This window comes from Citrobacter sp. Cf136, from assembly GCF_030333815.1.
Taxonomy (GTDB): domain Bacteria; phylum Pseudomonadota; class Gammaproteobacteria; order Enterobacterales; family Enterobacteriaceae; genus Citrobacter; species Citrobacter freundii.
In genome coordinates, this window is sequence record NZ_JAOWFE010000041.1 from 281,418 (window position 1) to 363,976 (window position 82,559).

Here is an 82,559-nt window from a genome sequence, read left to right on the forward strand (position 1 = left end):
AACCGAAAGAGAATATGAAGTTCTGACTGAATTGTCGAAAGGGGCATCAAATGTTGAAATTGCTAACGCATTTTTTATCAGTGAAAATACAGTGAGAACGCATATTTATAATATTTTTAAAAAAATCTCTGTGAATAACCGAACACAGGCCGCCTGCTGGGCCAACTCGCATCTTAGAAGCCCGGTTCTAGAACAACTACCCTGACAAGAAATGTAAGCCATACTGCTGGCACAAAGTTCTAACGTTGACTTTGTGCCAGAATACTATCGCGTCGTTACTCAGTCTTTTTTCGCAGCGTTTGCAAAGAAGATATCAGACTGAATGTCTTTGGTGCGGATGGTAAATAGCTGATTAGTCAGATCTTCCGTCAGCTTCTCGGCGTCGGCCATGATGCGCAGGTTGAAGTCATTCAGCATCTTATCGGCGGCTGGTTTATCGGTTTTCGCCATCTTCAGATACTCTGCTTCAACCTCTTTTTGCTCCTTGGCCACTTTGTCTTCCCACGCTTTGTAGGCTTTTTTGACGATTGGCGCGAGCTTCGGATAATCGGTCATCGTCAGCGTTTGTAATTTACGATATTTCCAGTAGATAGACTGATCGTCCGCTTTATCGGTACCCATCGTATAGTTAGCCGGATACGCTTTCAGGCCGCTGTAGTACGGAACAAAGGCGGTGAGATCAGCCATGCCCAAACCAATGTAGGTCGTTTCACCGATCTCTTTTGGCAACCACGGACGGACCTGCATAACATGCGCTTCATAGGTGCGGAAGACGCTGACCGGACGCCATGGCTCTTTGCCGTTCAGACCGTTGGTGTAGGGGTCATGGCTGGTGCCTTCATAATGGTTACGCAGTACGGCCTTCACATCGTCCAGTGTCATTTTCTTCTCTGGCGTCATGAAGACCGGGAATTCGCGCCCTTTGGCCATATCCTGGTTTACGGAAGGATTGAACTCTTTCTGGATGGTCCAAACGCGAGGGTCGTTATACGTGCGGTCACGCTCATCATCACGGGTATAGGCTTTGGAGAAGTTGAATTTGCCATCTTTTGCCGGTTCGTACAGACCCTTTTCGGTCGCAAATTGAATCAGGTTTTTTGACGCCATCATGTCCGGGTTTTTCGGATCGTAATCCTGTAAGCGGCCCTGGTTACCGGTGGCAAAATACTGGTTATTTGGCAGACGCTGCGCCATCCACTGATGGCCGCTGCCGGTTTCCAGATACCAGATCTCGTTATCGTCGACGACGGCAACGCCAAAGCCTTCGCCTGCGCCGACGGTCTCAACGATATGGCCCAGTAGCGCCACGGCTTCACGCGCGGTTTTACTCTGCGACAGCAGAATATCCGGAATATCGTCTTCGGTGATCCCTTTATCCTCAACGTACGGGTCGGCGGCCAGCGCTTTTGGTGAGGCAAAAATAGATTCTGTGCCGCTCACGCCAACGCCCAGCTCGTTAAATCCGGTCGCGCCGTGCAGTTGGGTTTTCCAGTTTGGAACAGTGGTATAACGCAGCGAGTTTTTTGGTAGCGGCCAGGTAAAGTCATTCGCACCGTTATGTGCTTTGGTGCTGTATACCCCGGTCTGATTCTGTTTTGCCGGGTGAATGACAAAATGTTGCGCTTTCAGGGCATCGCTGTCAGCGCTACGGGCAACCAGCATCGAGCCGTCCGCTGATGCTTCGTTGCCGACCAGCAGGGTCGTACAAGCAAAACCTGATGAAACAACGGCCAAATTTATAGAAAGTGCAATCAGGCACTTTTTAAAAGTAAACATTACGTATCCCTCATATGTACGCCAAAAATACACCGGAAACATACCGTTTCCTGAAATGCGATAACGCCTGAACCTTCAGACATTGCTCGCGAGAGAGATAAACGCCCCTGCCCACGCCTTCTCCAAATATCCATCCGTAGATTGAAGTCTTCTGGACAAAATAAAACGCCCATTTCGCTTAATTATTACGCAATGGATATCGTGATATTCAGGATGTTTCCTGATTCGGGATGAAGAATAGCAATGGGTTATTAGAGGATTCAGTGACCCATGTCGCGTAAGTCGATGATGGCAAATATGAATTCCATTGAGGGGGCGCGATTTTTGTTTCCGGATATGACGTTACCTCTTGCGGCAATACAACGAGGGTACATTGGAGCTGGCAAAGATCCATGTGCCCTTATACTCTTCCATGACCAGACTGAGGGTTCGTCCGCTTTGGCGGTAAAAACCGGGTAAGGTATTGTTAATATCCGTTTCATCGGCGCTGTCTGCGAAGGTTTTGACCACCTGCATCGCCTGTAGCACCCGGGCTTCGTGCTGTCTGGTGTAGTTGAAATAAATGTTCCTGCTGATGTCTGAGGTATTACGTCCGTACAGTTTTCCGGTAATGGTGGCCAAACCTGCATTATCGTACATCCGAAACGCTAACGTACCGGCAAAGCGATTGCTGCCAATATTCCATTCCACGTTGCCGATGCAACTCAGCGGCTTTTCGGCAAAGCGTGAATACCATAGCCACCCGCCTGAACCGAGCAACGTCGCCAGACCGATTACCAGCAGAATAAGGTGATGTATTTTTTTCATTACCCGCGCATCCAGTAATAGTGGGTAGTACAAAACGCGTTAGCATCTATCCGCGCATCTTTATCACAGACAAACGCCACGATCCTCTCCGCTTTGCGGTAGCCGGAAAGGAAGACGTGCTTGTTGTTTTCGCAGAGATAGGGATGCAGTTGCATCAGATTGAAATAATTCTCCTGGTCGTGCTCATTTGGTGAGTAATAAATTTTACAGTTTTGCCGAGAGGGAACTTGCATAGAAACAGACACGAATTTACTAAACGGCATAACAGGACGCGTCTGATACCACACCAGCCAGATAATCAGGGTGGCAATAACGATGCCCGTGCTAAATATAATGTACCACCAGGGTCCCCGCGTCGTTTGTTGAGGCGCGGGAGCAATTATCTTTGGGGGCGCGTAATCCTCTATAACCGGTGGCTGGTAAACTTCACTTTGAGGATGTGTTATCGCCTCAACCTGCGTATTTTCATTTAATGCAAGCCCGCGCCGGGAAATTGTTTTTACCGTATCTCTCGGCAGACCCACATCCGCCAGAGCATTACGTAGCGTCAGAATAGCCTGGTAAAATGTGTTGGTGGTGGTCACATTATTTCTCTCACCCCAGCCCACTTTAATCAACGTGTTCTGAGAAACAATGTCACTTGCGTGAGTAATTAAATAGAGAAAACAGAGCGAGGCTGGTATCTGTAGTTGAATTGCTCGCCCTGTCTGTCGATTGACCAGGCTTTTGTTATCAGGATTAAATTCGACCAACTGATTGATAAGGTACAATTGCCCAGCCCTCAGTAACCTAAACGTATCACCGCATGTGCCAACACTTACCTTAAATTTTACATCCAAATTGATAATATGCCTCACTCTTTGTACGTGATCGCAGATAAGAATTTCACTTAAGATTTAAATGTTCTTTACATACAACGTGTTAGCTGATCAAGTTCTTAGGTAAAATTAACTAATGTTAAATAATGAGAATTCATTACAGGTTTATCTGAATTATCATTATATTTATACACAGCACTTCAAGGGTGATTGAGTTATCAGTATTGTGTAATTAATGAGCATCGTTTACATCGGTTGTTTTTTAGCAAATAGTGCTTTTTTAAGATTTATCCTAGGATTTTAATTTATGCATAAAATTCCTAATGCCCAGACTGTTATTCTGAGATAAGGCACAAAAAAGCTTAGCGCAATCGTATTAATCACAGTCCATACTTATTAGCACATCAGGAGTTTATTACATTTTATTAGCGCCACTGTTATTAGCTGACAAGGAATGTTGTACGTGTCGGATTGACACATTTATTTACCAATGAAATATTTATGGAAAAATAACAGGAGTCATTTTTGATGAAGAGATCACCATCACAGAGTGTTCGTTGCATAAGCTGTGAATTATCCTGTCAATTATTTCCGGATGCTGCGGTTCGCGCCAGTTACTGTCACCGTGCCGCTTTTGCTATCTGGCCTGAGGGAAATGGCTTTCTGCAAAAAGGAATTATTGAAAAACTTCTGCTTAATAATCAAAACCATTTGTCGCGCGGGTTTATTTTTGTGGACTTCTCTTTCCCGAACCTGCGCCTGTTTGCCGACCCGCAATGGGTTGATCGTCTGGCTTATAGCGGCATGCATATTGTTTTGATAGCGGACCGGAACCTGGCGCCGTTAGCCAACTACTGGCTGTCGAAAAGCAATAAAATACAAGGGATTATATATTCTGATGATGATGATGACGTACAGCATCAGAAAATGAGACGATTATTTACCGGTCATCTCGCTAACAGTAAACGTGGGCGCACACTCAACTATACAGAAATGATATTACTGAAGCGATTTGTCTCAGGAAAAAGTATTCAGCAAATTACCCAAATAGATAATATTGATATTAAGAAAATATATGTCTATAAGCTCCGGCTTGAAGATAAGTTGGGCCATAGTATTCATAAAATACTATCGAATATTTTATAACGCATTTCTGATTTTTATTATTTCACATCCTTGCGATGTGGTGGACGCTCTACGCCTAATAGCAGGAGGCTAATATGCCAAATCCCAAATCTTACTCTCGTATTGCCATCGCGGTTTCAGCCGCATTAACTTCTATGGTATTTTCGGCCCATGCAGCCTGGATTGATGTTGATAGTCTTCCTTCCAGCGGTCTGGTTAGTAGTCTGCCCCCGGAGTTGCAGGCTTTATTTCCTGCACAGGCGAATGCCAGTTTCGCTAAAACCAGCGCTACGCCGAATTATGTTTATCAATGGAGTGCTGGCACCATTCCGGTTTTTGGCAATGGGTTAACGCTCAATGGGCCAGGAGCAGAAGCCTTCGAGCACTCCATTACCGTTATTCAGAATAGCGCGACGGGTAGCCCAGGCGTTATTTTCGGTGACGACCTGACGATTCGCACACAGTCGAAGAATGCTGCCAACAATGGTAAAGATGTTGACGGTATTCGCACGCACGGGGCTAATACGCCGGATAACCCGGTCTTTATCATCACCGGAGATCGCACCAGCATTTATGTGGACGGTCAGGATGGTGACGGTATTAACGCCGGTTACAACTCCTATAGCCAGGGTTGGAAAGGTTCAGCCAACATATACGTCGGCGACGATCTGTATATTCAAACCACCGGTTATCAGGGGCGTGGTATCACTGCAAACGCAATGAAAGACGCTACGCAGGCCAAAAATACGATTGTCGTCGGCGATCGGGCACACATTGTGACGATCGGTGACAGTTCAGAAGGTCTTCGCACCGGGCAGAGCGGCTCCTCGATCCGCCTTGGTGATGACGCCACTATCGAGACGTCGGGCGCGTCCTCGACAGGGATCTATGCCGCCTCATCTTCCAAAACGGAACTGGGCAACAATGCCACGATTACGGTCAACGGCGTCAGCGCCCATGCGGTTTATTCCACCAATGCAACCGTGAATCTCGGCGAAAACGCGACGATCAACGTAAACAATTCGGCGAAAGCGGCGTCTTACAGCAAAGCGCCACGCGGTCTGTATGCGACTTCACGCGGGGCAATAAACCTGGCTGGCGGCGCCTCCATTACTATGGCGGGCAATCACAGCAATGAAAGTTATGCCATCAGCACCGAAACGGGCGGCTCCGTAGACGGCTCCGCTGGCGGGCGCTTCCTTATCGACGGCGATCTTCACGCCGCTGGCGCGACTGCCGCGACCAGCAGCCTGCCGCAGCAAAACAGTACCATTACGCTCAACATGACCGACAACTCGTTGTGGAGTGGGGCGTCATACATCACCAGCGTCTCGGCCGGAACGGGGGTTATCTCGCTGCAAATGAGCGATGCGACCTGGAACATGACCAACAGCTCAACGCTCACCGACCTGACGCTGAACGGCGGGTCAGTGGTGAACTTTGGGCATACTGACGGCGAACCGTGGCAGACGCTTACCATTAATGAAGATTTCACCGGCAACGGCGGCAAACTGGTTTTCAATACCGTCCTGAATGACGACACCTCCGAAACCGACAAGCTGAAAGTGCTCGGCAACACCGCAGGTAATGCGTTTGTGGCGGTGAACAACATTGGCGGAACCGGGGCGCAGACCGTTGAAGGTATTGAGATCATCGAAGTAGCCGGTAATTCTGACGGTACTTTTGAGAAAGCAGGCCGTATTGTTGCTGGTGCGTACGACTATAACGTGGTGCAAAAGGGCAGCAACTGGTATCTAACCAGCTTTATTCCTGCTCCGCCGGATCCGGAAGAACCGGACCCGGTCGATCCGGACCCGGTAGATCCCATCGACCCAGACCCCGTTGACCCGGATCCGGTTGACCCTATTGACCCAGGTCCTGTCGATCCAGACCCGGTCGATCCGATAATCCCTGAGCCGGAAATACCTGTCGCACCTCCGGTCACCGAGCAGCAATACCGCCCGGAAGCAGGCAGTTATCTGGCGAACAACTACGCCGCTAACACGCTGTTTATGACCCGACTGCACGATCGTCTGGGCGAAACGCAGTACATCGACATGCTGACGGGCGAGAAAAAAGTCACCAGTATGTGGATGCGTAACGTCGGGGCGCATACCCGCTTTAAAGACGGTAGCGGGCAGTTGAAAACCCAAAGCAACAGCTATGTGTTGCAGCTGGGCGGTGATCTGGCGCAGTGGAGTAGCGACGGCCTCGACCGTTGGCACATCGGCGCAATGGCTGGTTACGCCAACAGCCAGAACCGCACGCAGTCCAGCCTGACCGGCTACCATTCACGTGGTCAGGTCACCGGTTACAGCGTAGGGCTGTACGGCACATGGTATGCCAATGACGCAGACAAAACCGGCACCTACGTGGACACCTGGATGCTGTACAACTGGTTTGATAACAAGGTGATGGGCCAGGAGCAGGCGACAGAGAAATATAAATCCAGCGGGATTACTGCTTCGGTCGAAGCGGGTTATAGCTTCAAACTGGGTGAGAACGAGCGCAACAGCTACTGGCTGCAACCAAAAGCGCAGGTGGTATGGATGGACGTGCAGGCCGACAGCCACCGCGAAGCGAACGGTACCCGCGTGAAGGATGACACCGATGGCAACCTGATGACTCGTCTGGGCGTGAAAGCCTTTATCAACGGCCATAACGCCATCGATGACGGTAAATCTCGCGAGTTCCAGCCGTTTGTCGAAGTCAACTGGATCCACAACACGCAGACGACCAGCGTGAAGATGGATGATGTGAGCAACGATATGCGCGGTACGAAGAATATCGGCGAGCTGAAAGTGGGCGTTGAAGGTCAAATTACTCCGCGCCTCAACGTGTGGAGCAACGTGGCCCAACAGGTCGGCGACAAAGGCTACAGCGATACCCGCGGTATGCTCGGCGTGAAATATAACTTCTGATGTAGTTGCTGGTAATGGAAAAGCCGCTGATTAATGGGTCAGCGGCTTTATTTTTTGGGGAGGCGGTAGGTCGGATAAGCGTTAGCGCCATCCGGTAAATAAGCTGCGTACAGCGCTAGCTATTACTATTTTTGTTACAAGCAAGTTCTTTGCCCAAAGCAATCATGGCCAATTCAGAAGGACTGTATTTTGTTCGTTCTTTAGGATGGGTCTGGAGGTAATTACCAACAATATCAGCTTCCTGTCCAATGGTTATGCTTTCATTACAGATGATATTTTCTTTTGATAGTGTCCCCGCTACACCGGCAACAAAAGACATATACATCACTGCTGTCTGTTCATCCCGAACATTCAAATAATCAAAACCTTTCTCATACAACTGATAGCCGTGATAAAGCGAGTTGCCGTCGATATTCAATGTCGATTTTGCCAGTACAGGCGTTGAAAAAAGAGCAATAACAAGACAGGAATGGCAATTTTACTGATCATACGAGCACCAGCCGCCCTTATGGTGTGAGCCAGTACCGCCGTGCGGGTGTTCTCCTTTCGGGCATGCGAAAACAGTAGATGATGCGGTGATAGTGACGAGAGCGATAACCATTGCCATGAATACGTTTTTCATATGTAACCCAATAATCTAATTTATTAGAAACGAGGCTGTCCCTTCCTGATTAAAGAAAAAGGATGCCTGTGTATTTTTAGCGGGATTATAATATGGTGTTTATTGTGCTGTCATGTTTATCGTTTGGCATAGGCCATCAGGATAGTATTTTTATTATGATTTTTAGTGTAGTGGTTGAATGATTTCTAATGCGTTTCTGATTCATGGATAATGAGTTGCTGCTTCAAATATCATAATTATTGATTATTGCCCGTAAGTTTATAATGCTTTTTTCATTTATTAGGCTCCATTAATTCATCAAAGAAATTATCGCCGTTAACAATATTATCAGAATGAATATCACATTGTGCACATTGAATCTTGGCTTTCAGTAACTGAATTTTTATTTCTTCGACTTTTTCATCGTCGTCAATCGAAAAGATGGTGTCTGGTTTTTCGTGGTGATTCATTTGTTTGGGTTCCCGTTACACTTTGGCTTCATTTTCCAGGAGAGTAGGCCGGATAAGCGCAAGCGCCATCCGGCACCAAGTGAACCTGTAAGTACTGCTTGCAGGTTCAGCTGTACTTCACTGGAGAGTCGCCAACGTGCTCTCAATTCTTTTTAACTTCTGATTTGCTTCTTGCAGCTCATCCTGCAACCGTTGTTCCTGCTCGCCGTAGACCATCAGGACGATACAGCCATTCATCACTTTTACGCTAATCTGTTGCCCGGTATCAAACCCCGCTTCGCGTAGCCACTTGCCGGAAAGAATAATTTTGGGTGTGGATTTGTCGAAAACATTCGGGCGATATCCCACAATTACCGAACGCTCGGTTCCAGATTGGTCGGTGTCTGGGGTAGAATGCGAATCAGCCATAATCAACTCCTTGATAGTTGGTGAGGTTAGACGCTCCGGCTGTGTTCCCGCACAACGAGGCGTTGCTAGTGTAGTAGGCTTTTAGGTGGCCTCCTATGTAGTGAGAGTAATTGGATAGGTGGCCCCATGTCAATCATATCGCGCGAAAAAAAACCAAAAGGCGGCGGTCAGTCACCGCAGTTCAAAATGCGTATTGATCCGGCATTGAAGGAGCAGTTGGATGCAGTAGCTGCTGAAGAAGGGGTAAGTCTCGCCAGTTGGTTGAAGGAACTGGCGAGGGAGGCATTAAGAGCCAAGGGAATAGAACCTAACGGTTAGACATTTTCATAACCTCAATTATCATAAAGACCAATGATATGAAACTCTGCTCCAGAGGATTTTATTGCGTTATCTGAACTAACTAATAATACATCTAGCTGTCGCTTAATATTGTTATTTTGCGATTTTGTATAATAGCTCTTAGTTGTGTGAGGCTGTATAACTATTACTCTTGTTTTTATTTTATTAGGATTGGAATTTAAGGATGAAAGTTGCATCAGGAAATCTGAAGGCTGAATTGGTTTATTGTCGTGCCAACACATTTTATTTTGAGAGGTTGAAGCTCTATCTGTAAGATCTTGAATAAGATTTTTACGATTTGAATACCTGAGATTTTTAACTGCTTGACTTAAGACAATATCATGTGCACCTACTGATATTCTTCTGTTATGACTGCTACTATTAGCGGCTTTGATATGGATAAGAGAAATTATGGTTTTATCATTATAATCATCAATATGAATAAAGTCTGCTTTTTCACCAGATCCATCATCACAATACAGCCATCCAGTAGGTTTCTCGGTTGTATTAAAGTTTTCTGATGAATCCCAACGACTATTCCAACGATTTTTCACCCAACAAAAAAGAGAATTTTGCATTCCAATTTTTGTCAGATCTAGTTTATCTGCAATTAGCGGTTTCTCTTTACAAATATCAAATTTCTCGAAATCAGCCCAAATAAATCCATTATAAGATACATCTTTATAATCAGTTTTGAAAATCCAAGAATTAACTACTGCGTGTCCTGATTCGTACCAGCACTTGATAAACTCGGGATACTTGAATATTTTAGAATAATTATTTAGTATTTCTTTTTTTTGTGACACAGGTTGTTGATTATAAACTTCAAAGAAAACTTCATAATCTTTAACCGTTAGCCTTACACTGATTTCTCCGCAATGAACATTTTCATAAAAAACTTTCAACGAAAATGCTGAGTTCAAGATTGGGTAAACTTCTATTCTATATTTATTGGCGACTTTTCTCAGTAGATCAACTTTCGTAGGGCTCATTTCGTAAGTAACGAAGTCAGGATCAACTACAGAAAAATCATATGCGTCATTTACACCATTAAGTTCATTTATCGGACTTGCTAGAATACCTATTGGTGTCAGGTTGATTTGGTTATTAGCGTTTAACATGTCTAATATTTCTATAACGTTTTTTTCAAATGAATTCCAGTCTTTACATGGCCCTTTCCAGATCGATGATTTGAACGGGTTTAATCCTATGGTTTTATTATTACTTCCAATTTCAGTTCTAACTGCTGACATCATATATGATTGGTCTTCAAGAGGATCTAACGACTCCGCAACACTATTACCGCCTAAAACTTTTGAATCAGCCTTGAAAGTTGTTTTACCATGAATGCCAAGGAGCCAGAGCATTTTGATATTATCTTCATTGATAAATAAGTGATTTAAATGTGATATCTCCACAGGAAGCAAATTTGTTAGTGGCGAATTTTTGAAATGTTCCCTTATTGAATCCTTCATTCCTTTTTCTGAAAAGTAAAATGCTACATAACTTCCAAGGGAAAATGTTAGTGCAATGTGGTTCTCGATATCATGTATATCGTTTCTTTTAGTCCAACTGGGTATTTTATTTATTGAGTAAGGAGAGATAAATACGGTAGCATCGTTGATTGCTTCAGATTTAGTTAAGTATTGTTGTATATCTCCTTCATTATATATTTTTGTATCTATAATTTGCATTATAGAATTATGTAAATATTTAGCTGTGTAGTTTGATTTATTAAAGCCAATCAATATAGAAAAAAAAGGTGAAAGATGTTCCTTTTGAATATCGTCCATAACGATCTCATTCATTGTTTGCATGTAGAATGTAATAATTATATGAATTTTTGAAAAGATGTAGTGATGATTATCACAAAGGCAGGATATATGACATGCTTTGAAAAGGTGTCTATTTTGGCGGAAGATCACAGGAGTCGAACCTGCCCGGGAACGCTGGCGCCCCCAACTGGATTTGAAGTCCAGCCACCTCACCGGAGATGACGATCTTCCGCGCCTCGATTGCTACATGGAGGCGGGGCGCATTATAGCTACTTCCTGGGGTTTCCACACCCCCTCACTCACTTTTTTAACTTCCCTTTTGTCTTGCCATGATCGGTTTCATATAAATCCTCAATAAATCCGGTAGTTACATTTCATCACATTTTTCGACGCAACTCTGATCACAGAAAACAAGAATCGTAATTTGATAACGAGATATCGGAATACCCGCGCTCACAGGGATGGTTTACAAGAACTGTAACCGGTATCAGTGCGTGTGAAAGTGCTAACAAGGATGCGTAATGAAAAGTGAGATTTTGTCCGTTAAAGAGAAGATTGGCTACGGAATGGGCGATGCGGCGAGCCACATTATCTTCGATAACGTCATGTTATATATGATGTTCTTCTATACCGATATTTTTGGTATTCCGGCCGGATTTGTCGGCACCATGTTCCTGCTGGCCCGCGCGCTGGATGCTATCTCAGACCCTTGCATGGGACTGCTCGCCGACCGCACCCGGTCGCGATGGGGGAAATTTCGCCCGTGGGTACTGTTTGGCGCACTGCCGTTTGGTCTGGTCTGTGTGCTCGCCTACAGCACACCGGATCTCAGCCTGCATGGCAAAATGATTTATGCCGCAATCACCTACACGCTGCTGACCCTGCTTTATACCGTGGTGAATATTCCCTATTGCGCGCTGGGCGGCGTCATCACCAATGACCCCACGCAGCGTATCTCCCTGCAGTCCTGGCGCTTCGTGCTGGCGACGGCGGGCGGCATGCTCTCCACCGTGCTGATGATGCCGCTGGTAAATCTGATTGGCGGCGAGGATAAAGCGTTCGGCTTTCAGGGCGGGATTGCCGTGCTCTCGGTTGTGACGTTCCTGATGCTGGCATTTTGCTTTTTCACCACCAAAGAACGCGTGGAAGCGCCGCCGAGCAGCAACTCAATGCGTGAAGACCTGCGCGACATCTGGCAGAACGATCAATGGCGCATCGTCGGCCTGCTGACCATCCTCAACATCCTTGCTGTCTGCGTACGCGGCGGGGCGATGATGTATTACGTCACCTGGATTCTGGGCACGCCAGAAGTGTTTGTCGCCTTCCTCACCACCTATTGCGTCGGCAATCTTATCGGCTCTGCGCTGGCGAAGCCGCTGACCGACTGGAAATGCAAAGTCAGCGTCTTCTGGTGGACCAACGCCGCGCTGGCGGCCGTCAGTCTGGCGATGTTCTTCGTACCGATGCACGCCAACATTACCATGTTCGTCTTCATCTTCGTGATTGGCGTACTGCATCAGCTCGTGACGCCAATTCAGTGGGTAATGATGTCCGACACCGTGGATTACGGCGAGTGGTGCAACGGAAAACGTCTGACGGGGATCAGCTTTGCCGGCACGTTGTTCGTGCTCAAGCTGGGCTTGGCGCTCGGCGGGGCGCTGATCGGCTGGATGCTGGCAGGTGGGGGCTACGACGCCGCAGCGAAAACCCAGAACGGCGCCACCATTAGCATCATCATCGCGCTGTTCACCATAGTCCCGGCTATTTGCTACCTGCTGAGTGCCGTGATCGCCAAACGCTTCTACACCCTAAAAACCCCGTATCTGACTGAAATCATGAGCCAACTGGCGCAGGGCGCGCGCCGCAATCAGCAAGATTTCACGACGAAAGAATTACAGAACTAAGGAACCGATGATGAAAATTAGCGATGGAAACTGGCTGATTCAGCCCGGTCTGAACGTGATTAACCCGATTCAGGTGTTCGAGGTTGAACAGCAGGGCAATGAGATGATTGTCTACGTTGCGCCGCGCGATGTGCGTGAACGTACCTGGCAACTGGATACCCCATTGTTTACCCTGCGCTTCTTCTCGCCGCAGGAAGGCGTGGTCGGTGTGCGTATGGAGCACTTCCAGGGGGCGCTGGATACCGGTCCGCATTACCCGCTCAATGTGCTGCAGGATGTGAAGGTCGAGATGCGCAACACCGCTGAGATTGCCGAACTGAAGAGCGGTAACCTGAGCGTGCGCGTAACCAAAGGGGAATTCTGGTCACTGGATTTCCTGCGTAACGGCGAACGTATTACCGGCAGCCAGCTGAAAAACAACGGCTACGTGCAGGATACCAACAGCGGGAAAAACTTTATGTTTGAGCGCCTGGATCTCGGCGTCGGGGAAACGGTATACGGCCTGGGCGAGCGCTTTACCGCGCTGGTGCGTAACGGGCAAACGGTAGAAACCTGGAACCGTGACGGCGGCACCAGCACCGAGCAATCTTACAAGAACATCCCATTCTATATCACCAACCGCGGTTACGGCGTACTGGTGAACCATCCGCAGTGCGTGTCGTTTGAAATCGGCTCTGAGAAAGTGTCGAAAGTGCAGTTCAGCGTGGAAAGCGAGTATCTGGAATATTTCGTCATCGACGGCCCAACGCCGAAGGACGTGTTGAACCGTTATACCCAGTTCACTGGCCGTCCCGCGCTGCCGCCCGCCTGGTCGTTCGGCCTGTGGCTGACCACGTCGTTCACCACCAATTATGACGAAGCGACGGTCAACAGCTTTATCGACGGCATGGCCGAGCGCAATCTGCCGCTACACGTTTTTCACTTTGACTGCTTCTGGATGAAAGCCTTCCAGTGGTGTGACTTTGAGTGGGATCCGCTGACCTTCCCGGACCCGGAAGGCATGATCCGCCGCCTGAAAGAAAAAGGGCTGAAGGTCTGCGTGTGGATTAACCCGTATATTGGCCAGAAATCGCCAATATTCAAAGAGCTGAAAGAGAAAGGCTATCTGCTCAAGCGGCCGGACGGTTCCCTGTGGCAATGGGATAAATGGCAGCCGGGCCTGGCGATTTACGACTTCACTAATCCGCAAGCCTGTGAGTGGTATGCCAATAAGCTGAAAGGTCTGATGGATATTGGCGTTGACTGCTTCAAAACCGACTTTGGCGAACGCATTCCTACTGACGTTCAGTGGTTTGACGGTGCCGATCCGCAGAAAATGCATAACCATTATGCGTACATCTACAACGAACTGGTGTGGAACGTGCTGAAAGAGACTGTCGGTGAAGAAGAGGCGGTGCTGTTTGCCCGTTCAGCTTCGGTCGGCGCGCAGCAGTTTCCGGTGCATTGGGGCGGCGATTGCTATGCCAACTATGAATCGATGGCCGAAAGCCTGCGCGGCGGGTTGTCCATTGGTCTGTCCGGCTTTGGCTTCTGGAGTCACGATATTGGCGGCTTTGAGAATACTGCCCCGGCGCACGTCTACAAGCGCTGGTGTGCGTTCGGGCTGCTCTCCAGCCACAGCCGTCTGCACGGTAGCAAATCCTACCGTGTACCGTGGGCGTACGATGACGAATCCTGCGATGTGGTGCGCTACTTCACCGAGCAGAAATGCCGCATGATGCCGTATCTGTATCGCGAAGCGGCGCGCGCCAATGAGCTAGGAACGCCGATGATGCGCGCAATGATGCTGGAGTTCCCGGACGATCCGGCATGTGATTATCTCGACCGCCAGTACATGTTGGGCGATAGCGTGATGGTTGCGCCGGTGTTTAGCGAGGCGGGCGATGTGCAGTTTTACCTGCCGGAAGGACGCTGGACGCATCTGTGGCGTAACGACGAGGTGTCTGGCAGTCGCTGGCATAAACAGCAGCATGGCTTCCTGAGTCTGCCAGTCTACGTGCGCGAGAACACTCTGCTGGCGCTGGGCAGCAATAACCAGAAGCCGGACTACGCCTGGCATGAAGGAACCGCGTTCCAGCTGTTCCATCTGCAGGAGGGCCGGGAAGCGGTGTGTGAAGTGCCTGCGATGGACGGCTCGGTTATCTTCACGCTGAAGGCGACGCGTGTAGGTAATACCATCACTGTGAAAGGGAACGGTGAGGCACGTAACTGGACGCTGTGCCTGCGAAATATTCAGGAAATTGGCGGCATTAAATGCGGGTCGCATATGGGCAGCGAGCTGGGTGTAGTTATTACTCCACAGGGCAGTGAGCTGACGATTACCTTGTAAGCATGTGTCGAGGTGGTGCCGGATGCGTTTTATCCGGCCCACGCTGCGAGCAGCATTCCAGATCTGAAAATCCAAAACATCCTGAATTAAATTTTTATCTCTGCATATTTGCGAGCGGTATCACTCTGATTCCCGCGAAAAATGTGATCTGCGCCGTAAATATCTCACTATTTCCTCTTTTTGTCTTATTTCTGTCCGGATTACTGGACACGATTTAGTATTGTTGCCACATCGTAGTCCTCTTATATTTACCATCACGGATTACACGTGGAGCATAAGCGCTTCTTTAGCTATTTAATCTGGTGTGTGATAAGGGTAAATAATGCAAATGATTACCTCGCGACAAAACAGATTATTAAAGTTTCTTCTGTCTAAGAAGGAATATGTCACGCTGCTGAAAATTGCCGAGTATTTATCTGTTTCAGAGAAAACTGTGCAGCGCGATCTGCGCTTACTGGAACCCTGGTTATCAGAATGGAAAATAACCATCGATAAACGTGCTGGTGCTGGGGTGATATTAAGTTCCGATAATATTACCGACCTTTTATATATGGATCAGTTATTAGGATCGGAAGGTGATGATACTGACGGCATGATGAATAATTCACGGCGAGTCAAGATAGCCTCACAGTTATTAAGCGAAACGCCGCATGAAACGTCGATCAGTAAATTATCCGAACGTTATTTCATTAGTAGCGCATCGATTGTTAACGATCTGAAAGTAATTGAATCCTGGATTACCCCACTGGGCCTGTCGTTGATTCGCAGTCAGAGCGGCACGCATATCGAAGGCAGCGAGAGCGGTGTACGCCAGGCGATGGCGTCACTGATTAACGGCGTGATTAACCATAATGAACCTGGTAACGTGGTTTATTCACGCCTTGACCCGGGCAGTTATAAAGCCTTAGTGCATTACTTTGGTGAAGAAGATGTTTTATTTGTCCAGACGTTATTGCAGGAAATGGAGAACGACCTGTGCTGGTCTCTGGGCGAGCCTTATTACGTCAATATCTTTACCCATATTTTGATCATGATGTACCGCATCACGCGGGGCAATGCGCTGCCGAGAAAAGATGAAAATATCACCTCATGTGACGAGAATATTTTTTCCATTGCCAGCCGGATGATTCAGCATATTGAAAAACGCATTGCCCACCCGCTGCCGGAGGACGAAGTCTGGTTTATTTATCAATACATTATCTCTTCCGGCGTGGTAATTGAAGAGCATAACGACGTGAGCGTGATTGGCCATATGCACTCCAGCGACGAAGCGCGTTTGATTACCCATCGGTTGATTGCCTCCTTTGCCGAGATGGTCGACAGCGATCTTAGCCAGGACACGGCGCTTTATGACGGATTGCTGATCCACATTAAGCCGCTGATTAACCGCCTGAACTACCAGATCCGCATTCGCAATCCATTGCTGGAGGATATTAAAGGCGAGTTGCAGGACGTGTGGCGTCTGACCCAGTGCGCGGTGAATCGGGTGTTTAGCAGCTGGGGCGAGCGGGCCGTGTCGGAAGATGAGGTGGGATATTTAACCGTGCATTTTCAAGCCGCAATGGAGCGGCAGATAGCGCGTAAGCGCGTGCTGCTGGTCTGCTCAACCGGTATTGGCACCTCTCACTTACTCAAAAGCCGTATTCTGCGCGCCTTTCCGGACTGGACTATCGTCGGCGTGGTATCGGCAGGCAGCCTGCCCTCCGTACTGACTGACGATATTGAACTGGTGGTATCGACGATAAATTTACCTGCCGTTGCTATGCCGGTCGTGTATGTCACCGCCTTTTTCAATGATGCAGATATTAAGCGGGTAACAGAAACGGTTATTACGGAAAAATTACATCGGGCGACGTCGCTGGTCGTCGAAAATTAATGTCTGAACTCCATGAGGTATGATTGATGGACATCACGAAAATACTCAATACAAATCGCGTTATTTTGGACATGAAGGCCACAAGCAAAACGGAGGCTATTGAGGAACTGACGGATATTCTGCAAAAAGATGGGGCAATTAGCTGTCGGGAAACGTTTATTCAGGATGTCTGGCAGCGTGAATCAGAAGGCTCGACCGGCTTCGAAAATCATATTGCGATCCCGCACGGGAAATCCTCGGCGGTGGTCAATACCACGCTGGCAATTGGGCGTACCCGCCAGGATATTCCCTGGGAAACCCTGGATGGCAGCAACGTGCGCTGCATCATTCTGTTTGCCGTACGCCTTGAGGATCAAAACACTACACATATTCGTCTGCTTTCGCAGGTTGCCGGCGCGTTGGCGGATGACGACATTATTGAACAACTGTTAGTCGAAAGCAGTCCACAGAAAATTATTGAGCTTTTTAGCCAATATGCTGAATCCAATGTCTGCTAAATAAAAAGTGGAGCATGTTATGAATATTGTTTGTGTTGCCGCCTGTACGGCGGGTATTGCGCACACCTATATTGCCCGTGAGAAGCTAATTAAAGGTGCTAAAGCGCTTGGTCATAATATAAGAGTTGAAACCCAGGGAACTATCGGCACGGAGAACGAACTGCTGACAGAGGATATTTCTGCAGCTGATGTCGTAATTCTTGCTGTCGATGTCAAAATAAAAGGGGAGGAACGATTTTCAAATAAACGCATTGTGCGAGTGAAAACCGAAATCGTCATAAAATCGCCCATTCAGTTTCTTGAAAAGGTCGAAAAATCATTAGTTAATAATAACCAGTAGCGATCCTCATTCTGGAGGGATTTCACATGAGTGAAAATAAAATTCCGCTATCTCAGGAAATAAAAAGACATTTATTAACGGGGATTTCGTGGATGATCCCGTTAATTGTCGCCGCCGGGATCTGTATTGCTCTCGGGCAAATACTTGGCGGCACTAACGTGGGTGAAAAAACAGGAACCATACCCTGGATGCTCAACCAGATTGGCGGCTGGGGGATGGGGTTAATCGTACCGCTGATTAGTGCGGCGATTGCGTACTCCATTGCCGATCGTCCCGGATTTGCGCCGGGCCTGATTGTCGGCTTTGTTTGCGGCGAAATTCATACCGGTTTTATCGGCGGGATGCTGGGCGGGTTCCTGGTCGGTTATACCGTACTGCTACTTAAGCGCTATATCCGTTTGCCACAGTCGATGCAGGGGCTGATGCCCATCATGGTGTTGCCGGTACTGAGTACCGTCATTGGCGGCCTGTTGATGATGACGCTGATTGGCAAGCCGATAGCCTGGCTGCAGGACGCGTTGATTCATCTGCTGGAGTCCATGCAGGGCGGATCCCGCTTTCTGATGGGCGCTATCCTCGGTGCGATGGCGACATTCGACTTCGGCGGACCGGTGAATAAAACCATGTCGCTGTTTGCTGACGGCATGCTGGTCAGCGGTGTGTACGGTCCGGAAGCGGTGAAGTTTGTTGGTTCGATGATCCCTCCGTTCGGCATTACGCTCTCTTTCCTGCTGACGCGTCACAAATACACCCGTGCGGAGCGCGAGGCGCTGAAAGCGGCATTCCCGATGGGGATCTGCATGATTACCGAAGGGGTCATTCCGATTGCAGCGCGTGACCTGTTGCGCGTGGTGGGCTCCTGCGTGGTGGCCTCGGCGATTGCGGGCGGCCTGATTATGGTGTGGGGTGTCGAAAGCCCGGTACCGCACGGCGGCATGTTTGTGGTTCCGCTCTTTACGCATCCGCTGCTGTTTTGCCTGGCGCTGGGGATCGGCACAGTGATTTGCGGTGTCATGTTGTCGCTGTGGAAGAAACCGGTGACCGAGCGTGACGAAGAGTTTGATGAACTCAGCGATCAAAAATTGAAAGACGAAGAGATCACCTTCACCCTGGAATAACCGGAGGCCGTATGTTTGCCGATATGAAAAGCATGGTGACGAAAGCCTGGCGTGAGCAGTACGCGCTGCTGGCCATTAACTGCATGAACCTGGAAAGCGCCCGCGCGGCGGTTCGGGTGGCAGAGAAACACCGTGCGCCCATCATCCTGAATCTGTATCAGGGGCATCTGGAGCATTTTCCGGCCCCGATAGCCGCTGCGGTCGTCAAAACGCTGGCAGAGGAAGCCTCAGTACCGGTCGCGCTGGCGCTGGATCATGGAAAGGATCCTGTACGCATTCGTCAGGCTTTTCGCGCCGGATTCAGCGGGTTAATGATCGACGCCTCCGCCTTTGCGCTGGAGGAGAACATTCGCCAGACCCGTGCAGTGGTCGAGCTCGCAGCCAGCGTTTCTCTGTGCGTGGAAGGTGAGCTGGGTCATCTGGCCGATGCTCCGCGCTATGACCATGTGACTAACGTGGATTTGATGACTCAGGCCGCCGACGTGGAACCCTTTATCCAACAGACCGGCATCGATTTGCTGGCGGTGTCGGTGGGTACGGCACACGGCATGTACGCGCCGGGTATCACACCTGCTATTGATTTCCTGCGGCTGGAGGAAATAGCCCGGTTATCAACGGTACCTCTGGCACTGCATGGCGGCAGCGGGACGCCGTTTGATCAGCTACAGCGTTGCCCGACGTTTGGTGTCGCCAAGATAAACGTTGGTGCGGCGGTTTTCGAAGCCGGAAAAGCTGCGCTACTGCATACCCTGTGTCGTGACACATCCGGTGAACTCGTTAATGCCCTGGCCCTGATGGAACAGGCCTGCGAGGAAGCCATTATTCCGTACCTGCAGGCCAGCGGCGCTATCGGCAAAGCCTGATTCATTTTCTGTAACGCCTTCTATGCCTCTGCGATGACGCACTGGCAGGGCTTTCTACACCCTGAAACTGGAGAATTAACATGTTAGTTTCGATGAAAGAATTACTGCAACCTACTCGTCAGCACGGTTTTGCTATCGGCGCATTCAACGTGGCGGACAGCTGCTTTGTACGTGCAGTAGTGGAGGAAGCGGAAGCGACCAATACCCCGGCGATTATCTCTATTCACCCCAGTGAACATGATTTTGTCGGCGATGCGTTTTTTAGCTATGTCCGCGATATCACTCTGCGCAGCCCGGTTCCCTTTACTCTGCATCTGGACCACGGCGCTTCGGTTGAGCATGTACTGCGGGCGATTCAGTGTGGGTTTACCTCGGTGATGATTGATGGCTCGCTGCTGCCGTATGAAGAGAACGTGGCGCTGACCCGCGAAGTGGTCAAGCTGGCGCATGCGGTAGGTGTTTCTGTGGAAGGGGAGTTGGGTACGATTGGTCAGACCGGGACGTCAGTGGAAGGCGGCGTGTCGAAGGTTACTTATACCGATCCTGCTCAGGCAGAGGATTTTATCGCCCGAACCGGTGCAGACACGCTGGCGGTGGCGATTGGAACCGCGCACGGGATCTACCCGAAAGGGATGCAGCCAGAGCTGCAAATGAACATCCTGCGCGACATCGCCGGGCGTGTGGATATTCCGCTGGTGCTGCACGGTGGTTCCGCTAACCCGGATGCGGAAATTGCCGAATCCGTGACGCTGGGTGTTGGCAAAATCAACATTTCCAGCGATATGAAATATGCCTACTTCCAGAAAGTCCGCGAAATCCTGGCGAAAGAAACCTGGTGGGACCCGAACGTAATCTACCCAGAAGCCATTAGCGCCGCGCGTGACGTGATCCGCCACAAAATGAAATTGTTCGGTTCAACCGGCAAAGCATCACTTTACTAACGGCATGCAGGCGGGGCGACCCGCCTCTTTCGCAACAAGGAAAAGTGGAATGAAGCGTTCACATATTAATTATGCCGTCGATAAAGCGCATGCCATAGCCGAGACTTTTCGGGTCTGTCTGCCTGATTTTGCGTATTTTACGACCGATGCCTGGCGGCAACAGGATCAATCTCTGTGGCGTGAAGTGCGCGATCTCCAGCTGGGCTGGGATATTACCGACTTTGGGCGTGGAGATTTTGCGCAAACGGGACTGACGTTACTGACGTTGCGCAATGGCCAGCTAGGGTCAGCGGGTTATCCCAAACCGTATGCTGAAAAGATGCTGCAAATTCAGCAGGATCAGCAAACGCCATGGCATTTTCATCGCCATAAAATGGAAGATATCGTGAATCGCGGCGGCGGTGACTTATGTATGCAGCTGGCATGGGCCGCGCCTGATGACGGGTATGACGCACGGCGTATTGTTGAAGTTAGCGTCGATGGTCAGCGGCGTACCGTTGACGCTGGCGAGACGCTGGTATTGAAACCGGGACAGGGGGTGTGCCTGCCGCCGCGCTTGTATCATCGCTTTTGGGCGGAGAAGGCGTTCGTGCTGGGCTGGGAAATCTCGATGGTCAATGACGACCAGCATGACAACCACTTTCTGGAGCCTGGCGGTCGCTTCCCGGCGATTGAAGAGGATGAGCCGGTGAAGTGGCTGTTGTGCAGTGAATATATTCGCTTATGAGCGTGAGTAAGCCCGGTAAGCGAAGCGCCACCGGGCAATAAATTATTGCGCAGGTGGTGGTGCTGTGACTTCACTCCCTGAAACCACACCCGCCTGCATAGTCTGCGTGACCTGCTGTTTCTCCACGTTCACCGCATGCAGTTGCCCGCTGACCGTTGGCTTGAGCGGCGCATCGGCCTGAATATTGCCGCTGGCGGTAAGCTGAATATTACCATCGCCGGAAAGCGGCAGTGCGGGCCAGCCCCACTGCTGCAGGATCGTCATTGGCACGCCGCGTCCGTTCAGGCTGATCTGAGCCTGGCGCTGAGGCAACTGAGAAATGCTGGCGGTGGCCTCCAGCAGCCCTTTTTCCGTATAGGCGCTCAGTTCGCTGATATTGATGGTGCTGTTGTTCGCCGTCAGCGCCAGCGAAGGACGACGTACATCCGTGCGGTTAAAGGTAGCAGCAGCGGCGTTGAGGGTGGCGCTCCCGCTCCAGATCCCCCACTGATTGTTCTGTACCAGCCCGAGGTTAGCGCCGTAACCGTCAAGCGCGGTGAGCTGCCACGGGAAACTCGGGTCGATATCAATTACCAGATTGCGGCTGGCGCTGAATTTCTTCAGCGTCAGGCTGTTTAGCCATGTTGGCAGAGGTTTCATCCACTGCTGCTTCCAGTTTTCCGGCAGCGTGTATTCCAGACCGGCAATAGCGGCATCATCGAGGACCAGCGCTTTGTTGCTGCGTAGCCAGTTTCCGGATGTTCTGACCATACCGCCTTCCCAGCGGGTGGTGAACTGGCGCAGCGCAATGCCCTGTGGTGAGAACTCGGCGTTCAGAATCGGATCGAAGAAGTGCAGAGAGCCGTAGATAAACTCGCTGGCGTTCATCGACAATTTTCCTTCCTGAGTTTGCCAGTCGTCCTTGCTGAAGGTCATGTTGCGCAAGCTCAGATCGAGATCCGTCACCGCCCAGTCAGGGCCTTGCAGACGGGCATCCGTTACTTCCAGACGACCAATTTGCAGGGAAGGAATGGTGCTTAACGGGGCAAAAAAGTCGGCCAGCGATTTGTCGCTTTGCAGCCGGATATCGTTCAGGCGCAGATTCTCCACTACCCAGCTCCCGTCGGCATTGCGTTGCGCTACGCCGGTTAATGCTCCACGCGCCACGTCTGCGCCAATATTGCTAAGCGTCACCCGGTCATGGTCAATGCTGCCTTCAATCAAGACGTTGGTGGTCGGGACATCGTTGAGCGTCAACGAGCTGGCGCTGAGCTGAATTTGCGCTTTGCTGCCGAGAATTTTACCTGCCTCAGGGCTCCAGGGAATGACGCCGCCGTTAACGCGCTGGGCGCTGAGGTTCCACTCGCTACCGGGGCTGTTAAGCGCCATATCCTGCAATTGCAGGCGATCGGCCTGAAACGGCAGCGGCGCGGTTTGCTGGGAAAGATTCAGCGTGCCGTTTTGCAACAAAATGGTGTCTACGTGCAGCGGGTCGGTGATTTGTCGGCTACTGAGTCCAATATCGACCGTTTTGGCGACCAGCGTGGCGGGCTGACCATCCCGGCCAAAGGTGACGTTTTCCAGCAGAATATGGGAAGGGGAAGAAAACCGGTGATCGATGGCATCAAAGGCCAGATGGTAGCTGCTGTTCTGTGAAACCCAGGCGCTGACGTGCTCTGCGCCCCAGCGGGTTTGCAGTAGAAAATAAAGGCCGAGGATCGCCACTGCAAGGGCGATCAGCACGTAAAGAAGCAGCTTTCCAATAAATTTCATGGTCTTCCATCCCGCGAAGTGCACATAGTCAAGTTATGCACGATTTAGACGCAATGCTCAAGGCGGGAATGGTGAAAGAGCGTTACAGCGGCGTTGATTCAGATTCAACGCCGCATTTTGCTTATTGCTTCTCTGGTGGGAACACCAGGTTCAGAACGATAGCGGTAATACCGCCTGCGGCAATGCCGGAAGAGAGTAGGTTTTTCACCCAGTCCGGGGCGAACTGCAGGATCAACGGCTGCTGGGAGACGCCCAGGCCGACGGCCAGCGACAGCGCGATAATCAGAATCGCGCGGCGGTTCAGTGGCTCGCGGGACACAATACGCACGCCGGATGCGGCGATAGTACCGAACATTACCAGCGTTGCCCCGCCCAGTACTGGCTCAGGAATATGCTGTACAAAACCGCTGACCGCCGGGAACAGGCCCAGCGCGATCAACATCAACGCCACCACAAAACCGACGTAGCGGCTGGCAACGCCAGTTAACTGAATAACCCCGTTGTTCTGTCCAAAACAGGAATTCGGGAAGGTGTTGAACACAGCGGAAACAAACGAGTTCAGACCGTTCGCCAGCACGCCGCCTTTCAGGCGTTTCATATACAGCGGACCAGAAACCGGCTGCTCGGAGACATCAGAGGTGGCCGTAATATCGCCGATGGTTTCCAGCGAGGTGATCATAAAGACCAGCATCAGCGGCAGCAGTAAACTCCAGTCGATACCCAGGCCATAATACAGCGGCGTTGGCACCATTAGCAGGTCCTGGCTTACCGGTGCGGTATTTTGCGGCAGCATGTCCATAAACCAGGCCAGCAGATAGCCTGCCGCCATCGCAATCACCAATGACGCAACACGCAGGTAAGGGTTGCGTTGACGGTTAAGCAGGATGATTAGTGCCAGTACCACGCCTGCCAACAGTAAATTCTTCGGTGCACCAAAGGTGTTGTCGCTCATTGCGGCATAGCCACCACCAATTGATGTCAGACCCACCTGAATCAGCGACAGGCCGATAATCATCACCACCACGCCTGAGACCAATGGGGTAATGATCCGCCGCGCCAAATGCAGTACGCGTGAGATAACCATCTCGGTGCAGCTTGCCAGCATCAACGTACCGAACAGCGCCGCCATCATGGTTGGGACATCTGCGCCACCGGTTTTTAGCGCCGTACCGCCCATAATCAATGGCGCAACAAAGTTAAAGCTGGTGCCCTGAATGGATAGCAGCCCTGAGCCTACCGGCCCCCAGGCTTTGATCTGAATGATAGAAGCTACGCCGGAGGCGAACAGCGACATACTGATAATGTGTTGAGTATCCTGAGCCGGTAAACCAAGCGCCTGGCAAATTAACAGAGCGGGAGTAATTACCGCGACGAACATGGCCAGCAGATGCTGACAGGCGGCAAACAAGGTCTGGGCTAACGGGGGGCGATCTTCAAGACGGTAAATCAGTTCACTGTTGTGAGTCTGCGCAACCGGTTGCGCATTTGTTGACTCTACGGCGTTAACGGACATCAGAGGCAATCCCATGGTGGAAAAGCGGTGATTTTATCTGACCAGGGCAGAAAAGCAAACGTTTGCTAGCAGGTATTCTTAATATTTAAAACGGATAAACAAACATTTTTATATAACTTTTCATCATTTTCTGCTTAAAATCCACCCCGAAAACTCAATAAGAGCTAAAAATCGGTCTGGAATGCATCGTGCGTGATTGTGCTAAACGCACTAATGGAGCTGTAAATGTTTTATCTCGATACGTTATCAACGCTGGTTGCGGCAACCCTTGTGTTGCTGCTGGGACGTAAGCTCGTCCAGTCTGTTTCCTTCCTGAAAAAATACACCATTCCCGAACCCGTAGCGGGCGGCCTGCTGGTGGCGATTGCGCTGCTGGTGCTGAAAAAAAGCATGGGCTGGGAAGTGAACTTCGATATGACCCTGCGCGATCCGTTGATGCTGGCCTTCTTCGCCACTATCGGTCTGAACGCCAATATCGCAAGTTTGCGTGCTGGCGGCCGCGTGGTGGGTATTTTTCTGATTGTGGTTGTTGGCCTGTTGCTGATGCAAAACGCCATCGGTATTGGTATGGCGACCCTGCTGGGTCTGGACCCGCTGATGGGTCTGATCGCTGGCTCGATCACCCTCTCTGGTGGACACGGAACCGGGGCCGCATGGAGCAAGCTGTTTATTGAACGTTATGGCTTCACCAATGCGACTGAAGTGGCGATGGCTTGCGCAACGTTTGGTCTGGTATTGGGTGGGCTGATTGGTGGCCCGGTGGCACGCTATCTGGTCAAACACTCCACCACGCCAGACGGTATGCCGGACGATCAGGCTGTGCCGACCGCATTTGAAAAACCGGACGTCGGACGTATGATCACCTCACTGGTGCTGATTGAAACCATCGCGCTGATCGCTATCTGTCTGACGGTGGGTAAAATCGTTGCGCAAATGCTGGTTGGAACGGTGCTGGAACTGCCGACCTTCGTTTGCGTGCTGTTTGTGGGGGTGATCCTCAGCAATGGTCTGGCGCTACTGGGCTTTTACCGGGTGTTCGAACGTGCGGTTTCTGTGCTGGGTAACGTTAGTCTGTCACTGTTCCTGGCGATGGCGCTGATGAGCCTGAAGCTATGGGAACTGGCTTCTCTGGCCTTGCCGATGCTGGCAATCCTGGTTGTGCAGACCATTTTCATGGCTCTGTATGCGATATTCGTTACCTGGCGCATGATGGGTAAGAACTACGATGCCGCTGTGCTGGCTGCCGGACACTGCGGTTTTGGCCTCGGCGCGACGCCGACGGCGATTGCCAACATGCAGGCGATTACCGAACGCTTTGGGCCATCCCATATGGCGTTTCTGGTGGTGCCGATGGTGGGGGCATTCTTTATCGATATCGTCAACGCGCTGGTGATTAAGCTGTATCTGCTGTTACCGATTTTTGCGCAATAACGGCTGTGCGGCGGGGTAACATCCGCCGCCGCTATGAATCGACTATGCGTTGGAGTAGCGTTCGGTTTCCGGCATCCAGCGCTCTATTAGCGCCACGGCCTGTTGCGGATAGCGTTCGTGAATATGGCGAGCAATGCGCTGAACTTCCGGGATAATCGCCTGATCACGCAGTAGATCTGCGACCTTGAATTCTGCCGTTCCGGTCTGGCGAGTACCTAACAGCTCGCCGGGGCCGCGAATCTCTAAATCTTTTTGCGCAATCACGAACCCGTCGTTGCTGTCTCGCAGAACCTGCAAGCGTTTCTGCGCGGTTTTAGACAGCGGTGATTTGTACAGCAGGACGCAGTGGGAGGCCACCGCGCCACGACCTACGCGGCCACGTAGCTGATGCAGCTGGGCCAGGCCCAGGCGCTCCGGGTTTTCAATAATCATCAGGCTGGCGTTTGGCACGTCCACGCCCACTTCAATCACCGTGGTGGCAACCAACAGATGCAGTTCACCCTGCTTAAAGGCCGCCATTACTGACTGCTTCTCGGCGGGCTTCATACGGCCGTGTACCAGGCCAATATTGAGTTCTGGCAGCGCAATCTTAAGCTCTTCCCACGTTGCTTCTGCTGCCTGAGCTTCTAACAGATCAGACTCTTCAATCAGCGTACAGACCCAGTATGCCTGGCGCGCTTCGTGGGTACAGGCGTTGCGCACACGATCAATAATATCGCTGCGGCGGGTATACGGAATGGCGACCGTGGTGACCGGGGTACGTCCCGGTGGGAGTTCATCAATTACTGAGGTGTCGAGATCGGCATAGGCGGTCATCGCCAGCGTGCGCGGGATTGGCGTGGCAGTCATGATGAGCTGGTGCGGGTGGAAACCCTGCTGCTGACCTTTTTCCCACAGCGCCAGACGCTGATGCACCCCGAAGCGGTGCTGTTCGTCGATGATAACCAGTGCCAGACCGTTGAACTGAACCTGTTCCTGGAAAATTGCATGGGTACCGACAATCATCTGCACCTGACCGCTGGCGATGGCTTCCTGTTGCGCCAGACGCGCTTTGCCTTTCTGCTTGCCCGCCAGCCAGCCCACTTCAACGCCCAGCGGTGCGAACCAGCTGCGGAAGTTATTCGCATGTTGTTCAGCCAATAATTCGGTGGGGGCCATCAGCGCAACCTGCTTCCCATGTGCGATAGCGCGCAGGGCGGCTAACGCCGCAACCAGCGTTTTACCGGAGCCGACATCACCCTGTACCAGGCGCATCATTGGGACATCCAGTGCCATATCACGTTCGATCTCCGCGGTAACGCGAGCCTGTGCGCCAGTCGGTTTAAATGGTAGCGCCGCCAACAGCTTATCTTTCAGCGCATTGTTTGCGCTCAGCGGCTGGGCATGAAAACGCTGCGCCCCGGCGCGTAATGCCAGCATGCTGAGATTATGCGCCAGCAGTTCTTCGAGAATCAGACGTCGCTGCGCCGGATGTTGTCCTGTTTCCAGATCGCTGAGTTGCAGCGACGGTGGAGGGCGGTGCAACGTGCGCAGTGCTTCGGGCAGGCTCATCATGCCCTGTAACAGCTCTGGCGGTAGCAGTTCGGCAATGGCGCAAGTATCGAGCAGATCCAGTGCCTGATCGGTCAGCTTGCGCAGCGTGGCCTGCTTCACGCCTTCGGTAGTCGGATAAACAGGGGTCAGCGTTTCCTGTAATTCCGGCGTGCTGAGATCGCCCTGCACACGGTATTCCGGGTGGATCATCTCTGCGCCGTATTTCCCGCGTTTGGCTTCACCGTAGGCCAGCACCCGGCGGCCGGTGGCTAGGCTGTTTTTCATTGCTGCGCTGAAGTTGAAAAAGCGCATGGTGAGAATGCCGGAGCCATCGCTGATCTGACAGGTCATCATCCGGCGGCCACCGAAGGTGATATTGCAGTTCAGCACTTCGCCTTCAACGGTGGCATAGACGCCCGGCAGCAGTTCGCCAATTGGGTACAGATGGGTACGGTCTTCGTAACGCAGGGGGAGGTGTAGCAGGAGGTCCTGTACGGTGTGCAGGCCAATTTTCGCCAGTTTACTGCTTTGCGCTGCGCCAACGCCGGTCAGAGAGTTGAGTGGGATGGCATCCAGTAAACGGCCTTTCATCGCGTTTATCTCGCAGACTGCATAGTGGCCCACCACGTTGCATCGGCTTCAATTTCGCCCTGCGTGTTTACGTGAGGGTAGGGAAGACCTTTGCGCTTAGCGACATTCGCCAGCACCGGATAACCGCCTTCAAACAGTAAGCGCTGCTGCTCGTCTTGTGGCAGCATGCTGTTTTCTCGTCGGTACATCCCAGCGTTTTGCCGCTGGCGTTGTGCTTCGTACAGAATCAGCGCGGAGGCGACCGAAACGTTCAACGACTGCACCATGCCAGTCATGGGAATGATGATGTCCTGATCAGCCAGATCCAACGCTTCCTGAGTGATGCCGGTTTTCTCCTGGCCCATCAGGATGCAGGTGGGGCGTGTGTAATCAATCTCGCGAAAATCCACGGCTTTATCTGACAGATGAGTTGCCAGAACCTGCATGCCGCGGTTTTTTAAATGTGTGACCGCATCACCAATAGTAAGGTGAGTTTTCACCTGCACCCAACTGTTGCTGCCTGCAGCAGAAGAGGCCATGGTGCGCATACGGCTACCCGGCCAGACGGCGTGGACTTCATGCACGCCGACCGCATCTGCAGTACGAATGATAGCGGAAACGTTATGAGGTTTGTGGACCTCTTCCATGCAGACGGTCAGATCTGGCTGACGACGTGCGAGCATTTCGCGGATACGTGCATAGCGCTGTTCATTCATAAAACGTGTTCTAGTTACGGTTACGGGTGACTTTTATCACGTCCGGCATGACGCGGATTTTGCGCATGATATTTGCCAGGTGCACGCGATCGCGAGCGGTCAAGCGAATAAAGGCGCTATAGACGCGACCATCTTTCTCTTCCGTATTCAGGCTTTGAATATTGGAGGTGGTCGTGTTGATTGCCGCCGTCAGGTTCGCCAAAGCACCCTGGTGGTTAAACATATCCACCTTAATCTCAGTGATGAATTCCTGCTCTGTTTCTTTATCCCATTCCACCGCCATAAATTTCTCTGGCTCTTTCTGGTAGCCACGAATATTACGGCAGGACTCATGGTGAATCACCAGACCTTTACCCGGACTGACGTGGGCAATGATGGGATCGCCTGGAATTGGACGGCAGCATTTCGCGAAGGTGATCAGCACGCCGTCTGCACCTTTGATCGGCAGATGACCATGGCCAGATTGTGCCGGTACGTTCGCTGTTGCTTCGCCCTGCTGGAGGTTTTTCGCTACCACCACGCTCATGGCATTACCCAGACCGATTTCTGCGAGCAGATCGTCAAGAGTGGCGAGCTTCATGCGCTCAAGCTCACGCTGGATGCTCTCTGGCGGGATCTCAGCCAGTTTACGGCTACCGCCCAAGGCATGGTTGAGCAGTCGACGGCCCAGACTGACGGAATCATCGCGCTTGAGGTTTTTCAGCAGTTGGCGAATCTTGGCGCGCGCTTTCGAACTGACGACGAAGTTGAGCCACGCGGCATTCGGGCGCGCACCCGGGGCGGTAATAATCTCAACTGTCTGACCGCTAAAGAGCGGTTGTGAAAGCGGGTAAGGCTGTCTGTCGACGCGCGCGCCGACGCAAGCGTGACCGATATCGGTATGCACGGCGTAGGCGAAGTCGACAGGCGTTGCACCGGCGGGCAGTTCGACAATGCGCCCTTCCGGTGTGAAAACATAAATCTCATCCGGGAAGAGATCAGATTTAACGCTTTCAATAAATTCAAACGAGCTACCGGCGCTCTGCTGCAGTTCCAGCAGGCTTTGCATCCAGCGCTGAGCGCGGATTTGCGCAGTGGTGCTGCTTTCGCCGCCGTGCTCTTTGTAAGCCCAGTGCGCTGCGACACCCATCTCTGCCATCTGGTCCATGTCTTCAGTACGAATCTGTACTTCAACCGGGACGCCATGAGGGCCGATCATTGAGGTGTGCAAAGACTGATATCCGTTCGCTTTTGGGATGGCAATATAGTCTTTCACGCGGCCAGGACGTGGTTTGTACAGGCTGTGCATCTGGCCGAGTACGCGATAGCAGGTATCGGAATCATGAACGATGACGCGAAATGCGTAGATATCCATGATGGAGTGAAAACGCTGCTCTTTGAGCACCATTTTGCAGTAAATAGAGTACAGGTGCTTCTCACGCCCGCTTACGCGACACGGAATACCTGCCTCCTGCAAACGCCCTTCGATTTCCGAGAGGATTTTTTGGATCATCTCTTTGCGGTTGCCGCGAGCGGCTTTAACCACTTCTTTAATCACGCGATAGCGGTTCGGGTACAGCGCTTCAAAACCCAGCTCTTCCAGCTCGGTTTTAATGTGATGAATACCTAAACGGTGTGCCAGCGGACTATAGATTTCGAGGGTTTCACGGGCGATTCGGCGACGCTTGTCCGGGCGTAATGAGCCCAGCGTGCGCATATTGTGGGTACGGTCGGCAAGTTTGATGAGAATGACGCGGATATCCTGCACCATCGCCATAATCATCTTGCGAAAGTTTTCGGCTTGCGCCTCTTTCTTATCGCGAAACTTAAGCTTATCAAGCTTCGATACCCCTTCTACCAGCTCTGCAACGCTTTTACCAAAAAGCTGTTCCATGTCCTGATAGGTGGCTGGGGTATCTTCAATCACGTCATGCAGCAGCGCAGCCATCAGCGTTTCGTAGTCGAGTTTCATCTCGGCCAGAATGCAGGCTACCGCTACCGGGTGCGTGATATAGGGTTCACCGCTTGAACGTGTCTGGCCCTCGTGAGCGTCACGTGCAACGAGATACGCCTGCCGAAGACGCTTAATCTGGTCTTCCGGCAGGTAGTTTTGAATCAGTTGATTCAGGCTTTCAAACAGATACAAGGGCGACCCGCTTTGTGATTAACGACGACCTTCAGCAATAGCGGTAACGGCTTGTAATTCAGCGGCTTCCTGCTCTTGCTGTTCCTGGCGCTCACGCACGTCGAGGATCTGGTTGTTGATCAGACCTTCTTCGATTTCGCGCAGCGCGATAACGGTAGTTTTATCGTTTTCTTCCGGTACGAGCGGATCCTTTCCGCCTACCTGCATCTGACGAGCGCGACGCGCGGCGACCAGTACCAGGTCAAAACGGTTACCAATTTTCTCTACAGCGTCCTGAACAGTTACGCGTGCCATACTTAAAATGCTCCACAGGTGAAGAAATGACTGGGCATGATACTGAATGTGGGTTCAGTCTGCCAACAGTTTGCTGATTAAAGCGTCATGACGCTGCTTTTGGCGGCTCATGCGCAGACGTTCGGCGCGAATGATGGTTTTCAAATCGCCCAGGGCGGTATCGAAATCATCGTTCACAATAAGATAATCATATTCGGCGTAATGGCTCATTTCTGCAACAGCTTGCGCCATACGTTTTGCGATCACGTCTTCGCTATCCTGACCGCGGCCACGCAGACGGCGGTCCAGCTCAATCTTAGATGGCGGCAAAATAAAAATACTGCGCGCATGCGGCATTTTTTCGCGAATTTGCTGCGCACCTTGCCAGTCGATATCTAAAAAGACGTCTACGCCGGATGCTAATACTTGCTCAATGGTTTCACGTGAGGTGCCGTAGTAATTACCGAAAACCTCCGCGTGTTCCAGGAACGCGTCTCTGCCAATCATGGTTCTGAATTCATCATGGTTCACAAAAAAATAGTGTTCACCGTGCACTTCCCCTGGGCGCGGTGCGCGCGTGGTGTGCGAAACAGAAACCTGGGTGTCATACAACGGTTGGGTCTTTAATAAAGCCTGAATCAGGCTGGATTTACCCGCGCCACTGGGGGCAGAAACAATATAAAGCGTGCCTTGAGCCATGAGTATCTTAATGTATGTGATTGTCGAAAGAGAGCCTACATACGGGCTTATTATACACGTAGCCGCTATGTGACGTAGCCCTTGTCACACTTTTTGCGCATGTTTATTGCGTTTTGCGTATCAGTTTCCTGTTTTATCGATGATTTGCAGCAATACGTGCAAATGTCAGGAACGTTGCTCGCAGGATGCTTTTTTGCCGCTCTGTTTCCCTATTATTTCGCGCTATACCTGCCAGGAAATGCAGTGCTCAGCGGAGGTAACATGGGATTATGGAAAGGCATAGGGCTGGTTTTGCTAATGGGGTATCTACCCGCATGGGCGGTATGCCCCGTCTGGTCACCTGCCAGGGCAAACGAGGAAATTTCACGACTACAGCAGCAGATAACACAGTGGAATGACAGTTACTGGAAACAGGGTGAAAGTGCCGTAGATGACGGCGTTTATGACCAGCTCAATGCGCAATTAATTCAATGGCAGCGCTGTTTTGGTGATGAAGTTCCACCAGATCTGTCTGCGCCACCAATGGGTGGCACAGTATCGCACCCCGTTCCCCACACGGGTGTTCGAAAACTTGCCGATAAGCAAGCGCTACAGCAATGGATGCACGCGCGCAGCGATCTCTGGGTGCAACCGAAGGTGGATGGCGTGGCAGTGACGTTAGTCTATCGCAATGGCAATCTGGTACGGGCGATTAGCCGTGGTAATGGCCTGAAAGGCGAAGACTGGACGCAAAAGGTTCTTCAGATCCCTTCCGTACCACATTCCACCAAGGGGAATCTCGCTAACAGTACGTTGCAAGGTGAGATTTTTTTGCAGCAAGAGGGGCATATTCAGAAGCAGAGAGGGGGAATGAACACCCGCTCGAAGGTTGCTGGATTGATGATGCGCCAGAGCAATCAGGAATTATTAGGCTCGCTGGCTATTTTTATCTGGGCCTGGCCCGATGGTCCTGCGGTCATGTCTGAAAGACTGGAGCAGCTCACTGCTGCCGGGTTCAGTTTCACGCAACATTTTACCAAGGCCGTGAAGAGTGCGGATGACGTAGAGCAAGTGCGAGCAAAGTGGTGGACTTCAGGATTACCTTTTGTCACTGATGGCGTGGTCGTGCGAACAGGAAAAGAGCCGCAGGCGCGATACTGGCTACCCGGACAGGGAGACTGGCTGGCTGCGTGGAAATATCCTCCCGTGGCCAGGGTATCTGAGGTAACCGGTATTCAGTTCTCCGTTGGTAAAAGCGGGAAAATTGCGGTGGTAGCATTGCTGACTCCCGTCATGCTGGATGATAAACGCGTACAGCGCGTCAATATTGGCTCCGTTCGACGCTGGAATGAATGGGATATCGCGCCTGGCGATCAGATTCTGGTGAGCCTGGCCGGACAAGGGATCCCCCGTATAGATGAGGTGGTCTGGCGCAGTACCCAGCGTAGTAAGCCAGTGCCACCTGAGGGGCGCTTCAATTCATTAACCTGTTTTTATGCCACAGCGGAGTGCCAGGAACAGTTTGTTGCCAGACTGGTCTGGCTGGGGGCCAAAGAGGTGCTGGGGCTGGAGGACATCGGCGAGGCGGGATGGCGGGAGCTCCACCAGGTGTATCGTTTTGAGCATATCTTTTCCTGGCTCGGGCTAACTCAGGAACAACTACAGTCCACATTTGGTGTAAGCAAAGGGGAGAAGTTATGGCATCAATTCAACCTGTCACGCGATCTTCCGTTCACGCGCTGGGTGATTGCCATGGGAATACCGTTAACACAGGCAACGCTGAATGCCTGCAGGGATGGTTCGTGGCAGCAATTGCAAGAACGCGATGAACAAAGCTGGCGGCAGCTTCCTTTCATGGGGGAGCAGCGGGCACGGCAGGTTATTCAGTGGCTGGAGGATCGAGAGGTCACAGCGCTGAGCAACTGGTTAGCTGCTCAGCGGATCGCGGGATTTATGCCTTAATGGCCTTCATGGCGATAGTAAAATACTGGCAGACCTAACTTCAGGCGCAGCGCCAGTAGTCGGGCGGTAAAGCCGAAGAGCAGGGTAGAGATAACCACCACATCATGACTGGAGACATAATGCTGCAGCACGATGTACAGCACGGCAGCGGCAAATGATACGCCGGCATACAGTTCTTTCTGGAACACCAGCGGGATGCGTTTGCAGAACATATCGCGTAATACGCCACCGAAAACCCCGGTAGTGACCGCAGCGACCACGGCGATAATCGGTCCATGGCCCATATCCAGTGCCACCTGAGCCCCGATAATAGAAAAGACCACCAGGCCCAGCGCATCCAGTACGAGGAATATTTTGCGCAGATAGGGCATCACGGGAGCAATAATAGTGGTCAGTACCGCGGCAGTGGCTACGATAATGACGTATTCAGGGTGCTTTACCCAGCCGAGCGGATAATGGCCGAGAAGAATATCGCGTACTGAACCACCGCCAATGGCTGTCGCGGTGGCAATGATAATGACGCCAAATGTATCCATACGACGACGCCCAGCCGCAAGCGCACCGGTCATGGCTTCGGCAGTAATACCAATTAAGTATAACACGTGTAACAGCATGTATTCCCCCTGATTTGCTGGGGGCTAAGGTTAACGATTTGTGCGCACTGTCACGATTGAGATTTTCTAAGGTGAAGTGATTTTAATAACTACAGCTAATGCGAAATTGTTGTAAACACGTTATGGCATGCGCTTTGTGATATGAGTGGTGACAATAAATGATGAGAAAATATAAGTCTGGTCGCATAGATGAGAACTGATAGCGTCGGGAAAAGCACGTAGCGCCGCCGTTTATTGACGGGCTACGTGAGATGGTGACTTACTCGATATTCTGAATTTGCTCGCGCATTTGCTCGATCAATACCTTCAGTTCAATTGCGGAGTTAGTCACTTCGGCATTGATAGACTTCGATGCCAGAGTATTCGACTCACGGTTGAATTCCTGCATCATGAAGTCCAGACGACGGCCAACCGCCTCTTTTTTCTTCAGAATGTTGTAGGTTTCTTTGACGTGAGCTTCCAGACGATCCAGTTCTTCAGCCACGTCGATACGCTGTGCCATCAGCACCAGTTCTTGCTCAAGGCGGTTATTTTCCAGTTGCACCTGAGCATCTTCCAGTTTGGCTACCAGACGCTCGCGCTGCCATTGCAGGATTTCCGGCATATGCGCACGTACCTTCGTCACTTCGGCGCTGACGCCTTCCAGACGCTGCTCGATCAACGCCTTCAGTGCCTGACCTTCGGTTTCACGCGCAACGATAAAGTCATCCAGCGTACCGTCAAGCGCGGCGAGGATTTCGGCGGCAATGGCGTCCAGATCTTGCTCCTGGGCTGCCATTACGCCTGGCCAACGCAGGATATCAACCGGGTTAATTTCACCTTCATCACTCTGCATTTTGACCCAGTTAGCAGCGCTAACGAGCTGTTTAGCGAGTTTTTCATTCAGAATCAGCTCGCCTTGTGCACTGGCATCAGGCTCAAAACGCAGCGTACATTCGACTTTACCGCGCGTCAGACGCGTGCGGATACGTTCGCGAACTACGGGTTCGAGACTACGGAACTGCTCCGGCAGGCGAAAATAAGTTTCCAGATAACGCTGGTTTACCGAGCGCATTTCCCAGGTAGCGCTACCCCATTCACCCTTGATTTCACGCCGGGCGTAGGCGGTCATGCTGCGGATCATAGACGTTCCTGTTTTTAAAGATGAGATGGGAGGATTATAGCCATCCACGTCTTGTCAGGATAGGAATAACAGTCGGAAGTCCGTATAATGCGCAGCCACATTCGTTTCAAGCCGGAGATTTTATCATGCGTCCAGCAGGTCGTAGTGCCAATCAGGTGCGTCCCGTCACCCTGACCCGTAATTATACAAAACACGCTGAAGGCTCCGTGCTGGTCGAATTTGGTGATACCAAAGTGCTATGTACCGCTTCTATTGATGAAGGCGTACCGCGTTTTCTGAAAGGTCAGGGCCAGGGTTGGATCACCGCAGAATATGGCATGCTGCCACGCGCCACACACACCCGTAACGCCCGTGAAGCGGCGAAAGGTAAGCAGGGCGGTCGTACCATGGAAATCCAGCGTCTGATCGCTCGCGCGTTGCGTGCTGCCGTTGACCTGAAGACGCTCGGTGAGTTCACCATTACGCTGGACTGCGATGTTATCCAGGCAGATGGCGGTACGCGCACCGCATCAATTACCGGTGCATGCGTTGCGTTGGCGGATGCGCTTAACAAGCTGGTCGCGAGCGGTAAACTGAAAACTAACCCGATGAAAGGGATGGTCGCAGCGGTTTCCGTGGGCATTGTTAACGGTGAAGCGCTCTGTGACCTCGAGTACGTTGAAGACTCTGCTGCAGAAACCGATATGAACGTAGTGATGACTGAAGACGGTCGCATTATAGAGGTTCAGGGCACGGCGGAAGGTGAGCCATTCAGCCATGAAGAACTTCTCACCCTACTGGCGTTGGCCCGAGGGGGAATCGAATCCATTGTAGCGACGCAGAAGGCGGCGTTAGAAAATTGATTTTAAAGGCGACTGATGAGTCGCCTTTTTTTTGTCTGTAATAAAGTGAGATGAGGAGCGAATCCATGAAACCGTATCAGCGCCAGTTTATTGAGTTTGCGCTTAGCAAGCAGGTACTAAAGTTTGGCGAGTTTACGCTGAAATCCGGGCGTAAAAGCCCCTATTTCTTCAACGCCGGACTGTTTAATACCGGGCGCGACCTGGCTCTGTTAGGCCGTTTTTACGCCGAAGCGCTGGTGGATTCCGGTATTGAGTTCGATTTGCTGTTTGGCCCAGCGTACAAAGGTATTCCGATTGCGACTACAACGGCCGTTGCGCTGGCTGAACACCACGATAAAGATTTGCCGTACTGCTTTAACCGTAAAGAGGCGAAGACCCACGGTGAAGGTGGCAATCTGGTCGGTAGCGCACTTGAGGGGCGCGTGATGCTGGTGGATGATGTTATCACCGCAGGTACGGCGATTCGTGAGTCGATGGAAATTATCCAGGCGAATGGCGCCACTCTGGCGGGGGTACTGATTTCTCTCGATCGTCAGGAACGCGGTCGCGGCGAGATTTCCGCTATTCAGGAAGTGGAACGTGATTACGGTTGCAAAGTGATCTCTATTATCACCCTGAAAGACCTGATTGCGTATCTGGAAGAGAAACCGGAGATGGCGGAGCACCTGGCGGCAGTACGAGCCTATCGCGAAGCATACGGTGTATAAGGACAGCCGGATAGCGCTGCGCTGATCCGGCCTACGCATTTACCGGGCCTACGGTTTACGTAGGCCGGACAAGACGAAATCGCTACTGCAATTGAGCGGCAACCAACGGCCAGCGGGTGTCAAAATCATCCGTTGGGCGGTATTTAAATTCGCTACGTACAAACCGGGATAGCATACCTTCGCAGAAAGCCAGTAACTGGCTGGCCAGAAGCGTTTCATCCACGGTGTAGCCTTCACCTTCACGCATTCTTTTTTCTCGCAGAACCTGGCGCAACTGCGCTTCAATGCGCTCAAAAAGTTGGTTAATGCGACCTTGCAGACGGTCTTGCTCGAACATCAACGCGTGTCCGGTCAGAATTCGCGTCAGGCCCGGATTACGCTCACCAAACCCTAAAATCAGCAGAACGATCAGACGCAGACGCGCGCTGGTGTCCTTTTCATCTTTCAAAATCAGATTGATACGCGTAATCAGACTATCTTCGATAAACTCAATCAGGCTATCGAACATACGGGTCTTGCTGGGGAAATGGCGATACAATGCCGCTTCGGATACGCCAACTGAGGCTGCCAGCTTTGCTGTGGTGATGCGTTGGCTACCATCGCTGGACTCAAGCATCAGTGCCAGAGACTGAAGTATTTCTTCGCGACGATTCCTTTTCGCAGTTTGCTTTTCTACCATGTTACAAAATACCCCTGAAAATAAGCTCTTGCCAGGCAGGCATCCACACAGCGACCGCAAACTGTTGTTTGCGGTGTGTTATTGCGTTATTACGCTATGGGATACTTTTCTGCGGGTTACTTGCGCCCGGAATGGCCGAAGCCACCTTCGCCACGATCGGTGGCTTCAAACTCTTCCACCAGATTAAATTCAGCCTGCACGACCGGTACAAATACCATCTGCGCGATACGTTCGCCCGGCTCAATAGTGAAGCTGTCCTGACCACGGTTCCAGATGGACACCATCAGTTGGCCCTGGTAGTCGGAATCAATCAAACCAACCAGATTGCCCAGCACGATACCGTGCTTATGGCCCAATCCGGAGCGCGGGAGCATCACCGCTGCCAGAGAAGGATCGGCAATGTGGATAGCTAACCCGGTTGGCACCAGCGTTGTTGCGCCCGGTGCCAATTCTACGGTGTCATCAAGACAAGCACGCAGGTCAAGTCCGGCAGAACCAGAAGTGGCGTACGTCGGGAGCGGAAATTGTTGCCCAACGCGCGGGTCCAGAATCTTAACGTCGATTTTTTTCATCATAACGGGTCACGATCTCGTCGAGTAATAATTGGCCCAGGAGTTCTTTACGCTCAAGCGGTAAGACTTTGTCTCCATCCTGCCAAAAAAGGTGTAATGCGTTGCTATCGCTGTTAAACCCTTGAGTTGACAGCGAAACGTCGTTCGCACAGATCACATCAAGGTTTTTGCGGATGCGTTTTTGCCGGGCATATTCTTCCACATTATTTGTTTCGGCGGCAAACCCAACGACAAAAGGACGGTTAGCATCCAGTGCGGCAACACCGGCGATAATGTCCGGGTTTTTGACCATTTTTACTGTTAATTCATCACCCTGCGTCGCTTGTTTTTTTATTTTTTCGTGGGCGACAGTTTCAGCGCGATAATCAGCGACTGCAGCGCAGCCGATAAAAATATGCTGTTGTTGCACTGCAGACTGCACAGCGGCTTCCATTTCCAACGCGGTCATCACATCAACCCGCTGAACAAATGGTGGTGTGGATAACGAAACCGGACCCGATACCAGTGTGACGTTTGCCCCGCGCTTTGCTGCAGCGGCCGCGATAGCAAATCCCATCTTCCCGGAGCTATGGTTGGAAATATAACGCACGGGATCAAGCGGTTCACGCGTCGGGCCCGCCGTAATCATGATGTTGAGATGTTGCAGATCGTTGACAGGCGAAAAATGTTCTGCCGCCATATCCACAATCGTTAACGGATCCAGCATACGTCCAGGACCGACATCGCCACATGCCTGGCTACCGCTGTCTGGGCCCCAAATGAGCAAACCGCGTGAGGCAAGAATACCCAGATTGTGCTGGGTCGCGGCAGCGCGATACATCTGCTGGTTCATGGCTGGCAGTACAGCAACAGAAGCAGGCGTTGCCAGACAAATCGTTGACACCAGGTCGTTGGCCATACCTGCGGCGACACGAGCAATCAGGTCTGCTGTAGCGGGCGCCAGGATGACCAAATCGGCCCATTTTCCCAGCTCAATGTGGCCCATCGCAGCTTCGGCTGCGGGATCAAGCAGGCTGTCGGAAACGGGATAACCTGAAACTGCCTGTAAACTCAGGGGAGTAATAAATGCTTTTGCCGCTTCGGTCATCGCCACGCGGACGTCAGCGCCGCGTTCCCGTAAACGACGCACCAGCTCAGGGGTCTTGTACGCAGCAATACCGCCACTGACGCCAAGTACGATTTTTTTACCGGCCAGGCTCATCATGATCTTTCCTGTTGGGTTTCACCAGAAGGCGGATATTTTATCACAATCCGCAATTTGTCGTGCTTTTGACCGCCTTCTACTTTGCGAGGCACTACGAAGAAGTGAAAACAGCGCGTCGATTCACCGTCGGTGTTATGCCACTATGCGGACGCGAAAGGAGGGAAAAATATGGACAATACAGGAAGTATGATGCCCAGGGAAAAGCTGTTGGCACAGGGGGCCAGTTCGCTGACTGATGTTGAGTTACTGGCGCTTTTTTTACGTACCGGCATTCAGGGTAAAGATGTGCTTACGCTAGCGAAAGAGATGCTTCAGCATTTTGAGTCGTTGTATGGCTTGTTGTCTGCTGATTACATGGATTTTAGCTATGTTCCGGGAATCGGTATCGCGAAGTATGCACAGTTGAAGGGTATTGCGGAGCTGGCAAGACGCTACTACAACGTGCGAGTGATAGAGGAGCGTGCTTTACTTAGCCCGGAAATGGCGCGTGAATTTCTGCAAAGCCAGCTCTCGCAAGAGGAACGCGAGATCTTTCTGGTGATCTTTATGGATTCTCAACATCAAGTGATTAAACACAGCAAACTTTTTTCCGGGACACTAAGCCACGTCGAGGTACATCCGCGAGAAATTGTCCGCGAAGCGATAAAAATGAATGCTTCCGCCGTGATCCTTGCGCATAATCACCCTTCGGGGTGTGCAGAGCCGAGTAAAGCAGATAAACTCATCACCGAGCGTGTTGTGAAATGCTGTCAGTTCATGGATATCCGGGTGCTTGATCATCTGGTCATTGGGCGCGGAGAGTACGTTTCTTTTGCGGAACGCGGTTGGATTTAACGCACTTTACGCGATCCATCGGGATCTTTGTCTGTTCGGGACTTGAGCATAACGCCGGGTCAGCGTATACTACGCCACCTTTGAGAATCTCGGGTTTGGCATTTGGGCCTGGCAATCGAGAGTTCACTTAGAACTATGCGATGACCGGGCTGTAAAGCCTGACGAGGCGCCGATACCCCATACGAAGCTCGAGCTAATTTGATTTTTGGAGAATAGACATGTCCCGAGTCTGCCAAGTTACTGGCAAGCGTCCGGTGACCGGTAACAACCGTTCCCACGCACTGAACGCGACTAAACGCCGTTTCCTGCCGAACCTGCACTCTCACCGTTTCTGGGTTGAGAGCGAGAAGCGTTTTGTCACCCTGCGTGTATCTGCTAAAGGTATGCGTGTAATTGATAAGAAAGGCATCGAAACAGTTCTGTCTGAACTGCGTGCCCGTGGCGAAAAGTACTAAGTACTAAGAGGAAATAAATCATGGCTAAAGGTATTCGTGAGAAAATCAAGCTGGTTTCTTCTGCTGGTACTGGTCATTTCTATACCACTACGAAGAACAAACGTACTAAGCCGGAAAAACTGGAACTGAAAAAATTCGATCCAGTTGTACGCCAGCACGTACTGTACAAAGAAGCTAAAATCAAATAATTTTAGTTTCGATGTAGCAAAAAACCTCGCCTCGGCGGGGTTTTTTGTTTTCTGGCCGTCCCCATATTAATGAGACCTGATACACCGCCGGAGATACTATGCCTGAATTACCTGAAGTCGAAACCAGTCGCCGTGGGATTGAGCCGCATCTGGTGGGGGCAACGATTATGCACGCGACTGTGCGTAACGGTCGTTTGCGTTGGCCGGTATCAGAGGAAATCTATCGCCTGAGCGATAAACCTGTCCTGAGCGTACAGCGGCGCGCAAAATACCTGCTTCTGGAGCTGCCGGATGGCTGGGTAATCATTCATCTGGGGATGTCGGGTAGTTTGCGTATCCTTCCTGAAGAGCTTCCGGCAGATAAGCACGACCACGTTGACTTAGTGATGAGCAATGGCAAAGTTCTACGTTATACCGACCCCCGTCGCTTTGGTGCCTGGCTGTGGACTAAAGAGCTGGATGGACATAATGTCCTCGCCCATCTTGGCCCTGAGCCGCTGAGTGACGATTTCAACGCCGGTTATCTACAGCAGAAATGTGCAAAGAAGAAAACGGCGATTAAACCCTGGCTGATGGATAACAAGCTGGTGGTGGGGGTGGGAAACATCTATGCCAGCGAGTCGCTGTTTGCGGCTGGTATCCATCCTGACCGTCTGACATCATCGCTGTCGAAAGATGAGTGTGAACTGCTGGTACGCGTTATCAAGGCGGTTTTGCTGCGTTCTATCGAGCAGGGCGGGACGACGCTGAAGGACTTTCTGCAAAGTGACGGTAAGCCGGGCTATTTTGCCCAGGAGCTGCAGGTCTATGGGAGAGAAGGTGAACCTTGCCGCGCATGTGGCGCACCGATTGTTGCGACAAAACACGCCCAGCGTACAACGTTCTATTGCCGTCGCTGTCAGAAATAGTTTCATTGCTGGCCGGATGCAGCATCCGGCCAGGCACATTACTTCAACTTACTCATTAACGCCTGATGGACGTTTTCCGGCAGAAAGTGCGTCACATCACCCTGATGGCGGGCGACTTCTTTCACCAGTGACGATGAGATAAATGACCACTCTTTAGACGGCATCAGAAAGACGCTTTCCAGTTGCGGCATTAGGTGGCGGTTCATGTGCGCCAGCTGCATTTCATACTCAAAATCTGCTACCGCGCGTAGGCCTCGGATCAGAATGTTAGCCTGATTATCACGGGCAAAATTTGCCATTAAGTCGCTGAATCCCAGAACTTCCACATTGCCGAGATGCGCCGTTGCCTGTTGCGCCAGCTCGACGCGCTCTTCAAGGGTAAACATCGGTTTTTTACTGGGACTTGCGGCAATCGCCAGGATCACGTGATCGAACATGCTGGTCGCACGCGTCACGATATCAAGATGGCCGTTAGTTATGGGATCAAAGGTTCCTGGATAAATCGCCCGTTTTTGCATGGCTTGCCTCAATGCGTTTTGGGTGGCAGATAAGGTTCCAGCAGCTGCAGCAGACGCTGTAACGCGCCCTGATTTTGATACAGAACTTCAACTGCGTGACGGCCATAAAAATTACGATAATCTGCATCGGTCAGTAAAGAAGATACTTCTTTTACCAGCGTAGGTGCGTCGGTGACGGTGATCAATCCGCTTGCCTGTTCGAGGCGGGCGCAAATATCTTTAAAATTAAACGTATGTGGTCCCATCAGCACTGGAATAGCATGTGCTGCGGCTTCCAGTGGATTGTGCCCACCACGTTCAACCAGTGAACCGCCGACAAAAGCAAGGTCGGCAATGCCATACAGCAACATCAGCTCACCCATGGTATCGCCGATCACAACCTGAGTGCCTGAGGACGGAACTTCACCCGAAGAACGAGTGGTATAGCTTAGCCCAGCCTGGCGTACGAGGTTAATTGCATCCGGGAACCGCTCAGGATGTCTGGGAACCAGAATTAGTAAAAGATTCGGGAACTGATTTAATAACGCCTGATGGGCGGCGATGATGATGCTTTCTTCGCCGTCGTGGGTGCTGGTTGCAATCCATACCGGGCGGTGAGGAGCCCATTGACGACGTAATGTCACCGCTTTTGCAGCCAGTTGTGGCGTGACGGATATATCAAACTTCAGGCTGCCAGTAACGGTGACCTGATTGCTTCTGGCGCCAAGCGTAATAAAACGTGCGCCATCTTCTTCGTTTTGTGCGGCAATTAACGTAATTCGACGCAGTAGTCTGCCAATAAATTTACCTAATTTCGCATAGCCAGCGGCTGAACGAGCAGAAAGACGTGCGTTGGCAATGACCAGAGGAATGTGACGCTTATGGAGTGCCGCGATCAGATTTGGCCACAGCTCGGTTTCCATAATTAACACCAGTTTGGGGTCAACTTTATTCAGAAAACGGTTCAGGGCATCCGGTAAATCGTAAGGCAGATAAATATGCTGAACGTCAGTGCCAAAAGCAGATTGTACGCGCTCGGAACCGGTTGGCGTCATGGTGGTGACCGTGATCGGCAAGTCGGGATAACGGTGACGCAGAGCGCGAACTAATGGGATTGCAGCCAGCGTTTCGCCCACAGAAACCGAATGAAGCATGATCCCGCCGGGTTTTAGCGGGCGGCGATAAAAGCCGTAGCGTTCGCCCCAGCGTTTACGGTAGGCCGGAGCCTTACGTCCGCGCACCCAAAGCCGTATCCAGATCAAAGGCTGAATAAGGTAGAAAAGGGCGGTGTAAAGCAATTCGAGCATAATGGTAACTGACTTATGAATGTGCTGGGGATTCTATGTATTTAACTATGGCTTTACCATCATTTTTATCCAGGTTGTATCAAAACGATGGAATTGGTGGGGAACTGATTTCGCTGATGGCTATTTCAAAAATGCACATGGCCGCATTTATATGTCTTAACCTCTTGTGCGGTGTGCGTTTCCTGATGAACTGGTGTCTTATTTATCTGTATGTTTTTAATGGTTTATTTTGTTTTTTGTTTAAAAAATATTCATTTCGGAATGCTTGATAATAAATGATATACTACTGCGCAATTTCAGGTAGCTAGCGGGCAGAAACGTTTCGAAAGCACAGAAAGTCATCTTTGGATGCTTTAGGCAAGGATTACACGATTCTGATGCTTCAAACCTGATATGCCTGGCGACGCGATGCGGATATTAATGCATGAATATTGCTTTTTGTTTGTACAAGTATTTTCCCTATGGTGGGTTACAGCGTGATTTCTTGCGGGTAGCGCTGACGGTTGCTTCTCGTGGTCATCATGTTCAGGTATTTACCCAGTCATGGCAGGGCGAGCGTCCGGAAGGGCTGGAGATTATACTCGTCCCCGTTACATCCAGAACGAATCATGGGAAAAACGAGCAATATTATCAGTGGGTTCAGAATTATTTAACTCAACATCCCGTCGATCGTGTCGTTGGTTTTAATAAAATGCCTGGCCTGGATGTGTATTACGCTGCGGACGTTTGCTATGCGGAAAAGGTTGCCCGCGAGAAAGGCTTTTTCTACAAATTGACGCGCAGGTACCGACACTACTCTGCATTTGAAAAAGCCGTATTTCAGCAGGGTGTCGGCCCTACGCTTTTGATGTTAACCGATAAACAAATTGGTGACTTCAAACATCATTACCAAACTGAGAGCCAGCGCTTTCGTATTCTGCCTCCAGGAATCTACCCTGACAGAAAGTACAGCCAGCAACCTGAAAACAGCCGGCTGATTGTTAGAGAAAAAAATGGTATTGGTCTCGATCAGTTCTTGCTCTTACAGGTAGGTTCCGATTTCAAACGCAAAGGCGTGCCAAGAACATTACAGGCGTTGGCTTCTTTGCCTGATGTCATTCGCCACCGCACACGATTGATGGTTGTTGGTCAGGATAAGGCCGATCGCTATCGCGCTCAGGCTCGTCAATTGGGGGTTGAAGAACAAGTGCAGTTCTTCTCGGGGCGGGACGATGTAGCAGAATTGATGTCTGCTGCTGATTTATTACTTCACCCAGCTGTACAGGAAGCCGCCGGTATTGTCTTGCTAGAAGCTGTAGTTGCCGGGCTGCCGGTATTAACTACCGAAGTTTGCGGCTATGCGGGTTATATCAACGCCGCCAAATGTGGGGTGGTGATTCCTGAACCTTTTGAGCAGGAAAATCTGAATACAGCACTTTTCGATGCGCTGCAAAATAATGAGCAGAGAAGTCGTTGGGCCGGGAACGCACGGCATTTTGCTGATACAAAAGATCTCTACAGCCTGGCAGATAAAGCTGCAGATATCATTTTAGGTCCTAAGAATGATTGAATTAAAAGAACCATTTGCCACGCAGTGGCAAGGAAAAGACCCGTTTACTGAAGTCGCTAAGCTGGACGGTGAGGTTTTTCGCGCCCTGGAAACACGACGTACCCTACGTTTTGAGATGATGGGTAAGGGTTATTTTCTTAAATATCATCATGGAACCACGCTTAAAGAAGTGGTGAAGAATCTTATATCTTTACGTATGCCTGTACTTGGCGCAGACCGTGAGTGGCTGGCGATACATCGCTTGCAAGAACTGAATGTTGACACCATGACCGGCGTGGCATTTGGGCAGAAAGGACTGAATCCGTTAGAGCGCACCTCATTTATCATCACTGAAGATCTCTCTCCTGCTATCAGCCTTGAAGATTTTTGTGCAAGGTGGAAAGTTGAGCCCCCTGATTATGTATTAAAACGGACAATTATTACCCGGGTGGCAGAAATGGTGGGTAAAATGCATCGGGGCGGGGTAAATCACCGGGATTGCTATATATGCCATTTCATGCTCCAGCAGCCGATGCCGGAAGACGTTGCGAATATCAAACTTTCCGTAATTGATTTGCATCGTGCACAAATACGCCAGCATGTGCCACGCCGCTGGCGGGATAAGGATCTGATTGGACTCTATTTCTCTTCACTTGAGATCGGGTTGACGTCCAGAGATATCTACCGTTTTTTACGTGTCTATTTTTCGAAGCCACTACGTGAAATCTTTCGTCAGGAAGTCAGGTTGTTTGAACAGGCTGTCACAAAAGCGCAAAAAATAAGACAAAGAACAATAAGAAAAGCGCTATAAATCACAGATAAAGTTTGAGGCCATTTTACTATGAACATTGATTTCCAAAAGCTAGTTATCCAAAAACACGTCATAGACAGCTCTACGCATGAGAAGAGTAAAAAATTAAGTGTTGCGTATGGTGTCGACCGTAATTTTTTATTTGGCTCTGGTATTTCAATGACCTCAGTATTAGTGAATAACCCTGATATTGATATTCACTTTTATATAGTAACAGACTATATAGATGACGATTATCTGAAGAGTGTAAAACGCCTGACCCAAATGTATAGTACGACTGTGACGGTTCTTGTGTTCGATAACGCGGCGTTTCGTGAACTGCCGAGTACAAAAGCATGGACTTATGCAATGTACTATCGTTATTTCGCATTTGAATATTTAAGCACAGAGTTAAGCTCCGTACTGTATCTTGATGCAGATGTTATTTGCAAAGGCTCTCTTCGCGAGCTTACCGAGATTAATTTCTGTGGAGAATATGCCGCTGTTATCAATGATATTGATGAAGTACGTACTAAGTCCGGCAATAGGCTCGGTATTCCTGAACTGAGTAATGGGTACTTTAACTCCGGAGTGGTGTTTGCGAATCTGGAAGTTTGGCGTGAGCAGCAGTTATTGACGAAGGCTTTTTCTATCTTAGATAAACGCCAAAAGGAACTTCTGTATTTTGACCAAGATGTCCTAAATATATTGTTCGTTGGTAATGTGATTTTCCTGAGACGAGATTTTAACTGTATTTATGGTGTAGATCAGGAATTAAAAAATAAAAACGATAAAATATACCAGGATTATATTACTGAGGATACTGTTTTAATACATTACGTCGGTGTCACTAAACCATGGCATACATGGGCTAAATATCCGGTAGCTAAATACTTCATCGAAGCATATAAAAAATCCGCATGGGCGGAACAATCCTTGTTAAATGCAAATACGGCAAAGTTGTATAAACGTAAGTCACGGCATGAAAGAGTGCAGCGTAAATATATTCGCTCGGTACTTAGTCATGTAATGTATATAAAAAATAAGTTACACAATTCAAAAGCATATTGAATATAGAAACAGTAACTTATTGATAATCGATTAAATAGGTGTAGCGAATGAACTTTGATTGTCATCAGTCTATAAAAAAGATACTTGAGTTTAATCAAGCGCCGACCGAACAGAAAATACAACTTAACATCGCCTGGGGTGTTGACAGGAATTTTATGTTTGGTGCTGCAATTTCGATGACATCGGTACTATTGAATAATAAAGATTTAAATATCCATTTTCATCTTTTTACTGACTACATTGATGCTGATTACCAGCAGCGGATAGCTAAATTAGCAGAGCAATTTTCCACAAACATCTCAATTTATGTTATGGATGCTAATGGGTTAAAAGTTTTGCCAAGTGGTCACGCCTGGTCACACGCAATGTACTTCAGGTTTATTGCCTTTGAATATCTTGGTGAGAAAATTGATTCACTTTTATACATTGATGCGGATGTAATGTGTAAAGGTTCACTTTTTGAACTCACGCAGATTGATCTTGGAGAATATGTTGCAGCGGTAATTACCGATGTGGATGATAGCCCTGCCAGAGATATTGAGATAAATAAAGATTATTTCAATTCAGGTGTCATATTTGCAAACCTAAAAAAGTGGAAAGAGCAGAATTTTATCAATGCAGCTTTTGATATCTTATTAGACAAAAATAATAAACTTTCATTCCCGGATCAGGATGTCTTGAATATTCTTTTCTTTAAAAAAGTACTTTTTCTGGAGCGAAGGTTCAATGCTATCTATGGAATTAAGCAAGAATTAAAAAGCAGAGATCTTGCGAAATATAAAGAATATATTACACCTGATACTGTTCTAATTCACTATGTTGGCGTGACTAAGCCGTGGAACTCTTGGGCAAACTATCCTTCGGCACAGTACTTTGTTGAGGCCTGGAAGGCTTCACCTTGGGCGGATGTTCCATTGCTACCAGCCAGAACGCCAAAACAATATAAAAAGAAATCAAGGCATGAAAGATTACAAGGGAAGTATTTCGCCTCGGTAATAAGCTATATTGGTTATTTGCGGGAAAAATTAAAAAGTAAGTAAAAAAACTCCCGTAAGGGAGTTTTTTATTAACGTAATTTAGTCTTAAGGTATTTCAAATACCATTTGATCGAGGCGCAATAATTCCCTTTTTTAGCTTCCTGGCGTGAATAGACCCGATAATCAGTAGGTCTCATGCGTGGAGCATAAGAACGCATTTCTGTGTTTCGCCATGGTGTGAAATGATGGTAGAAAAGATAAAGTTGCTGTGAAAGCCCAGTATGTTCTTTATACCAGGGCTTCCTTCCACCAGTGAAGTGGATAATTCTTGGCAGAATATCTTTTTGGTAGAAGAATATCTCTTTTTGTTGATCGGTAAACCAGTTGAACAAAAAATTCCATCTGTTATCAATAAACTTAACGTTACCGTCCATTGCGATATTCAATGCATCCTGGTCAAAGTAAGGTAAGGATTTACCTTGTTCAAATAACACCGTGTTTGCTTTATTTTCAATATCATACTTGACCCAGTTTTCAATATTGATATACAAAAAACCGGCGTTGAAATAATTACCAGTACTCAGGCCCAGACGCTTGGCATTTTTTGTATCGTGAATATCGAGAGAGTCGTGACTGACAGCACAAATGACGTTGCTAATATCAATGCTACCAATATCATTGAGCTTATCAAAACATAGTGTATCAGCATCTAAATAGATAAAATGTTCAACCTTATCTTTTAGTAAGCGCGGTACGGCCAGACGCATATAGGTAGAACGGTTCAGGTGTTTGATTGCAAAGTCATTGTTATACTTTTCAATCTCTTCTTTATCTATATTGATAACCTGAATTTTATCACTGGTTGAGCGCAGTTTCTTGATTTCTTCGTCAGTAACGTCATAGACAAAAACGAAAAATGACAGGTTTTGCCCCGGGTTGTTCATTATGACAGACATAATGGACACTGCCACATACTCCAGATAATTGGCATCTGTACAGTAAGCAATGTTAATAACGTTTTTTTTGCTGTCCATTTATGTTTTCTCATTACCTTTTATATTGTCACTATCATGAAGTACCGTATCGATAGCGTCAATCACGGCTTGCTCCGGTATCCATGTGAGATATTTTTTTGATCTGTCGAGTTCATCCCGAGAAGGCATCGGATGATAATCGCCAGCCCAAATCAATAAGGCTTTATCCGACCATGGCTTCCACTGTTGATAATTGGTGGCGCCAAACAGGCAGACCTGTGGTGTCTTTAGCGCCGCTGCCATATGCATAGGAGCAGAATCGACGCCAATGTACAGAACTGCATGATCGATCAATGCAGCCAACTGCAAAAAGGTGGTTTTACCTGCCAGCGTCAGGTCAGGGGAAGATTGACACAGTTCAGCAATGCGCTGAACCTGCTGCTGCTCACCTAGCGCTGGACCACAGGTAAGATAGACGTGCAGACCTCGTTGATGCAGGTGGTCTATAACATGCGCGAATTTATCATCATCCCAGCATTTAAACTCTTGTCTGGCAGTGGGTTGAATAACGACATATTTTTGTGAAGGCAATGCCGGGAGTTGGGTAACTAAATGTTGATAGTCGTCAGGGCGATAACAAAGAGACATCTCTTTCTTCAGTTCTGTTTCGCTAAACCCGATACCTTTTAGAATAGATAAATTTTGTTCAACAATATGCGTTCCAATGAATGGCGTTACTCGCGTAAAAAGTCGATTCCACAGATCTTTTTCGCGCTCAAAAGCAATTGAAGGGCAACGTAAAGAGGCTATAAGAGCGCCGATCGGCCATTGTTCGGTGAGGTTAACGATCAGGTCGTAGTGATTTTTCTTCAGTTGTTTACGCACTGAAAGGTAATTTTTCACTGTTGACAGCAGGCCTTGCTTTTTCTCAATCAGATAAAAATTATTAATATCTTTATGGGCGGCTAAGATTGCTTTGGTATCTTTATAGAGTAGCAGATCGATCTTAGCTTGCGGATAACGAGCCCGAATGCTGGCAATAACAGGTGTAGTTAGGAGAACATCCCCATAAAACTTGAGCTTGCAAATAAGAACCCGGTCAACTTTTTCAAACATGTTAAAATCCCTTTCGCAAGAATAAGCTTTTACAAGCAGATAGTATCTTATATCTTGTTTCAGAAATAGAACGATCGATATGGGGATATTTCATCTTCAGAATTATTTTCTTCTTAACGATTTTCGTATCGCAGCATGCAAGTGCATTCTGAATGTCATTTAGCATACTTTCGCTATAACGATAATAGCCCTTTTTCTTGCGTAAAATTTTACGTCCTTCGAGAAAACAATTGATAATCATAAATGTCGCAACAGTACGCTTAGATCTATTTTCATTAATATATTTATACATTTTTCGCATAGCAAAGAAGATGCTGTCAGCGTCACTATCAATAATGTTCTCGGTAATGCTTTTATCATTTACTCGGTAGTAATATAGCTTATTCTCGATTTTTAGAATCTTATGACATTTAAAATACTGGAATGGGCAAAAAATCACGTCTTCGTAGCGATGATGTTCCTCGAACTTATCGCTACCAATGATATTGCGGTGAAAGATTTTTGTCATCAGATGCCATTGCCCAGCCTTGAATGTTGGTAACAGAGGGGCGTAATTGTCATCTGATAATATTATTTCGCGCTGGGCAATGTTGTTTTCCATTTCCGGCACGTTTTTATACAAATTGTTTATATCTCGAGTTAAGTTAAATTCGATAATGTCATATTTTTCGTCTCTTAACTTAGGCAGGAGAATTGTGAAATAATTCTGGCAGACAATATCATCACTGTCTACAAAACCAATATATTTCCCTGTCGCATGGGCAAGCCCAACGTTACGGGTGATTGCAACGCCCTGATTTTTTTGGCTTATATATTTAACATTATGGCAATCTTTTTCGCGGTAAAACGCATTTATACGCTCTTCGGTTAAATCCGTAGAGCCATCATTAACAATTATTACCTCTACATCATCAGTGATGCTCTGATGTATAGACGCCAACGTCGCTGTGATGAGTTCAGCGTTGTTGTATGTAGGTATAATAATGCTCAGTAAATAACCGGAAGCGTTAACCATGGCATCGTTCTCTTGTTGGATTCGAGCTCAGTACTGCTGCTACACATAACGCCAGTACGCTGCTCAGGGCTTCACCTTTGGCATACAATAATAAATCACTCAAGCCATAGATAGCGATTGCGCCTGAGATAACGAACAACAAGGGACTACGTTGCCAGTAAGCTGTTAAAAACATGGCGATATAGAGCAAGAGTAACACAACAACCCCAGGGATGCCCTTTAGCGAAAAGGTATCAATGACTTCGTTATGCAGGTGGACGTTAATGAACTCAAGTGCCCCTTGTAAGGAAGTATCTTGCACGGCAAGTCGCTGAATTTCTGCTCCGCGTTGTTCAAGTGACTGCCCCCAGTCATGACCGTTCCCAGATTCAATCCCTGCCCGTTGCATCGCCAGTCGCGCGCCGATAGAAGTATTACTATTGTTTTGATTATAAGAGTGCAGATCGACCAGGAAGTTCTGGTAGCGGCTTTCAATGATTGGTTTTAAGGGAATCGAAGCAACTCCCACCAGTATTACAAAACCCAGCAGTGCCCTTAATAGCATGGTGCGGTTGTGACGATAGTACATCAGGAATAGGCCGACACTCAGGATCGGGTATACCAAAATAGCAGCCCGAGTTTGCGTTGTGATGATGACTGCCAGCGATATCAAAAAATGTAACAGATAGAGTGCAACGGTGTGTTTTAGACGGAGATTAATAATGGCCTGAGACGCTAATAATGCAATTAGCGTCAGAGCGTAGGCTGTGCCGGTTTGGTGTTCAAAGCCCAGCGCAACACGGTAGGTCATAATATCTGGTGCTCCGGCAGCCTCGTAGCTTGCGAAAAGATACAAGCCTATTGCGGTAAGAATCGTCCAGAGACTGGTAATGCGAGTTTTGTTAGCACACGGCTCTCGCGTGGTCAGAGCTGTCATAACCAGTGCGGCAAAAATCATCACTTTGCCACCGTTCTGGTATGAACGATAGGCACCGGTAAAGGCTGAGCCAGGTTGTTTAAATATTTCTACCCAAATAATCTGGACTAAACCGAAAAGCAACAACATAAATGGCAAAACCAGATTTTGTTTGTTACTGCACACATGCTTTATATTTTTTCCTATCAGCGGCAGAGACAGGGCCGTGGAGAAAATAAATACCTTCAGCGCTTCATCTGGATTGACCAGGACCATCGCAAGAGTTGCCAGGATCCCAGCATAAAATAAGACGTATATAAAATCGAATGGATTATTTTTTATACTACAAACAAAACGAGAAAACATGTGTTGGCGAAGCATGGTTCGTCTCTTAAAGTTAAAGCAAATTATTATCAATTAGCGATACGTTGACTAAGCTTGCGTCCAGATCCTGCAATTTTCCGGAATGGCTCTGCTGTGTGTATTGATTCTTCCCATATCCACCAATCAATCCCGGGTCTGTCGGGCCATACAACGTAATATTGGGGCGATCCAAGGCGGCGGTTAAATGGCTGAGACCTGTATCAACCGACACCACAAACTTTGCCCCCGCCAGAATGCGAGCAACCTCTTCCAGACTCATTCGCGGCAGGACATCAACGTAGGGAAAACCTTCCGCCAGCCTTTTGGCGCGCTCTTCTTCATGAGGGGCGCCCCAGGGGAGTTTAATACGGATGCCCGTATTATTTAACAGCTCAATCAGCTCCCGCCAGTTGGCTTCTGGCCAGTGCTTATCATCACGTGTTGTGGCATGCAGAAATACGGCATATTGGCCTGTATCAGCATTACATTCATTCACAAAATGCTGAGCGATAGCGTAATCACCCTGCGACTGCGGTTTGGCATATCCCAGACTTTTGGCGAACAATTCACGCGTACGTTCTACCGCATGCTGCTGTTTGGCAATGTGATGTTTGCGATTATAAAACAGGCTAGCCAGCGGCTCGCGGGCCGTACTCCAGTCCATACCATGCTTGACGCCACGTGCCAGACGCGTCACCAACGCCGCACTTTTAACCAGACCCTGCGCATCAATTATCGCGTCATACTGCTGCAAACGTACCGCATCGCGAAACGCTTTACGCTCGGCTTTAATCGGCGCTGAAAACCAGGCTTTACGCCAGCGGCGAATCGCCACTGGGATGACCCGGTCAACGGCTGCATGCCAGGAAGGGATCTGCGCGAATCCTTCTTCCACCACCCAATCAAATTGAATACCCGGAATAGCCTGCTGCGCATCGGTTAATGCGGGCAACGTATGCAGTACATCGCCCATAGACGACGTTTTAACGATCAGAACCCGCATCCGTCAGGCTTCCTCTTGTAACAACAGGTCGTTGAGTTCTTCCAGTACACGCTGGGGTGTGATGTCAATCAGGCTTTGGTGATAGCCTTCTGCCGCATCGCCCTTGCGCACTTTGTGATAGCCCGTAATCAGACGAATGACCCGCGCTTTGTGCGACAACGGCGGGGTAAAGTCCGGACTACTTGGGCCATACAACGCTACCAGAGGTCGATTCAACGCTGCGGCAACGTGCATTAATCCAGAGTCGTTGGTGACGACCGCTTTGCAGGCGGCAAGCAGAATAACGGCCTGCTCCAGCTGCGTTTCGCCCGCCAGATTACGACACCAGGCCTGCTGCTCAACGCTTAACGTTGCCAGGATTTCATTTCCGGCTTCATGATCTTTTGCCGAGCCAAACAGCACAATCTGATGACCTTCGTCGATCAGCTGTTTTGCCAGTTCAGCATAATGGTAGTGTGGCCAGCGTTTCGCCGGACCAAATTCCGCACCTGGGCAAAAACCGATGATGGGGCGTTCGGCAGAAAGGGAGAACTGGCTACAGGTCAGAGACTTTTCACCTTCGCTGACCTGCAACTGTGGCCACAGCAGGGGTTGCGGCAAATCTTTAGCCGACAGCATCACGCCTTTATCGTAGGCTAGGGCCACATAGCGTTCGACCATCAGCGGCCATGCGTCTTTATCCAGCACGCGCGCATCGTTGAGCAGGCCGTAGCGCATTTCACCACGCCAACCGGTACGATGCGGAATACCTGCAAAAAAGGGCACCAGCGCGGATTTAAACGAGTTAGGCAGCACATAAGCGCGGTCATAGCGCTTCTCACGCAGGCTATGACCGAGCTTACGTCGTTCACCAATTTCCAGAGCGCCATGCCCAAGCGGCATCGCGATCGCTTCATTGACTTCCGGCATCCGCGATAACAGCGGACGGCACCATGCAGGTGCCATCACGTCGATTATCGCCTGGGGATAGCGCGCCTTGAGCGTGCGATAGAGACTTTGCGACATCATCATGTCGCCCACCCAAGACGGGCCAACCACCAGAATCCTCATAGATTGCCTGCCTTATGCGTCGCGGTTCAGCCAGGCCATATATTCCGTTACGCCTTCAGCAACGGTCTTAAACGGCTTGTCATAGCCCGCGGCGCGCAGGTTGGTCAGGTCTGCCTGAGTAAACGCCTGGTAGCGGCCTTTCAGTTTTTCCGGGAATGGAATGTACTCAATGCTGCCTTTTTTGTGGTACGCCAGCGTTGCGTCAGCAACGGCCTGGAAAGATTCCGCACGACCGGTACCGAGGTTAAAGATGCCGGATACCCCGTTTTCCAGGAACCACAGGTTTACCGCAGCCACATCGCCAACATAAACGAAATCACGTTTGAAGTTTTCGCTGCCTTCGAACAGTTTTGGTGTTTCGCCATTGTTAAGCTGGGTATTGAGGTGGAAAGCGACGCTCGCCATGCTGCCTTTATGGCCTTCACGCGGTCCGTAGACGTTGAAATAGCGGAAGCCAACAATCTGAGAGTTGGTTTCCGGCAGGATCTGACGCACGTACTCGTCGAACAGGAATTTTGAGTAGCCATAGACGTTCAGCGGTTTCTCATATTCACGGGATTCGATGAAATCAGAAGTGCGACCGCCATAGGTGGCGGCAGAGGACGCGTACAGGAACGGGATTTCACGCTCCAGGCAGTAGTGCAGCAGCTCTTTAGAGTATTGATAGTTGTTGTCCATCATATACTTGCCGTCCCACTCGGTGGTGGAAGAGCATGCGCCTTCGTGGAAAATAGCTTCGATATCGCCGAAATCTTCCCCGGCCATAATCTGGATCAGGAAGTCTTCCTTGTCCATGTAGTCAGCAATATTCAGATCCACCAGGTTAACAAACTTGGTGCCGTCTTTCAGGTTGTCCACCACCAGGATGTCGGTGATGCCTTTATCATTCAGGGACTTAACGATGTTGCTGCCGATAAAGCCCGCGCCGCCGGTAACGATGATCATAAATGTAACCTTCGAATTATGGAGTCAGAGACAATCTCAGACACGAATACTTTCTATCATATCACTACATGGCTCAGGCTTCAGCCATTCACCGATAAGCCGTGCGGGTACACGTGATTTATGCTTCATTTTGAAGAAGTGATGATGCGTCATCTCGTATCAACGTATAGCTTTGGGTAATATGTGCTGAAATTTGCCCAGTCTGGAGAATTGAAATGCGTGGGGATTTTTACAAACAGTTAACCAACGATCTCGACACCGCACGTGCGGAAGGATTGTTTAAAGAAGAGCGCATTATTACATCTGCCCAGCAGGCAGATATCACCGTGGCGGACGGAAGCCACGTTATTAACTTTTGTGCGAACAACTATCTGGGACTGGCCAACCACCCGGAGCTGATTGCAGCGGCAAAAGCGGGTATGGATTCTCACGGATTTGGTATGGCTTCGGTTCGCTTTATTTGCGGTACCCAGGATAGCCATAAGCAACTGGAGCAAAAACTGGCGGCATTCCTCGGTATGGAAGATGCCATCCTTTACTCTTCCTGCTTCGACGCCAATGGCGGCCTGTTTGAAACGCTGCTGGGCGCAGAAGACGCAATTATTTCCGATGCCCTGAACCACGCTTCTATCATTGATGGCGTTCGTCTGTGTAAAGCAAAACGTTTCCGTTACGCCAACAACGATATGGTGGAACTGGAAGCTCGCCTGAAAGAAGCACGTGAAGCGGGCGCTCGTCATATCCTGATCGCCACTGATGGCGTGTTCTCTATGGATGGTGTGATCGCTAACCTGAAAGGCGTTTGCGATCTGGCGGATAAATACGACGCGCTGGTCATGGTCGATGATTCCCATGCAGTCGGTTTTGTCGGCGAAAATGGTCGTGGCTCCCATGAATACTGTGACGTGATGGGGCGCGTGGACATCATCACCGGTACGCTGGGTAAAGCACTCGGCGGCGCATCCGGTGGTTATACCGCAGCGCGTAAAGAAGTTGTTGAGTGGCTACGTCAGCGTTCCCGTCCTTATTTGTTCTCCAACTCACTGGCGCCAGCGATTGTTGCGGCCTCCATTAAAGTGCTGGAAATGGTTGAGGCTGGCAGCGACCTGCGCGACCGCCTGTGGGCGAACGCACGTCAGTTCCGTGAGCAAATGTCTGCCGCTGGCTTTACTCTGGCCGGTGCCGATCACGCGATTATCCCGGTGATGTTGGGTGATGCAGTGATCGCGCAGGACTTTGCTCGTGAACTGCAAAAAGAGGGGATTTACGTTACCGGATTCTTCTATCCGGTGGTTCCAAAAGGCCAGGCGCGTATCCGTACCCAGATGTCTGCGGCGCATACCCCTGAGCAGATTACGCGTGCTGTTGAGGCGTTCACACGCATTGGTAAACAACTGGGCGTTATTGCCTGAGGATGTGAAATGAAAGCGTTATCCAAACTGAAAGCGGAAGAGGGCATTTGGATGACTGACGTTCCTGAACCGGAAGTCGGTCATAACGATTTGCTGATTAAAATCCGTAAAACAGCCATCTGCGGGACTGACGTTCACATTTATAACTGGGATGAATGGTCGCAAAAAACCATCCCAGTACCGATGGTCGTTGGGCATGAATATGTCGGCGAAGTTGTTGGCATCGGTCAGGAAGTTAAAGGCTTTAAAATCGGCGATCGCGTTTCAGGCGAAGGTCATATCACCTGCGGACATTGCCGTAACTGCCGCGGTGGACGTACTCACCTGTGCCGCAATACGACCGGTGTCGGTGTAAACCGTCCGGGCTGCTTTGCGGAGTACCTGGTGATCCCGGCATTTAACGCATTTAAAATCCCGGACAATATCTCCGACGACCTGGCGTCTATCTTCGATCCGTTCGGTAATGCAGTGCACACGGCGCTGTCGTTCGATCTGGTTGGGGAAGATGTACTGGTGTCCGGTGCGGGTCCAATCGGTATTATGGCGGCGGCAGTCGCGAAGCACGTTGGCGCACGCCACGTGGTGATCACCGACGTTAATGAGTATCGCCTTGAGCTGGCGCGCAAAATGGGTATCACCCGCGCGGTCAACGTGTCGAAAGAGAATCTGACCGACGTGATGGCTGAACTGGGTATGACCGAAGGGTTTGATGTGGGCCTGGAGATGTCCGGGGCGCCGCCAGCGTTTCGCGCTATGCTGGACACCATGAATCACGGTGGCCGTATTGCTATGCTGGGTATTCCGCCATCTGATATGTCCATCGACTGGACGAAAGTTATCTTTAAAGGACTGTTTATTAAAGGTATCTACGGTCGTGAGATGTTTGAGACATGGTACAAAATGGCTGCACTGATCCAGTCTGGTCTGGATTTGTCGCCGATCATCACCCATCGATTCTCCATCGATGAATTCCAGCAGGGCTTTGACGCGATGCGTTCAGGCCAGTCAGGGAAAGTGATCCTGAGCTGGGATTAACCGTATCCACCCTGTGGATTCTGTGTGTTGTCCCCGGATGTTGATTATCATTAATCATCCGGGGCGTTTTTTGCCTGCACAATCTCCCCCGCCCGGCGCATTTTCCGCTAAAGAATTAATAATTTTTTCTGAAAATCTACCGCTTAATATGCTAAAAAGTGCCGATTACTCTATTGTCTGGCTGGATTTGATATGACCTATATCCCTGGTCTCCTGAGCGTCATTATGCCGCTTTACAACACGGGTGAACCGTTCATTGCGTGTATGGATTCGCTGATTGCGCAAACCTGGAAGAACCTGGAGATCATCATTGTTAATGATGGCTCTACGGATAACTCTGCGGAGCTTGCTCAGTCTTATGCGGATCGTTATCCACACGTTCATCTGCTGCACCAGCGCAATGGGGGCGTTTCGGCGGCGCGCAATACCGGGATGAAAGTCGCCAGGGGGGAGTACATCGCGTACGTAGACGGCGATGATATTGCCTATCCGGAAATGTATGAAACGCTGATGACTATGGCGCTGAAAGACAACCTGGATGTTGCGCAGTGCAACGCTGATTGGTGTATTGCGGAAACCGGCCACACCTGGGCATCCATTCCTACCGATCGTATTCGTTCTACCGGCGTGATGACCGGGCCAGACTGGTTACGCAAAGCGTTAGCCAGCCGCCGTTGGCGACACGTTGTCTGGATGGGCGTTTATCGTCATCAGACTATCCGCGACGCGGGGCTGACCTTCCTGTCTGGCCTGCATCACCAGGATATTATCTGGACGACGGAGTTTATGTTTAATGCGAAGCGCGCGCGTTACACGGAAATCCCTCTGTATAAATACTTCCTGCACGGCGCATCTGTTAGCCGTCTGCCGCGCACCGGGCTGAAAAATCTCGCTTACCAGCGCCACTACATCAAAATTACCCGTCTGCTGGATAAGATGAATCATGATTACGCTGGGCGCATTCCCATTTACCCGGAGTTCAAACAGCAGGTGATTTACGAAGCGCTACGCGTTTGTCATTGCATACGTAAAGAACCGGACGAGAAAATCCGCCAGCGCATGATTGCTGAAGTATTCGTGTCGGGTATGTTCAAGCGTATGGTAAGCAATATTTGCAGCGTTAAGCTGGGTTATCAGGTGCTGTTGTGGGCCATCCGCTTTAGCCAGTGGCGCGATAAAGCACTGACGCCGCGCCGCCTGGCTCATTTAACGCTGGATAGCAAAGACTGATTATTGCCAGCCCTGCCACTGCAGGCGCATATACTGCACCAGCGTGCTTTGGCTAATGCTTTCGCCGAGCACGCTGAAGAAGCGGCTGGCGTACACCGGCTCTAACGGCTGCTTCGGTTTGCATAATTTCACCCCGCGGAAAGGATTACGCGGCGCATCAGGTATACCGTTCTTCGGTGGCGTGAGGTTTGGTCTGGAGGTATCCACCTGCGGTTCATTGAGCAGGCTGCTTGGGCGAACCAACGTGATGTCGGCTGGCAGGCTATACAGCATCTGCTGCAGGACACGAACCGTAGACGGGTGAGGATGGCCAATGGCGATTGCGGAACCGTTGCGGCGCGCCAGCTCGACGGCACGATTAAACTGACGGCGAATATCGGCTTCGTTTTGCGTGTCATCCAGGAAGACTTTGCGTTTGATGACTTTCACACCGGTCCCTGACGCTGCGCGCATTGCCTGGCTGTTACCAATGGTCATGCTGTCCAGGAAGTAGAGATCGTATCGCTCCAGCGCCTGCATCACCTTCTGCATGCCAAACAGGCTGGAGGTCATCGCGCTGCCCATATGGTTGTTCAGACCGACCGCATTCGGTACTTTGCTTACCGCGTCGCGAATAATTCGCTCAATCTCTTCGCTGCTCATTTCAGGGCGTAATGTATCTTTCTCTAACGGCTGCTTGCTCAGCGGCGCCATTGGCAGATGGATTAATACTTCATGCCCGCTGTTATGTGCTTTGATTGCCATTTCTCGCGCATGTGGGGCGTTAGGCAGAACGGCAACGGAGATGGTAGAAGGCATCGCCAGTACCTGGTTTTCAGTGTGCGGGCGATAGCCGAAATCATCAATGACGATGGCGAGTTTGCCAGCAAAAACAGGTGTTGCGAAGGCCAGCAGGCTGGCGAGAGAGAGTAGTAGACGACGAAATTGTTGTGGCAAAACTTATCTTCCCAACCACGGCTGTGGATTGACCGCCTGACCCTGGCGACGAATTTCGAAATAGAGTGCCGGCCTGCCCTGACCGCCGCTGCTACCCACAAGTGCAATAGGCTGCCCGGCGCGAACCTGCGTACCGACGCTGACCAGCGCGCTCTGGTTATAACCGTACAGGCTCATATCGCCTTTACCGTGCTCAACGACGACGACCAGGCCATAGCCCTGCAGCCAGTCCGCCAGAATGACGCGACCATCGGCAATGGCTTTAACTTCGGTGCCTTCGGATGCGCCAATAACCATCCCCTTCCAACGTAGCTCACCCTGCAGTTGTTCGCCATAACGATGTAAGGTTGGACCCCGAACGGGCCAGAATGCCTGGCCGCGTGGCGAACCCAAACCGCCGGTACGTGACATCAGAGATTTTTCACTTTCGGTCGGTTTGTAGGTTGAGCCTTTCCGTGATGCATCCTGTTGCTTATCGCGTACGGCTTGCGCCTCGCGGGCTTCACGTTCCGCGCGTGCTTTGGCTGCGGCTTCGGCGCGAGCAATGCTGTTGCGCAGGCGCGATTCGTTGGCGCGCATTTCACCCAGTTGCTGCTGGCCCTGTTGAATCGAGGACTCCAGACTCGAAAGCGTTTTCTGGCGTTCGTTACGTGCCTGTTCCAGCTTAGCCTGCTGAGCGCGTTGTTCGTACAGCAGGGTCTGCTGTTCGCTCTGCTTATCTTCCAGCTCGGCTTTTTGCGAATCGACCTCTTCGCGCGTTTGTTTCAGCTGCGCGATAGTTTCTTGCCGCGCCTGGTTCAGGTAGCCGAAATAGGCTTGCAGGCGCTGTCCGCGCTGGCTTTCTTCGCCGCTAAGGATGAGCTGAATACCGGTGTGTTCACCCTGGCGAAACGCGGCGTCTAACTGGGCTGCCAGACTGCGCTCTTGCGCTGCTCGTTGCTTTTCCAGCTTCGCGAGTGCTGCGTTCATCTCTGCGATTTGCGCGTTCAGCTGTGCCAGTGAGTTCTGCGTTTCGCGTAACTGCCTTGCGGCAACGGCGATGACTTGTTCCTGAGCTTTAAGCTGAGCGAGGAGAGTGGAACGTTGTTGTTGCTGTTGGCGTACCGCGCGTTCTTTTGCCGCGATATCGGCCTGAATAGATTTGAGCTGGTCGCGTTCGTCCGCGTGGGCGGAAAAGGCGCACAGCAATACGCCAGCGCTAAGCGCGCTGGCGTAGAACAAGGGCCTGACTGAAAACTTACGCGGTTTCACGGCCCGAGTGATGGTATTAATCGCCTTTCCCCTCATGGGGAGGGATTATTCCACGATGAACAGCGGCTTACCAGTCATCTCTTGCGGGATTTCCATACCCATCAGCGTCAGCATCGTTGGGGCGATATCAGAAAGTTTGCCGCCTTCGACTGCTTTGACGTTCTTACCACCGACATAAATCAGCGGAACGGGCAGGTTGGTATGTGCAGTATGTGCCTGACCGGTGGACGGATCACGCATCTGCTCTGCGTTACCGTGGTCTGCGGTGATCAGCAACTGGCCGCCAACGGACTCAACCGCTTTAGTCACCTGCTCAACGCAGTGATCCAGCGCTTCAACCGCTTTAACCGCTGCTTCCATCACCCCGGTGTGACCAACCATGTCGCCGTTCGGGTAGTTACAAATGATGGTGTCGTATTTACCGCTCTCAATCGCTGCAACCAGCTTCTCAGTCAGTTCAGCAGAGCTCATTTCCGGCTGCAGATCGTAGGTCGCAACTTTCGGAGAGTTGATCAGGATGCGGTCTTCGCCTTTGAACGGCTCTTCTACGCCGCCGTTGAAGAAGAAGGTCACGTGCGCATATTTTTCAGTTTCGGAAATACGCAGCTGCGTTTTTTCGTTCTTCGCCATCCACTCACCAAAGGTGTTGGCCAGAGATGCTGGTGGGTAAGCAACCGCAGTTTTGATGTCTGCCGCGTATTCGGTCAGCATCACAAAGTTGAGGTTAACGACTTTCTTACGGGCGAAGCCGTCGAAATCAGCGTTAACAAACGCACGGGTGATTTCACGCGCACGGTCAGCACGGAAGTTCATGAAAATCAGCGTATCGCCATCTTCCATAGCAGCATCTGCCTGACCTTCGGCACGGATCACGGTGGCTTTAACGAATTCGTCGTTTTCGTCGCGGGCATAAGCAGCCTGCAGACCTTCAACCGCCGTAGCGAACTGGAACTCGCCCTTCGCCAGCGTCATCAGATCGTAAGCCTGTTCTACGCGATCCCAACGGTTGTCGCGGTCCATAGCGTAGTAACGACCGATGATGGACGCTACGTGGCCTTTGCCCAGTGCGGCAAATTTCTCTTCAAATTTCTGCAGTGAATGTTCAGCGCTGCGCGGCGGGGTATCACGACCATCAAGGAAAGCGTGCAGATAGATTTTTTCAGCGCCGCGTTCAGCGGCCATTTCTACCATCGCCATGATGTGATCTTCGTGGCTGTGAACGCCGCCAGCAGAGAGCAGACCCATGATGTGTACCGCTTTCCCGGCATTTTTTGCCTGGTCGACCGCATCGGTCAGCACCGGGTTAGCGAAGAAAGTACGTTCTTTGATTTCAACGTCCAGACGGGTAAGGTCCTGATACACGATACGGCCCGCGCCCAGGTTGACGTGACCCACTTCGGAGTTGCCCATCTGGCGATCGGGCAGGCCGACTTCCAGACCAGACGCATCAATCAGGGTATGCGGACGTTTTGCCCACAGCGCATCCATTACCGGGGTTTTAGCACTAAAAATGGCGTTATCCTGGCTGTCTTCGCGATAGCCGTAGCCATCCAGAATCACCAGTACCATAGGTTTTTTAGAAACCGACATTGCGACAACCTCACACTCAAGAGATAAAAAATAATTGCGTAATTTTACTACAGCTGAATCGATAAAGTAGCCCCCGAAGATCAAATAATGGGGGATCGCGTGCCAGGGGGAACACCGATTTACATTTTTTTTTCCGTAGCGCCCCGCAAAAATGCAATCCAATGCACGCTCTGGCTGTATTTGCGCCAACGCGCAGGTATACTCCTTTCCTGGTTTTTTTAATCACTGAGTCGGGAGTTGTTACCCCCCATGCAAGAAATTATGCAATTTGTTAGTCGCCACCCTGTCTTGAGTATCGCCTGGATTGCGTTACTGGCGGCTGTATTATTTACCACGTTTAAGAGCCTGACCTCAAAAGTGAAGGTGATTACTCGCGGCGAAGCTACACGTCTCATCAACAAAGAAGACGCCGTTGTTGTGGATTTACGCCAGCGCGACGACTTCCGCAAAGGCCATATCGCAGGCTCCACTAACCTGCTGCCGAGCGAAATCAAAGCCAACAATTTTGGCGAACTTGAAAAACACAAAAACAAACCTGTGATTGTGGTTGATGGTTCAGGCATGCAGTGCCAGGATTCAGCAACTGCGCTGATTAAAGCCGGTTTTGAGCAAGTATCCGTACTGAAAGACGGCGTAGCGGGCTGGAGTGGTGAGAATCTGCCACTGGTTCGCGGCAAGTAATTTACCCATCTTCTTTCATGCCGCAGGGTAAAAAGAACACTGGAGATAAGTCATGGCCAATATTGAGATCTACACCAAAGCAACCTGCCCGTTTTGCTATCGCGCAAAAGCGCTGTTGAACAGCAAGGGTGTGAGTTTCCAGGAGCTTCCGATTGACGGCGATGCCGTAAAGCGTGAAGAGATGATCAAGCGCAGTGGCCGTACGACGGTTCCGCAGATTTTTATTGATGCACAGCACATTGGCGGTTGTGACGACTTGTATGCGTTGGATGCGCGTGGTGGACTGGATCCCCTGCTGCGATAAGGCGTACTGAAAGTATTTAAAGGACAACACTAAGGGTTTTCTAAACATGTCAGAACAAAATAACACTGAAATGGCTTTCCAGATCCAACGTATCTATACCAAGGATGTGTCTTTCGAAGCGCCAAATGCACCGCATGTTTTCCAGAAAGATTGGCAGCCAGAGGTTAAACTGGATCTTGATACCGCATCTACCCAACTGGCAGATGACGTGTATGAAGTAGTGCTGCGTGTCACCGTAACGGCTTCCCTGGGTGAAGAAACTGCGTTCCTGTGCGAAGTTCAGCAGGGCGGTATTTTCTCCATCAGTGGTATCGAAGGGACTCAGATGGCGCATTGCCTGGGCGCATACTGCCCGAACATTCTGTTCCCGTATGCCCGTGAATGCATCACCAGCCTGGTATCACGCGGTACGTTCCCGCAACTGAACCTTGCGCCGGTCAACTTTGATGCGCTGTTCATGAACTATTTACAGCAGCAGGCTGGCGAAGGTACTGAAGAACATCAGGATGCCTGATGAACCAAAGTAATGCTTCAATGACTGTGATTGGTGCCGGCTCGTACGGCACCGCTCTTGCCATCACCCTGGCAAGAAATGGCCATCAGGTTGTCCTGTGGGGCCATGATCCGAAACATATCGCGACCCTTGAGCACGATCGCTGCAACGTCGCGTTCCTCCCTGATGTGCCTTTTCCTGACACACTGCGCCTGGAAAGTGATTTAGCCACTGCGCTGGCCGCCAGTCGTAATATTCTGGTGGTGGTGCCGAGCCACGTCTTTGGCGAAGTGCTGCGAAACATCAAACCATTGATGCGTCCTGACGCACGACTGGTCTGGGCGACAAAAGGTCTGGAGGCGGAAACGGGACGTCTGCTGCAGGACGTCGCACGCGAAGCACTGGGGGATGCTATTCCACTGGCGGTCATCTCCGGTCCGACGTTCGCCAAAGAGCTGGCAGCAGGTATGCCGACGGCGATCTCTCTGGCCTCGACGGACGACGCCTTTGCTGACGATCTCCAGCAGTTGCTGCACTGCGGCAAAAGCTTTCGCGTTTACAGCAACCCGGATTTCATTGGCGTGCAGCTTGGCGGCGCGGTGAAAAACGTCATTGCGATTGGTGCGGGGATGTCTGACGGCATCGGTTTTGGCGCGAATGCGCGTACCGCATTGATCACCCGTGGACTGACCGAAATGTCTCGCCTTGGCGCGGCGCTGGGTGCCGATCCTGCCACCTTTATGGGGATGGCGGGTTTAGGCGATCTGGTGCTGACCTGTACCGACAACCAGTCGCGTAACCGTCGTTTTGGCATGATGCTCGGCCAGGGTATGGACGTGCAGGGCGCGCAGGACAAGATTGGTCAGGTGGTTGAAGGCTACCGCAATACGAAAGAAGTTCGTGAATTGGCGCACCGTTTTGGTGTCGAGATGCCAATAACCGAGGAAATTTATCAAGTATTGTATTGCGGAAAAAACGCGCGCGAGGCAGCATTGACGTTATTAGGTCGTGCGCGCAAGGACGAGCGAAGCAGCCACTAGCCCTAGGGAACCGTTTCAATCTAACGACCCGACCCGCGAAGAACGGGTCGGTCGTTTTGCTACCTTCTGGAGTACGCAATGCCGTGTGAAGAACTGGATATCGTCTGGAAAAACATTAAAGCGGAAGCCCGGGCACTGGCGGAATGTGAGCCAATGTTGGCCAGTTTTTACCACGCAACGCTGCTCAAGCATGAAAATCTCGGCAGTGCGCTAAGCTATATGCTGGCGAATAAACTCGCTTCTCCAATCATGCCCGCCATTGCGATTCGCGAAGTCGTGGAAGAGGCCTATGCCGCCGATCCTGAAATGATTGCCTCAGCGGCCTGTGATATTCAGGCGGTACGTACGCGTGACCCGGCTGTCGATAAATATTCCACCCCACTTCTGTACCTGAAGGGTTTTCATGCGCTTCAGGCCTACCGTATCGGTCACTGGCTGTGGCATCAGGGGCGTCAGGCGCTGGCGATCTTCCTGCAAAATCAGGTGTCCGTTACCTTCCAGGTAGACATTCATCCGGCGGCAAAAATTGGCCGTGGGATTATGCTCGATCACGCAACCGGCATTGTGGTCGGTGAAACGGCAGTGATTGAAAATGATGTCTCTATTCTGCAATCCGTCACGCTAGGCGGGACCGGTAAAGCCGGCGGCGATCGTCATCCGAAAATTCGTGAAGGTGTAATGATTGGCGCGGGAGCAAAAATTCTCGGCAACATTGAAGTCGGTCGCGGCGCGAAGATTGGCGCAGGTTCCGTGGTTTTACAACCGGTACCCCCGCATACCACTGCGGCAGGCGTACCTGCACGCATCGTCGGTAAGCCTGACAGCGATAAACCGTCTATGGATATGGATCAGCATTTCAACGGGATACATCATACTTTCGAATACGGCGATGGCATCTGATTTCGAGCTATGCCCGGCGGCGCAGTGCTTACCGGGCCTACAAATCTCGTAGGTCGGATAAGGCGTCAGCCGCCATCCGACACAAATCAACTACGCAATACCGCGCCGGGATAACCTAACTGGCGCCAGGCCTCATACACCACCACCGACACCGCATTTGACAGGTTCATGCTGCGACTGTCCGGCATCATCGGAATTCGAATTTTTTGTTCGGCTGGCAGCGCGTCGAGGATGCTGGGTGGCAGACCGCGAGTTTCCGGGCCAAACATCAGATAATCCCCATCCTGATAGCTTACTGCGCTATGCGCTGGCGTACCTTTGGTGGTCAGGGCAAACAGACGTTGCGGATTTTCTGCGGCGACGAAGCTGGCGTAATCAGGGTGGCGCAGCACGGCGGTAAACTCATGGTAATCCAGCCCCGCGCGACGCAGGCGCTTGTCGTCCCAGGTAAAGCCCATTGGCTCAATAATATGCAGACGAAAGCCGGTGTTGGCGCAAAGACGGATAATATTGCCGGTATTTGGCGGGATTTCTGGTTCGAATAAAACGATGTTAAGCATACTGCCCCCTTGATAACGGGGGGCAGAATAGCAGAAAGAGCGGGTACTATGCGACGGTCAGCGCGTGCGGTTTATAGCGTTGCAGTTTGTAAATCGTTGCGGCAGCCGCAACCAGCGCCGGAAGGCTGAGGAACATTAATATACTGTCTGCCTGCCATTGCAGGGAAAGCAGCTGGGCGCTCATCATCGTTCCGGCTACGCCACCGAAGCGGCCCACGCCCTGCATCCAGGCAATGCCCGTCGCGCGACAGTGGGTCGGATAAAACGTGGCGGCCAGCGTCTGCAGCCCGGACTGCGCGCCGTTCATGGTAATCCCCATCAGGAAGATCAGTGCGCCGAACAAGATGATATGGTTATGTTCAAACCCGAGAGCGAGGGCAAACAGCATCGTCAGAATAAAGCCGAGTGACACCACTTTATGCGCTTCCCAGCGATCCATTAACCAACCGGCCAGCAGGATCCCCGCAGTACCGCCGAAGGTAAATAGCGATGTCAGCCAGGCGGATTCAGCCAGCGGATAGCCCATTCCCAGCATCAGCGTTGGCATCCAGCTCAACAGCACGTAATAGATAACCAATCCCATAAAGTAGGTCATCCAGAGCATCAGCGTGCCCGGCAGCCAGGGCATACTGAATAGCTGTGCCACGCTGCCTTTTTTGACCGTGACGCGGTCTTCATCCAGATAAAACTGGGTAACCTGTTCCAGACTTCCCGACATAAAGCGTTGAGCAATGCGTTTAACCTGTGCAACCCCTTTACCGCGGTGAACCAGATACTTCACCGACTCCGGCAGGAACAGCACCAACAATACGGTGAGGACCAGCGGGGCGATCGCACCGGCAAGCAGGACGCTGTGCCAGCCGTAGTTAGGGATAAGCCAGGAGGAGATCACCCCGCCGCCTGCAGCCCCTAACGGAAAGCCGCAGTACATGGTGTTAATCGCCATTGAACGACAGCGTTTTGGTGCAAATTCTGACACCAGGGTGATGGCATTGGGCATTGCAGCACCAAGACCCAGCCCGGTGAGAAAGCGCCAAAATGTGAGCATATTCAGCGTCTGGGCATAGGCAGTTCCCAGACTGGCGAGGCCAAAAAACAGACAGGAAAAGACCAGCACGCGTTTACGGCCCATACGATCGGAAATCGGCCCGGCAAGCAGTGCACCAAATGACAGGCCCAGTAGTGCAGCGCTTAACACCGGTCCAAGGTCCTGCTTCTTGATGCCCCAGTCGGCTGAGAGCGTGGGCGCAATATAGCCCATCGCCGCCGTATCGAAGCCGTCGATGGCCAGGACCAGAAAACCCAGGACAATAATGACCCAGTGGAAGCGCGAAAAAGGACTGTCATCTATCGCCTGCTGGATATTCACTTTTCCGGAATAAGCCATGTTACCCTCGCCCGTTATGATGGTTGTTATCTGTATATTTCGCCCTTGTATTAGCTTGTATATACATCTGACAGGTGGATAAAAAGTTGTCAAATATATTGGTTATAAATGTTAACTGGTCGTTATTTTTGGATAAAAAATGGCCGGGCTGAGAACAGACCGACCATGCAGAAAGTGGGTTTTATGGGGATATTGTTACGCCGCGCTACCCTGAACCAGAGGTGCCAGCGCAGCAGGCAGGTTTTTTCCCAGTTCTTGTACCAGCGAATCATGACTGATTTCGCTAATCGATTTTGCACCGGTCAGGGTCATTGCCACCTTCATCTCTTTCTCGATCAGATTCAGCAGATTCGCTACCCCGGCCTGACCGTGGGTTGCCAGCGCGTACAGATAAGCACGTCCCAGCAGAACACTATCCGCGCCCAGCGCAATCATGCGTACGACGTCCAGACCGTTGCGGATCCCGCTGTCTGCCAGAATGGTGATATCGCCTTTTACCGCATCGGCAATAGCGGGTAACGCGCGAGCTGAAGACAGCACGCCGTCTAACTGGCGACCACCGTGGTTAGAGACAACGATGCCATCAGCGCCGAAGCGTACGGCGTCGCGAGCATCTTCAGGATCGAGGATCCCTTTGATCACCATCGGACCATCCCAAAATTCGCGGATCCACTCGAGGTCTTTCCAGGAAATCGACGGATCGAAATTATTCGCCAGCCAGCCGATGTAGTCTTCAAGGCCGGTGGGTTTGCCAAGATAGGTCGAGATGTTGCCTAAATCATGCGGGCGACCGTTCAGGCCAACGTCCCATGCCCACTGTGGATGGGTGACAGCCTGCCAGTAGCGGCGCAGTGCCGCATTTGGACCGCTCATCCCGGAATGGGCGTCACGGTAGCGTGCGCCAGGTGTTGGCATATCGACGGTAAAGACCAGCGTGGAGCAACCTGCCGCTTTGGCTCGTTCCAGGGCGTTACGCATAAAGCCGCGATCGCGCAGAACATACAGCTGAAACCACATCGGACGCTTGATAGTCGGGGCGACTTCTTCAATCGGGCATACGGATACTGTGGAAAGCGTAAACGGAATGCCTTTGGCATCAGCGGCGGCGGCGGCCTGAACTTCGCCCCGACGCGCATACATGCCGCACAGACCGACAGGTGCAAGGGCCACCGGCATGGAGAGCGTTTCGTTGAACAGTTTTGTCTCCAGGCTCAGGTCGGACATATTCTTCAGCACGCGCTGGCGAAGGGCCACCTCCGACAGGTCTGCCACGTTACGGCGCAAAGTGTGCTCTGCATATGCCCCACCGTCAATATAGTGGAACAAGAAGGGGGGTAGGATGCGCTGGGCTGCGGCGCGATAGTCGCTGGCTGCTGAAATAATCATGTGTTGTTCTCCCTGCTATTCTCACCAGGGTCACCGGGCAGGCGGGTGATTCGCGCCTGGCGGGCCTGATCTTCATCAAATCGTTTAATCGTGGTGTGGACAAAACTGAGGTGCGCCATCATCGCTTTACGCGCGCCGTCGGCATCTCCGGCAACAATCGCATCCAGTACGGCCTGATGCTGTGCCGTTAGCTGTGAAAATACGGGCGGCACGAGGTACATTCGCTGGCGGCTCTGTTTCACCGAAGACTGCAATACGTCGAAGAAACCGCGCATGGTCTGTAACAGCACCACGTTGTGTGAGGCCTCCGCAATGGCGAGATGAAAGCGAACGTCTGCCTGCGAGGCGAGATCTGGATCTTCGCTTTGTGTGGCCTCGAAACAGAGTCTGATCTTCTCTTTGTCGGCAGCAGTGGCACGCATAGCTGCGTGCCAGGCGGTGCTGGCTTCGATGGCGTGGCGGGCTTCCAGAATATCGAAACTGTAATCAGGATCGTCCGCCAGCAGGGTTTTCAGCGGCTGCACGATGTTTTGTTCAGACCATGCCTCATGCTGCCAGCGAATAAACGTCCCACCGCCACGACGGCTAATCAGTACGCCTTCACTCACCAGCTTTGCTAACGCCTCGCGCAGCGAGTTGCGCGATACGCCGAGCTGTACGGCCAGCTGGCGCTCAGCGGGCAACTTCATGCCCGCTTCCAGCTGTTGTTCTTCAATCAGCGCCCGCACACGAGATGCGACTTCGTCTGACAGGCGTCTGGGCATCACTATCATGGAATCATCCAGGTTAAGACATAGGCCTGCAGTGTGGTAATCACACCCACCATGCAGGTGAAAATCAGACTGTGCTTCACGGTAAAGCGGAACAGGTCAGACTCTTTTCCCACTAATCCCACTGCTGCACAGGCGATAGCGATAGATTGCGGAGAGATCATTTTTCCGGTCACGCCGCCGGTGGTATTTGCAGCCACCATTAATACATCCGAAACACCGATTTGCTGAGCGGCCGTGGCCTGTAGGGCGGCAAACAGTGCGTTTGATGAGGTGTCGGATCCAGTCAGGAATACCCCCAGCCAGCCAAGGAACGGCGAGAAGAAGGTAAATGCGCTGCCGGTGTGAGCCAGGGCCAATGCCAGGGTGGATGAAAGCCCGGAGTAGTTAGAGATAAACGCGAATGCCAGCACCATCCCGATGGAGTAGATAGGTAGCGCCAGATCTTTCAGCGTGCTACCAAAGGTCTGAAGCGCAGCAGACGGCTTCATCTTCAGCCAGACGATGGACAGCAGGGCGGCAAACAGTATTGCGGTACCGGTCGCGGAGAACCAGTCAAATTTGTACACCGCCGCGTAGGCTGTGGCTTCGTGTACGACCGGCGGCATACGGGCAACCAGCTTGTCGAGGAACGGAACCGGAATATTGACCACCCAGTGGTACATCGCGCCGCCTGGCGCAAACAGCGCTTTAAACGGCGGTATGCTCCACAGCGTGACGGTAGCTGTCAGGAACAGGAACGGCGACCAGGCTCGGATGATTTGCCCGGCGGTGTAGCGGGTGCGCGACAGATCCATATCGACCTGCGAAGCGCCCATATCACCAAAGCGGAAGATGCGTACCGGCTGCCAGCGCTTCAGGAACAGCGTCAGACAGACCAGGGAAACCAGAGAAGAGATGATGTCCGGCAGTTCCGGTCCGATAAAGTTAGAGCTGAGATACTGCGCGATAGCAAACGAGCCGCCAGCGACCATCACCGCAGGCCAGGTTTCTTTCACGCCACGCCAGCCATCCATAATCGCCATAATCCAGAACAGCACGATAATGGTCAGGAACGGCAGTTGACGGCCCACCATCTGGCCAATCTCGAAGCTGTCCAGCCCGGTAACCTGACCGGCAACCAGAATCGGAATGCCCATTGCCCCAAAAGCGACTGGAGCGGTGTTTACGATTAAGCACAAACCTGCCGCATACAGCGGGTTAAAGCCAAGGCCAACCAGCAGTGCGGCGGTAATCGCTACCGGAGCACCGAAGCCTGCCGCCCCTTCGAGGAATGCCCCAAAGGAGAAACCGACAATCAGCATTTGCAGACGCTGGTCTGGGGTAATCGAGAGTATCGAGGAGCGGATAATGTCGAACTGCCCGGTCTTCACCGAGATTTTATAGACGAATACCGCGGCGATAATGATCCAGGCAATTGGCCACAGACCGTAGAAGAAACCGTACACTACGGATGCCAGAGCGTGATCGACCGGCATTTTGTAAAACAGCAGGGCGACCGACAAAGCGATCACCACCGTCCATGACGCCGCAACGTAGCCTTTCAGCTTGAGCTTAATCAGGGCGAAGAAAAAGAACAGGATGGGGAGCGATGCGATCAGACTGGAAAGCCAGATGTTACCGGCCGGGTCGTAGTTCTGTTGCCAGAGATTCATTGCAGGTCTCCTGGGGGCCGCCGACATAATGGAATGAGTCTTTGCTCAAATCTTCGTCACATTATGTGTAAAAGTGGCCCTGCCAATATTGTTGTGTAGGGGTAATGACAATGAATGGTTAATCAAATGTTATTTATTGGCAACGGTATTGTATGCACATTTTAATGAAATGTGAGGTGCTGGTATGATCTGGCTAAAATTGGTAGGGCCAATTGCGAGGGGAAGTGAAGGACCGGGCAAGCGGATGTTGCCCGGTGGGAGATCAGAACTCGCTCTTCGCGAAGCCCGTCATCTCTTTCAGGCCCATTTCACGGCCAAGCTCGGTCATCGGGTGAACGACAATCAGGCCGCGCACGCTCTTCTTCAGCTTGCCCATGTCGGCCTGTTCTTTTTTGGTGATGGTACGACGGAAAGGGAGTTTCGTCAGCTTTTGCGCTTCTTTGCTCAGCTTCTGACCATGGACTTCACGCAGACGTGCAATCTCGTTTTCCAGAGTTTCTTTCTCTTGCTCCAACTCAGCATATTTGTCGGCGGCTTCAACCAGAGACAGGTCAGCCTGCTGGTGGCGGATAGCGTCCAGACGATCGCTCAGGCGTTTAATTTCGTTTTTTTCGACTTCTTTCATAGGATAGCTTCTGATAAAAATAGGATGAATATCCTATAGTATGCGCGCAGAGCGGGATTATTCACAACTAATCGAAGATAAATAATCAAATGTTGCAAGTATTATTCAGCTAATGAAAATATTACTATTTTGATTAATAAGGAATTTTAAGCGATAAGATCGACCATGGCGCATTTTGTTGGCGGGTTCATAGTGAAGCACGTTTTCCTTAATGTAATTGCCAAACCGATCCTAAACTTAAATGATCAACCGCGCAGGCTGAGCGCGGTTAATACATGGAGGAGGGAAGATTATGGCGAAAATAGGTGAGAACGTTTCGGCTCTAATTGATAAGACGGTCGATTTTATGGCTTCAAGCCAGGCTTTTCGCGAGTATCTGAATAAAACACCGCCACGCAACGTTGTCCCTTCTGAAATACCGCAGGAGAATGCGCAGTTGTATCTGCAACGTCTGGCGTACTATCGGCAGCTTTATCGACCGCAGCAGGAAGAGAAATAAGCAAGCATCGTCTTATTTTTGAAAGGCTTTTTTTAAGCTGATTTTAGAAATCAGCTCGGTCAGGGAAAGTACCATCGTGGAGCGCACCATCTGCTGGTAGCGCTGGATCTGCATCGCGTGCAGACCTGAGTCTGAGGTATCAAACTGCGGTGGCGGCGGGAGTGCCGTCACGCAGTGGAGTTCGCCAAACGGACCAAGAATTTCATCGTCGGTGAACGCATATTCATTGCCGTCATGGTTTAACTCTTCCCGCAGCGCCATCAGAAGCTCGGCGTCTTCATACTCCGGTCGGCTGAGCACGCCCAGACCGTAGATGAGCTTCAGGCGAACGGAAAGATCGCCCAGCGGACCGTCGCCGTCAAGCAGTGGTTCTACAGCATATTTCACCGCATAGTCGTCTTTGCGAAATACCTGAAGCACAAGAATATTCACCGCCTCGGTGAGCAGTTCTACGGCGGTGATGAGGAAGCTGCGTACGGTTTTGCCAGCATTCAGACGCTCAAGCACACGATTTTCAAAGGCCTGCGTTTGTTCCATTATTGCCTGCATATCTGACAATCTATTATTCAGGCGCAGGATATCCTGCGCCAGGTCCTGCATCATTTCTTTGCGTTATACGCGTTAACAGCCTCAAGCACGACATCGCTGTTGGCATCCAGCCCGGAAACTTGCGCCAGCGCGGACTGTGGACCTTTTTCGTCAATCAGCGCGGCCAGTTCCTGTGCCTGCGGATCTTCTTCGCTGCGATAGTGCATCGCTGCCGCAATACCGATAACCAGATTCGCATGCGGCAAACCATACTCCAGCGTACCCAGCAGCGGTTTAATCAGACGATCTCCCGCGCTCAGCTTACGCAGCGGCTGACGACCCACGCGCTCAACGTCATCTTTCAGATACGGGTTTTCAAAGCGACCGAGGATTTTCTGAATGTATGCCGCATGTTTTGCTGCATCAAAACCATAGCGTTTGATCAGTACCGCGCCGCTCTCTTCCATCGCACCTTTTACCACTGCGCGGATTTTCTCGTCGAGAATCGCGTCACGGATGGTCTGATGACCGGTCAATTTTCCGAGGTACGCGGTTATAGCATGCCCGGTGTTCAGCGTGAAGAGTTTACGTTCGACAAATGCCATTAGGTTATCAGTTAATTCCATTCCTGGAATATTTGGTAGTTCACCTTTGAACTGTGTTTTGTCGACAATCCACTCACTGAAGGTTTCTACGGTAACTTCCAGCGGGTCATTGGTTGCTGAAGCCGAAGGCGGAACAATGCGGTCCACGGCGGAATCGACGAAGCCAACATGTTCTTCAACCCAGGCTTTGTCTTCATCTGCCAGCGCGTTCATTACATGGCCTTTCAACTGGGTCGTTCCGCGCACCATGTTTTCACAGGCGATGATATTCAGCGGAGTAGCTATACCCTGTGCCTTGCGTTTAACCAGCCCTTTGGCGATGGCCGGAGCGATACGCTCAAGCACGACCGGACCGACGGCGGTAGTGACTAAATCTACATGGGCAATCAGGTCGACGACATCATCGCCGATGCTGCTCACGGCGTTGACGCCGGAGACGGTATCAACCTGTTCGTTTTCACCTACGACATGAACCTGATAGCTATGACGGGCATTCAGGGCATCGAGCACGACCTGATTTACATCCGCGAACGTCAGCTGTATCCCCGCGTCCGCCAGCAGTTTGCCGATAAAGCCACGACCGATATTACCTGCGCCAAAATGTAATGCTTTCATAGTATTAACCTTCATCAATGTTTTTACCCAAGAGGGCTGGGGTGAGGCTTTTCCCTCAACCTAACCCTCTCCACAAGGGAGAGGATATCGCCTTCATATTTCGAACTGCAGATGCGTTGGCTCTCCTCGCTCACCCCAGTCACGTACTTATGTACGCTCCTGGGGATTCACTGCGTTGCCGCCTTCCTGCAGCTCGAACTATTTTGGAGATACTTAACCGTTAAGCTTTTTTACCAGCCAGCAGCTCCAGAACTTCATCCACGCTGGTGGTATGGGCCAGACGTTCGATCACGGATTCGTCATCCAGCGCGTTGGTCAGGCTGGTAATCACCTGGATGTGCTCGTTGTTACGTGCTGCGATACCAATCACCAAGCGGGCAATATCGTCTTCTTCTTCACCGAAGCGAACGCCTTCCGGGTACTGGCAGAACACCACACCGGTTTTCAGCACACGGTCTTTGGCTTCAACCGTCCCGTGCGGTACTGCGATGGACTCGCCGAGGTAAGTCGGAGTCAGTTTTTCGCGGTCCAGCATCGCCTCGACGTATTCTGGCTCAACGTAACCGCCTTTCACCAGTTGCTCACCAGCAAAGCGAATTGCTTCCTCTTTGTTAGTTGCTTTACGACCGAGGAAGATATTCTCCGCACCCAGTTTGAACAGGTGGGTATCACCCTCTTCAAAGCTGTCTTTCAGGTGATCGCGGACTTTCTCTTCGTTCACGTTGTGGCGCTGTGCAGCGACCAGACGTTCGGTCAGGTTGGAGTACAGGCCGCTGTCGAGGAAGTTGGTCAGCGAAATGTGCTGTGCCTGAGGCACCTGGCGCATCGCGCGTTCGGTCAGGTCACGGTGGGTAATGACCAGATCCACATCCGGCGGCAGATTGTTAATCGCGCTGTTAGTGACGGAAATCTGAGACAGACCTGCATCCTGTACTTTCTTACGCAGTACGCCCGCACCCATGGCGCTGGAACCCATGCCGGCATCGCAGGCAACGATGATTTTACGCACATGGCTCAGGTCGTTGGTCACGTCGCCAGCCGCCAGCGGAGATGCGCCTTTGGATTCCGCTTTCATGTCGTGCATACGACGGGTTGCGGCATCAATGTCATCATCTTCTTTCACTTTGCTGGTTTTCAGCAGAATGGCTGAAACCACAAAGGAGACTGCCATAGCAGCACAGATAGCAGCGATGTTAGCGAAGTAAGCGCCCTTCGGCGTCATGGCCAGCACGGCCAGGATAGAACCCGGAGAGGCCGGAGAAACCAGACCGCCGTTCAGGATAGTCAGGGTAAATACGCCAGTCATACCGCCGAGGATAACGGCCAGAATCAGACGTGGGTTCATCAGCACGTACGGGAAGTAAATTTCGTGGATACCACCCAGGAAGTGAATGATTGCCGCGCCGCCCGCAGACTGCTTAGCGCTGCCGCGACCGAAGAACATGTATGCCAGCAGAACGCCCATACCCGGACCCGGGTTAGCTTCAATCAGGAAGAAGATGGATTTGCCCATCTCATGGGACTGCTGAATACCCAGCGGTGAGAAAATACCGTGGTTGATGGCGTTGTTGAGGAACAGGATTTTCGCCGGTTCAACGAAGATAGACGCCAACGGCAGCATGTCATGGACAACCATGAAGTTAACGCCTGCCGCCAGGATTTTGGACAGTGCTTCAACCAATGGGCCAATGCCAAGGAATGCCAGAATGGCGAGGATCATCCCGATGATGCCTGCGGAGAAGTTATTCACCAGCATCTCAAAACCGGACTTGATCTTACCGTCTACCCAGTTGTCGAAATGTTTGATAGCCCAGCCGCCCAGCGGGCCTGCGATCATCGCGCCGAGGAACATTGGCATATCTGCACCGACGATAACGCCCATGGTGGTGATAGCACCAACCACGCCGCCACGTTCGCCGCCAACCAGCTTACCACCGGTATAACCGATCAGCAGCGGCAGCAGATAGGTGATCATAGGACCGACAAGCTTCGCCAGCGTTTCGTTCGGCAACCACCCTGTCGGAATGAATAATGCGGTGATAATACCCCACGCGATAAACGCGCCGATATTTGGCATCACCATGTTGCTGAGGAATCGACCAAAGCTTTGCACCTTGATCTTAATATCGGATGACATAAAAACACCCCTTCTTATGTTTGCTATCGCGCAGGCTGAAAGCCCGAGGTTTGTTAATGTAGCGGCAGGAGGTAGCCGGACCCTGTAGATACTGCGAAATCTGGCACTGAATCGTTCAACTGTCCAGTCGACGACCTTTTATGTGATATTCGTCACGTAAATATAGGGTGTATGGCGTTAGTTAATGTGATCTTAATCACAAAATATCGGTACAAAAAAACATCACTGGATCAGAATTCGCCAAAAATGGGGGGTAAATGTGAACTGATTCACATTTTATCCTTTGCTGTTTGTTGAATCTTTGTGATGCAGATCGCAAAGTATTTTCATCTGCATTTGCTCGGATGTGATCTACAGCAGGTTCTACCCCCCGATATTTTTATTGCAAAAGAAAGCAACTTCTCACCAGAAAAAATATTTATTTTGTGGTATGGCGAAAACCCCAAACTGCAGTTATGTTCAAAACATCAGCCTGGGTGCATGCGGCTGCCGGCATAAAAAAACTCTAATTAGCGTGAATTCGAGGCAGGTATGTTTCTAAATTATTTCGCACTGGGCGTGCTGATCTTCGTCTTTCTGGTTCTGTTTTACGGAATCATCGCCATTCACGATATTCCCTATAATATGGCTAAAAAACGCAACCATCCTCATGCTGATGCCATTCATACGGCGGGTTGGATTAGCCTGTTTACACTCCATGCAATATGGCCGTTCCTGTGGATTTGGGCGACGCTCTACCAGCCTGAACGGGGGTGGGGCATGCAATCACACATCATGTCGAACGGAAAGGGCCCAGACCCCGAGATTGCCGCACTGGCAGAGCGCATCACCCAGTTGGAAAAAAGACTGGATGGGGAGAAGAAAACAGATAACTCCACCTTTCCGGAGATTTAATCATGGATTTGTTGATAGTCCTGACCTATGTGGCCTTTGCCTGGGCCATCTTTAAAATATTCCGTATTCCGGTAAACCAATGGACGCTCGCTACTGCTGCATTAGGTGGGGTATTCATTGTTGCGGGACTGATCTTATTAATGAACTATAACCACCCGTATACCTTTACGGCGCAAAAAGCGGTTATTTCAATTCCGATCACTCCGCAAGTCACAGGAATTGTTAGTGAGGTAACGGATAAAAATAATCAGTTGATTAAAAAAGGCGAAGTGTTATTTAAACTCGATCCAGGCCGCTATCAGGCACGTGTTGACAGACTGCAGGCTGATCTTGTTACCGCCACACACAACATCGACAATCTGAAAGCCCAACTTTCTGAAGCCGTCGCCAATACTACCCGCGTTTCCGCTGAACGCGATCGTCTGTATAAAGATTATCAACGCTATTTGAAGGGCAGCCAGGCGAAGGTTAATCCCTTCTCTGAAAGCGATATCGACAACGCCCGGCAGAACTATCTGGCACAGGACGCGCTGGTAAAAGGTTCCGTTGCCGAACAGACGCAGATTCAGAGTCAGTTAGACAGTATGGTCAACGGGGAGCAATCTCAGGTTGCGTCTCTGCGCGCTCAGCTCGCTGAAGCCAAATACAATCTTGAGCAGACTATTGTCCGTGCCCCCAGCAACGGCTATGTTACGCAGGTGCTTATTCGGCCCGGGACCTACGCCGCCGCACTACCTCTGCGCCCGGTGATGGTATTTATTCCGGAACAGAAACGGCAAATTGTGGCGCAATTCCGCCAGAACTCGTTGCTGCGTCTTAAACCGGGTGATGAAGCGGAAGTGGTCTTCAACGCGCTGCCTGGTCAGGTTTTCTCCGGTAAGTTGACCTCCATTCTTCCGGTTGTGCCGGGCGGTTCTTATCAGGCGCAGGGGGCATTACAGTCCTTAACTGTGGTGCCGGGTACCGATGGCGTGCTGGCTACGATTGAGTTGGATCCTAATGCCGATGTGGATGCGCTGCCGGACGGTATCTATGCTCAGGTGGCGGTCTATTCCGACCATTTCGCTCACGTTTCAGTGATGCGTAAAGTGCTGCTGCGCATGACCAGCTGGATGCATTATCTTTATTTGGATCATTGAGTTGATATTGGATTACACGGATAGAAATTTAACCAAGGTAAAGTGAATTGTTTATATGTTGTAAATAGCAATTCATTTACCTTGGATGTTGAATATGTTTACTTGAGGTTATTCTTTTTTCCCCTCCACCATTCAATCTGACTCATATCCTCGGATATTTATTGATTTACAATAGTCACACTGATCATTTTCGTAAGACATAGAGGAAGTATCGATTGCTTAATAAATTATCTATCAGAGTCTGTTTAAAAAGCATGTTGTTTTTTCTTAAACCTTTCTAGCCAGTCAGGGGGAGTACAGCCCAGTTTTTTTATCCCGCTGCTGTTCTGGCAACCGGATAAGCTGTTGCAGATTCAGCGGGTTATCTTCATAAAGCAGATTACCCCATTCGTCATTTTCCGCCCGTCATATCACACGGTTATCGGCATCAATCAGCGCCAGCGGCAGTCTACAATGATGTAGATCTTCCGTTTTGGCTCCATGCCTCTTCCGGCCACACCGCTATTATGCATTTCCTCAGCCAGGATTTACTTTCTCTCACTACGAAGTACTCCATATTGAATCTCGGTGACACATTCGTAAGATTCATTTTTTTAGGAAGATACGCGGTCATACGAGCGTAAGTCGAATTCTCTGCTTTGAAGTATTTTACCATGGATGAATTATCAAGAATTGCCAACAACTGCGCAGGGTCGCTACTCTTTTCCTGAGCAAAAGCACCCCTGATATGGCTTCTCACATTAATATGTGTAATTTCATTATCGTAAAACGCTTTTTTTTCAGCTGCATCCAGCAAGTCCTGCAAGGAGCCTTCGGCAGGATGTATTTCACAAGATGCTAATGCATTAAAATTAATGATGATTGTAAAAAAATTAATAAAAATCGTTTCATTTTCTTGCTCCTCTCATAATTCTCTGAGCACCTTTAACTCCTAATTCAGCCAAATCATCTATCCCTGCCGTTGCAGGTCCTCCGGGGTCATCAAGGTCTGGGAATAAATAAGTCTCTGCGCAAGTATATCCCGCAGGTAATTTATCTATTTGCCAATCTTTTTGTGGGAGGTAATCTCTTGCTGTCTTTGTGTCCATCCCAGGATAGCTGGGATCATCCCACGGTGTGCAGGTCAGGTTTGGTTTCACCCATTTCCGACAATACGGTGTGTAGTCGTAAGGGCTGTGGGCATAGATAGTTCCTTTCTATTTATCTGTACAAAAAACACTCTTTAGTGTGATCTTTCCCTAAGCCCGATGTTGATTTTTAAATTTATTTAATCAAATTTAAAATATGGGACATCTAATTTAATGGGACCGCCATCATCCCTTGACTCAAGAATCCATTCGCCACCATTAAATCCATCATTACTTTTCCACTCAGGAAAAATATCTCCTTTTTTAAATCTACGACTTTCATAAATGCCATACCTTGAGATCATTCTCCAGTATCCTCCAAATGGAATTTTCTGCCCACAGGACCGAATTACAGATCCCACGCCAGCATTATTTTGGTAAAAATATCGGTCTTGTTTTTTTATAAATTCTATATACTTAACAGAATCCACCAACTCAACACAAGCGATGAGATTTAACCGTTTTCCATTAACTAAATTCCCAAAATCACTGATATTCTTATCTATGTAATAAAACACATTACCTTTAGAAATATCACTATAAATTAAAGAGCTCACTCTATCACTATAATCAAATAGATGTAATGAATCATTAACATCATTGTTATCAACCCCTTGCAAAACATACTTTTTAATACAATAAATCTCCCCCCACTGAGATAATATTGCTCTGCCTCGCAGGATATAATCTGGCTCTGAAGCAAACACTTCACCACAACTCAATAATAAAAGTATAAAGAACATACTTAACTTCATTTGAGATCCCAAAATTTAATAGCAGTAAGTGTCTGTTTTGGATGTAACGACGGATCATAATATGTACTGCCATCAAGGCATTTAACTCCATCCCAGATAGTAGCATGACCAGTCGCATCACTAAATCCGTCAATGTAAAATATAACAATCCCTTTCTTATTCATTTTCTTAAGTTCATCTAATTGTGAAACTCTCTTTGGAACATATTTAAACATGTCTGCTTTTCCCCAAGCGTACTCAAGGAAAGTTATGAGATTTTCTACGGAATATATGTAATAATATTTACCCCCATCAATCACATATTCATTTCCGCCCTGGAGTATTCTATTCCCACCAATTTTTGTTGTAGGCAACACCGAAACCTTTGATGGAATAAGCATCCCAGACATATTCAAAGCGTAACTGATTCGTAACGCGCATGCGTTACCATATGCGGATGGATTTCTTTTATACTCTCTAAAAGCATGCCCACCGACCCACAGATACGCAAAATATACAGAAGCGGCACTATCCAACGGAGCACCCGTATCTACATTGTTAGGGAATAGGTCCAAATATTTTTCCTTGATGAGGTCATACGGTGGTCTTTTTACAACGACCTTGCCTATGTCTTTATCCTTTTCTTTAACCGTCACTATCCCAGCCATTTAATCACCATAGTAAAGATATATTTTAGAGGAAATATCAGAAAAAATATTCATCGCAATAGCTTCATTATTTTTATTTACATCAGCACTAACAGAAAGGCTATCCTCCGTCCCATCAGGAGTGAAATAAAAAACATCACAACTTACGTTTTCACCTATATCATAATTTAGAGTATGCATATGAAGATTCAAATCAACATAGTGTCTAGATATATCACTAAGCTCTGTTTGTTCTTCACCATAAGACCAGCTAATTGAGGTGATTTTTTTCTCTTTATTATCCTGTTCATCATCCCCACTGCTGGAGTAACCCTGGTCATCGCCCACTCCACTCCCGGCACCGTTATCACCATCGCCACTTCTGTTATCCTTCCCGTCTCCCGCATTATCCGCCAGCGCCTCCAGCGCGCCCGGCTGCATCACCCCCACCGGCGTTCCCGGACTCCCCCCGCTGTTGAGATTGATTTTCGGCCCCATAATGTCCACGCCGCCCGGGTGGATGACCACAAACGA

78 protein-coding genes, 1 tRNA gene and 2 pseudogenes (1 of these 81 only partly in view) are annotated in these 82,559 nt (G+C 50.4%); 36 read left to right on the plus strand and 45 right to left on the minus strand.

Translation table 11 applies throughout. The annotated features are described in order from the left end of the window. On the plus strand, nt 1-205 hold the 3' end of the coding sequence (locus OGV98_RS23075; RefSeq protein ID WP_044714207.1) for a LuxR C-terminal-related transcriptional regulator. 446 nt of this gene lie to the left of the window's left edge; 205 of the gene's 651 nt are visible here — the last part of the coding sequence; the start codon falls outside the window, past its left edge; its stop codon occupies nt 203-205. 74 nt (nt 206-279) lie between these two features. On the opposite strand, the gene OGV98_RS23080 is transcribed toward OGV98_RS23075, so the two are convergent. From OGV98_RS23080 to OGV98_RS23090, 3 genes are all read right to left on the minus strand, one after another. Next, nucleotides 280-1,776 carry a C69 family dipeptidase gene (locus tag OGV98_RS23080; protein ID WP_005121531.1) on the minus strand — a complete coding sequence of 499 codons (1,497 nt, stop codon included), beginning with the start codon at nt 1,774-1,776 and terminating at the stop codon, nt 280-282. 342 nt (nt 1,777-2,118) lie between these two features. Continuing rightward, the gene (locus OGV98_RS23085; RefSeq protein ID WP_003840687.1) at nt 2,119-2,583 is read right to left on the minus strand and encodes a hypothetical protein; all 465 of its coding nucleotides are present in this window, start codon (nt 2,581-2,583) and stop codon (nt 2,119-2,121) included. After that, complete coding sequence (locus OGV98_RS23090; RefSeq protein WP_016151203.1) at nt 2,583-3,353, minus strand: winged helix-turn-helix domain-containing protein; 771 nt, start codon at nt 3,351-3,353, stop codon at nt 2,583-2,585. Before OGV98_RS23090 ends, OGV98_RS23085 begins: the two co-directional genes overlap by 1 nt. A gap of 576 nt (nt 3,354-3,929) precedes the next feature. On the opposite strand from OGV98_RS23090, the gene OGV98_RS23095 reads away from it, so the two are divergent. Continuing rightward, the gene (locus OGV98_RS23095) at nt 3,930-4,547 is read left to right on the plus strand and encodes a helix-turn-helix transcriptional regulator (RefSeq protein ID WP_003023988.1); all 618 of its coding nucleotides are present in this window, start codon (nt 3,930-3,932) and stop codon (nt 4,545-4,547) included. Nucleotides 4,548-4,621: 74 nt separating this feature from the next. Then, nucleotides 4,622-7,447, plus strand: coding sequence for an intestinal colonization autotransporter adhesin MisL (gene misL, locus OGV98_RS23100; protein ID WP_136346024.1), 2,826 nt, complete (start codon nt 4,622-4,624; stop codon nt 7,445-7,447). 115 nt (nt 7,448-7,562) lie between these two features. Here the strand turns inward: misL and OGV98_RS23105 are convergent, their stop codons facing one another. From OGV98_RS23105 to OGV98_RS23115, 3 genes are all read right to left on the minus strand, one after another. Continuing rightward, nucleotides 7,563-7,865 (minus strand): Rap1a/Tai family immunity protein, encoded by a 303-nt coding sequence (locus OGV98_RS23105; protein WP_225990927.1) that lies wholly within the window; start codon nt 7,863-7,865, stop codon nt 7,563-7,565. A gap of 476 nt (nt 7,866-8,341) precedes the next feature. Next, nucleotides 8,342-8,518, minus strand: coding sequence for a hypothetical protein (locus OGV98_RS23110; RefSeq protein WP_003844487.1), 177 nt, complete (start codon nt 8,516-8,518; stop codon nt 8,342-8,344). Between the two features lie 117 nt (nt 8,519-8,635). Continuing rightward, a complete protein-coding gene (locus OGV98_RS23115; RefSeq protein WP_044700468.1) occupies nt 8,636-8,926 on the minus strand; it encodes a SymE family type I addiction module toxin in 291 nt (96 codons plus the stop codon). Between the two features lie 126 nt (nt 8,927-9,052). Between OGV98_RS23115 and OGV98_RS23120 the strand changes: the two genes are divergently transcribed. Beyond that, nucleotides 9,053-9,244 carry a toxin-antitoxin system HicB family antitoxin gene (locus OGV98_RS23120; protein ID WP_032937148.1) on the plus strand — a complete coding sequence of 64 codons (192 nt, stop codon included), beginning with the start codon at nt 9,053-9,055 and terminating at the stop codon, nt 9,242-9,244. A 14-nt stretch (nt 9,245-9,258) separates the two neighbouring features. Here OGV98_RS23120 and OGV98_RS23125 read toward each other — a convergent pair whose 3' ends face one another. Next, a complete protein-coding gene (locus tag OGV98_RS23125; protein ID WP_198682976.1) occupies nt 9,259-11,058 on the minus strand; it encodes a hypothetical protein in 1,800 nt (599 codons plus the stop codon). 118 nt (nt 11,059-11,176) lie between these two features. Continuing rightward, nucleotides 11,177-11,271 (minus strand) — tRNA-Sec (locus tag OGV98_RS23130). Nucleotides 11,272-11,561: 290 nt separating this feature from the next. Here OGV98_RS23130 and OGV98_RS23135 point away from each other — a divergent pair. The 9 genes from OGV98_RS23135 to OGV98_RS23175 all read left to right on the plus strand — a co-directional run bounded on the left by OGV98_RS23135 (nt 11,562) and on the right by OGV98_RS23175 (nt 21,635). Further along, nucleotides 11,562-12,944, plus strand: a complete 1,383-nt coding sequence (locus OGV98_RS23135) for a glycoside-pentoside-hexuronide family transporter (protein ID WP_057101843.1) — start codon at nt 11,562-11,564, stop codon at nt 12,942-12,944. A gap of 10 nt (nt 12,945-12,954) precedes the next feature. Then, nucleotides 12,955-15,273 carry an alpha-xylosidase gene (yicI, locus tag OGV98_RS23140; protein WP_143114215.1) on the plus strand — a complete coding sequence of 773 codons (2,319 nt, stop codon included), beginning with the start codon at nt 12,955-12,957 and terminating at the stop codon, nt 15,271-15,273. A gap of 322 nt (nt 15,274-15,595) precedes the next feature. Next, entirely contained in the window at nt 15,596-17,149 is a 1,554-nt protein-coding gene (locus OGV98_RS23145; RefSeq protein WP_003844519.1) for a BglG family transcription antiterminator, read from the plus strand. Between the two features lie 26 nt (nt 17,150-17,175). Further along, a complete protein-coding gene (locus OGV98_RS23150) occupies nt 17,176-17,646 on the plus strand; it encodes a PTS sugar transporter subunit IIA (protein WP_008786490.1) in 471 nt (156 codons plus the stop codon). A 19-nt stretch (nt 17,647-17,665) separates the two neighbouring features. After that, nucleotides 17,666-17,986 (plus strand): PTS fructose transporter subunit IIB, encoded by a 321-nt coding sequence (locus OGV98_RS23155; protein WP_003844521.1) that lies wholly within the window; start codon nt 17,666-17,668, stop codon nt 17,984-17,986. A gap of 26 nt (nt 17,987-18,012) precedes the next feature. Next, nucleotides 18,013-19,104 carry a PTS fructose transporter subunit IIC gene (locus OGV98_RS23160; protein WP_003837581.1) on the plus strand — a complete coding sequence of 364 codons (1,092 nt, stop codon included), beginning with the start codon at nt 18,013-18,015 and terminating at the stop codon, nt 19,102-19,104. A gap of 11 nt (nt 19,105-19,115) precedes the next feature. Further along, a complete protein-coding gene (locus OGV98_RS23165) occupies nt 19,116-19,967 on the plus strand; it encodes a class II fructose-bisphosphate aldolase (RefSeq protein ID WP_044714187.1) in 852 nt (283 codons plus the stop codon). A gap of 80 nt (nt 19,968-20,047) precedes the next feature. Then, on the plus strand, nt 20,048-20,908 hold the full coding sequence (locus OGV98_RS23170; protein WP_003024018.1) for a ketose-bisphosphate aldolase: 861 nt from the start codon (nt 20,048-20,050) through the stop codon (nt 20,906-20,908). Nucleotides 20,909-20,957: 49 nt separating this feature from the next. Then, complete coding sequence (locus tag OGV98_RS23175) at nt 20,958-21,635, plus strand: D-lyxose/D-mannose family sugar isomerase (protein WP_279279131.1); 678 nt, start codon at nt 20,958-20,960, stop codon at nt 21,633-21,635. A gap of 42 nt (nt 21,636-21,677) precedes the next feature. Here the strand turns inward: OGV98_RS23175 and OGV98_RS23180 are convergent, their stop codons facing one another. Both OGV98_RS23180 and xanP read right to left on the minus strand, forming a co-directional pair. Continuing rightward, entirely contained in the window at nt 21,678-23,387 is a 1,710-nt protein-coding gene (locus OGV98_RS23180; protein WP_003844524.1) for an AsmA family protein, read from the minus strand. A 121-nt stretch (nt 23,388-23,508) separates the two neighbouring features. Beyond that, nucleotides 23,509-24,900 carry a xanthine/proton symporter XanP gene (gene xanP / locus OGV98_RS23185; RefSeq protein ID WP_003024026.1) on the minus strand — a complete coding sequence of 464 codons (1,392 nt, stop codon included), beginning with the start codon at nt 24,898-24,900 and terminating at the stop codon, nt 23,509-23,511. Nucleotides 24,901-25,125: 225 nt separating this feature from the next. Between xanP and gltS the strand changes: the two genes are divergently transcribed. Continuing rightward, entirely contained in the window at nt 25,126-26,331 is a 1,206-nt protein-coding gene (gene gltS, locus OGV98_RS23190) for a sodium/glutamate symporter (RefSeq protein WP_003024029.1), read from the plus strand. A gap of 42 nt (nt 26,332-26,373) precedes the next feature. Here gltS and recG read toward each other — a convergent pair whose 3' ends face one another. The 5 genes from recG to gmk are packed head-to-tail and all read right to left on the minus strand — an operon-like array spanning nt 26,374 to nt 32,247. Beyond that, nucleotides 26,374-28,455 (minus strand): ATP-dependent DNA helicase RecG, encoded by a 2,082-nt coding sequence (recG, locus tag OGV98_RS23195; RefSeq protein WP_202580922.1) that lies wholly within the window; start codon nt 28,453-28,455, stop codon nt 26,374-26,376. Nucleotides 28,456-28,460: 5 nt separating this feature from the next. After that, on the minus strand, nt 28,461-29,150 hold the full coding sequence (gene trmH / locus OGV98_RS23200; protein ID WP_003837594.1) for a tRNA (guanosine(18)-2'-O)-methyltransferase TrmH: 690 nt from the start codon (nt 29,148-29,150) through the stop codon (nt 28,461-28,463). Between the two features lie 10 nt (nt 29,151-29,160). After that, entirely contained in the window at nt 29,161-31,275 is a 2,115-nt protein-coding gene (spoT, locus tag OGV98_RS23205; protein ID WP_003024038.1) for a bifunctional GTP diphosphokinase/guanosine-3',5'-bis pyrophosphate 3'-pyrophosphohydrolase, read from the minus strand. Nucleotides 31,276-31,293: 18 nt separating this feature from the next. After that, on the minus strand, nt 31,294-31,569 hold the full coding sequence (gene rpoZ / locus OGV98_RS23210; RefSeq protein WP_000135058.1) for a DNA-directed RNA polymerase subunit omega: 276 nt from the start codon (nt 31,567-31,569) through the stop codon (nt 31,294-31,296). Nucleotides 31,570-31,623: 54 nt separating this feature from the next. Then, nucleotides 31,624-32,247 (minus strand): guanylate kinase, encoded by a 624-nt coding sequence (gene gmk, locus OGV98_RS23215; RefSeq protein ID WP_003024042.1) that lies wholly within the window; start codon nt 32,245-32,247, stop codon nt 31,624-31,626. 261 nt (nt 32,248-32,508) lie between these two features. On the opposite strand from gmk, the gene ligB reads away from it, so the two are divergent. Then, a complete protein-coding gene (ligB, locus tag OGV98_RS23220) occupies nt 32,509-34,188 on the plus strand; it encodes an NAD-dependent DNA ligase LigB (protein ID WP_202580924.1) in 1,680 nt (559 codons plus the stop codon). Here the strand turns inward: ligB and OGV98_RS23225 are convergent. After that, nucleotides 34,185-34,802, minus strand: coding sequence for a trimeric intracellular cation channel family protein (locus OGV98_RS23225; RefSeq protein WP_003024049.1), 618 nt, complete (start codon nt 34,800-34,802; stop codon nt 34,185-34,187). The genes ligB and OGV98_RS23225 overlap by 4 nt on opposite strands. Nucleotides 34,803-35,061: 259 nt before the next feature. Beyond that, on the minus strand, nt 35,062-35,925 hold the full coding sequence (locus OGV98_RS23230; RefSeq protein WP_003024052.1) for a YicC/YloC family endoribonuclease: 864 nt from the start codon (nt 35,923-35,925) through the stop codon (nt 35,062-35,064). Between the two features lie 125 nt (nt 35,926-36,050). Between OGV98_RS23230 and rph the strand changes: the two genes are divergently transcribed. Further along, nucleotides 36,051-36,767, plus strand: coding sequence for a ribonuclease PH (gene rph, locus OGV98_RS23235; protein WP_003024054.1), 717 nt, complete (start codon nt 36,051-36,053; stop codon nt 36,765-36,767). A gap of 65 nt (nt 36,768-36,832) precedes the next feature. Then, complete coding sequence (pyrE, locus tag OGV98_RS23240; RefSeq protein ID WP_003024058.1) at nt 36,833-37,474, plus strand: orotate phosphoribosyltransferase; 642 nt, start codon at nt 36,833-36,835, stop codon at nt 37,472-37,474. A gap of 82 nt (nt 37,475-37,556) precedes the next feature. Here the strand turns inward: pyrE and slmA are convergent, their stop codons facing one another. The 3 genes from slmA to coaBC form a co-directional block, all read right to left on the minus strand. Beyond that, entirely contained in the window at nt 37,557-38,153 is a 597-nt protein-coding gene (slmA, locus tag OGV98_RS23245) for a nucleoid occlusion factor SlmA (RefSeq protein WP_003024060.1), read from the minus strand. Nucleotides 38,154-38,269: 116 nt separating this feature from the next. Continuing rightward, the gene (gene dut / locus OGV98_RS23250; RefSeq protein ID WP_049002665.1) at nt 38,270-38,728 is read right to left on the minus strand and encodes a dUTP diphosphatase; all 459 of its coding nucleotides are present in this window, start codon (nt 38,726-38,728) and stop codon (nt 38,270-38,272) included. Then, entirely contained in the window at nt 38,706-39,926 is a 1,221-nt protein-coding gene (gene coaBC, locus OGV98_RS23255) for a bifunctional phosphopantothenoylcysteine decarboxylase/phosphopantothenate--cysteine ligase CoaBC (RefSeq protein ID WP_003024066.1), read from the minus strand. The genes dut and coaBC overlap by 23 nt, the downstream gene beginning before the upstream one ends. 171 nt (nt 39,927-40,097) lie before the next feature. Here coaBC and radC point away from each other — a divergent pair, with 171 nt between their 5' ends. From radC to mutM, 4 genes are all read left to right on the plus strand, one after another. After that, a complete protein-coding gene (radC, locus tag OGV98_RS23260; protein WP_003837605.1) occupies nt 40,098-40,763 on the plus strand; it encodes a RadC family protein in 666 nt (221 codons plus the stop codon). Between the two features lie 218 nt (nt 40,764-40,981). Continuing rightward, on the plus strand, nt 40,982-41,218 hold the full coding sequence (rpmB, locus tag OGV98_RS23265; protein ID WP_003024071.1) for a 50S ribosomal protein L28: 237 nt from the start codon (nt 40,982-40,984) through the stop codon (nt 41,216-41,218). 20 nt (nt 41,219-41,238) lie between these two features. Then, nucleotides 41,239-41,406 carry a 50S ribosomal protein L33 gene (gene rpmG / locus OGV98_RS23270; protein ID WP_003024094.1) on the plus strand — a complete coding sequence of 56 codons (168 nt, stop codon included), beginning with the start codon at nt 41,239-41,241 and terminating at the stop codon, nt 41,404-41,406. 98 nt (nt 41,407-41,504) lie between these two features. After that, entirely contained in the window at nt 41,505-42,314 is an 810-nt protein-coding gene (gene mutM, locus OGV98_RS23275; RefSeq protein ID WP_049002662.1) for a bifunctional DNA-formamidopyrimidine glycosylase/DNA-(apurinic or apyrimidinic site) lyase, read from the plus strand. A 38-nt stretch (nt 42,315-42,352) separates the two neighbouring features. On the opposite strand, the gene coaD is transcribed toward mutM, so the two are convergent. Together coaD and waaA are read right to left on the minus strand one after the other, a co-directional pair. Beyond that, nucleotides 42,353-42,832: a pantetheine-phosphate adenylyltransferase gene (coaD, locus tag OGV98_RS23280; protein ID WP_003024099.1), complete on the minus strand. Its 480-nt coding sequence runs from the start codon at nt 42,830-42,832 to the stop codon at nt 42,353-42,355. 8 nt (nt 42,833-42,840) lie between these two features. Further along, nucleotides 42,841-44,118 (minus strand): lipid IV(A) 3-deoxy-D-manno-octulosonic acid transferase, encoded by a 1,278-nt coding sequence (gene waaA / locus OGV98_RS23285; RefSeq protein WP_049002661.1) that lies wholly within the window; start codon nt 44,116-44,118, stop codon nt 42,841-42,843. Nucleotides 44,119-44,542: 424 nt separating this feature from the next. On the opposite strand from waaA, the gene OGV98_RS23290 reads away from it, so the two are divergent. Genes OGV98_RS23290 through OGV98_RS23305 form a run of 4 tightly spaced genes read left to right on the plus strand, consistent with a single transcriptional unit; the run spans nt 44,543 to nt 48,547 of the window. After that, entirely contained in the window at nt 44,543-45,667 is a 1,125-nt protein-coding gene (locus tag OGV98_RS23290; protein ID WP_286552211.1) for a glycosyltransferase family 4 protein, read from the plus strand. Continuing rightward, nucleotides 45,660-46,457 (plus strand): lipopolysaccharide core heptose(I) kinase RfaP, encoded by a 798-nt coding sequence (gene rfaP / locus OGV98_RS23295; RefSeq protein ID WP_279279133.1) that lies wholly within the window; start codon nt 45,660-45,662, stop codon nt 46,455-46,457. The genes OGV98_RS23290 and rfaP overlap by 8 nt, the downstream gene beginning before the upstream one ends. Before the next feature lie 30 nt (nt 46,458-46,487). After that, nucleotides 46,488-47,507: a glycosyltransferase family 8 protein gene (locus tag OGV98_RS23300; protein ID WP_049002659.1), complete on the plus strand. Its 1,020-nt coding sequence runs from the start codon at nt 46,488-46,490 to the stop codon at nt 47,505-47,507. Between the two features lie 47 nt (nt 47,508-47,554). Further along, a complete protein-coding gene (locus OGV98_RS23305; protein WP_003844533.1) occupies nt 47,555-48,547 on the plus strand; it encodes a glycosyltransferase family 8 protein in 993 nt (330 codons plus the stop codon). A gap of 26 nt (nt 48,548-48,573) precedes the next feature. Here OGV98_RS23305 and OGV98_RS23310 read toward each other — a convergent pair whose 3' ends face one another. The 7 genes from OGV98_RS23310 to rfaD are packed head-to-tail and all read right to left on the minus strand — an operon-like array spanning nt 48,574 to nt 55,845. After that, nucleotides 48,574-49,518: a glycosyltransferase family 8 protein gene (locus OGV98_RS23310; protein ID WP_049002658.1), complete on the minus strand. Its 945-nt coding sequence runs from the start codon at nt 49,516-49,518 to the stop codon at nt 48,574-48,576. Beyond that, complete coding sequence (rfaQ, locus tag OGV98_RS23315; RefSeq protein WP_138828029.1) at nt 49,519-50,574, minus strand: lipopolysaccharide core heptosyltransferase RfaQ; 1,056 nt, start codon at nt 50,572-50,574, stop codon at nt 49,519-49,521. 1 nt (nt 50,575) lies between these two features. After that, a complete protein-coding gene (locus OGV98_RS23320; protein ID WP_138828028.1) occupies nt 50,576-51,589 on the minus strand; it encodes a glycosyltransferase family 2 protein in 1,014 nt (337 codons plus the stop codon). Further along, on the minus strand, nt 51,582-52,865 hold the full coding sequence (locus tag OGV98_RS23325; protein WP_174328836.1) for an O-antigen ligase family protein: 1,284 nt from the start codon (nt 52,863-52,865) through the stop codon (nt 51,582-51,584). The genes OGV98_RS23320 and OGV98_RS23325 overlap by 8 nt, the downstream gene beginning before the upstream one ends. A gap of 16 nt (nt 52,866-52,881) precedes the next feature. Next, nucleotides 52,882-53,850, minus strand: a complete 969-nt coding sequence (gene rfaC, locus OGV98_RS23330) for a lipopolysaccharide heptosyltransferase RfaC (RefSeq protein WP_003837629.1) — start codon at nt 53,848-53,850, stop codon at nt 52,882-52,884. A gap of 3 nt (nt 53,851-53,853) precedes the next feature. Next, nucleotides 53,854-54,900, minus strand: coding sequence for an ADP-heptose--LPS heptosyltransferase RfaF (rfaF, locus tag OGV98_RS23335; protein WP_003837632.1), 1,047 nt, complete (start codon nt 54,898-54,900; stop codon nt 53,854-53,856). 12 nt (nt 54,901-54,912) lie between these two features. Continuing rightward, nucleotides 54,913-55,845, minus strand: a complete 933-nt coding sequence (rfaD, locus tag OGV98_RS23340; RefSeq protein WP_088902952.1) for an ADP-glyceromanno-heptose 6-epimerase — start codon at nt 55,843-55,845, stop codon at nt 54,913-54,915. A gap of 215 nt (nt 55,846-56,060) precedes the next feature. Between rfaD and kbl the strand changes: the two genes are divergently transcribed. The 3 genes from kbl to OGV98_RS23355 all read left to right on the plus strand — a co-directional run bounded on the left by kbl (nt 56,061) and on the right by OGV98_RS23355 (nt 59,522). Beyond that, nucleotides 56,061-57,257 carry a glycine C-acetyltransferase gene (kbl, locus tag OGV98_RS23345; RefSeq protein ID WP_003837635.1) on the plus strand — a complete coding sequence of 399 codons (1,197 nt, stop codon included), beginning with the start codon at nt 56,061-56,063 and terminating at the stop codon, nt 57,255-57,257. A 9-nt stretch (nt 57,258-57,266) separates the two neighbouring features. Beyond that, on the plus strand, nt 57,267-58,292 hold the full coding sequence (tdh, locus tag OGV98_RS23350; RefSeq protein ID WP_003024132.1) for an L-threonine 3-dehydrogenase: 1,026 nt from the start codon (nt 57,267-57,269) through the stop codon (nt 58,290-58,292). 192 nt (nt 58,293-58,484) lie between these two features. Beyond that, nucleotides 58,485-59,522, plus strand: coding sequence for a glycosyltransferase (locus OGV98_RS23355; RefSeq protein WP_003844540.1), 1,038 nt, complete (start codon nt 58,485-58,487; stop codon nt 59,520-59,522). On the opposite strand, the gene OGV98_RS23360 is transcribed toward OGV98_RS23355, so the two are convergent. The 3 genes from OGV98_RS23360 to gpmM are packed head-to-tail and all read right to left on the minus strand — an operon-like array spanning nt 59,523 to nt 63,299. Beyond that, entirely contained in the window at nt 59,523-60,458 is a 936-nt protein-coding gene (locus tag OGV98_RS23360; protein ID WP_174328839.1) for a divergent polysaccharide deacetylase family protein, read from the minus strand. Between the two features lie 3 nt (nt 60,459-60,461). After that, entirely contained in the window at nt 60,462-61,721 is a 1,260-nt protein-coding gene (envC, locus tag OGV98_RS23365) for a murein hydrolase activator EnvC (protein WP_237665932.1), read from the minus strand. A 33-nt stretch (nt 61,722-61,754) separates the two neighbouring features. Next, nucleotides 61,755-63,299, minus strand: coding sequence for a 2,3-bisphosphoglycerate-independent phosphoglycerate mutase (gene gpmM, locus OGV98_RS23370; RefSeq protein WP_202580925.1), 1,545 nt, complete (start codon nt 63,297-63,299; stop codon nt 61,755-61,757). A 249-nt stretch (nt 63,300-63,548) separates the two neighbouring features. Between gpmM and OGV98_RS23375 the strand changes: the two genes are divergently transcribed. The 5 genes from OGV98_RS23375 (at nt 63,549) to cysE (ending at nt 66,717) form a co-directional block, all read left to right on the plus strand. Then, entirely contained in the window at nt 63,549-63,980 is a 432-nt protein-coding gene (locus OGV98_RS23375) for a rhodanese-like domain-containing protein (RefSeq protein WP_003024148.1), read from the plus strand. Nucleotides 63,981-64,032: 52 nt separating this feature from the next. Then, nucleotides 64,033-64,284, plus strand: coding sequence for a glutaredoxin 3 (gene grxC / locus OGV98_RS23380; RefSeq protein WP_286552218.1), 252 nt, complete (start codon nt 64,033-64,035; stop codon nt 64,282-64,284). Nucleotides 64,285-64,330: 46 nt separating this feature from the next. Beyond that, complete coding sequence (secB, locus tag OGV98_RS23385) at nt 64,331-64,798, plus strand: protein-export chaperone SecB (protein ID WP_003024155.1); 468 nt, start codon at nt 64,331-64,333, stop codon at nt 64,796-64,798. Continuing rightward, nucleotides 64,798-65,817 (plus strand): NAD(P)H-dependent glycerol-3-phosphate dehydrogenase, encoded by a 1,020-nt coding sequence (gene gpsA / locus OGV98_RS23390; protein WP_032950514.1) that lies wholly within the window; start codon nt 64,798-64,800, stop codon nt 65,815-65,817. The genes secB and gpsA overlap by 1 nt, the downstream gene beginning before the upstream one ends. 78 nt (nt 65,818-65,895) lie before the next feature. Beyond that, nucleotides 65,896-66,717 (plus strand): serine O-acetyltransferase, encoded by an 822-nt coding sequence (gene cysE / locus OGV98_RS23395; RefSeq protein WP_003024160.1) that lies wholly within the window; start codon nt 65,896-65,898, stop codon nt 66,715-66,717. Between the two features lie 86 nt (nt 66,718-66,803). Here the strand turns inward: cysE and trmL are convergent, their stop codons facing one another. From trmL to OGV98_RS23425, 6 genes are all read right to left on the minus strand, one after another. Then, nucleotides 66,804-67,277 carry a tRNA (uridine(34)/cytosine(34)/5-carboxymethylaminomethyluridine(34)-2'-O)-methyltransferase TrmL gene (trmL, locus tag OGV98_RS23400; RefSeq protein ID WP_003024163.1) on the minus strand — a complete coding sequence of 158 codons (474 nt, stop codon included), beginning with the start codon at nt 67,275-67,277 and terminating at the stop codon, nt 66,804-66,806. A 46-nt stretch (nt 67,278-67,323) separates the two neighbouring features. After that, nucleotides 67,324-68,664 (minus strand): MFS transporter, encoded by a 1,341-nt coding sequence (locus OGV98_RS23405; RefSeq protein WP_174328840.1) that lies wholly within the window; start codon nt 68,662-68,664, stop codon nt 67,324-67,326. Between the two features lie 195 nt (nt 68,665-68,859). Further along, nucleotides 68,860-70,050 carry an FMN-dependent L-lactate dehydrogenase LldD gene (lldD, locus tag OGV98_RS23410; RefSeq protein WP_048233023.1) on the minus strand — a complete coding sequence of 397 codons (1,191 nt, stop codon included), beginning with the start codon at nt 70,048-70,050 and terminating at the stop codon, nt 68,860-68,862. After that, entirely contained in the window at nt 70,047-70,823 is a 777-nt protein-coding gene (lldR, locus tag OGV98_RS23415) for a transcriptional regulator LldR (protein WP_003024170.1), read from the minus strand. Before lldR ends, lldD begins: the two co-directional genes overlap by 4 nt. Next, nucleotides 70,820-72,475, minus strand: coding sequence for an L-lactate permease (gene lldP / locus OGV98_RS23420; protein WP_003837651.1), 1,656 nt, complete (start codon nt 72,473-72,475; stop codon nt 70,820-70,822). The genes lldR and lldP overlap by 4 nt, the downstream gene beginning before the upstream one ends. Nucleotides 72,476-72,737: 262 nt before the next feature. Beyond that, on the minus strand, nt 72,738-73,100 hold the full coding sequence (locus OGV98_RS23425; protein ID WP_003024174.1) for a YibL family ribosome-associated protein: 363 nt from the start codon (nt 73,098-73,100) through the stop codon (nt 72,738-72,740). Between the two features lie 292 nt (nt 73,101-73,392). Between OGV98_RS23425 and OGV98_RS23430 the strand changes: the two genes are divergently transcribed. Then, complete coding sequence (locus OGV98_RS23430; RefSeq protein WP_003024176.1) at nt 73,393-73,599, plus strand: hypothetical protein; 207 nt, start codon at nt 73,393-73,395, stop codon at nt 73,597-73,599. Between the two features lie 12 nt (nt 73,600-73,611). On the opposite strand, the gene mtlR is transcribed toward OGV98_RS23430, so the two are convergent. From mtlR to mtlA, 3 genes are all read right to left on the minus strand, one after another. After that, the gene (gene mtlR, locus OGV98_RS23435; protein WP_003024179.1) at nt 73,612-74,199 is read right to left on the minus strand and encodes a mannitol operon repressor MtlR; all 588 of its coding nucleotides are present in this window, start codon (nt 74,197-74,199) and stop codon (nt 73,612-73,614) included. After that, nucleotides 74,199-75,347 carry a mannitol-1-phosphate 5-dehydrogenase gene (gene mtlD / locus OGV98_RS23440; protein ID WP_160179642.1) on the minus strand — a complete coding sequence of 383 codons (1,149 nt, stop codon included), beginning with the start codon at nt 75,345-75,347 and terminating at the stop codon, nt 74,199-74,201. The genes mtlR and mtlD overlap by 1 nt, the downstream gene beginning before the upstream one ends. Before the next feature lie 220 nt (nt 75,348-75,567). Continuing rightward, a complete protein-coding gene (gene mtlA / locus OGV98_RS23445; protein WP_003024181.1) occupies nt 75,568-77,484 on the minus strand; it encodes a PTS mannitol transporter subunit IICBA in 1,917 nt (638 codons plus the stop codon). A gap of 531 nt (nt 77,485-78,015) precedes the next feature. Between mtlA and OGV98_RS23450 the strand changes: the two genes are divergently transcribed. Both OGV98_RS23450 and OGV98_RS23455 read left to right on the plus strand, forming a co-directional pair. Then, complete coding sequence (locus OGV98_RS23450) at nt 78,016-78,378, plus strand: DUF3302 domain-containing protein (protein WP_044714160.1); 363 nt, start codon at nt 78,016-78,018, stop codon at nt 78,376-78,378. Nucleotides 78,379-78,380: 2 nt separating this feature from the next. Next, nucleotides 78,381-79,517 (plus strand): HlyD family secretion protein, encoded by a 1,137-nt coding sequence (locus tag OGV98_RS23455; RefSeq protein WP_003024188.1) that lies wholly within the window; start codon nt 78,381-78,383, stop codon nt 79,515-79,517. 887 nt (nt 79,518-80,404) lie between these two features. On the opposite strand, the pseudogene OGV98_RS23460 reads toward OGV98_RS23455, so the two are convergent. From OGV98_RS23460 to OGV98_RS23475, 4 genes and pseudogenes are all read right to left on the minus strand, one after another. Beyond that, nucleotides 80,405-80,698 (minus strand): annotated as a pseudogene (locus tag OGV98_RS23460) (RHS repeat protein); the annotation flags it as partial. 86 nt (nt 80,699-80,784) lie between these two features. Beyond that, a complete protein-coding gene (locus tag OGV98_RS23465) occupies nt 80,785-81,399 on the minus strand; it encodes a hypothetical protein (RefSeq protein ID WP_044714158.1) in 615 nt (204 codons plus the stop codon). Continuing rightward, nucleotides 81,396-82,046: a T6SS effector amidase Tae4 family protein gene (locus OGV98_RS23470; RefSeq protein WP_049002647.1), complete on the minus strand. Its 651-nt coding sequence runs from the start codon at nt 82,044-82,046 to the stop codon at nt 81,396-81,398. Before OGV98_RS23470 ends, OGV98_RS23465 begins: the two co-directional genes overlap by 4 nt. After that, nucleotides 82,047-82,559, minus strand: a pseudogene (locus OGV98_RS23475) (hypothetical protein); the annotation flags it as partial.

Excerpts from the sequence above, each read along its gene's own strand:
- OGV98_RS23080 (WP_005121531.1), bottom strand. The coding sequence starts at position 1,776 with ATGTTTACTTTTAAAAAGTGCCTGATTGCACTTTCTATAAATTTGGCC.
- OGV98_RS23085 (WP_003840687.1), bottom strand. The coding sequence starts at position 2,583 with ATGAAAAAAATACATCACCTTATTCTGCTGGTAATCGGTCTGGCGACG.
- OGV98_RS23095 (WP_003023988.1), top strand. The coding sequence starts at position 3,930 with ATGAAGAGATCACCATCACAGAGTGTTCGTTGCATAAGCTGTGAATTA.
- misL (WP_136346024.1), top strand. The coding sequence starts at position 4,622 with ATGCCAAATCCCAAATCTTACTCTCGTATTGCCATCGCGGTTTCAGCC.
- OGV98_RS23110 (WP_003844487.1), bottom strand. The coding sequence starts at position 8,518 with ATGAATCACCACGAAAAACCAGACACCATCTTTTCGATTGACGACGAT.
- OGV98_RS23115 (WP_044700468.1), bottom strand. The coding sequence starts at position 8,926 with ATGGCTGATTCGCATTCTACCCCAGACACCGACCAATCTGGAACCGAG.
- OGV98_RS23120 (WP_032937148.1), top strand. The coding sequence starts at position 9,053 with ATGTCAATCATATCGCGCGAAAAAAAACCAAAAGGCGGCGGTCAGTCA.
- OGV98_RS23125 (WP_198682976.1), bottom strand. The coding sequence starts at position 11,058 with ATGGACGATATTCAAAAGGAACATCTTTCACCTTTTTTTTCTATATTG.
- OGV98_RS23135 (WP_057101843.1), top strand. The coding sequence starts at position 11,562 with ATGAAAAGTGAGATTTTGTCCGTTAAAGAGAAGATTGGCTACGGAATG.
- yicI (WP_143114215.1), top strand. The coding sequence starts at position 12,955 with ATGAAAATTAGCGATGGAAACTGGCTGATTCAGCCCGGTCTGAACGTG.
- OGV98_RS23145 (WP_003844519.1), top strand. The coding sequence starts at position 15,596 with ATGCAAATGATTACCTCGCGACAAAACAGATTATTAAAGTTTCTTCTG.
- OGV98_RS23150 (WP_008786490.1), top strand. The coding sequence starts at position 17,176 with ATGGACATCACGAAAATACTCAATACAAATCGCGTTATTTTGGACATG.
- OGV98_RS23155 (WP_003844521.1), top strand. The coding sequence starts at position 17,666 with ATGAATATTGTTTGTGTTGCCGCCTGTACGGCGGGTATTGCGCACACC.
- OGV98_RS23160 (WP_003837581.1), top strand. The coding sequence starts at position 18,013 with ATGAGTGAAAATAAAATTCCGCTATCTCAGGAAATAAAAAGACATTTA.
- OGV98_RS23165 (WP_044714187.1), top strand. The coding sequence starts at position 19,116 with ATGTTTGCCGATATGAAAAGCATGGTGACGAAAGCCTGGCGTGAGCAG.
- OGV98_RS23170 (WP_003024018.1), top strand. The coding sequence starts at position 20,048 with ATGTTAGTTTCGATGAAAGAATTACTGCAACCTACTCGTCAGCACGGT.
- OGV98_RS23175 (WP_279279131.1), top strand. The coding sequence starts at position 20,958 with ATGAAGCGTTCACATATTAATTATGCCGTCGATAAAGCGCATGCCATA.
- OGV98_RS23180 (WP_003844524.1), bottom strand. The coding sequence starts at position 23,387 with ATGAAATTTATTGGAAAGCTGCTTCTTTACGTGCTGATCGCCCTTGCA.
- xanP (WP_003024026.1), bottom strand. The coding sequence starts at position 24,900 with ATGTCCGTTAACGCCGTAGAGTCAACAAATGCGCAACCGGTTGCGCAG.
- gltS (WP_003024029.1), top strand. The coding sequence starts at position 25,126 with ATGTTTTATCTCGATACGTTATCAACGCTGGTTGCGGCAACCCTTGTG.
- recG (WP_202580922.1), bottom strand. The coding sequence starts at position 28,455 with ATGAAAGGCCGTTTACTGGATGCCATCCCACTCAACTCTCTGACCGGC.
- trmH (WP_003837594.1), bottom strand. The coding sequence starts at position 29,150 with ATGAATGAACAGCGCTATGCACGTATCCGCGAAATGCTCGCACGTCGT.
- rpoZ (WP_000135058.1), bottom strand. The coding sequence starts at position 31,569 with ATGGCACGCGTAACTGTTCAGGACGCTGTAGAGAAAATTGGTAACCGT.
- gmk (WP_003024042.1), bottom strand. The coding sequence starts at position 32,247 with ATGGCTCAAGGCACGCTTTATATTGTTTCTGCCCCCAGTGGCGCGGGT.
- ligB (WP_202580924.1), top strand. The coding sequence starts at position 32,509 with ATGGGATTATGGAAAGGCATAGGGCTGGTTTTGCTAATGGGGTATCTA.
- OGV98_RS23225 (WP_003024049.1), bottom strand. The coding sequence starts at position 34,802 with ATGCTGTTACACGTGTTATACTTAATTGGTATTACTGCCGAAGCCATG.
- OGV98_RS23230 (WP_003024052.1), bottom strand. The coding sequence starts at position 35,925 with ATGATCCGCAGCATGACCGCCTACGCCCGGCGTGAAATCAAGGGTGAA.
- rph (WP_003024054.1), top strand. The coding sequence starts at position 36,051 with ATGCGTCCAGCAGGTCGTAGTGCCAATCAGGTGCGTCCCGTCACCCTG.
- pyrE (WP_003024058.1), top strand. The coding sequence starts at position 36,833 with ATGAAACCGTATCAGCGCCAGTTTATTGAGTTTGCGCTTAGCAAGCAG.
- slmA (WP_003024060.1), bottom strand. The coding sequence starts at position 38,153 with ATGGTAGAAAAGCAAACTGCGAAAAGGAATCGTCGCGAAGAAATACTT.
- dut (WP_049002665.1), bottom strand. The coding sequence starts at position 38,728 with ATGATGAAAAAAATCGACGTTAAGATTCTGGACCCGCGCGTTGGGCAA.
- coaBC (WP_003024066.1), bottom strand. The coding sequence starts at position 39,926 with ATGAGCCTGGCCGGTAAAAAAATCGTACTTGGCGTCAGTGGCGGTATT.
- radC (WP_003837605.1), top strand. The coding sequence starts at position 40,098 with ATGGACAATACAGGAAGTATGATGCCCAGGGAAAAGCTGTTGGCACAG.
- rpmB (WP_003024071.1), top strand. The coding sequence starts at position 40,982 with ATGTCCCGAGTCTGCCAAGTTACTGGCAAGCGTCCGGTGACCGGTAAC.
- rpmG (WP_003024094.1), top strand. The coding sequence starts at position 41,239 with ATGGCTAAAGGTATTCGTGAGAAAATCAAGCTGGTTTCTTCTGCTGGT.
- mutM (WP_049002662.1), top strand. The coding sequence starts at position 41,505 with ATGCCTGAATTACCTGAAGTCGAAACCAGTCGCCGTGGGATTGAGCCG.
- coaD (WP_003024099.1), bottom strand. The coding sequence starts at position 42,832 with ATGCAAAAACGGGCGATTTATCCAGGAACCTTTGATCCCATAACTAAC.
- waaA (WP_049002661.1), bottom strand. The coding sequence starts at position 44,118 with ATGCTCGAATTGCTTTACACCGCCCTTTTCTACCTTATTCAGCCTTTG.
- OGV98_RS23290 (WP_286552211.1), top strand. The coding sequence starts at position 44,543 with ATGAATATTGCTTTTTGTTTGTACAAGTATTTTCCCTATGGTGGGTTA.
- rfaP (WP_279279133.1), top strand. The coding sequence starts at position 45,660 with ATGATTGAATTAAAAGAACCATTTGCCACGCAGTGGCAAGGAAAAGAC.
- OGV98_RS23300 (WP_049002659.1), top strand. The coding sequence starts at position 46,488 with ATGAACATTGATTTCCAAAAGCTAGTTATCCAAAAACACGTCATAGAC.
- OGV98_RS23305 (WP_003844533.1), top strand. The coding sequence starts at position 47,555 with ATGAACTTTGATTGTCATCAGTCTATAAAAAAGATACTTGAGTTTAAT.
- OGV98_RS23310 (WP_049002658.1), bottom strand. The coding sequence starts at position 49,518 with ATGGACAGCAAAAAAAACGTTATTAACATTGCTTACTGTACAGATGCC.
- rfaQ (WP_138828029.1), bottom strand. The coding sequence starts at position 50,574 with ATGTTTGAAAAAGTTGACCGGGTTCTTATTTGCAAGCTCAAGTTTTAT.
- OGV98_RS23320 (WP_138828028.1), bottom strand. The coding sequence starts at position 51,589 with ATGGTTAACGCTTCCGGTTATTTACTGAGCATTATTATACCTACATAC.
- OGV98_RS23325 (WP_174328836.1), bottom strand. The coding sequence starts at position 52,865 with ATGCTTCGCCAACACATGTTTTCTCGTTTTGTTTGTAGTATAAAAAAT.
- rfaC (WP_003837629.1), bottom strand. The coding sequence starts at position 53,850 with ATGCGGGTTCTGATCGTTAAAACGTCGTCTATGGGCGATGTACTGCAT.
- rfaF (WP_003837632.1), bottom strand. The coding sequence starts at position 54,900 with ATGAGGATTCTGGTGGTTGGCCCGTCTTGGGTGGGCGACATGATGATG.
- rfaD (WP_088902952.1), bottom strand. The coding sequence starts at position 55,845 with ATGATCATCGTTACCGGCGGCGCGGGCTTTATCGGCAGCAACATCGTT.
- kbl (WP_003837635.1), top strand. The coding sequence starts at position 56,061 with ATGCGTGGGGATTTTTACAAACAGTTAACCAACGATCTCGACACCGCA.
- tdh (WP_003024132.1), top strand. The coding sequence starts at position 57,267 with ATGAAAGCGTTATCCAAACTGAAAGCGGAAGAGGGCATTTGGATGACT.
- OGV98_RS23355 (WP_003844540.1), top strand. The coding sequence starts at position 58,485 with ATGACCTATATCCCTGGTCTCCTGAGCGTCATTATGCCGCTTTACAAC.
- gpmM (WP_202580925.1), bottom strand. The coding sequence starts at position 63,299 with ATGTCGGTTTCTAAAAAACCTATGGTACTGGTGATTCTGGATGGCTAC.
- OGV98_RS23375 (WP_003024148.1), top strand. The coding sequence starts at position 63,549 with ATGCAAGAAATTATGCAATTTGTTAGTCGCCACCCTGTCTTGAGTATC.
- grxC (WP_286552218.1), top strand. The coding sequence starts at position 64,033 with ATGGCCAATATTGAGATCTACACCAAAGCAACCTGCCCGTTTTGCTAT.
- secB (WP_003024155.1), top strand. The coding sequence starts at position 64,331 with ATGTCAGAACAAAATAACACTGAAATGGCTTTCCAGATCCAACGTATC.
- gpsA (WP_032950514.1), top strand. The coding sequence starts at position 64,798 with ATGAACCAAAGTAATGCTTCAATGACTGTGATTGGTGCCGGCTCGTAC.
- cysE (WP_003024160.1), top strand. The coding sequence starts at position 65,896 with ATGCCGTGTGAAGAACTGGATATCGTCTGGAAAAACATTAAAGCGGAA.
- trmL (WP_003024163.1), bottom strand. The coding sequence starts at position 67,277 with ATGCTTAACATCGTTTTATTCGAACCAGAAATCCCGCCAAATACCGGC.
- OGV98_RS23405 (WP_174328840.1), bottom strand. The coding sequence starts at position 68,664 with ATGGCTTATTCCGGAAAAGTGAATATCCAGCAGGCGATAGATGACAGT.
- lldD (WP_048233023.1), bottom strand. The coding sequence starts at position 70,050 with ATGATTATTTCAGCAGCCAGCGACTATCGCGCCGCAGCCCAGCGCATC.
- lldR (WP_003024170.1), bottom strand. The coding sequence starts at position 70,823 with ATGATAGTGATGCCCAGACGCCTGTCAGACGAAGTCGCATCTCGTGTG.
- lldP (WP_003837651.1), bottom strand. The coding sequence starts at position 72,475 with ATGAATCTCTGGCAACAGAACTACGACCCGGCCGGTAACATCTGGCTT.
- OGV98_RS23425 (WP_003024174.1), bottom strand. The coding sequence starts at position 73,100 with ATGAAAGAAGTCGAAAAAAACGAAATTAAACGCCTGAGCGATCGTCTG.
- OGV98_RS23430 (WP_003024176.1), top strand. The coding sequence starts at position 73,393 with ATGGCGAAAATAGGTGAGAACGTTTCGGCTCTAATTGATAAGACGGTC.
- mtlR (WP_003024179.1), bottom strand. The coding sequence starts at position 74,199 with ATGCAGGACCTGGCGCAGGATATCCTGCGCCTGAATAATAGATTGTCA.
- mtlD (WP_160179642.1), bottom strand. The coding sequence starts at position 75,347 with ATGAAAGCATTACATTTTGGCGCAGGTAATATCGGTCGTGGCTTTATC.
- mtlA (WP_003024181.1), bottom strand. The coding sequence starts at position 77,484 with ATGTCATCCGATATTAAGATCAAGGTGCAAAGCTTTGGTCGATTCCTC.
- OGV98_RS23450 (WP_044714160.1), top strand. The coding sequence starts at position 78,016 with ATGTTTCTAAATTATTTCGCACTGGGCGTGCTGATCTTCGTCTTTCTG.
- OGV98_RS23455 (WP_003024188.1), top strand. The coding sequence starts at position 78,381 with ATGGATTTGTTGATAGTCCTGACCTATGTGGCCTTTGCCTGGGCCATC.
- OGV98_RS23465 (WP_044714158.1), bottom strand. The coding sequence starts at position 81,399 with ATGAAGTTAAGTATGTTCTTTATACTTTTATTATTGAGTTGTGGTGAA.
- OGV98_RS23470 (WP_049002647.1), bottom strand. The coding sequence starts at position 82,046 with ATGGCTGGGATAGTGACGGTTAAAGAAAAGGATAAAGACATAGGCAAG.